The 115,343-nt window shown below is 46.7% G+C and carries 102 protein-coding genes, 3 tRNA genes and 1 pseudogene (1 of these 106 cut by a window edge); 49 read left to right on the top strand and 57 right to left on the bottom strand.

Features of this window, described 5'->3' with window-relative positions:
- Positions 1-344 carry the 3' portion of a thiol peroxidase gene (gene tpx / locus HMPREF2952_RS09320; RefSeq protein ID WP_070695588.1) on the top strand. It extends 151 nt beyond the left edge of the window, so 344 of the gene's 495 nt are visible here — the last part of the coding sequence; its start codon lies off the left edge, out of view; the stop codon is at positions 342-344.
- A 284-nt stretch (positions 345-628) separates the two neighbouring features.
- On the opposite strand, the gene ftsH is transcribed toward tpx, so the two are convergent.
- Positions 629-2,590 (bottom strand): ATP-dependent zinc metalloprotease FtsH, encoded by a 1,962-nt coding sequence (gene ftsH / locus HMPREF2952_RS09315; protein WP_004520612.1) that lies wholly within the window; start codon positions 2,588-2,590, stop codon positions 629-631.
- 70 nt (positions 2,591-2,660) lie between these two features.
- Complete coding sequence (locus HMPREF2952_RS09310) at positions 2,661-3,281, bottom strand: RlmE family RNA methyltransferase (protein WP_004520613.1); 621 nt, start codon at positions 3,279-3,281, stop codon at positions 2,661-2,663.
- 111 nt (positions 3,282-3,392) lie between these two features.
- On the opposite strand from HMPREF2952_RS09310, the gene yhbY reads away from it, so the two are divergent.
- The 7 genes from yhbY to mpl all read left to right on the top strand — a co-directional run bounded on the left by yhbY (position 3,393) and on the right by mpl (position 14,438).
- On the top strand, positions 3,393-3,680 hold the full coding sequence (yhbY, locus tag HMPREF2952_RS09305; RefSeq protein ID WP_004520614.1) for a ribosome assembly RNA-binding protein YhbY: 288 nt from the start codon (positions 3,393-3,395) through the stop codon (positions 3,678-3,680).
- A gap of 224 nt (positions 3,681-3,904) precedes the next feature.
- Positions 3,905-5,332, top strand: coding sequence for a tetratricopeptide repeat protein (locus HMPREF2952_RS09300; RefSeq protein WP_004520615.1), 1,428 nt, complete (start codon positions 3,905-3,907; stop codon positions 5,330-5,332).
- Positions 5,333-5,952: 620 nt separating this feature from the next.
- Positions 5,953-8,616 carry a pyruvate dehydrogenase (acetyl-transferring), homodimeric type gene (aceE, locus tag HMPREF2952_RS09295; RefSeq protein ID WP_004520617.1) on the top strand — a complete coding sequence of 888 codons (2,664 nt, stop codon included), beginning with the start codon at positions 5,953-5,955 and terminating at the stop codon, positions 8,614-8,616.
- Between the two features lie 134 nt (positions 8,617-8,750).
- A complete protein-coding gene (gene aceF, locus HMPREF2952_RS09290; protein ID WP_070695587.1) occupies positions 8,751-10,364 on the top strand; it encodes a dihydrolipoyllysine-residue acetyltransferase in 1,614 nt (537 codons plus the stop codon).
- 77 nt (positions 10,365-10,441) lie between these two features.
- The gene (gene lpdA / locus HMPREF2952_RS09285) at positions 10,442-12,226 is read left to right on the top strand and encodes a dihydrolipoyl dehydrogenase (protein ID WP_070695586.1); all 1,785 of its coding nucleotides are present in this window, start codon (positions 10,442-10,444) and stop codon (positions 12,224-12,226) included.
- An 89-nt stretch (positions 12,227-12,315) separates the two neighbouring features.
- Complete coding sequence (locus tag HMPREF2952_RS09280) at positions 12,316-12,654, top strand: P-II family nitrogen regulator (protein WP_003683576.1); 339 nt, start codon at positions 12,316-12,318, stop codon at positions 12,652-12,654.
- Positions 12,655-13,061: 407 nt separating this feature from the next.
- The gene (gene mpl / locus HMPREF2952_RS09275) at positions 13,062-14,438 is read left to right on the top strand and encodes a UDP-N-acetylmuramate:L-alanyl-gamma-D-glutamyl-meso-diaminopimelate ligase (protein ID WP_070695585.1); all 1,377 of its coding nucleotides are present in this window, start codon (positions 13,062-13,064) and stop codon (positions 14,436-14,438) included.
- A 154-nt stretch (positions 14,439-14,592) separates the two neighbouring features.
- On the opposite strand, the gene HMPREF2952_RS09270 is transcribed toward mpl, so the two are convergent.
- The 6 genes from HMPREF2952_RS09270 to lon all read right to left on the bottom strand — a co-directional run bounded on the left by HMPREF2952_RS09270 (position 14,593) and on the right by lon (position 23,202).
- A complete protein-coding gene (locus HMPREF2952_RS09270) occupies positions 14,593-17,526 on the bottom strand; it encodes a class I SAM-dependent DNA methyltransferase (RefSeq protein ID WP_070695584.1) in 2,934 nt (977 codons plus the stop codon).
- Between the two features lie 118 nt (positions 17,527-17,644).
- The gene (locus HMPREF2952_RS11060; RefSeq protein ID WP_003683546.1) at positions 17,645-17,773 is read right to left on the bottom strand and encodes a FeoB-associated Cys-rich membrane protein; all 129 of its coding nucleotides are present in this window, start codon (positions 17,771-17,773) and stop codon (positions 17,645-17,647) included.
- Positions 17,770-19,638, bottom strand: coding sequence for a ferrous iron transporter B (locus HMPREF2952_RS09265; protein WP_049336637.1), 1,869 nt, complete (start codon positions 19,636-19,638; stop codon positions 17,770-17,772). Before HMPREF2952_RS09265 ends, HMPREF2952_RS11060 begins: the two co-directional genes overlap by 4 nt.
- Positions 19,639-19,665: 27 nt before the next feature.
- Positions 19,666-19,935, bottom strand: a complete 270-nt coding sequence (locus HMPREF2952_RS09260; RefSeq protein WP_003746882.1) for a FeoA family protein — start codon at positions 19,933-19,935, stop codon at positions 19,666-19,668.
- A 351-nt stretch (positions 19,936-20,286) separates the two neighbouring features.
- On the bottom strand, positions 20,287-20,556 hold the full coding sequence (locus HMPREF2952_RS09255) for an HU family DNA-binding protein (RefSeq protein ID WP_070625332.1): 270 nt from the start codon (positions 20,554-20,556) through the stop codon (positions 20,287-20,289).
- A gap of 186 nt (positions 20,557-20,742) precedes the next feature.
- Positions 20,743-23,202 (bottom strand): endopeptidase La, encoded by a 2,460-nt coding sequence (lon, locus tag HMPREF2952_RS09250; RefSeq protein ID WP_070695583.1) that lies wholly within the window; start codon positions 23,200-23,202, stop codon positions 20,743-20,745.
- Between the two features lie 213 nt (positions 23,203-23,415).
- Here lon and HMPREF2952_RS09245 point away from each other — a divergent pair, with 213 nt between their 5' ends.
- The 6 genes from HMPREF2952_RS09245 to HMPREF2952_RS09220 all read left to right on the top strand — a co-directional run bounded on the left by HMPREF2952_RS09245 (position 23,416) and on the right by HMPREF2952_RS09220 (position 30,018).
- Positions 23,416-23,691 (top strand): HP0495 family protein, encoded by a 276-nt coding sequence (locus HMPREF2952_RS09245; protein ID WP_004519710.1) that lies wholly within the window; start codon positions 23,416-23,418, stop codon positions 23,689-23,691.
- On the top strand, positions 23,691-24,293 hold the full coding sequence (lipB, locus tag HMPREF2952_RS09240) for a lipoyl(octanoyl) transferase LipB (RefSeq protein WP_004519711.1): 603 nt from the start codon (positions 23,691-23,693) through the stop codon (positions 24,291-24,293). The genes HMPREF2952_RS09245 and lipB overlap by 1 nt, the downstream gene beginning before the upstream one ends.
- A gap of 129 nt (positions 24,294-24,422) precedes the next feature.
- Positions 24,423-25,403 (top strand): lipoyl synthase, encoded by a 981-nt coding sequence (lipA, locus tag HMPREF2952_RS09235; protein ID WP_063068093.1) that lies wholly within the window; start codon positions 24,423-24,425, stop codon positions 25,401-25,403.
- A gap of 60 nt (positions 25,404-25,463) precedes the next feature.
- A complete protein-coding gene (locus HMPREF2952_RS09230; RefSeq protein WP_283120704.1) occupies positions 25,464-27,212 on the top strand; it encodes a hypothetical protein in 1,749 nt (582 codons plus the stop codon).
- Positions 27,213-27,258: 46 nt separating this feature from the next.
- Complete coding sequence (locus HMPREF2952_RS09225) at positions 27,259-29,091, top strand: ATP-binding protein (RefSeq protein WP_036490750.1); 1,833 nt, start codon at positions 27,259-27,261, stop codon at positions 29,089-29,091.
- Positions 29,092-29,154: 63 nt separating this feature from the next.
- The gene (locus HMPREF2952_RS09220) at positions 29,155-30,018 is read left to right on the top strand and encodes a DNA adenine methylase (RefSeq protein ID WP_009116833.1); all 864 of its coding nucleotides are present in this window, start codon (positions 29,155-29,157) and stop codon (positions 30,016-30,018) included.
- A gap of 37 nt (positions 30,019-30,055) precedes the next feature.
- Here the strand turns inward: HMPREF2952_RS09220 and HMPREF2952_RS09215 are convergent, their stop codons facing one another.
- The 9 genes from HMPREF2952_RS09215 to ybaK form a co-directional block, all read right to left on the bottom strand.
- Positions 30,056-31,096: a TniQ family protein gene (locus HMPREF2952_RS09215; RefSeq protein ID WP_070695581.1), complete on the bottom strand. Its 1,041-nt coding sequence runs from the start codon at positions 31,094-31,096 to the stop codon at positions 30,056-30,058.
- A gap of 2 nt (positions 31,097-31,098) precedes the next feature.
- Entirely contained in the window at positions 31,099-31,992 is an 894-nt protein-coding gene (locus HMPREF2952_RS09210) for a TniB family NTP-binding protein (protein ID WP_016687574.1), read from the bottom strand.
- A complete protein-coding gene (locus tag HMPREF2952_RS09205; RefSeq protein WP_283120703.1) occupies positions 31,989-33,890 on the bottom strand; it encodes a Mu transposase C-terminal domain-containing protein in 1,902 nt (633 codons plus the stop codon). Before HMPREF2952_RS09205 ends, HMPREF2952_RS09210 begins: the two co-directional genes overlap by 4 nt.
- Positions 33,887-34,549: a heteromeric transposase endonuclease subunit TnsA gene (locus HMPREF2952_RS09200; RefSeq protein ID WP_070695579.1), complete on the bottom strand. Its 663-nt coding sequence runs from the start codon at positions 34,547-34,549 to the stop codon at positions 33,887-33,889. The genes HMPREF2952_RS09205 and HMPREF2952_RS09200 overlap by 4 nt, the downstream gene beginning before the upstream one ends.
- A gap of 350 nt (positions 34,550-34,899) precedes the next feature.
- Positions 34,900-35,901 (bottom strand): porphobilinogen synthase, encoded by a 1,002-nt coding sequence (gene hemB / locus HMPREF2952_RS09195; RefSeq protein WP_003683488.1) that lies wholly within the window; start codon positions 35,899-35,901, stop codon positions 34,900-34,902.
- A 32-nt stretch (positions 35,902-35,933) separates the two neighbouring features.
- Positions 35,934-36,644 carry a DUF6973 domain-containing protein gene (locus HMPREF2952_RS09190; protein ID WP_004519713.1) on the bottom strand — a complete coding sequence of 237 codons (711 nt, stop codon included), beginning with the start codon at positions 36,642-36,644 and terminating at the stop codon, positions 35,934-35,936.
- Positions 36,645-36,804: 160 nt separating this feature from the next.
- Entirely contained in the window at positions 36,805-37,677 is an 873-nt protein-coding gene (locus tag HMPREF2952_RS09185; protein ID WP_049344792.1) for a DMT family transporter, read from the bottom strand.
- A gap of 3 nt (positions 37,678-37,680) precedes the next feature.
- Positions 37,681-38,268: a DnaJ domain-containing protein gene (locus HMPREF2952_RS09180; RefSeq protein WP_004519715.1), complete on the bottom strand. Its 588-nt coding sequence runs from the start codon at positions 38,266-38,268 to the stop codon at positions 37,681-37,683.
- Positions 38,269-38,283: 15 nt separating this feature from the next.
- Entirely contained in the window at positions 38,284-38,769 is a 486-nt protein-coding gene (gene ybaK, locus HMPREF2952_RS09175; RefSeq protein WP_004519716.1) for a Cys-tRNA(Pro) deacylase, read from the bottom strand.
- 99 nt (positions 38,770-38,868) lie between these two features.
- On the opposite strand from ybaK, the gene HMPREF2952_RS09170 reads away from it, so the two are divergent.
- Positions 38,869-39,222: a RidA family protein gene (locus tag HMPREF2952_RS09170; RefSeq protein ID WP_070695578.1), complete on the top strand. Its 354-nt coding sequence runs from the start codon at positions 38,869-38,871 to the stop codon at positions 39,220-39,222.
- A gap of 128 nt (positions 39,223-39,350) precedes the next feature.
- Positions 39,351-40,310, top strand: a complete 960-nt coding sequence (gene ttcA / locus HMPREF2952_RS09165) for a tRNA 2-thiocytidine(32) synthetase TtcA (RefSeq protein ID WP_004519719.1) — start codon at positions 39,351-39,353, stop codon at positions 40,308-40,310.
- Between the two features lie 91 nt (positions 40,311-40,401).
- Here ttcA and HMPREF2952_RS09160 read toward each other — a convergent pair whose 3' ends face one another.
- Complete coding sequence (locus HMPREF2952_RS09160; protein ID WP_004519720.1) at positions 40,402-41,022, bottom strand: TetR/AcrR family transcriptional regulator; 621 nt, start codon at positions 41,020-41,022, stop codon at positions 40,402-40,404.
- A 395-nt stretch (positions 41,023-41,417) separates the two neighbouring features.
- Between HMPREF2952_RS09160 and HMPREF2952_RS09155 the strand changes: the two genes are divergently transcribed.
- From HMPREF2952_RS09155 to HMPREF2952_RS09140, 4 genes are all read left to right on the top strand, one after another.
- The gene (locus tag HMPREF2952_RS09155) at positions 41,418-43,463 is read left to right on the top strand and encodes a TonB-dependent receptor (RefSeq protein ID WP_049336630.1); all 2,046 of its coding nucleotides are present in this window, start codon (positions 41,418-41,420) and stop codon (positions 43,461-43,463) included.
- A 96-nt stretch (positions 43,464-43,559) separates the two neighbouring features.
- Complete coding sequence (locus HMPREF2952_RS09150; protein ID WP_004519722.1) at positions 43,560-43,958, top strand: hypothetical protein; 399 nt, start codon at positions 43,560-43,562, stop codon at positions 43,956-43,958.
- Between the two features lie 100 nt (positions 43,959-44,058).
- Positions 44,059-45,294 carry an MFS transporter gene (locus tag HMPREF2952_RS09145; RefSeq protein ID WP_070695577.1) on the top strand — a complete coding sequence of 412 codons (1,236 nt, stop codon included), beginning with the start codon at positions 44,059-44,061 and terminating at the stop codon, positions 45,292-45,294.
- Between the two features lie 143 nt (positions 45,295-45,437).
- On the top strand, positions 45,438-45,926 hold the full coding sequence (locus HMPREF2952_RS09140; protein WP_004519724.1) for a DUF456 domain-containing protein: 489 nt from the start codon (positions 45,438-45,440) through the stop codon (positions 45,924-45,926).
- A gap of 60 nt (positions 45,927-45,986) precedes the next feature.
- Here HMPREF2952_RS09140 and HMPREF2952_RS09135 read toward each other — a convergent pair whose 3' ends face one another.
- The 6 genes from HMPREF2952_RS09135 to HMPREF2952_RS09110 form a co-directional block, all read right to left on the bottom strand.
- Positions 45,987-46,646 (bottom strand): YecA family protein, encoded by a 660-nt coding sequence (locus tag HMPREF2952_RS09135; RefSeq protein ID WP_004519725.1) that lies wholly within the window; start codon positions 46,644-46,646, stop codon positions 45,987-45,989.
- 34 nt (positions 46,647-46,680) lie between these two features.
- Positions 46,681-47,472 (bottom strand): TrmH family RNA methyltransferase, encoded by a 792-nt coding sequence (locus HMPREF2952_RS09130; RefSeq protein ID WP_004519726.1) that lies wholly within the window; start codon positions 47,470-47,472, stop codon positions 46,681-46,683.
- A gap of 118 nt (positions 47,473-47,590) precedes the next feature.
- On the bottom strand, positions 47,591-48,139 hold the full coding sequence (locus HMPREF2952_RS09125) for a sigma-E factor negative regulatory protein (RefSeq protein ID WP_039862135.1): 549 nt from the start codon (positions 48,137-48,139) through the stop codon (positions 47,591-47,593).
- A 5-nt stretch (positions 48,140-48,144) separates the two neighbouring features.
- Entirely contained in the window at positions 48,145-48,744 is a 600-nt protein-coding gene (gene rpoE, locus HMPREF2952_RS09120; RefSeq protein ID WP_004519728.1) for an RNA polymerase sigma factor RpoE, read from the bottom strand.
- 219 nt (positions 48,745-48,963) lie between these two features.
- The gene (gene tilS, locus HMPREF2952_RS09115) at positions 48,964-50,289 is read right to left on the bottom strand and encodes a tRNA lysidine(34) synthetase TilS (RefSeq protein ID WP_004519729.1); all 1,326 of its coding nucleotides are present in this window, start codon (positions 50,287-50,289) and stop codon (positions 48,964-48,966) included.
- An 88-nt stretch (positions 50,290-50,377) separates the two neighbouring features.
- Positions 50,378-51,337, bottom strand: a complete 960-nt coding sequence (locus HMPREF2952_RS09110; RefSeq protein ID WP_004519730.1) for an acetyl-CoA carboxylase carboxyltransferase subunit alpha — start codon at positions 51,335-51,337, stop codon at positions 50,378-50,380.
- A gap of 204 nt (positions 51,338-51,541) precedes the next feature.
- Here HMPREF2952_RS09110 and HMPREF2952_RS09105 point away from each other — a divergent pair, with 204 nt between their 5' ends.
- Positions 51,542-51,943 (top strand): RNA-binding S4 domain-containing protein, encoded by a 402-nt coding sequence (locus tag HMPREF2952_RS09105; RefSeq protein ID WP_003679090.1) that lies wholly within the window; start codon positions 51,542-51,544, stop codon positions 51,941-51,943.
- Positions 51,944-52,036: 93 nt separating this feature from the next.
- On the opposite strand, the gene HMPREF2952_RS09100 is transcribed toward HMPREF2952_RS09105, so the two are convergent.
- The 4 genes from HMPREF2952_RS09100 to HMPREF2952_RS09085 all read right to left on the bottom strand — a co-directional run bounded on the left by HMPREF2952_RS09100 (position 52,037) and on the right by HMPREF2952_RS09085 (position 57,154).
- A complete protein-coding gene (locus tag HMPREF2952_RS09100; protein WP_004519731.1) occupies positions 52,037-53,236 on the bottom strand; it encodes a hypothetical protein in 1,200 nt (399 codons plus the stop codon).
- 96 nt (positions 53,237-53,332) lie between these two features.
- Positions 53,333-55,096, bottom strand: coding sequence for an exodeoxyribonuclease V subunit alpha (gene recD / locus HMPREF2952_RS09095; protein WP_070695576.1), 1,764 nt, complete (start codon positions 55,094-55,096; stop codon positions 53,333-53,335).
- A 131-nt stretch (positions 55,097-55,227) separates the two neighbouring features.
- Entirely contained in the window at positions 55,228-55,911 is a 684-nt protein-coding gene (gene lolD / locus HMPREF2952_RS09090; RefSeq protein ID WP_004519733.1) for a lipoprotein-releasing ABC transporter ATP-binding protein LolD, read from the bottom strand.
- A complete protein-coding gene (locus HMPREF2952_RS09085; protein WP_004519734.1) occupies positions 55,904-57,154 on the bottom strand; it encodes a lipoprotein-releasing ABC transporter permease subunit in 1,251 nt (416 codons plus the stop codon). The genes lolD and HMPREF2952_RS09085 overlap by 8 nt, the downstream gene beginning before the upstream one ends.
- A 214-nt stretch (positions 57,155-57,368) precedes the next feature.
- Here HMPREF2952_RS09085 and HMPREF2952_RS09080 point away from each other — a divergent pair, with 214 nt between their 5' ends.
- Complete coding sequence (locus HMPREF2952_RS09080) at positions 57,369-57,656, top strand: hypothetical protein (protein ID WP_003683377.1); 288 nt, start codon at positions 57,369-57,371, stop codon at positions 57,654-57,656.
- A 62-nt stretch (positions 57,657-57,718) separates the two neighbouring features.
- Here the strand turns inward: HMPREF2952_RS09080 and recR are convergent, their stop codons facing one another.
- The 4 genes from recR to rnr form a co-directional block, all read right to left on the bottom strand.
- On the bottom strand, positions 57,719-58,324 hold the full coding sequence (gene recR / locus HMPREF2952_RS09075) for a recombination mediator RecR (RefSeq protein WP_003679078.1): 606 nt from the start codon (positions 58,322-58,324) through the stop codon (positions 57,719-57,721).
- An 82-nt stretch (positions 58,325-58,406) separates the two neighbouring features.
- On the bottom strand, positions 58,407-60,260 hold the full coding sequence (locus HMPREF2952_RS09070) for a SurA N-terminal domain-containing protein (protein ID WP_004519736.1): 1,854 nt from the start codon (positions 60,258-60,260) through the stop codon (positions 58,407-58,409).
- Positions 60,261-60,405: 145 nt separating this feature from the next.
- On the bottom strand, positions 60,406-60,753 hold the full coding sequence (locus HMPREF2952_RS09065) for an ArsC family reductase (protein WP_004519737.1): 348 nt from the start codon (positions 60,751-60,753) through the stop codon (positions 60,406-60,408).
- Between the two features lie 82 nt (positions 60,754-60,835).
- A complete protein-coding gene (rnr, locus tag HMPREF2952_RS09060) occupies positions 60,836-63,331 on the bottom strand; it encodes a ribonuclease R (RefSeq protein ID WP_070695574.1) in 2,496 nt (831 codons plus the stop codon).
- A 79-nt stretch (positions 63,332-63,410) separates the two neighbouring features.
- Here rnr and HMPREF2952_RS09055 point away from each other — a divergent pair.
- The 3 genes from HMPREF2952_RS09055 (at position 63,411) to HMPREF2952_RS09045 (ending at position 63,775) form a co-directional block, all read left to right on the top strand.
- Positions 63,411-63,497 (top strand) — tRNA-Leu (locus HMPREF2952_RS09055).
- A gap of 38 nt (positions 63,498-63,535) precedes the next feature.
- A tRNA-Leu gene (locus tag HMPREF2952_RS09050) sits at positions 63,536-63,622 on the top strand.
- 62 nt (positions 63,623-63,684) lie between these two features.
- Positions 63,685-63,775: transfer RNA gene (locus HMPREF2952_RS09045), tRNA-Ser, on the top strand.
- Between the two features lie 179 nt (positions 63,776-63,954).
- On the opposite strand, the gene HMPREF2952_RS09040 is transcribed toward HMPREF2952_RS09045, so the two are convergent.
- The 5 genes from HMPREF2952_RS09040 to dnaQ form a co-directional block, all read right to left on the bottom strand.
- The gene (locus tag HMPREF2952_RS09040; RefSeq protein ID WP_004519739.1) at positions 63,955-64,692 is read right to left on the bottom strand and encodes a thermonuclease family protein; all 738 of its coding nucleotides are present in this window, start codon (positions 64,690-64,692) and stop codon (positions 63,955-63,957) included.
- 73 nt (positions 64,693-64,765) lie between these two features.
- Complete coding sequence (gene rpiA, locus HMPREF2952_RS09035; RefSeq protein WP_003679072.1) at positions 64,766-65,437, bottom strand: ribose-5-phosphate isomerase RpiA; 672 nt, start codon at positions 65,435-65,437, stop codon at positions 64,766-64,768.
- Between the two features lie 43 nt (positions 65,438-65,480).
- Positions 65,481-65,960 (bottom strand): 2-C-methyl-D-erythritol 2,4-cyclodiphosphate synthase, encoded by a 480-nt coding sequence (gene ispF / locus HMPREF2952_RS09030; protein ID WP_004519740.1) that lies wholly within the window; start codon positions 65,958-65,960, stop codon positions 65,481-65,483.
- Positions 65,961-65,991: 31 nt separating this feature from the next.
- Positions 65,992-66,678, bottom strand: coding sequence for a 2-C-methyl-D-erythritol 4-phosphate cytidylyltransferase (gene ispD, locus HMPREF2952_RS09025; RefSeq protein ID WP_049336624.1), 687 nt, complete (start codon positions 66,676-66,678; stop codon positions 65,992-65,994).
- Positions 66,675-67,412, bottom strand: a complete 738-nt coding sequence (dnaQ, locus tag HMPREF2952_RS09020; RefSeq protein WP_049336622.1) for a DNA polymerase III subunit epsilon — start codon at positions 67,410-67,412, stop codon at positions 66,675-66,677. The genes ispD and dnaQ overlap by 4 nt, the downstream gene beginning before the upstream one ends.
- 341 nt (positions 67,413-67,753) lie before the next feature.
- On the opposite strand from dnaQ, the gene HMPREF2952_RS09015 reads away from it, so the two are divergent.
- From HMPREF2952_RS09015 to HMPREF2952_RS09005, 3 genes are all read left to right on the top strand, one after another.
- Positions 67,754-68,230, top strand: coding sequence for an NGO0322 family iron-responsive protein (locus HMPREF2952_RS09015; protein ID WP_003746951.1), 477 nt, complete (start codon positions 67,754-67,756; stop codon positions 68,228-68,230).
- Between the two features lie 142 nt (positions 68,231-68,372).
- Positions 68,373-69,056, top strand: coding sequence for a 16S rRNA pseudouridine(516) synthase (locus HMPREF2952_RS09010; RefSeq protein ID WP_049336621.1), 684 nt, complete (start codon positions 68,373-68,375; stop codon positions 69,054-69,056).
- Positions 69,057-69,832: 776 nt separating this feature from the next.
- A complete protein-coding gene (locus HMPREF2952_RS09005; RefSeq protein WP_049336619.1) occupies positions 69,833-71,197 on the top strand; it encodes a sodium-dependent transporter in 1,365 nt (454 codons plus the stop codon).
- A 60-nt stretch (positions 71,198-71,257) separates the two neighbouring features.
- Here the strand turns inward: HMPREF2952_RS09005 and dld are convergent, their stop codons facing one another.
- From dld to HMPREF2952_RS08985, 4 genes are all read right to left on the bottom strand, one after another.
- Positions 71,258-72,949, bottom strand: a complete 1,692-nt coding sequence (gene dld / locus HMPREF2952_RS09000) for a D-lactate dehydrogenase (protein WP_036490674.1) — start codon at positions 72,947-72,949, stop codon at positions 71,258-71,260.
- 165 nt (positions 72,950-73,114) lie between these two features.
- Entirely contained in the window at positions 73,115-75,238 is a 2,124-nt protein-coding gene (gene pnp / locus HMPREF2952_RS08995; RefSeq protein WP_107697060.1) for a polyribonucleotide nucleotidyltransferase, read from the bottom strand.
- Positions 75,239-75,472: 234 nt separating this feature from the next.
- Entirely contained in the window at positions 75,473-76,336 is an 864-nt protein-coding gene (locus HMPREF2952_RS08990; RefSeq protein WP_049322835.1) for a phosphoribosylaminoimidazolesuccinocarboxamide synthase, read from the bottom strand.
- Positions 76,337-76,499: 163 nt separating this feature from the next.
- Positions 76,500-77,801 (bottom strand): calcium-binding protein, encoded by a 1,302-nt coding sequence (locus HMPREF2952_RS08985; protein ID WP_192830386.1) that lies wholly within the window; start codon positions 77,799-77,801, stop codon positions 76,500-76,502.
- Between the two features lie 594 nt (positions 77,802-78,395).
- Here HMPREF2952_RS08985 and rfbD point away from each other — a divergent pair.
- From rfbD to HMPREF2952_RS08970, 3 genes are all read left to right on the top strand, one after another.
- On the top strand, positions 78,396-79,259 hold the full coding sequence (rfbD, locus tag HMPREF2952_RS08980; RefSeq protein ID WP_070625355.1) for a dTDP-4-dehydrorhamnose reductase: 864 nt from the start codon (positions 78,396-78,398) through the stop codon (positions 79,257-79,259).
- Between the two features lie 154 nt (positions 79,260-79,413).
- A complete protein-coding gene (gene uvrA, locus HMPREF2952_RS08975; RefSeq protein ID WP_070695572.1) occupies positions 79,414-82,275 on the top strand; it encodes an excinuclease ABC subunit UvrA in 2,862 nt (953 codons plus the stop codon).
- Between the two features lie 15 nt (positions 82,276-82,290).
- Entirely contained in the window at positions 82,291-84,990 is a 2,700-nt protein-coding gene (locus HMPREF2952_RS08970) for an NACHT domain-containing protein (RefSeq protein WP_070695570.1), read from the top strand.
- A gap of 276 nt (positions 84,991-85,266) precedes the next feature.
- Here the strand turns inward: HMPREF2952_RS08970 and HMPREF2952_RS08965 are convergent, their stop codons facing one another.
- From HMPREF2952_RS08965 to HMPREF2952_RS08945, 5 genes are all read right to left on the bottom strand, one after another.
- A complete protein-coding gene (locus HMPREF2952_RS08965) occupies positions 85,267-85,656 on the bottom strand; it encodes a DUF5339 family protein (RefSeq protein ID WP_070695568.1) in 390 nt (129 codons plus the stop codon).
- A 185-nt stretch (positions 85,657-85,841) separates the two neighbouring features.
- Positions 85,842-87,623, bottom strand: coding sequence for an anaerobic ribonucleoside-triphosphate reductase (gene nrdD / locus HMPREF2952_RS08960; RefSeq protein ID WP_070695565.1), 1,782 nt, complete (start codon positions 87,621-87,623; stop codon positions 85,842-85,844).
- 117 nt (positions 87,624-87,740) lie between these two features.
- The gene (gene nrdG / locus HMPREF2952_RS08955) at positions 87,741-88,250 is read right to left on the bottom strand and encodes an anaerobic ribonucleoside-triphosphate reductase activating protein (RefSeq protein ID WP_070695563.1); all 510 of its coding nucleotides are present in this window, start codon (positions 88,248-88,250) and stop codon (positions 87,741-87,743) included.
- A gap of 288 nt (positions 88,251-88,538) precedes the next feature.
- Positions 88,539-89,681, bottom strand: coding sequence for a THUMP domain-containing class I SAM-dependent RNA methyltransferase (locus HMPREF2952_RS08950; protein WP_004519767.1), 1,143 nt, complete (start codon positions 89,679-89,681; stop codon positions 88,539-88,541).
- Positions 89,682-89,797: 116 nt separating this feature from the next.
- Complete coding sequence (locus tag HMPREF2952_RS08945) at positions 89,798-91,189, bottom strand: nucleobase:cation symporter-2 family protein (protein WP_004519768.1); 1,392 nt, start codon at positions 91,187-91,189, stop codon at positions 89,798-89,800.
- A gap of 336 nt (positions 91,190-91,525) precedes the next feature.
- On the opposite strand from HMPREF2952_RS08945, the gene dapA reads away from it, so the two are divergent.
- The 7 genes from dapA (at position 91,526) to HMPREF2952_RS08910 (ending at position 96,984) form a co-directional block, all read left to right on the top strand.
- Positions 91,526-92,401 (top strand): 4-hydroxy-tetrahydrodipicolinate synthase, encoded by an 876-nt coding sequence (gene dapA, locus HMPREF2952_RS08940; RefSeq protein WP_004519769.1) that lies wholly within the window; start codon positions 91,526-91,528, stop codon positions 92,399-92,401.
- Between the two features lie 82 nt (positions 92,402-92,483).
- Positions 92,484-93,614, top strand: a complete 1,131-nt coding sequence (gene bamC, locus HMPREF2952_RS08935) for an outer membrane protein assembly factor BamC (protein WP_004519770.1) — start codon at positions 92,484-92,486, stop codon at positions 93,612-93,614.
- A gap of 122 nt (positions 93,615-93,736) precedes the next feature.
- Entirely contained in the window at positions 93,737-93,967 is a 231-nt protein-coding gene (locus HMPREF2952_RS08930) for an NGO_0222 family membrane protein (RefSeq protein WP_039862168.1), read from the top strand.
- A gap of 9 nt (positions 93,968-93,976) precedes the next feature.
- Positions 93,977-94,570, top strand: coding sequence for an RdgB/HAM1 family non-canonical purine NTP pyrophosphatase (gene rdgB, locus HMPREF2952_RS08925; protein WP_004519772.1), 594 nt, complete (start codon positions 93,977-93,979; stop codon positions 94,568-94,570).
- 53 nt (positions 94,571-94,623) lie between these two features.
- Positions 94,624-94,986, top strand: coding sequence for a DUF6568 family protein (locus HMPREF2952_RS08920; RefSeq protein ID WP_004519773.1), 363 nt, complete (start codon positions 94,624-94,626; stop codon positions 94,984-94,986).
- Positions 94,987-95,082: 96 nt separating this feature from the next.
- Positions 95,083-96,258, top strand: coding sequence for a radical SAM family heme chaperone HemW (gene hemW, locus HMPREF2952_RS08915; RefSeq protein WP_004519774.1), 1,176 nt, complete (start codon positions 95,083-95,085; stop codon positions 96,256-96,258).
- Between the two features lie 135 nt (positions 96,259-96,393).
- On the top strand, positions 96,394-96,984 hold the full coding sequence (locus tag HMPREF2952_RS08910; RefSeq protein ID WP_049336597.1) for an opacity family porin: 591 nt from the start codon (positions 96,394-96,396) through the stop codon (positions 96,982-96,984).
- A gap of 111 nt (positions 96,985-97,095) precedes the next feature.
- Here the strand turns inward: HMPREF2952_RS08910 and HMPREF2952_RS08905 are convergent, their stop codons facing one another.
- The 7 genes from HMPREF2952_RS08905 to ruvB all read right to left on the bottom strand — a co-directional run bounded on the left by HMPREF2952_RS08905 (position 97,096) and on the right by ruvB (position 102,259).
- A complete protein-coding gene (locus HMPREF2952_RS08905; protein WP_004519776.1) occupies positions 97,096-97,464 on the bottom strand; it encodes a VanZ family protein in 369 nt (122 codons plus the stop codon).
- Positions 97,461-97,670: a hypothetical protein gene (locus HMPREF2952_RS08900; RefSeq protein ID WP_039862142.1), complete on the bottom strand. Its 210-nt coding sequence runs from the start codon at positions 97,668-97,670 to the stop codon at positions 97,461-97,463. Before HMPREF2952_RS08900 ends, HMPREF2952_RS08905 begins: the two co-directional genes overlap by 4 nt.
- Before the next feature lie 107 nt (positions 97,671-97,777).
- Complete coding sequence (pth, locus tag HMPREF2952_RS08895) at positions 97,778-98,356, bottom strand: aminoacyl-tRNA hydrolase (protein WP_003683307.1); 579 nt, start codon at positions 98,354-98,356, stop codon at positions 97,778-97,780.
- A 54-nt stretch (positions 98,357-98,410) separates the two neighbouring features.
- Positions 98,411-98,683, bottom strand: a complete 273-nt coding sequence (locus HMPREF2952_RS08890) for an RnfH family protein (RefSeq protein WP_004519778.1) — start codon at positions 98,681-98,683, stop codon at positions 98,411-98,413.
- Complete coding sequence (locus HMPREF2952_RS08885; RefSeq protein ID WP_003683270.1) at positions 98,676-99,107, bottom strand: type II toxin-antitoxin system RatA family toxin; 432 nt, start codon at positions 99,105-99,107, stop codon at positions 98,676-98,678. The genes HMPREF2952_RS08890 and HMPREF2952_RS08885 overlap by 8 nt, the downstream gene beginning before the upstream one ends.
- A 90-nt stretch (positions 99,108-99,197) precedes the next feature.
- Positions 99,198-101,105: an ATP-binding cassette domain-containing protein gene (locus HMPREF2952_RS08880; RefSeq protein WP_049336595.1), complete on the bottom strand. Its 1,908-nt coding sequence runs from the start codon at positions 101,103-101,105 to the stop codon at positions 99,198-99,200.
- Positions 101,106-101,227: 122 nt separating this feature from the next.
- Complete coding sequence (gene ruvB / locus HMPREF2952_RS08875) at positions 101,228-102,259, bottom strand: Holliday junction branch migration DNA helicase RuvB (protein ID WP_039862144.1); 1,032 nt, start codon at positions 102,257-102,259, stop codon at positions 101,228-101,230.
- 216 nt (positions 102,260-102,475) lie between these two features.
- Between ruvB and cmk the strand changes: the two genes are divergently transcribed.
- The 10 genes from cmk to HMPREF2952_RS08820 all read left to right on the top strand — a co-directional run bounded on the left by cmk (position 102,476) and on the right by HMPREF2952_RS08820 (position 112,270).
- A complete protein-coding gene (cmk, locus tag HMPREF2952_RS08870) occupies positions 102,476-103,135 on the top strand; it encodes a (d)CMP kinase (RefSeq protein WP_036490635.1) in 660 nt (219 codons plus the stop codon).
- Positions 103,136-103,289: 154 nt separating this feature from the next.
- A complete protein-coding gene (gene rpsA / locus HMPREF2952_RS08865; RefSeq protein ID WP_003678994.1) occupies positions 103,290-104,975 on the top strand; it encodes a 30S ribosomal protein S1 in 1,686 nt (561 codons plus the stop codon).
- A gap of 10 nt (positions 104,976-104,985) precedes the next feature.
- Complete coding sequence (locus HMPREF2952_RS08860; RefSeq protein ID WP_003678992.1) at positions 104,986-105,300, top strand: integration host factor subunit beta; 315 nt, start codon at positions 104,986-104,988, stop codon at positions 105,298-105,300.
- A gap of 259 nt (positions 105,301-105,559) precedes the next feature.
- A complete protein-coding gene (zapE, locus tag HMPREF2952_RS08850) occupies positions 105,560-106,696 on the top strand; it encodes a cell division protein ZapE (RefSeq protein ID WP_049336592.1) in 1,137 nt (378 codons plus the stop codon).
- A gap of 94 nt (positions 106,697-106,790) precedes the next feature.
- Complete coding sequence (gene ndk, locus HMPREF2952_RS08845) at positions 106,791-107,216, top strand: nucleoside-diphosphate kinase (RefSeq protein WP_004519785.1); 426 nt, start codon at positions 106,791-106,793, stop codon at positions 107,214-107,216.
- Positions 107,217-107,386: 170 nt separating this feature from the next.
- Entirely contained in the window at positions 107,387-108,475 is a 1,089-nt protein-coding gene (gene rlmN / locus HMPREF2952_RS08840) for a dual-specificity RNA methyltransferase RlmN (protein WP_003683577.1), read from the top strand.
- 8 nt (positions 108,476-108,483) lie between these two features.
- The gene (gene pilW / locus HMPREF2952_RS08835) at positions 108,484-109,239 is read left to right on the top strand and encodes a type IV pilus biogenesis/stability protein PilW (RefSeq protein ID WP_004519786.1); all 756 of its coding nucleotides are present in this window, start codon (positions 108,484-108,486) and stop codon (positions 109,237-109,239) included.
- Positions 109,240-110,124 (top strand): helix-turn-helix domain-containing protein, encoded by an 885-nt coding sequence (locus HMPREF2952_RS08830; RefSeq protein ID WP_049336589.1) that lies wholly within the window; start codon positions 109,240-109,242, stop codon positions 110,122-110,124. It abuts the gene before it with no gap.
- Between the two features lies 1 nt (position 110,125).
- On the top strand, positions 110,126-111,391 hold the full coding sequence (gene ispG / locus HMPREF2952_RS08825; protein WP_039862169.1) for a flavodoxin-dependent (E)-4-hydroxy-3-methylbut-2-enyl-diphosphate synthase: 1,266 nt from the start codon (positions 110,126-110,128) through the stop codon (positions 111,389-111,391).
- 33 nt (positions 111,392-111,424) lie between these two features.
- Positions 111,425-112,270 carry a DUF817 domain-containing protein gene (locus HMPREF2952_RS08820; RefSeq protein WP_004519788.1) on the top strand — a complete coding sequence of 282 codons (846 nt, stop codon included), beginning with the start codon at positions 111,425-111,427 and terminating at the stop codon, positions 112,268-112,270.
- A 58-nt stretch (positions 112,271-112,328) separates the two neighbouring features.
- On the opposite strand, the gene HMPREF2952_RS08815 is transcribed toward HMPREF2952_RS08820, so the two are convergent.
- The 4 genes from HMPREF2952_RS08815 to HMPREF2952_RS11035 all read right to left on the bottom strand — a co-directional run bounded on the left by HMPREF2952_RS08815 (position 112,329) and on the right by HMPREF2952_RS11035 (position 115,129).
- Positions 112,329-113,870 carry an L-lactate MFS transporter gene (locus HMPREF2952_RS08815; RefSeq protein WP_039862148.1) on the bottom strand — a complete coding sequence of 514 codons (1,542 nt, stop codon included), beginning with the start codon at positions 113,868-113,870 and terminating at the stop codon, positions 112,329-112,331.
- A 469-nt stretch (positions 113,871-114,339) separates the two neighbouring features.
- Positions 114,340-114,525, bottom strand: coding sequence for a hypothetical protein (locus HMPREF2952_RS08810; protein ID WP_049336588.1), 186 nt, complete (start codon positions 114,523-114,525; stop codon positions 114,340-114,342).
- Between the two features lie 52 nt (positions 114,526-114,577).
- Positions 114,578-114,880: a MafI2 family immunity protein gene (locus HMPREF2952_RS08805; RefSeq protein WP_004519792.1), complete on the bottom strand. Its 303-nt coding sequence runs from the start codon at positions 114,878-114,880 to the stop codon at positions 114,578-114,580.
- A 6-nt stretch (positions 114,881-114,886) separates the two neighbouring features.
- Entirely contained in the window at positions 114,887-115,129 is a 243-nt protein-coding gene (locus HMPREF2952_RS11035; RefSeq protein ID WP_079453701.1) for a polymorphic toxin type 50 domain-containing protein, read from the bottom strand.
- Positions 115,130-115,174: 45 nt separating this feature from the next.
- Here HMPREF2952_RS11035 and HMPREF2952_RS08800 point away from each other — a divergent pair.
- A pseudogene (locus tag HMPREF2952_RS08800) lies at positions 115,175-115,343 on the top strand (flavodoxin family protein); the annotation flags it as partial.

Genomic DNA, 115,343 nt, shown 5'->3' with positions numbered 1-115,343 from the left:
TTTTCCCTAGCATTGACACCGGCGTATGTGCCCAGTCCGTCCGCACTTTCAACAAATGCGCCTCTTCTTTGGACAATACCGTCGTCTTGTGCATTTCTGCCGATTTACCGTTTGCACAAGCCCGTTTCTGCGGCGCAGAAGGTTTAGAAAATGTTGTGACACTTTCTACATTCCGCAGCAGCTTTTCTAACGATTACGGTGTTACACTGACAGAAAGCCCATTACGTGGCCTTACTGCCCGCGCAGTGGTGGTTTTGAACGAGCAAAACCAAGTTCTCCACGCTGAATTGGTTTCTGAAATTGCGAACGAGCCTGACTACGAAGCAGCTTTGGCTGTTTTGTAATTAACCAAATAAAATCAGGCCGTCTGAAAATTTTCAGACGGCCTGAGACCTTTGCAAAATTCCTTTTCCCCCGACAGCCGAAACCTAAACAAAGATTTTCGGCTGTTTGTGTTTCAAATATCCACTGATTCTACCCAAATACCCCCTTAATCCCTCTTGGATACCTGATTAATCAGGCATCCAACCGCCTTTTAGGCAGCAACAGGCGCACTTAGCCTGAGACCTTTAGCTTATCTTCAAAATAAAAACGGTAGCTTAAAAGCTACCGTTTTCTGTTTCAAACCTTATACAGATTTATCTGTTTTGTCTGCTTCTACTGACTCAGTATTCTGAACCTCATTTTGCTCAACAGGTTCAACAGCTTCAGCAACAGGAGCTTCAGGCTCTTCTACTTTGTCATCGCGGACATTGTGGCTGTAATCCTTAGGCGGACTAGGCTGTTTACCAGCCATAATTTCCAAAACTTGGTCTCGATCGATGGTTTCCCAATCCATCAGTGCCCTGCACATGGTTTCCATCTTATCACGACTTTCATCCAAGATTTTGTAAGCCACTTGGTATTGCTCTTCTAAAATACGGCGGATTTCCGCATCGATATCTTGTTGGGTTTTCTCGGAAATATTTTGAGAACGGGTTACGCTACGACCCAAGAATACTTCACCTTCGTTCTCAGCATAAACCATCACACCCATTTTGTCGCTCATACCATAACGCGTTACCATCTCGCGTGCCATTTGAGTTGCACGCTCGAAGTCGTTAGATGCACCGGTAGAAATACGGCCAATAAAAATATCTTCAGCAATACGGCCACCAAACAAAATTGAGAGCTGGCTCAGCATTTGGTCTTTGTACATACTGATGCGGTCACGCTCAGGCAGTTGCCAAGTCAAACCCAATGCACGGCCACGAGGCATAATCGTTACTTTGTGAACCGGATCGGTAAACGGCAGGCTTTCCGCTACGATTGCATGACCGGCCTCATGATAGGCTGTTGCACGTTTTTCATCTTCGTGCATCACCATGCTGCGACGTTCCGGACCCATGTAGATTTTGTCTTTCGCATCTTCAAAGTCGCTTTGATCAACTTTAACTTTATTGCGACGGCCGGCAAACAAAGCTGCTTCATTGACCAAGTTTGCCAAATCCGCACCTGAAAAACCAGGTGTACCACGAGCCAAAGAAGTCAAATCTACGGAGGCATCCAAAGGTACTTTTTTAGCGTGTACTTTTAAGATTTGCTCACGGCCACGAATATCAGGCAATGGAACAACGACTTGACGGTCAAAACGGCCCGGACGCTGCAACGCAGGGTCAAGTACATCAGGACGGTTGGTTGCTGCGATCACAATAACAGTTTGGTTGCTTTCAAAACCATCCATTTCAACCAATAATTGGTTTAATGTTTGCTCACGCTCATCATTGCCACCGCCCAAACCGGCACCACGCTGACGGCCGACCGCATCAATTTCATCAATAAAGATGATACATGGAGCGTTTTTCTTGGCCTGCTCGAACATATCGCGGACACGGCTCGCACCGACACCGACAAACATTTCTACGAAGTCAGAACCTGAGATACTGAAGAATGGCACCCCTGCCTCACCAGCAATCGCTTTGGCCAGCAATGTTTTACCCGTACCAGGGCTACCAGCCAACAAAATACCACGCGGCACACGACCGCCTAAGCTTTGGTAACGATTGGGGGCTTTTAAATAATCTACGATTTCTTGTACTTCTTCTTTTGCCTCATCACAACCGGCAACATCGGCAAAAGTCACTTTATTGGAATCTTTATCCAACAAACGCGCACGGCTTTTACCAAAAGAGAAGGCGCCGCCTTTACCGCCACCGCCGCTTTGCATGCGCATGAAGTAGAACCATGCACCGATCAACAACAAAACAGGCAGCAGGCTGTAAAACAGACTGGCCAGCATGCTTGGTTTTTCTTCCGGAGTCACTTTGACGCGTACTTTGTTATCCAACAGTGTTTTAACCAAGTTGTCATCCAAAGGCGCATTGGTATAGAAGGCAGTTTTATCGGTGCGCTCACCTTTAATCAGATAGCCGCTGACAACAGATCCTTCAATATTGACATTGGATACTTCGCCACTATTAACTTGCTGAATAAATTGAGAATATTCGATTTGCTGTTTATCTTCCTGCTTATCGCTGAGTGCATTGAATGCTGCTAAAAGCATAGCACCACCCACTACCCAGACTAATATGTTTTTAATGGTATTCCCCACTGAACAGGCTCCATGGTTACAAAATAAATAAAATCAAGGGAAAGAATTTTAAAGCACCTACCCTACATTGTCAGCGTTTATTTTTACCTAATAGGTAAATCTCACTGGAACGATTGCGGGAAGCATCCGGCTTTCGAGTTTGTACACTGGCAAAAATTTCACGCATAGCCGCCGTATACTCTTGATAACCCGCGCCTTGAAACACCTTCACTAGAAAACTGCCTCCGGTTTTCAAATGTTGGGAGGCAAAATCCAAAGCCAGTTCACACAAATAAAAACTGCGTGCCTGGTCTGTTACGGCATTGCCTGACATATTGGGTGCCATATCACAGATTACAAGGTCTAACGGACGATTATCCAATAAGGCTTCAAACTGTTCCAAAACAGCATCTTCCCTAAAGTCGCCCTGAATAAACGACACGCCTTCAATAGCATCCATCGGCAAAATATCCAAAGCAAACACTGCCCCTGTTTTACCGACCAGCTTGGCCGCTACCTGTGACCAACTTCCCGGCGCGCTGCCCAAATCCGCCAAAACCGTACCCGGCTTGATTAATTTATCTTTTTGATTGATTTCCAATAATTTATAAGCCGCTCTGGCACGATATCCGTCTTTTTGTGCCATATGGACATAATGATCGTTGACGTGCTCATGCAGCCATGCTTTTGAAGATTTTGAGCGTACAGCCATCTTGATTTGAAATGCTTAAGTTGAAATCAGCATTGTACGTTATTTCCCCCGTAAATGTTCTAAATCGCGTACAATATAGCCATTATTCTTTTTAATTGGATACTTATCAAAATGAGCGACAACAAACTAAGCACCAAAGAAATTTTGGCCTTGAAAGCCCAAGCACACCACCTTCATCCCGTTGTTATTGTTGGCCAACAAGGTTTGACCGACTCCGTCATTAAAGAAACCGACGCCGCATTGACAGCACACGAATTGATTAAAGTCCGTGTTTTTGGCGATGATCGTGCTGAACGTATTGAAATTTGTGATGCCCTGTGTGAAACACTGGGTGCTCAACTGGTGCAACATATTGGCAAATTACTTGTTTTGTGGCGTAAAAAACCGGATGATAAATAATTTAAACTGAATAAACAGCAGAAGTATTTTCTCAACCCACTTTATCATATCCTTCTGTTGTATTTATGCAGCATAAAAAAAATTATTCCATTATTCTAAGTATAAAAGTACAAATACGGTTGCCTGTTTTTGTAAATAACCTCAAAATTACAAAATCATAACGGCCGCACCCTGTCGGCCGATTATTTTATTCCTAATCCTTCACAAAATATAAAAGCAAACCGATGAATGCTCAACAATATGAAGAATCTTTTCTGCTAGCAGAAAAATTAATCACTCAAGACCCACCTGACTTTGCACGAGCCATCCCATTGCTCTGCGAAGCAGCAGAAGCCGGGCATGTTGAGGCTGCATTTCAGCTGGCAGGATGCCTGTTCGAAAACCAAGAAAACGAACAAGATTTAGCAATTGCAGTTGAATATTTAAAACAAGCGGCAAGAGCCGGTCATCCCTATGCCCGCTACAATCTTCTCCAATTACAAGAAAATAACGGCGCAGAAGTAGAAACGCTTATTTCAGCCTATCAAGAACTTGCCAAAGAAGACTTGGTCCCGGCCCAGCTGCGCCTGATGCGTTTATATGCGGATAGCGGCAATGACCAAGAAGCAGTCAAATGGGCATTGAAAGCTGCCGAGCAACAAAACCCTCAGGCGCAATATTTCTTAGCCCAACACTACCAATACTCAAGCACCCCTGATTTAGAATACTCCCATAAACTCTACCAGCAATCTGCCGCACAGGGGTTTATTGCAGCACACTGGCAACTTGGTCTTCAATATAAATTGGGTCAAGGTGTCGCACAAAATCCTGAAAAAGCAATCGAACATTTACGCATTGCCGCCAATTACGACATTGTTCCGGCGCAAACTTCTCTTGCAGAACTCTTAGTCGCATCAAATCCTGCTGAAGCATTGGAATGGTTTGAAAAAGCTGCCGCACAAGGTGACAGCAATGCGCATGTAGCACTTGCCGAAATCTATCTTTTGGGAAAAAACACCGAGCGAAACCCTCAAAAAGCCTATCAACACGCCAAGTCTGCTGCGGACCAAAATGATCCGGAAGGCTTGCGCCTTTTGGGAGATATCCATCGCTACGGATTGGGACGAGCAGTTGATGCAAACACCGCCCGTCAGTATTATCAACGCGCAGCCGACTTAGGCAATCTTGTCGCTTACCAAAAACTTCTATCTGACAGTGCGTTGAATAACCAGCAAAACTATGAGTTAACCAAAGAAATCGCCCTCCAACGTCAAGAGGCCGAGCGCCTATACAAACTGGCATTTGCAGCGCACTATGGCTTAAAACGTCAACAAAATTACGCTGAAGCACTGGATCTATACCATCAATCCGCAGAACATGGACACAGCAAATCCCAAACCAATCTTGGCATGATGTATTACAGTGGACAAGGTGTACCTGTCGACTATGCCCAAGCTGCAAAATGGTTTGAAGCTGCAGCCAAACAAAGGGATACAATGGCCCAATATAATCTTGCCTGTCTCTATTACCACGGCCTAGGTGTAGAGAAAGACATCAATAACGCATGTTTTTGGCTGCAAGAAGCCATCCAACATGGACATGAGCAGCAAGATGTTCTCAAAGAGCTTTTAGCTCAATGGAAGCAATTTGCCCAAAAATCCTCTGCAGTTTAAAGGCCGTCTGAAATTCTAACTTCCTACATAAATGACATGTTCAGAGCTAAACTAAAAGCCTGTACATGTCATTTTTTCATTTACTCTTCCTAAATAATTATCATCTTCAAATCCCATTTCCTCTTAATCTCTTTAAAGTCTTCAGACGGCCTATTCTCTTTGTAAAGAATCAGATAATCTAAATTTTCTCTTTCAAACCCTAAATCCAATATAAACTTTCAATTTAAAACGAAATTTGAAAAATATTTTTCGTATTCGAATCCATTTACTCAAATATCTGATGCTTTTTTACTGTATCCCCTCAATATCCCGATTTAAAAACAAGCTCCATAACTCTTTTAAAAAATCTTATTTTAACCTTTACATCCTATCAATATCTACAGCATGATTTGCCAGTTTGCCCAATTACTGATAGCATTTGCAGGTTGGCCGGTTCGCAAAAAGTTCTATTCTTTCTGATTTTTCATCAACGGTTATAACGTATTGAAAACATTTCAGTAATTAAGACTTTTTCGAATTTGACTCTAGGAATTTTCGTTTTTAACTCATATATGTTCACAAACGAAAATATCGGAGTAATACTCCGTCATTGAAAAACACTCAACACAAGGATAGATATTATGTCCACCCAATTACACGATGTTGACCCAATTGAAACCAAAGAATGGTTAGACGCGTTAAGCTCTGTTTTAGAATATGAAGGCAGCGAACGCGCCCAGTATCTGCTGGAAAGTTTGGTCAAATACAGCCGTGACAAAGGCATCCGTATGCCCCATGGCACCACTACTCCATACTTGAACACCGTTTCCGTTGAAGACGAAAAAGGCATCCCTGGCGACCAAAACATCGAACACCGTATCCGTGCATTCGTTCGTTGGAACGCTGCCGCTATCGTTTTGCGCGCAGGTAAAAAAGATTTGGAATTGGGTGGACACATTGCATCTTTCCAATCAGCCGCCACTATGTACGAAGTCGGCTTCAACCACTTCTGGAAAGCTAAAGGTGAAGGCGAAGAAGGCGATTTGGTATTCTTCCAAGGCCACGTTGCCCCTGGTATCTACGCACGCGCTTTCGTTGAAGGCCGTCTGACTGAAGACCAATTGAACAACTTCCGTCAAGAAGTTGCCGGTCATGGTCTGCCTTCCTATCCTCACCCTCACCTGTTGCCTGACTTCTGGCAATTCCCAACCGTATCTATGGGTCTTGGCCCATTGATGGCGATTTACCAAGCCCGTTTCCTGAAATACTTGGAATCTCGCGGCCTAGCTAAAACCAAAGGCCGTAAAGTATGGGTATTCTGTGGCGACGGCGAAATGGATGAACCTGAAAGCCAAGGTGCTATTGCTCTGGCTTCACGCGAAGGCTTGGATAACCTGGTATTCGTCATCAACTGTAACCTGCAACGTTTGGACGGTCCAGTACGCGGTAACGGCAAAATCATTCAAGAGCTGGAAGGCAACTTTGCCGGCGCCGGCTGGAATGTTGTGAAAGTCATCTGGGGTCGTCGTTGGGACCGCCTCTTGGCAAAAGACAAAGATGGCATCCTGCGCAAACGTATGGAAGAGTGCCTGGACGGTGACTACCAAACTTACAAATCCAAAGACGGTGCATACGTTCGCGAACACTTCTTCAATACGCCTGAACTGAAAGCATTGGTCGCCGATATGACTGATGAACAAATTTGGGCATTGAACCGCGGTGGTCACGACCCTCAAAAAGTGTACAACGCTTACGACCGCGCAGTGAACCACGCCGACGGCAAACCTACTGTCATTTTGGCTAAAACCATTAAAGGTTACGGCATGGGTGCATCCGGCGAAGGTCAAAACGTTGCTCACCAAGCCAAGAAAATGGACAAAGCTTCTCTGAAACAATTCCGTGATCGCTTTGACATTCCTGTTACCGACGAGCAAATCGACAGTGGCAACCTGCCTTACCTGACTTTTGCTCCCGACAGCGAAGAATACAAATACCTGCATGCACGCCGTGAAGCTTTGGGTGGCTACCTGCCTCAACGCAAACCTACCCAAGAAGTTCTGGAAGTGCCTGAACTGTCAGCATTTGAGACTCAACTGAAATCCAGCGGTGACCGTGAATTCTCAACCACCATGGCTTTCGTCCGCATCCTGTCTACTTTGTTGAAAGACAAAAAAATCGGCAAACGCGTGGTGCCTATCGTTCCAGATGAAAGCCGTACGTTCGGTATGGAAGGTATGTTCCGTCAATACGGTATTTGGAACCCTAAAGGCCAACAATACACTCCTCAAGATAAAGACCAACTGATGTTCTATAAAGAATCTGTTGACGGTCAAATCTTGCAAGAAGGTATTAACGAACCAGGTGCTATGGCTGACTGGATTGCTGCTGCGACCAGCTACGCAAACAACGACTTTGCCATGATTCCTTTCTACATCTACTACTCTATGTTCGGTTTCCAACGCGTCGGCGACTTGGCATGGGCAGCAGGCGATATGCATGCACGCGGTTTCCTGCTGGGTGGTACAGCCGGCCGTACAACACTGAATGGCGAAGGTTTGCAACATGAAGACGGCCACAGCCACATTCAAGCAGATTTGATTCCAAACTGTGTAACTTACGATCCGACATTCCAATATGAAGTAGCCGTTATCGTACACGATGGCTTGCGCCGTATGTATGTTAACCACGAAGACGTGTTCTACTACATCACCCTGATGAATGAAAACTATACCCATCCGGACATGCCTGAAGGCGTAGAACAAGACATCCTGAAAGGTATGTACTTGCTGAAAGCCGGCGGCAAAGGCGATAAAAAAGTCCAATTGATGGGTTCCGGTACCATCCTGCAAGAAGTCATTGCCGGTGCCGAATTGTTGAAAGCCGACTTCGGCGTAGAAGCAGACATCTGGTCTTGCCCATCATTCAACCAGCTGCACCGCGATGCCATCGAAGTGGAACGCTTCAATCGTCTGAACCCATTGGAAACTGCAAAAGTACCGTTTGTTACTTCTCAACTGCAAGGTCATGACGGTCCGGTTATTGCCGCTACCGACTACATCCGCAGCTATGCTGACCGTATCCGTGCCTACATCCCTAACGACTACCACGTCTTGGGTACCGATGGCTTCGGTCGTTCCGACAGCCGTGCCAACCTGCGCAGCTTCTTCGAAGTTGACCGCTACAACGTTGCCGTTGCTGCATTGAGCGCTCTGGCCGAACAGGGCAAAGTCAGCAAAGAAACCGTTCAACAAGCCATTGAAAAATATGGTATTAAAGCCGATGCAGCTCCTAGCTGGAAACGCTAATTGATGTTTCAGACGGCCTGTTAACATTAGGCCGTCTGAAAACCAAATGCTTGAATGGTTTGAACAAACTGTACCGATGCCGTGTGAAACAGTTTTTCAGACGGCATCAAACTGAAAATATTAAAGGAACTCAAATGAGTATCGTAGAAATCAAAGTCCCTGATATCGGCGGTCATGAAAACGTCGACATCATCGCCGTAGAAGTTAAAGTAGGCGACACTATTGCCGTTGACGACACCCTGATTACTTTGGAAACCGACAAAGCCACTATGGACGTACCTGCTGATGCAGCCGGCGTCGTGAAAGAAGTTAAAGTTAAAGTGGGCGATAAAATCTCTGAAGGCGGCGTTATTCTGACCGTTGAAACCGGTGCTGCCGCTGCTGATGCCGCTCCGACCCCTGCAGCAGAAGCTCCTGCTGCTCCAGCTGCTGCGCCTGCAGCTGCTCCTGCCGGTGGTGCTACTGTACAAGTTGTTGTACCTGATATCGGCGGCCACTCTGACGTAGACGTTATTGCCGTTGAAATTAAAGTTGGCGACACTGTTGCCGTTGACGACACCCTGATTACGTTGGAAACCGACAAAGCTACTATGGACGTACCATGTACCGAAGCCGGTGTGGTTAAAGCCGTATTCCTGAAAGTTGGCGACAAAGTATCCGAAGGCTCTGCCATTATCGAAGTAGAAACTGCCGGCTCTGCCGCAGCAGTCCCTGCTCCTGCCGCTCAAGCCGCTGCACCTGCACCTGCTGCCGCTCCGGCTCCTGCTGCACCAGCTCCTGCTGCACCAGCCGCTGCGCCTGCACCTGCTGCTGCCAAAATCGACGAAGCTGCATTTGCCAAAGCCCATGCAGGTCCTTCTGCACGTAAACTGGCGCGCGAATTGGGCGTAGATTTGGGCCAAGTCAAAGGTACCGGTCTGAAAGGCCGTATCATGGGCGAAGACGTTAAAGCCTTCGTTAAATCCGTTATGCAAAGCGGTGCTGGCAAACCTGCAGCTGCCTCTTTGGGCGGTGGTCTGGACTTGTTGCCATGGCCTAAAGTTGACTTCTCAAAATTCGGCAGCGTCGAAGTTAAAGAACTGTCTCGCATTAAGAAAATCTCCGGTCAAAACCTGTCTCGCAACTGGGTTGTGATTCCTCACGTTACCGTACACGAAGAAGCGGACATGACCGAATTGGAAGAATTCCGCAAACAACTGAACAAAGAATGGGAACGCGAAGGCGTGAAACTGTCTCCATTGGCCTTCATCATTAAAGCCTCTGTTGCTGCGCTGAAAGCCTTCCCTGAATTCAACGCCTCTCTGGATGGCGACAACCTGGTGCTGAAAAACTACTTCAACATCGGTTTTGCAGCCGACACACCAAACGGCTTGGTTGTTCCAGTCATCAAAGATGTGGATCAAAAAGGCTTGAAACAAATCAGCCAAGAGCTGACCGAATTGTCTAAAAAAGCCCGCGAAGGCAAGCTCAAGCCACAAGAAATGCAAGGCGCATGCTTTACCATTTCCAGCTTGGGCGGTATCGGCGGTACAGGCTTTACGCCAATCGTGAATGCTCCTGAAGTTGCTATCTTGGGCGTGTGCAAATCCCAAATCAAACCGGTTTGGAACAGCAAAGAATTCGCTCCTCGCCTGATGTGCCCATTGAGCCTGTCCTTCGACCACCGCGTCATCGACGGTGCCGCCGGTATGCGCTTCACCGTATTCCTGGCTAACCTGTTGAAAGACTTCCGCCGCATTACCCTGTAATCCGAGCATTTTCAGACGGCCTGTATAGAAAGGCCGTCTGAAAAAAGAAGTCCGAACATCATTCAGAAAGATTAGACATGAGCTTAGTTGAATTGAAAGTGCCCGACATTGGCGGTCACGAAAATGTAGATATTATTGCGGTTGAAGTAAATGTGGGCGATACCATTGCTGTGGACGATACCCTGATTACTTTGGAAACCGATAAAGCGACTATGGACGTACCTGCCGAAGTTACAGGCGTAGTCAAAGAAGTTAAAGTTAAAGTGGGCGACAAAATCTCTGAAGGCGGTTTGATTGTTGTCGTTGAGGCCGAAGGTGCAGCTGCTGCTCCTAAAGCCGAAGCGCCTACTGCTCCTGCACAAGAAGCACCTAAAGCAGCCGCTCCTGCCCCTCAAGCTGCTCAATTCGGCGGCTCTGCCGATGCCGAATACGACGTAGTCGTATTGGGTGGCGGCCCTGGCGGTTATTCTGCTGCATTTGCCGCTGCTGACGAAGGCCTGAAAGTTGCCATCGTTGAACGTTACAAAACTTTGGGCGGCGTTTGCTTGAACGTCGGCTGTATCCCTTCAAAAGCTCTGTTGCACAATGCTGCCGTTATCGATGAAGTACGCCACTTGGCTGCCAACGGTATCAAATACCCTGAGCCTGAACTCGATATCGACATGCTGCGCGGCTACAAAGACGGCGTGGTTTCCCGCTTGACTACCGGTTTGGCCGGTATGGCGAAAGGCCGCAAAGTAGACATTATCCAAGGTGACGGCCAATTCTTAGACCCGCACCACTTGGAAGTTTCGCTGACGACCAGCGAAGTGTACGAACAAGCTACACCTACCGGCGAGAAAAAAATCGTTGCCTTCAAAAACTGTATCATTGCAGCAGGCAGCCGCGTAACCAAACTGCCTTTCATCCCTGAAGATCCACGCATCATCGATTCCAGCGGCGCTTTGGCTCTGAAAGAAGTACCGGGCAAACTGTTGATCATCGGCGGCGGTATTATCGGTCTCGAAATGGGTACAGTTTACAGCACTCTGGGTTCTCGCCTGGATGTGGTTGAAATGATGGACGGCCTGATGCAAGGCGCAGACCGCGACTTGGTTAAAGTATGGCAAAAACAAAACGAATACCGTTTTGACAACATCATGATCAACACCAAAACTGTTGCTGTCGAGCCTAAAGAAGACGGCGTTTACGTTACCTTCGAAGGTGCAAACGCGCCGAAAGAGCCACAACGCTACGATGCCGTACTCGTAGCTGCCGGTCGTGCGCCAAATGGCAAACTCATCAGCGCAGAAAAAGCCGGTGTTGCCGTAACTGACCGTGGCTTCATCGAAGTGGACAAACAAATGCGTACAAACGTGCCGCACATCTACGCTATCGGCGATATCGTCGGTCAACCGATGTTGGCACACAAAGCCGTTCACGAAGGCCACGTTGCCGCTGAAAACTGTGCCGGCCACAAAGCCTACTTTGACGCGCGCGTTATTCCGGGCGTTGCCTACACTTCTCCTGAAGTGGCATGGGTGGGCGAAACCGAGTTGTCTGCCAAAGCTTCCGGCCGCAAAATTACCAAAGCCAACTTCCCATGGGCTGCTTCCGGCCGTGCAATTGCCAACGGTTGCGACAATGGTTTTACCAAGCTGATTTTTGATGCTGAAACCGGCCGCATCATCGGTGGCGGTATCGTCGGTCCTAACGGCGGCGATATGATCGGTGAAGTCTGCTTGGCGATTGAAATGGGCTGTGATGCAGCCGATATCGGTAAAACCATCCACCCACACCCAACCCTGGGCGAATCCATCGGTATGGCTGCTGAAGTGGCATTGGGCGTATGTACCGACCTGCCTGCTCAGAAAAAGAAATAAGTTCACTCAAATAAAATTTGAACGAACTTGATGGAACAAAGGCCGTCTGAATGTTTCAGACGGCCTTTTCGCAAATAAGGAGACTCAATATGAAAAAAATCGAAGCTATTATCAAACCTTTCAAACTCGACGATGTACGCGAAATCCTGACTGAAATCGGCATTACCGGCATGACTGTCAGCGAAGTCAAAGGTTTCGGCCGCCAAAAAGGCCACACGGAAATTTATCGCGGCGCGGAATACGCAGTCGATTTTCTGCCTAAAGTGAAAATCGAATTGGTATTGGCTGACGATAAAGTCGATCAAGCTGTTGATGCCATCTTGGAAACCGCACATTCCGGCAAAATCGGTGACGGTAAAATCTTCATTTATCCTGTTGAAGAAGCCATCCGTATCCGTACCGGTGAACGCTCAGAAGCAGCGCTTTAATAGAAATCTCAAAACACAGAATACAAATGCCGTCTGAAAAAAGTCATGACTTGTTTTAATCAAGACTTATTTCTCAGACGGCATTATTTTAATAACAACAACCATCCATTTTCTAAAGTCTATCCAAATAAACCGGTTACCGAAAACCTCACGCCATCAAGCATGGAGGAGTTCGAGGCAATGCTTCACCTGACCTTCGTGAACGACTTTACCGTATCAAATAACTCTTTCCAAAGTAGTGCTTACCCAATCCCATACTTGCAAAACCTCAATGCCCTCCTTTTAAAATCAAATTCCTCGTATTTTTTTCCTATTCTTATTGTTGCCTAACTTTTCAGACGACCCCTTTATCCAAACTCCGTTATAATGACGGCTTTAAAATTAATTTATCCAAAGACAGCCTTATCATGAAACACATCCACATTATCGGTATCGGCGGCACATTTATGGGCGGCGTAGCGGCTATTGCCAAAGAAGCAGGTTTTAAAGTCAGCGGTTGCGACGCGAAGATGTATCCGCCGATGAGTACCCAGCTCGAAGCCTTGGGCATTGATGTACACGAAGGCTTTGATGCCGCTCAATTGGACAAATTTAAAGCCGATATTTACGTTATCGGTAATGTTGCCAAACGTGGCATGGATGTGATTGAAGCCATTCTGAACAAAGGCCTGCCTTATATTTCCGGCCCGCAATGGCTTGCTGAAAACGTATTACACCATCATTGGGTACTCGGTGTAGCCGGCACACACGGCAAAACGACTACCGCCTCCATGCTCGCCTGGGTCTTGGAATATGCCGGTCTCGCTCCGGGCTTCCTGATTGGTGGCGTACCGGAAAACTTCAGCGTTTCCGCCCGTCTGCCGCAAACTCCGCGACAAGACCCTAACTCAAAATCGCCATTCTTCGTTATCGAAGCCGACGAATACGATACCGCCTTTTTTGACAAACGCTCCAAATTCGTACATTACCGTCCGCGTACCGCCATTTTGAACAATCTGGAATTTGATCACGCCGACATTTTTGCCGATTTGGGCGCCATTCAAACCCAATTCCATCATTTGGTACGCACCGTGCCGTCTGAAGGCCTCATTGTCTGCAACGGCCAGCAGCAAAGCCTGCAAGATACTTTGGACAAAGGCTGCTGGACGCCCGTAGAAAAATTCGGTACCGAACAAGGCTGGCAGGTTGGTACCGTCCATACCGACGGCTCGTTTGACGTACGCCATCACGGCGAAACGGTCGGACACGTCGCTTGGGAACTGATGGGCGAACACAACCGCATGAACGCACTCGCCGTTATCTCCGCTGCACGTCATGCCGGCGTCGATATTCAGACGGCCTGCGAAGCTTTGAGTGCATTTAAAAACGTCAAACGCCGTATGGAAATCAAAGGCACGGTGAACGGCATCACTGTTTACGATGACTTCGCCCACCACCCGACCGCCATCGAAACCACCATCGAAGGCTTACGTCAGCGCGTCGGTAACGCACGCATCTTTGCCGTCCTTGAGCCGCGTTCCAATACCATGAAGCTCGGCACCATGAAAGCCGCCCTGCCCGAAAGCTTAAACGATGCCGACCAAGTGTTCTGCTACGCCGGCGGCTTGGACTGGGACGTCGCCGAAGCACTCGCACCTTTAGGTGGCAAGCTGCATGTCGGTAAAGACTTCGATGCCTTTGTTGCCGAAATCGTGAAAAATGCCGAAGCAGGCGACCATATTTTGGTCATGAGCAACGGCGGTTTCGGCGGAATTCACGGGAAGCTGCTGGAAGCGTTGAAATAAGGTTGGTTGAAATTTTGGAATGATTGAGGTCGTCTGAAAACCGGAGTTTGGTTTTCAGACGGCCTTTTTGTTGTGAAGTAATGAGATGGGGAAAAACCGATATTTTCGGCGAATCAAGTTTGGCTATAAACCAAGTCGGGTTTGCCATTTGCCTTTATTTAGTTTTTTTAGGCAGTTTGGTATTTTGGCTTTCTATTGCCTTTCGGTATAGGTCAAACAGGAAGGCGACGCGTTCTGCCTCGTCGTCGGTGTTTTTACCTTTTTTGTAGCCGTAGGCTTTATCGACGGCTTTGTCGAGGGCGGCGTGGGCTTTGATGAGGTCGGAATAGCCTGCGTCGGGCGCATAGAGTTCGGCAAGCGTAGGGAGAGGCAGATCGTCATCAAGCGCATCGGCGCGGTATTTCTCGCGAATGTCGAGGATGGCTTGGGCGGCAGCTTCGATGGCGGAACGGAGGGGATTGTTTTCAGACGGCCTTGGCGTTTTGCCTTTTTTGCCCGAGGTTTCCTGACAGGCAGTTTCGTCATCGTTGGATTTACGGCAGCTTTCTGGGAAGGGAAAGTTGTTGTACACAATGCCACCAGAGTATTGGAAATCACTTTTCAACCTACCAGTAACGGTACGCATAAAAGCATTGTGCATAGTAGAGTTGAGGATACCAAAATGATAAAGCGGCGTATCGCTTGCGAGCATATAAAGTTTGTTGCTGGCAATATTTTCAGAAGATAAGAAACCAATAGGAATAAAACGACGTGTTTCCGATGATACTTCGGGAATAGCAAGATAATTGCCGTCTGAAGGCTGACGGATTTCGTCGAAGAGCCACGGGGTAGCCGCTTTTTTTTGCGTGGCGGCTTTTCTGCTGGCTTCGCGCATGGCTTTGACCGCCTGAATACGGGCTTGGACTTTGGGCATCTGTTTCAGGTCGTGGTTGCGTTTGACGTCGGATACGCCGTGAAACCACAGGCACCAACGGGTTTTGCCGTTGATAAATTCCTCGGCGCCGATAAAAGGGCAGATGTATTGTTCCGCTAATGGTTCGGCGGCAATCAAAGCTTCTTTTTCATCAGTGGAAAGGATAAGGTTGCCACCGTCGGTCGGTTGATTGCCTTTGCACATTTCATTTTCCCTGCTGATTTGGGTTTTGCGCTTGGTAATAATCAAATCGGGCGCATCAATCAGATAAGGATTGATGTTGGCTACGGCGTTTTTTACGGGTTCGCCTTTGATGTCGGGATAGTCGTAGAGGTATTTGGGCAGAGCGGGATTTGCCGAAGCGTTTGCGCCGCCGTTTTCAGACGACGTTTGCGGTTTGCGGCTGAAGCTGACGATGATGCAATGGACGGCGGCTTTGCCTGCGGCTTGGCTCGTCCATTGGAAGGTACGGTGGGCAAAGTTGATTTCGATGCCTTGGTTCAAAAGGCTGCCCCAAAGGATTTCGACCTGCTGGCCTTGGCAGATGGAATTGGTGGAGACAAATGCCGTCTGAACTTGGGGATTCTGCGCCATGATGCCGGCGGCTTTGACATACCAGTTGCAGACGTAATCCAACAGGCCGTAGCCTTTAATATGGCCGCAGATGCTTTCAAGGTCGTTTTTCTGCTCTTTGGTTTGGTAGGTCGAGCCGATAAAGGGCGGATTGCCGAAGATGTAGTCCGCCGCCTGCCAGGGTGTCCGAAGGCTGTTGGCGTGGATGATTTCGGCGGCATCTTCGAGCGGCAGCGTATGGCAGGCGACTTCGCCGTCGAAGCGGATTTGCGTGCGGATGTTGCATTGGTGGTTTTTGAGCCACATGGCAGTACGGGCAATAAGAACGGCAAATTCGTCTATTTCGATGCCGTGGAATTGTTTCAGACGGCATTGGACGGACGGGCTGTCGAATAAGCCGCCTGCTTTGTCTTTGAGGGCTTCGGCGATGATGTCGTCTTCAAGGGCGCGGATGCGGTCGTAGGCAACGATAAGGAAATTGCCGCAGCCGCAGGCCGGGTCGAGGAATTGCAGGTTTTGGATTTTTTGGTAGAAGGCGGCGAGTTTTTTGGCTTTGTCGCGTTTGAGGGCTTTGACGGCTTCAAATTCGGCGCGCAGGTTTTCTAAAAAAAGGCCGTTGATGACTTTGTCGATATTGGCGGCTTCGGTGTAGTGTGCGCCTGCTTCGCGCCGCTCTTGCGCGTCCATGACGGATTGGAAGAGTGTGCCGAAGATTTCTGGACTGATGTTGCGCCAGTCGAAATTACCGCAGTCGATTAAGGCGCGGTGCTGCTTGGCAGTGAAGTCGAAAGTGCGCAGGCGTTCTTTGAAAAGACCGCCGTTGACGTATTCGAAACCTTTAAATTTTTCGCTTTGGGTCTTGCTGCGCTTTTGGTCGGGGGTATTGAGAAATTCAAAGAGTTGATTGAGCTTGTCGCCGAGCGTATCGGCCTCTTTGCAGCTTTCTAAAAAGTCTTGAAAGAGGTAGTTGCGCTGGAAAACGGCGCTGTCGTCGGCAAAAAAGAGGAAAAGCAGGCGCGTGATGAAGAGCCTGAGTTCGTGTTCTTCGTAAATGCCCTCTTCCTGCAAGGCATCGTGCAGTCTGCCAATGGCCGTCGCCGCTTGAATATTGGCTTCTTCTTGAATTTGGCGGACTTTGGCTTCGATGCCGAACATAAAGTCGAAAACGCCGCGCGTAATGTATTCGGGCAATTCTTCCAACGGGAATTGCCATTGGTTTTCTACGCCTTCTTTAGGATCGCGACGATAAAGGTGGAAATGGGCAAAATCGCTGACGGCGTAATATTCAGGTAAGGCAGACGGCTTGGTGCGCTCGATTTCCTGCAAATAACGCTCCGCCTGTTCTTTGGCTTTGGCTAGGTTTTTGTTGGCGGATTTGTGTTCTGCCAGGAAGATGCCTTCCCAAAAGACATCGACAAATTGGGTGTTGTTGCTCGGGTCTTTAACGGCATATTCGAAGTGGACGACGTTTTTGCGGTCAATGCCGAAAATCGCAAAAAATTCATTCCAAAAGGTGTCTTTTTCACGGCGTTCGTCGGTTTGGTTTTTATAGTGGTCGGCGAAATTTTGTGCGGCGCTTTGGAGTTGGAGCAAGGTTTTCATGACTTTATGGAATGAATGTATTGTGTAAATGGATGGGGCGTTATTATAACGGTTTGCGTTAAAAAGGTCGTCTGAAACCTCTTTTCAGACGACCTTTCTTCTTTCTGGTTATCAATATTTAACCGCAACCGCCACATTTACCGCAGCCACTGCTACAGTCGCGTTTTTTCGGTTTGAACACGAATTTTCGCAAGAGGAAGAATACGCAGGCAAGCATAATCAAGCCGACGATAATATATTGAGTCATGATGATAGTATCCTTGAAGAAATTTGGTAAACCACGAATGCGGCAAAATAAGCCATCAGGAACAAATAGCCTGTAATCATAAGCATATTTTTCGTGGATTTGGTTTCGCGTCTAATCACGGTCAAAGTCGCGGCACACATCGGAGCATACACATACCAAGCCAAGAAGGCAAAGGCGGTCGGCAAGCCCCAGTTGTTGTGTATGATGGGAATTAATGCGTTTTGTACGGCATCTTCAGACGACGCGCTGACGGCATAAACGGTACCCAATGCGGCAACGACCACTTCGCGCGCGGCAATACCCGGAATCATGGCGATACACATTTCCCAAGTAAAACCCAAAGGTGCAAAAAACGGCTGAATAGCATGACCAAGCGTACCTGCCAAGCTGTAATCGATGGCGGCACCGGTTGCGCCTTCAGGCGGTTGCGGCCAGCTTACCAAGCCCCACAAGACCACGGCCAACGCAAAAATGATGGTACCCGCGCGTTTCAGGAAGGCTTTTACCCTATCCCACAAGCTGGTCATGATGTGTTTGAAGTTAGGCGTACGGAAAGTCGGCAATTCCATCAAAAGTGGGAATTGTTGCACATTGCCTTTCATCCGCGCCAAGCGTTTCATGATATACGCTGCCAATGCAGCCGACAGAATGCCTACGATATAAAGAATAAACAATGTCAGGCCTTGCAGGTTGAAAATCCCACCCACTGTACGGTCAGGAATAACAGCGGCGATAATCAGCGCATACACTGGCAAACGTGCGGAACAAGTCAGCAACGGCGCAACCGCGATGGTAACAAGGCGTTCGCGCGGGTCGTTAATGGTACGCGCCGACATCACGGCAGGAACGGCACAGGCAAAGCTGGACAAAAGGGGAATAAACGAACGGCCGGACAAACCGCTTTTTGCCATGATGTTATCCAGCAGGAAGGCTGCACGCGGCAGATAGCCTGAGTCTTCCAATAGCAGGATAAAGGCAAACAAAATCGTAATCTGCGGCAGGAACACCAACACGCTGCCCAAACCGGCAATGACGCCGTTGACGAGCAAGTCGCTGAGGATGCCCGGCTCCATGTTGGCGCCTATCCATTCGCCCAGCGCGGTAAAGCCGCCTTCGATGGCGTCCATAATCGGCGCCGCCCATGTGTAAACCGCTTGGAACACCATAAACAGGATGACCAGCAGCATAATCATGCCCCAGACGGGGTGCAGCACGATGTCGTCGAGTTTTTTGTGCCATGCGGGCAGCGTCATCTGGGTGCGTACCACTTGTGCCAAAATCGATTCGACTTCTTGATAAAGTTTGTCGCTATCCAGCGCATCGAGCGTGCGTTCGGCAGAGGCGGGGTTTGCGGGGAAAGAGCGTTTGCGCGGCAGCTTCGCCACGGCTTCGCGTACAGCCTGTACACCCGACGCGCTCACTGCAACTGTTTCCAAAACAGGTGCATCCAACAACTCGCTCAGTTTGGCCGCGTCGATATTCAAGCCCCTTTTGCGGGCCACGTCGCTCAAATTCAGCGACACCACCATAGGCAGTCCCAGCGTTTTCAGTTCCAAAATCATGCGCAGGGTCATACGCAGGTTGGTCGCGTCGGCAACGGCAATAATGGCATCGGGCGGAATGCCCATCTTGCCTACCATTACATCTTTCGCCACCGCTTCGTCGGGGCTGGTCGTGCGTAGGCTGTATGTGCCCGGCAGGTCGATAATGCGGACGGCCTCGTCGTCGAGGAAGGCGCCCTCGCGCTTATCGACAGTTACGCCCGGATAATTGGCAACCTTGGCATGTGAGCCGGTCAAACCGTTGAACAAAACGGTTTTGCCGCAGTTTGGCGCGCCAATCAAGGCAAAATAGCTTAGTTCCATCATTTTTCCTTATTCTTTCAGACGGCCTTAAACGGCCTCAACGATACGACACATAATCTTCCCGGCCTCTTCCGAACGCAGGGAAAATTGAGATTGGTTACCCAAACGTACCGCAAACGGGCCTCTCCCAAAACCACCCACTGCAATCACTTGCAACGGCATTCCGCTGGAAAAACCCAAATCTGCAAGACGACGGGTTACCAAGGTATCCAAATCACCAAAAACAGGATTGGGAGCAATGGAATCAATATGTACGACTGCGCCTTTTTTCAGGCGCGACAAAGGAACAGCAGACATAAGTCTCTCTTTTCTTTTTGTTTTAAAAATAGATTATTGAAAAAACGTGAGAAGTATGATGAATGTGTAGCACATTTGAAAGATTGTTTACGAATGGCTATTTGCCCCTTCTTTCGATAAGTGCGGTTTGTTTTGAATACTGTTATTGTTTCCCTTAATGATAAGGTATATCAATATAAAAATCAAATGTAACAAGATAAACTAAAAAGGCTAAAATCCTTTTATCATTAGGATTTCAGCCTTTTTATGCACTCAACAAACTAAAGGCCGTCTGAAAGGTTTCAGACGGCCTTCAAAATAAAAAACCGAATCAAATCGGTTTTTTATTCCCATTCAGGGAAAGACTCTAAATTACAGAGCGTCTTTCAATGCTTTACCGGCACGGAATTTAGGAGTTTTAGCAGCAGCAATAGTCAAAGGCTCGCCAGTTTTTGGGTTGCGGCCTTGACGTTCGGCGCGTTCGCCGACGTAGAAAGTACCGAAACCGACCAGAGTAACAGTGTCGCCGCTTTTCAATGCGTTGGTTACGGCATTAGTAGTAGCATCCAAAGCTTTTTGCGCAGCAGATTTGGAAATGCCGGCTTCTTGAGCAATTGCTTCGATCAATTCAGACTTGTTCACAATTAGTCCCTTCCTATCGTATAAAGATGATGAAATGCCCGAATACTCGGGGCTTGAGCGCTTTCAAAGCACATACGCACTTTATAGCAATTCTGAAATTATCATGTCAAGTAAAAAATGTGGAATTGCCCTATTTTTGGGGCATTCAGGGCAAAACCACATTTTTTGCAACATCAGACGGCCAACTTAATGCTTGGTTGCTTTTGTTCTTGACTTTGTCTTAGGAGTTTGCACGGTCTCGGCAACTGCCAATTCGGCAACCCATTGCTCAGGCTGAGTTTCCAGACTCAAAGCCAACACTTCATCAATCCATTTGACCGGATGGATGGTCAGACCGGTTTTGACATTTTCAGGGATTTCTTCCAAATCTTTGACGTTGTCTTTCGGAATCAATACATGCTTGATGCCGCCGCGCAAAGCAGCCAGCAGTTTTTCTTTCAAACCGCCGATCGGCAACACTTCGCCACGCAAAGTGATTTCACCGGTCATCGCCACATCCGCACGCACCGGAATTTTGGTAAAGGCAGAAACCATCGCCAAAGTCATGGCAATACCTGCGCTTGGACCGTCTTTCGGCGTCGCACCTTCCGGCACATGGACGTGAATGTCTTTCTTCTCGTAAAAATCAGGAGCCAGACCCACTGATTCGGCACGGGAACGGACAACCGACCATGCGGCCGATACCGATTCTTTCATGACATCGCCCAGTTGGCCGGTACATTGAATCGTACCTTTGCCCGGCAAAGCTACTGCCTCAACAGTCAACAACTCGCCACCGACTTCGGTCCAAGCCAAACCGGTTACCTGACCGATGCGGTTTTCGCTTTCGGCCACACCATAGTCGAAACGGCGCACGCCCAGATAGTCATGCAGATTTTTTTCAGTAACTTTAATCGCTTTAGGTTTGGCCTTGCTTACTGTTTTGGATTTGGACGCTTTTTTCTTGTCCTCATTCAAAGTAACCTGCATCACCACTTTACGGCAGATTTTGGCAATTTCGCGATCCAACGAGCGGACACCGGCCTCGCGGGTGTAGTAACGGATAATATCGCGCACCGCACTTTCATCAACCACCAACTCACCCTCTTTCACACCATTGCGCTTCATTTGTTTCGGCACAAGGTATTGCATGGCGATATTGATTTTTTCGTCTTCTGTATAACCGGACAGACGGATGATTTCCATACGGTCAAGCAGCGGAGTCGGGATATTCAAGCTGTTTGAAGTGGCAATAAACATCACATCGCTCAAATCATAATCGACTTCGGCATAATGGTCAGCGAACTTGTTGTTTTGCTCAGGATCCAGCACCTCAAGCAAAGCACTGGCAGGATCACCACGGAAATCGCTGCCCATCTTGTCGATTTCATCAAGCAGGAACAATGGGTTTTTCACACCCGCTTTCGCCATATTTTGCAAGATTTTGCCCGGCATAGAGCCGATATAGGTACGGCGGTGGCCGCGGATTTCGCTTTCATCACGCACGCCGCCCAACGCCATACGCACATATTGACGGCCTGTGGCTTTGGCAATCGACTCACCCAAGGAAGTTTTACCCACCCCCGGAGGGCCAACCAGACATAAAATCGGGCCTTTGAGCTTGTCCATACGTTTTTGAACGGCCAAATATTCCAAAATGCGCTCTTTAACTTTTTCCAAACCATAGTGGTCGGCATTCAAAATCAAATCAGCCTTGGCAATATCTTTGCTGACACGGGATTTTTTCTTCCACGGCAACTCAAGCAAAGTATCGATGTAGTTGCGCACGACGGTAGATTCCGCAGACATCGGCGGCATCATTTTCAGTTTTTTCAATTCAGACAGACATTTTTCTTCAGCCTCTTTGCTCATGCCTGCTTCTTTGATTTTGTTTTCCAGCGCATCCAGCTCGTCGCGCTCGTCTTCTTCGCCCAATTCTTTCTGAATCGCTTTTACTTGCTCATTCAAGTAATACTCACGTTGGGATTTTTCCATTTGACGTTTCACACGGCCACGGATGCGTTTCTCGACCTGCATGATATCGAGTTCGGCTTCCAACTGCGCCAGCAGAAATTCCAAACGGTCAACAATGCCGGCAGTCTCCAGTACATATTGACGCTGCTCTAATTTCAGCTGCAAATGCGCGGCAATAGTATCGGCAAGACGGCTGTTGTCATCGATACTGCTGATGGTACTGATAACTTCGGCAGGGATTTTTTTGTTCAATTTCGCATATTGCTCAAATTGAGTCAGCAAGGTACGGCGCAAGGCTTCAATTTCGGGATTGTCCTTGTCGCTGTTTTCATCAATCGCCTCCACATGGGATAAAAACAGTCCGCCTGTTTCGTCAACCGTCAATGCGCGCGCACGACGGATACCTTCTACCAACACTTTAACGGTGCCGTCAGGCAGCTTCAAAACCTGCAAAACTTGGGCAACCGTACCAGTTTGGTGCAAATCTTCAGCTTTAGGGTCTTCTGTATTAGGGTCAAGCTGGGCCAACAGGAAAACCGGATCATCATTAGCCATTGCCGCCTCAAGGGCTGCAATCGATTTAGGACGACCGACGAACAGCGGCAATACCATATGCGGATACACCACGACATCGCGTAAAGGCAAGGTAGCCAGCGCACTGTATTCCTCGAAATATTTGTCTTTTGTCGGCATAGTTAGAAATCTCAATCATTGTTAAATCAGAATGTAGCTCAAAATTGGGCTGAAGCGCTCCATTTCAAGACTTGAAAACAGCTTATCCGCACCTATTTTCTAAAACATCATTTTTAATAGCCCGATATGGACGTTTACGATAAAATATATCGGATTTTGGGCCGTCTGAAAACTTTTCAGACGGCCCTGGCTAACCAAAAAAGGTAGTAAACCATGACAGACTCAACCGAAAAAAAATCATTAATTGAATTCCCTTGCACCTTTCCTGTAAAAGTCATGGGCGTGGTTCATCCGGAATTTGAATCCGCCATCTTGGAAACCGTGCGCAAACACGCTCCCGATACCGAGCCGCACCACATTACTACGCGCCCAAGCAGCAAAGGCAACTATACCGGCGCGACTGTCCATGTAAATGTTGAAAATCAAGAGCAGCTCGACAATATCTACCGCGACCTGACTTCACACGAATTGGTAAAAGTGGTGCTGTAATGAAAATCGTGCACAAAGGCTTGGTCGATTACCTGCCGACTTTCGAAGCCATGAAGGCATTTAATGCCTCGCGTGACGAAAATACCGAAGACGAATTATGGGTGGTCGAACATCCGCCCGTATTCACTCAAGGCTTGGCCGGTAAGCCCGAACACCTCCTCATCCGCGACGATATTCCCGTTGTCCAAATTGACAGAGGAGGTCAAATTACCTACCACGGTCCTGGCCAATTGGTCGTTTATACGATGATCAATTTCAAACGCCGTAAGACCAGTGTGCGCCATATCGTTTCCGCACTTGAAAACAGCATCATCGCCACCTTGGCAGAATACGGCATCGAAGCAGCCGCCGACCCCAAACGTCCCGGCGTTTATGTCGGCGAGCGTAAAATCGCTTCCCTGGGCCTGCGTATCAAAGACGGCTCCGTTTACCACGGCTTGGCGCTTAACGTGAACATGGATTTAAGTCCGTTTACCCATATCAACCCCTGCGGTTATGCCGGTATGGAAATGACCCAAATTGCCGACTTTGTCTCTCCGGCACCCGGCTTGGCAGAAGTTTCAGACAAACTGACCAAGCATTTACAGAAAGAGCTGGCATAAGGCCGTCTGAAAATATTCGACCCCAACACCATCTTTTAACTGCCCCTCTGAACCCACAAGCCCTTAGTTCATAAAGACTACAATAAGCTTTTCAGACGGCCTTTATAACGACAGAAAGAACACATCACCATGAGTGAAGAAGTAAAAAACGACCCAAAACGCGGCATCAAACTGAAAGGCGCAGATAAAACTGCACGCATTCCGATTAAAGTTGTTCCATTGGAACAAAAATTGAAAAAGCCCGAATGGATCCGCGCCAAATTACCGGGCAAGAAATTCTTTGAAATCAAAAACATTCTTCGCGAACAAAAAATGCATACCGTGTGCGAAGAAGCATCTTGTCCAAATATCAGCGAATGCTTTACCAAGGGTACGGCCACATTCATGATCATGGGCGATATTTGTACCCGCCGCTGCCCGTTCTGCGACGTTGGTCATGGCCGCCCCAATATGCTGGATCCTGACGAGCCTAAACACTTGGCCGAATCCGTTAAATCCATGAACCTGCGCTATGTCGTGATTACTTCCGTCGACCGTGACGACCTGCGTGATGGCGGCGCCCAACACTTCGCCGACTGCATCAAAGCCATCCGCGAAACCAGCCCGAATACCAAAATCGAAATCCTTGTTCCCGATTTCCGCGGCCGTTTGGACATCGCACTGGAAATCTTGGCAGAAACACCGCCCGACGTGATGAACCACAACTTAGAAACCCATCCAAGCCTGTATAAAAAAGCCCGTCCGGGTGCCAATTACCAACACTCCCTCGAGCTTCTGCGCCGTTACAAAGAAATGATGCCCCATATCCCGACAAAGTCCGGCATCATGGTCGGCTTGGGCGAAACAGACGAGGACGTACGCGAAATAATGCGCGATATGCGTGCCAACAATATCGAGATGATTACCATCGGCCAATATCTGCAACCTTCAGACGGCCACCTGCCCGTCCTACGCTATGTAACGCCTGACCAATTTAAAGTTTTTGAAAAAGAAGCATACGAATTGGGCTTTACTAATGCCGCGATCGGCGCAATGGTTCGCTCCAGCTACCACGCAGACGAACAAGCAGCCGAAGCTTTGCGTGAAACTGTGAATTCTAACAATAAATGATACTGAACATCGCTCTTTGGTGCTATACATCGCTAAATGGTGCTAACATGGAATAACAAGATGCCGGTGATCCAGATTAAAGAATTTCCCAACGACGGAAGAGTTTGGAGAATTGATTGGTTCGGAGCAGTACGAAAAAACGATAACGTACCTACGGAACCGACCATCGACGTTTATCTCAGACCTGTATCAGTAACAGACAAAACGTCTATTGCTGATTTTGGCTGGTTAAATAAAGAGCGAATATGCTGCACTATTGGTGTTGGACAACTGCCGGTACTTACTATCGGTTCTCTTTGGAAAAACGGTAAGTTATTGGATTACCAAGTTATCGTGCCTAGTAATCTACCAAACGTTAACATAGCTGAAGATTCTGTACGTTTGATTGAAGCAGCGCATAAAGATCAAACCGGTTATATCATCAATAAAGCTGCCTTTGATATTGGCGGTTTCAAAAATGGATTATCTGCAAGATGTTTGGCTATTGAATCTGATGGAGATCCCTATTCAATCATTATTCCCGTTGCTGAAGTTATTCGTTTTTATTACGCCATTTCAACCAATTTGGCCAAGATTGCTTTTTTGGGGTCATATGAAACTAATTTCGATCAAATCATCGGTGAGAGATGCGGTTTTGATTCAAAAACCAAGATTCTCATAATCCATTTACGACAATGGCTTTACGATAATGAGGGATGGGTTTTGGGTAGGATTTTAAGGGACAAAAATGCACAGCAGGGATTTTTCCAAATTCATCGTTCGTTAGTCAAACAATCAGTGGGGAAGTATCATCAGCCGATGCCGGAAACTAATTTCCCGTTTCAAGGAAAAACAGATTGGGCTGCACGCTGCCTAAGTTTTACGAGCGGTGGAAAAGTTCGTACCTTAATCTTAGAATTATTGCGTTGTACTGCTCCCTTTCCTTTTTCTAATTTAGTGGTTATTAGAGACAATGATGGCAGGCAAGCATCTCCAGAAACTGATCTACCGGAATCAAATAAACGTCCTTATCTAAGGAACCAGGGATTAAAATCTGGTACTTCAAAAAAACTGCATAGCATAGAAGAGCCTGTGCAGAATATGAAAAGAATGGTTATTGACTATGTAAAAGAACGTTTTGGAGATCTTTGGAATAAAGAACTCATCAAGCCTGAAAAAGAGTTTTGTAATTATAGAAAAACAGACTTACTGTTTTTGCCGCCATCGGAATCGACCACAGCATTGGGAACCGGCGACGGTACATCAGGACAGTCCAAAACTGCTCCTATTTCAATCTCTATTAATGTTGGAAAAGAAACAGGCATCGCTCAAAAGCTACGTTCTCACAGTCGTTCCGAAGCTCTGCCTGCTACCTTTGAAAATATGATGGCCGCTGTCCGATATTTATCAGAGAACTATCAAGATAAAGGTGTTACGGCAAAAGTATGGCTGACCCTATATATGCCGTTAACTTCTAATCGTAGCAGTCAATGGTCTTATTTAGATACTTCTGCAACAACAACCAACCTAGTCAAAACTCCAAGAAGAGTTTTAATTGCCGAACTCAATATAGATAATATGCTATTTTGGTTGGTAGAGTTTGAACAAAGAGAATCAGAATCCTTAACTGCTGCTATGATATATGGAGCAAGTTCAATGAAGGCTGAAGAAATAAAAAAAATCCTGCATTTGCTTGCTCGGTCAAAAGGAATTTGGAAAAATATTTCAACAAACGGAAAGTTTCATATCAGGTCTATGAAGCATAGTTGGCCTAGCATTGAGGAGTATGCTTTATCTATCTATAAAATCTGTTCAACAATTTCCGGTTAAAATATCCTGGAGCTATCTTTATCAAAGTTAAGTTGAGAATAATAAAATGAAACTAAAAAAAATATCTTTCGATGAAAAAGGATTTCGTAAGTTAAAGAATATTGAAATTCCCATTGCTCCGTATATTACAGCAATTGCAGGACATAATGGCATTGGAAAATCTACTATATTAGGTTTGATTGCTAACTGCTCTGGACTTTCTAAAGGGGAGAAAAGTTTTTTCGGAAAAGTATTTCAATCTAATTTTCAAGAAGCTTTCCATTTGGACTACTTTCAAGATTATGACAACTACCATATAAATGGGACTAAAAAAGCAGATACGCCTAAGGTTACCGTTCAATATCATGTCGAGACAAACCAAGATGGCAGCTTTATTGAACTCAATAAAATATGTGCAGTAAGTATACAAAAACATGCTATCAAGGAGCGGCTCTATAAAAATCATATGATTAAGGTGCCGGAAGATAAGCATATAGATCCAAACCATTCTCTTGATTTAGAAGATGTTGATAACAATTCATTATCTTCATCTTCTGAACCACTAATTAATATCTGGCGGCTACGTATTATTCCACGAACACAACAATTACCTAATACTCCAGAGATAGAGGTGTTGGATGAAAAACTTAAAGGAGCTGGTAAAATGCCAATTCCTACCCTGTACTTAGGAATGAGTAGAATGACACCTATTGGTGAGTTTGATGCGGAACTTATCGATAAAAAAACCATTAGAAAAATGAATGGAGAAGACAAAAACTTTATTGTTAATTCTTTTAAAGATGTATTGTATTTTGATGAATCTGATAATGAAATTACAGCTCACTCTTTTTCGAGCTCTAAAAAAAGCTCATATCTCCCTTCTTTTCCATATCATTCTTTTACAGTTTCGTTGGGACAAGATTCACTTAGCTCAATAGTGACTGCCTTAGCTTCATTCAACTATTTAAAAAGAACCTCCCCTCAAACTTATAGTGGAGGTATTTTGGTAATTGATGAGGTTGACGCTGGACTACACCCTAGAGCCCAAGAAAAACTGATAAATTTACTTCATACACAAGCTAGGAAACTTAATCTTCAAATTATCTTAACCACACATTCATTAACTGTCATTAAAACTATACTGTCCAAAAACGAACATCCAGGAGAGAAGGTAAATAATGTTGTTTACTTACAAGACTCAAACTTTCCTAGGATTATGGAAAATCCCACATATACAAAAATTAAAAATGATATGCTTGTGTTAGCCCCTCTTGAAGATAAGCCAGAAACAATAAAGCTTTATTTTGAAGATGATGAAGCATTATTTTTCTTTAAACAGATATTAAAATACAAAAATATCATTCATGATAAAGACTACTTTGGGAAAGAGCTGGAACTGATCAGCTTAAGTGTCGGATGTAATATTTTATTGGATCTACATAAAGGAGATTCATATTTTCAAAGTGTTATTTTAATTCCAGATAATGATGTTTTCTCTAGTGAGTCCAATCGAAAAACAATTGAAGAAAACCCAAATATATGTCCATTGCCAAATGACTCCACTTTCACTGACAACACAAGACATACTGAACGCAATCCGGAGATGATTCTATATCGTTTCTTGCAAAGAAAGCTTGAAGGACATAATGATAACTTCTGGAAACAGATGCCTGGTGCCTATACAAGCGACTATGTTAGAGACAGGGTTATGACTCTAACATCAAATTCTAATCGGGATGAGAATAAAAAATGGTTTCAAGATAATGTGAACTTTATTGAAAAAAGTGGCATCATTGAAAAGTGGTGCGGAGAAAATGAAAAACAAGTAGATATGTTTTTAGAGAGGATTGTTGAAGCAGTAAATATTGTTTCATGTTCTAAAAGTTACCGTCAAAATTAGCTGGCCAAATAGATTAGCTTACTTTATAATCAACAACTAAACAGATAGTAAAAAGGTTTCTCAATGGCTGGACATTCCAATCCTCTTACCCCTCTACGTTACCCTGGAGGGAAAGGGGCTTTTGCACCTTTCGTAAGGGCTGTAATGGATGTCAACAATCTAACGGGAGGGCACTATCTTGAGCCTTTTGCTGGTGGATGTGGCGTGGCTTTAGATCTACTTTTCAATCAATATTGCTCTGACATCCATATTAATGATTTGGATTTAGCTATTTATAACTTTTGGAACTCTATTACGAACGATTCAGAAAATTTTCTAGCACTTTTGTATGATGTGCCACTATCTGTTGAAGAATGGGAAAAACAAAAAATTATATTGCAGCATCCGGAAGAATATTCTTCGTTGGCTCATGGGTTTGCTGCTTTCTATCTAAATAGAACCAACCGGTCGGGTATTTTAAAAGCTGGAGTAATTGGAGGGAAAAGTCAAAATGGAACTTATAAACTAGATGCCCGATTCAATAAAGAACGATTGTCCAAATTGATTATTCGCATTGCGAAATATGCAAATCATATCCACATATACAATGAAGATGCTTTATCATTGCTGCAAAAAGTAAATACCTTACTACCAGAGAAATCACTTATTTATCTAGATCCGCCATATTATGTAAAGGGACAAGGACTGTATAGGAATTTTTATAATCATAATGACCATGTCAATATTTGTAATGCCTTAGGTTCTGTGAATCGAAAATGGATAGTCTCGTATGATAATTGCTCTGAAATAAAAAAAATCTATCAGAAATACAGGCAGGATGAGTATTTTTTGACCTATTGTGCATACAATAAGGTAAAAGGATCTGAGATCATGATTTATGGAAAGGACATAAATATCCCAGAAAAGAGACTATTAATCAATAAATAAATGGGGAATTATAAGAAAATATTTTTTATAGTAACTGTTATTTTAAATGTTGTTTACGATAAAGATTTTTCCTGCTGTTTCTGTTTAAAGTGGCAACTAGTTTTCTGAATTCTTCTGGACAATCATCAAAATCTTTCAGCATATGGTTATAGCGCAAAACACCATCTTTCCATGCCTGAAAGAGATTGTCCGGATAATTATCCATCAGCCACCAACATAAATCCAAAGTATGGTGGCGTTCGATCAGTTCTCTGCTTTCCCATGCTGTACGCTTGCTTTTATCAATTTTTTGTGGTTGTGAACCGGTTTTTAGGCATAAATAGGAATATAATTTCGGTGCCAGCCGTTGTGAAGTTAATAGCGTGACAAAGTGGTGCAATATTTTCAAACTGTCTCTATAACTGTTTTGTGAACTTTCTATCGGGTAGTGTTCCAACCAAACTAACAGTCTTCGCCATTGTTCAAGTGTATTACCACTCCAAGCTGTAACGGGTTGTGTTTCTGTACAAGCCAAGTCGGTTTTACACTGCCAGCAGAATTTGAGGGGCCGAAACGCTGTTTCTTGCATATTTCCCATCTCTTGCCGATGGAATGCAACACCCGCACCGCAATGTGAACATCGGTCGTGAAGTATCACTTTGTGCTTTGGGCAAAAGGTATAGCAGGCAACACGCCATGACACCCTAAAATAAGGTTCATAGTCTTCTGCTAAGCACAATGGACAGAACAATAAACCGTATCCTACGCGTTTCCGATGGTATATCTGCAAACTGTTTACCCACGTCAGATGTCCTGATGGACGTACTTTATCAAACAAAATGCCCTGAAAACGCTGTAGTGAAGTTCTATCGATTTTCTCCGCACTTATTCCGCTTTTTTCACTTAGCTTTGTAACTATCCACTCTGGAATATATCTGTCAATGTCCCGATTCCATATCTCATAATTGTTCCCAAAGACTAAGTTGCAAAATGTCTGAACTTTTAGTCCGTTCGCATGTGCCGTTCGAACCAGCCATGAAGACAGTAATTCATTATGATACGGATGGGGATGTGCTGGCCAAAGATGTAAGTCAGACATATCTAAGCCAGTTTGTCTATTTGCCGCTTCCGCTCAGTAGGTGTTACCCAGCCGATTGAATCAAGCACTTCATGATTTATTTGTTCCGTTTCATTTTGTACAGCAGTTGCGGCAGCTTCTGTCAGTACCCGAGATAGCTCTCCAATATATCCTTCGCTCATATTGTACAATCTGACGGCAAGTTCTCTCGTTTGCAGTTCAGACGGTCTTTTCAGGGGGATCATTCTTTCAAAGCTAACCAACAACCGAAGAAAATTTCTATCTAAGTTCCATCTAGGCAGGACAGCCGGTTCGAATCGGTTGGATAACTGCGGATCAGTTTGCAACGCACGGAAAGCATCCTTAGTGCCTATACCGACAATCGGTATTTGTAAATCGTTTCCTAGATATTTGATGACATTCAGAAAAGCCCTTTGCCGGTTCATGCTACCAGCCAAGATATGATGGATTTCGTCAATAATCAGCATTCTAGTTTGCATACGTTTGAGTAAGTGTATGACTTGAGTCTGCTTCTTATCTATTCTGTCATGCGATTTATATGGTGCAAAGATTGCATCTAAAATGGTATTGTAAAATCTTCCTTCATCCGGAACAGGTGGAGCCTGAACCAGCAGTACAGGAACTAATACACTGTCACCATCCAAATTTTGGTCAGCAGGATGTTTTCTCAAAAAACGGTGAGCCAGCATGGTTTTACCGTTATTGGTATCTCCGACAATCAGAAGATTCGGCATACGGTGGATTTTGGGATAAACCAAAAGATCTTCCAGTTTGTTCAAAATATGCTCAGCTTGGGGATAACCTATCCAATGCGGCGAACGGATGTGCCAGATGCGTTCCTCTGTGTCAGCATCCAAATATGTGGCGGTTTTTTTGTGCAAATGAGGATATTTCATGACAAATCATCCAAGTCGTCAAACGGCTGTACATTTTCAAAAGACATTTCAGTCTCCAGCGAATCCGTTTGCGAAAAAGCAGTGGCTGTATTATTGATACCGTTATTCTCTTTGGGAACCGGTTTGGTTATAGCAATACTTTCATTTTTTTTACGTCGTTGCATCGCTCTGCGTACCGCTTTGGTTTTACCTTGAGCTTGTTCTTCCATCTCGCGCATCTTGCCATAAGCTGAAAAAATCATTCTTTCGTCAATGTTGGATTTGTGTTCCTGTTTGAGTTGGCGGTTGATTTCCCTTAACTCCCAAATACTCATAACTGGATGGGAACTGTCCCGGTAAGGGATAGCAAAATAGCTATTCAATTCAGGGTCAAAAAACCAGATTACGCTGAGATCACGAGGGTCAAATCGAAACACAAACTGACGAGCCCTTTTCGGGTTTCCCGGTTCTGTTGCACCAATCCAAGTGCGAAGTACATCATGCCAATAATGAATTTTATGGATGGATACGCCATATTGTTGGACGGTTCTCATTTCAAAAGGCATGAAATCCAATCGGAATTTGATTTCATCTAGGACTTTAGGCGGCATACCCGTTCCCGGGAGAGAGTCAGTACCGAATATACCTTCTTTATATTTGGCCATCGGCGACATACCCAATGCTGAATGCATCCTCTGGTGATACACACCGGTAATGAAAGTTGTCAGCCATTTTTCAAATTCTGACAGTGTAAATACTGCACTGTCTTCGGAATCATAATTACGACGTTCGACAACATTGGAAAAAGTCGTACCGGGCAAAGTATGTATTTCCTGTAAAACCGTACCCAGCAGTCGCTCTATATGACCACCGAAATGTGGCCGCGCCACCGGACGCCATTCAATGTCGATACCGTATTGTTTACAGGCTTTTTCCAATACTTTGCCGTGAAACTCCCTTGCATTGTCCAAATGGATTTTTCGTGGTAATCCCCAACACGGCCACAAGCCTTCCACTTCATGCTGGGCAAGCCATTTTTCTTTTGTCAGTACAGAATGAGCTAGACACAATCCTGCCGATAATGCACTAGGTGGATCAAAGGAAATGTAGAATCCGGGAATCATCCGGCTGAACACATCAACTGCCATTGTGATCCACGGGCGACCAATTGGTTTACGGTAAACATCATCCACCAGAATAATATCTAGTTTCGTATGGTCTATCTGAATGACCGCCAACGGAAAATCCGCATTGGGAAAACTGCCCTTAGACGGTTTAAACTGCTCCTCAGCAGCTTTTTTCCCCTGTCTTTTCGCTATCTTAAACTGAGGATCCAGCTTGCTGATGCGGGCACGGATAGTATTGTTATGAGGATATGCCAATCCTACATCCAAGCATTGCCGCTTGATCTCGTTAATTATTTGTTGGACTGGCTTTTTTTGTTTGGTCAGATATTCTTTTTCAATAACGGATTGGACGATCTCTTCGACATTGCTGTCAATACGATAGCAACCTTTGTCTTTTCGGTGTTGTTTGAATAAACCCGTCAGCAAACCTGTTTCATGGTATTGTCGAAGCCAGCGGTAAATGGTATTGGCATGAACACCAAACTGTGCAGCTCTTTCTTCAACAGCTTTCTTTGTCCGTTTTTTATCGTCCAGTAAAGGCTTGATAATCTCAAAACGTTTTGTTGCCGTGGCCCATTCTTGTGCATCGATGGTACTTAAATCTTGGGCGGAAGGAGGTTCATTCGTTATGGAGGACAACTCCGCCACTTTAACTTGATAAGTTTTACGGCTTTCTACCTCAGTCAGAAAAACCGTGTCCAAATCCACAATGTCTGTAATTACACAGCAGATCCCGTTAAATTCGACCATTGCCCCCGGTTGAATATCTAACACAGCCTTTCCGGTATTCATCGCTTTCTCCATAATGTAGAATTCATCGTCAGCGGTAGGTTCAAATCTGCACCGATTTCTCCTACGGCCACTAGATACCATAACACTGGTAAAATTTTTGCCTGATTCCACTCATCTTGAAAAACAGCTGCAACTAGCTCTCTCGGAGTAGCTGTTTTAAGCTCTTTTAATTTTTGGTCAAGTAGTATCATATATGGCTCGTAATATTCATGCACAACGGCATTCCTCATATAGGGCAGCAGAAATCGCACGTTTTGAAGATAGACTGTATGAATTTCAACTTCAGTGACCAGTTTGAACATCCAGCCCTTTTGTCGGCAAAATGCTCTTGCTGCCTTAAATTTTAGCTGCAATACTGACCAGTTTTTCCTCAAATCGCTTCGGTATTTGACTTCATAGAGAATTATCGTAACAGGTTGCCGACTAGGTTTGTAGTGCACCAAAACATCAGGTGTGTACATATGCTTTTTGCCGGAATCATCAAACCATTCGATAGAAACCGGTTGTACCTCGAAGCGGATTACATCGGGACAAAACTCCAATAAACTAAGGAAATCCCGTTCCAAAGAAGATTCATAAGCTGCGCAGCCTACAGACTTAGAATGGGCGGCCATTCCAGTGATATTACGGTAATTTTTAGGAATTTTTCTGACAGGCATGATAATTCAGTCTCAAATATTGTTGTAATTTTGACTTAAGGATAAATTTTTAACCCGTTTAGCACTAAATAATAATGTAGAAAATAAAGTTTTAGGTCGTTTGGGCACCATTTAATGATGGAATTTACAGAAACCCACGGCGGTTGCAGCCACCACTAAGGTTTAAATCATATAAGGCCGTCTGAAAAATCAGGGGACTATTTTTTCAGACGGCCTTTGTTTATGCAAAACTCTTTAGATTTTCAAAAAATAAACCTTAGTCGGGCCCTATTGAGCCAATCTTAAGTAATACAAAAAAGCGGCTAAACAGGATAAACACTGTTTGCCGCTTTTTAATTTATTTCTTTATTTTACTTCTTCAACAATTTTGCCGCTTCAATCGCGTAGTAAGTCAAAATACCATCGGCGCCAGCACGTTTGAATGCCAATAAGCTTTCCAAAATGGTTTTTTCGCCATCCAGCCAACCGTTTTGAATGGCAGCCTGAAGCATGGCATATTCGCCGGAAACTTGGTAAGCATACGTCGGTACGCCGAATTCGTCTTTGACTCGGCGGACGACATCCAGATACGGCAGACCCGGTTTTACCATAACCATGTCTGCGCCCTCTTGAATATCCAATGCTACTTCGTGCAAGGCTTCGTTAGTATTTGCAGGATCCATTTGGTAGGTTTTCTTGTCTGCCTTACCCAGATTGCCGGAACTACCGACGGCATCGCGGAACGGGCCATAGAACGCTGAAGCATATTTTGCCGAATACGCCATAATGCGCGTATGGATATGTCCGGCATCTTCTAAGGCTTCACGGATGGCAAGAATACGTCCGTCCATCATGTCTGACGGGGCAATGACTTGTGCGCCTGCATCGGCATGACACAAAGCCTGTTTTACCAAAACTTCAATGGTTTCATCGTTGAGGACATAGCCATTTTCATCGGTTAAACCGTCTTGACCGTGAATGGTGTAGGGATCCAAGGCAACGTCGGTCATGATACCCAGCTCTGGGAATTTCTCGCGCAGGGTTCGTACTACTGTCGGCACCAAGCCTTCAGGATTATAAGCTTCCTCCGCAAACTCGGTTTTGTTTTGCGTTACCACGGGAAACAAAGCCAGCATAGGAATGCCGAGCTTCAGTGCTTCTTCAGCAGTGAACAACAATTTGTCCAAACTTTGGCGTTTGACACCCGGCATGGATGGGACTGCCTCTTCCTGATTCTGGCCTTCCAATACAAAAACCGGATAGATCAAATCATCTGCCGTCAAAGTATGCTCGCGCATCAGACGACGTGAAAAATCATCTTTACGCATACGGCGCATACGGGTGTTTGAGACATAACGCGGAGGGAAATTCATAACAATTGCCTTTCAATAATGAAGTCTTAAAATCAGTCTTCGACTTGACGTATGGCTTTGACCGAACGTTTGATTTCGCTGAACGTACCGGTTTTATAACTATTACGTTCCTGTTCGGTCATACCGTTTTGATCCAATTTGGCGATATTTTTCAATGCCTCGGCATACTGGCCGTCTGAAAGTTTTTCCTGTTTGATGCGCCAACGGTTGTTCACTTCGGAAGCCGTCCATAAGCCTACTTTGTTGTAGTAGAACAAAATGCTTGCCGCCAGCGTCTTCATATCGCTGTCGGGTTTGGCACTGCCGATACTGCGGCCGATACGGTTATTACGTTGATCGACTGCCTGGTCGGCAAGGTAGCGGCTGAAGTAGTCGTCTTTACCTTCTCGCAACTCCATATCCGTCAGACGCGCATTACCTGCTTTTTCTGCAATAATGCTGTCGAATTTAGAAGCAATCGCCGCCTGCCACAATGCTTGGCGTACGGCATTGACCTGTGTTCCCCTGCTGTCGCCGTTTGCTTTGTCGTCCAAACCTGTACGCTCGGCAAAGCGTGTGGCATTACTGGTCATATTGATTAAGCCTTCGTCTTCCATCCCGATAACTTGGGCGGCCACGGGATGGTTAAGCGCGAATTGAGCCATTTTACTGCGGCGGCTTTGATCTTCCTGATACGATTGGCAACCGGACAATACCAGCATGCCGAAAACGGCGCATTGAATGTGTTTTTTAATATGTTTCATGATGTAACTATCGATATTATTGTGTGAGTTCAACTTCTTTGTTTAACATAGAAACGCCCGTAAGCGCAAAATAATTTCCACACGGCCAAATCAGCGCATGAATGGCTATTTTATAATAAAAATAAGGCCGTCTGAAAACTTTCAGACGGCCTGAGTATTTTTAACCCAGTAAGCTGCGAATCTGCGGCCAATAAAACAGGCAGGCTATCGAGCAAATAGCAATACTGATACCGGCTGCATTAATGCTGCTGATTTTTTCCTTAAATATTGCCGCACCGATCAGCGTACCCAAAACAATCACGCCAATATTCATACCGGCAAAGACCAAGGTTGGATTATCCTTCATGATTTGGTGTGCCGAGATGTAGGTAACAATATTCAAAAAGTTCAGACAGCCCAAAATCATACCGCCCACTATGCCCTCTTTGGTCCATTTGCTTCCTTTGGCAAACAGGTAGCCAAACATCAAGATACCGGCCAAACAAAACGCCACCAGCAAATTACCGGCAAAAGCGGTACCGCTTTTCGCCACTTGTTTGAACAAAATATCGATGACGCCGTAGCCGCACCAGACGCTCAAAAGCAGCATTACTTGCGTGCTGAAGCCGCCGGATTTCTTGCCGCCATCGCTTTTCCAAAGCAAGAAAAACAGTGCCGTAAATGCCAATACCAAACCGATCAGACGGCCTTCGGTCAACTGCTCATGGAAAAGCGTGAATGAAGCGACAATCGGCAGAAACAGCGATAAGCGTTGTGCCGCGTCCGATTTGACGATACCTGCCGCATCTACGGATTTGCCCATAATGACAAACACGCTTGGCAGCAATATGCCCAAGGCCGCAAAAAGCCACCACGTCGGTAAAAATACCTGCGGATTGCTCAAATCGGGTTTTAACACCAGCATGGTCAAAGTGACGGCAACGATATAATTCACCGCCACCGCCTGCTCGATATTGATTTTTTGCTTGCGCGCCACTTTCAGCAAGACAGACACCAACACGCTGCAAACGATACTTGCCAATAAATATGCCATGCTTTAAAACCATCCTTGATTGGAAACAGGCTTATCTTCATTCAGTTTAATCAGTCCGACGACTACACGGTAAATAAACCAAATGGCAGTTACCAATAAAATCAGCCAACCAATTAAGATCAGTGTAGTAAAAGTTCCCAAAACCGTACCCACTAAAGACACCCAAAATGTCTTAATCAAATAATCGATATGACTGGCGTAAATACTGCCTTGAGCCTCATCGCGTTTAACATACGCCATAATCACACCGACAACGGGGGTAAACAAAATCAATAAGCCCACAGCATATGTAACATAAGCAATAAAAACATAGTTTTTTACGTCAGAGCTGGGCGTGTTGACCACATTTGTCGCCGTATTATTGAAGCTGTTGTCTTTGGCTTCCTGACGCTCGTACTGCATAGCCGCATCATAAGCCAAACGTTTTTCCGGATGAGACAATACTTCAAACGCCTGTCCGATGGCTTTGAAACGCTCCGCATCTTTCTGAATATCCGGATTGGCCACCAATTTGCCGTAAGCTTCGCGGATAACGTTGATATCCGCATCCTGAGATACACCCAAGATTTCGTATAAATTCACTTGTTCCATCTGTATTCCCCTCCTTTACGCGTCCACTGCAACATGAACATCTTGCGGATTAAGCGTCCGCAGGTTTTCAGGCTTCATGCCTACGATAAACCCACGTTTGCCGCCATTGATAAAAATCTCGTCCAAAGCCCAAATACTTTCTTCCACATAAACCGGCAACGCGGTTTTCATACCGAACGGCGACGTCCCGCCGACCAAATATCCTGTCCATTTCGCCGCCTGATCTGCCGTTGCCGGTTCGATGTGTTTCAAACCCAGTTCGCGCGCCAGATTGCGGGTGGAAATATGTTTGTCACCGTGCATTAAAACAACCAAACCTTTTTTATGCTCATCCTGCAAAACAATCGTTTTGATGACCTGATGCTCGGGCTTGCCCGTACATTCGGCAAAACGCGCCGTACCACCATGTTCTTCATATGCGTAAACATAAGGGACAAAATCGATTTTCTTACTGCGTAAAAAGCGTACTGCCTGCGTAACCGGATATTCTGCTTTACTCATGGGTTGTTTTCCGCCATCCTTTTCAGACAGCCCCTCTTAAATGTGGAACGTAAACAGTCGCAATGTTACCATACCTTCTTTTTGAAATCAGGAGACAACATGGACATCCGCTATCTTGGCACAAACAAACGCTATTCGGAAGCCGTCGTGGCCAACGGCTTGGTTTTCCTCTCCGGCATGGTTCCCGAAAATCCTGAAGCCGATGCCAAAGCGCAAACTGAAAATGTTTTGGCGCAAATCGATTCATGGCTCACCCAATGCCAATCCAACAAAGCCCACATTTTAGAAGCCACCATCTATCTGCCCGATATGAACGACTACGCCGCTATGAATGAAGCCTGGGACGCATGGACAGCGCCCGAACGCGCTCCGGCCCGCGCCTGCGTGGAGGCGAAACTGGCTTCGCCCGACTGGAAGGTTGAAATCAAAATCACCGCCCTTCAAATCAAATAAAGCACAAATATCAGGCCGTCTGAAAACGCCGCTTCAACCAAGCAGGCGCAGTTTTTCAGACGACCTTTATTCTTTTGCGGTACAATACCGCCCTTAAATTTTTCTATTATTTCAAAGCACAAACAGCCATGTCCAAAAAAACCAAGCAAGAATTAGAAAACAACAAACTCAGCAAACGCCTGCGCCACGCTGTCGGCGATGCGATTAACGATTTCAACATGATCGAACCGGGCGACAAAATCATGGTCTGCCTCTCAGGCGGCAAAGACAGCTACGCCCTTTTAGACATTCTGCGCCAGCTTCAAGCCAGCGCGCCGATTGATTTCGAACTGGTCGCCGTCAATCTCGACCAAAAGCAGCCGGGCTTCCCCGAAGAAGTATTGCCAACCTATCTCGAAAGCATCGGCGTTCCCTATAAAATCGTTGAAGAAGACACTTATTCCACCGTCAAACGCGTGTTGGACGAAGGCAAAACGACTTGTTCGCTGTGCAGCCGCCTGCGCCGCGGCATCCTCTACCGCACCGCAAAAGAATTGGGCTGCACCAAAATTGCCTTAGGACACCACCGCGACGACATTCTTGCCACTATGTTCCTGAATATGTTCTACGGCGGCAAACTCAAAGCCATGCCTCCCAAACTAGTCAGCGACAACGGCGAACACATTGTCATCCGTCCTCTGGCGTATGTCAAAGAGAAGGACTTGATCAAATACGCCGAGCTGAAGCAATTCCCAATTATTCCATGCAACCTCTGCGGCTCTCAGCCCAACCTGCAACGCCAAGTCATCGGTGACATGCTGCGCGATTGGGACAAACGTTTCCCCGGCCGTATTGAGTCTATGTTCTCCGCGCTACAAAACGTCGTTCCATCACATTTGGCCGATACCGAACTTTTCGACTTTGTCGGCTTGGAACGCGGTCAAAGCCTGAAACACGGCGGCGACTTGGCATTTGACAGCGAAAAAATGCCGGAACGTTTCTCCGACGGCAGCGAAGAAGACGAAAGCGAAATCAAAATCGAGCCGCAAAAAGCTGAACGTAAAGTCATCAATATTTTGGCAAACAAACCCAAAACCTGCGGTTTATAATTCCATTTAATTTTCAGACGGCCTTTTGGTAGCTATTTACCGAAAGGCCGTCTGAATATTCATATTTGAAATTTTTTCTATTCTTTTTTATCTATTCTTTCCCTGACAAACCGTGCAGCAGCAACCCCAATATATCCTGCGGCAGCTTTTGTGGTGCAGCGGTATAAAGTGCAGTCAGTTGCGGATGGTGCATCAATATATCTGCCTGACGGATGAACAGGTCAATGAGCTCCACCGGCAAATCGGGCTGAATCAGGCGGCGTTGTTGTAGAGTATGGAAGAAGCCGCGCATAAAAGCGTATTTTTCTTCGTTCAATTCGTGGAAAAATCGCTCCAGCTCCAAATCGGTGTTCTCTTCAATGTCGCGCAGGAAAGCGGCGGAATAAAGTTCTTCAAACGATTGTTTTTGCAAGACAAACACAGCCTCGGCGGCTTCGCGCAGGCTGCATTGCCGTTCAAGCAGATTTTCAAATTCGGCACGGACGCGGTTTTTCTGCTCGGTAACAATTTCCTGCAAGAGTGCGTTTTTACCGCTGTAATATTTGTAAAAAGTGACGCGGCTGACGCTGGCCTCGGCGCAGATACTGCCTACGAATACGGCGGAAAAGCCATGTTCGCGGAATAGGCGGCGGGCGGTGTCGGCGATGGTTTGTTGTTTGCTGGCAGTCATGACGGTAAGAAGATTTTGATTTTGTTCATAAAGGTTTTTCATTAAAGTTATCCGCAAGTCGGATACTCATCATATTTCCCCACAGCGGCAATGGCAATATAACGGCTTTCAGACGGCCTCTTTCCTTATCCTTCCGCTCCGCCCTACGAATGAGGACTATCGGATGCTTGGCAGGCCAAATTCATGAAGATTACAGAATCTGCCTCCTCCAACCTTCTCCCAAAAATAGGAGAGGGATTTTTTTGGATGATTCACAAGATAAGAGGGAAGTAAAGTGAATGATAAACACTTGCATTCCTGTTTCTTATTTCTTATACTTTACATTAATAGTTTGTTTTATGTAAATGTGTAAATACAAATATTTGCATACTGACGGAGCAATTGGATTACCTGATGTTCAATCCACCCCGACGTATGCCGTCTGAAAGGATAAGGAAATGCAGAAACACACCCTCCGCCGCCTCCCCCTATTGATTGCCGCCGCTTTCGCCTCCGAATGGATTTATGCCACCGATGCGGTGCAAGATGCGGAACAGGTGCAGTTGGAAGAAGTCGTCGTCACCGGCGAACGCACCAACCGCAACGGCTTTGAAACCGCCACGTCCAACCGCGTTTTCTCCACGCCGAACATCGACCGCAGCGGCCACAATCTTTCCGCAACCGACCTGATCAAACAGACTGTGAACACGGTGGACTTGGGCAGCGGCAACGATTTGCCGACCGTGCGAGGCGTGGACGGCTCCGGCCCTGCCGTCGGCGCGGTAGCGTTCTTTGCGGGCACGCGGCCGCGCCTGAACCTGTCCATAGACGGCCGCTCCGCCACTTACAACGAATACGCCTTCGGCACGCAATCGCTGTGGGACATGCAGCAGGTGGAAGTCTTGCGCGGGCCGCAAAGCCATGTGCGCGGGCAGAACGCGGTGGCGGGCGCGGTGGTGATGCGTTCCAAAGACCCGACCGACGAATGGGAAGGCGCGCTACGCTTGGGTTTGGGCAACCAGAAAACGCGCAACATCGCCGGCGTAGTGTCCGGCCCGATTGTGAAAAACAACCTTGCCTTCAGATTGAGCGCGGAACGGCAGCAACGCGAAAGCTACGAGCCGTTCGTGTCCTACGAGCCAACCGGCAATCCGCGCCGCGTGGAAAACACCAACGTGCGCTTCAAACTTCTGCTCACGCCCGAAAACCATCCCGATTTTTACAGCCGCCTGACGCTGAACCACATCCGTTCGCGCGCGCCGCAAAACGAAATCATGGGCAACACTGCCAGCCGCCGTTTTTTAAAAGAAAAACCCGTGTTCGTAACCGGCTCGACATCGGGCATCTGGGACGTATCGTGGCAGCTTAACGACTATCTGAAACTGGAAAACAAACTGGTTTACGGCCGCTACCACAACGAGCGGCTGCACCTGCCAATGACCGTCAGCCCGCAAGGCGTGCCCGCCGAACTCAAAGGCCGCGAACTGCAATGGGAGCCGGTATTGCATTTTTCAAACAAAGGCCGTCTGAAAGGCCTTGTCGGACTGCACTACTTCCGCAGCAAACAAGACGAATGGGTGGACATCCGCAGTGTCGGCGGCCGCAACACCTTTGACGACCGCAACAGCGTACGCGCCCTGTTTGCCGAAACCACATACAGCCCCAGCGAAAAATGGGACATCACGGCCGCCGCCCGCCTTGAAAAAGAAACGCACAAAAGAAGCGGCGGCAGCGGCGCACTGCACCTTAATTTAGACAAAGGCCAGACCGTGTTCCTGCCCAAAATCGACATTGCCTTCAAACCCACCGACCAATGGGTCAGCGGCATCAAAGCCGCACGCGGCTACAACCCCGGCGGCGCGGGCATCACCTTCGGCCGCCCCGTCGTAACCTACACTTATGAACCCGAATATGTGAACAACTACGAGTGGTACACCCGCTGGCGCAGCGCAGACCGCCGCCTGCAACTCTCCGGCAACCTGTTCCTGAACCACTACCGCGACATGCAGCTCCCCTTCTATCTCGGTACCAACTCCGTCGTCATCCGCAACGCCAAAAAAGTCCATACCTACGGCGCGGAACTTGCCGCCGACTGGCAGGCGACCGACAGCCTGAAACTCACCACCGGACTGGGGCTGCTCAACACCAAAATCAAAAGCTATCCCGACAGCGGCATCGAAGGCAACAAACTCGGCCGCGCGCCCAAATACACCGCCAACATCGGCGTGAAATACCTGAACGACAAAGGCTGGGAAGCCGGCGGCGACGTGCGCTTCTACGGCGGCTACTACTCCGCCGCCGATAATGCCGAATCGGGCAAAATCGGCGCATACAACCAAGTCAATCTCTACACCGCCTACAACTTCAAACAAGGCCGCGTCTCACTCTACGCCGACAACGTGCTCAACCGCCGCCAACCCATATTCATTTCCAGCGCCGACCGCCAAGACGCGCTCTACCAACGCCCCAGAAGCGTGGGCGTGAGTGCGGAATGGAAGTTTTAAATGAAGCTGAAATGATAGAGGCCGTCTGAAAAAACATAGGTCGGACATTTATGCCCGGCCTACCGTTTATTCCTCCAAAACACCCAAAGGAATCCCATGCACTACTTCACCCCCGCCAAAACCCTGCCCGAAGGCACCATCTACCTGACCGACCTGACCCACGTCGCCGACTTCGCCGGCTGGCTGACCGAATTCGAAACCCTGTTAAACCAAAACCCCCGCTTCGCCACTGTCTGCACCCCGATGCGGCGGCAGGTAAGCGACGAACAGCGCATTGCCGACCGTAAAACTTACATCGAATGGATAAAGGCACATCGGCCGCAACTGTCCGAACGCTGCGCCGCCATGCTCCTTATCGAACCCGACGCGGCACAACTGGCGTTATTCCGCGAACAATCGTCCAAACTCGGCCCCGCGCTGGGCGTGAACTACATCGTTGAAGCAGATGAAACAACCGCCCTACTTCGCGCAGAAGAAGCGTTGAAGGCCGTCTGAAAAGATACTAAACCTATTTAAATACAAATCAAGTATTACCACCCAATATGTTCAGACGGCCTTGTCCCTTTATTTGCCTCATCTTCAAAAGAATCATGTGATGTCCGACAATCAGACTTCCCCAAACTCACGCGACTGGCTGCTGCTTATCGGCGGCAGCACTTACAAATTCACGCTAACCGGTTTTTATCTGGTCGCACTGGTCGCTATTTTGAAAAATCACGGTTATAGCCTGAATCAACTGAGCTGGATTCATTTAATCGGCAGTATCGAAGCAGCGAAGGTATTGTTTGCCGCACTGATGGAACGGCGGCCGGCGGGGCGGTTCGGGCGGTTTCGCGGCTGGCTGCTGGCGGCGACGCTGGGACTTTCGGCAGTGTTCGGGCTGATGGCCTGTACCGACATAACGCAGAACTTCGCGCTGCTTTTGACCTGCTGCGTACTGCTCTCGGCGATGTCGGCGGTGTACGGCTGCGCGATGCTGGGTTTGTCATGCATCGTCCTGCCGCACCGCGAACGCGGTTTCGGCGGCGTGATTCAAACGATGGCCGCACGCGGCGGCAAAATGATCGGCGGCGCGCTGGTATTGTGGCTGTATCAGGAATACGGACAGACGGCGGCGGCTGGCTTTATGCTGGCGTTCAGCCTGCTGATGTTGCTGCAACTCTTGTACTACCGCGAGCCGGAAAGTCCGACTGCGCAAGGTAGTTGGACGGCGTTGGCAACGCGGCTAGTTTCTTTTTGGCAGCAACCTGAAACGGGCTGGCGGTGGCTGGTTTTGCTGTTTGCCGTTGCCGTACCGTATGCGTTTATGGCGGCAACCTTTGTGCCCAAGCTGGAGGATTTGGGCTTCAACCCGAAGCAGACGGGCGGGATTCTGGCGGTGGGCATTCCTGTTGCCTGCCTGATTGTAACGCCGCTGTCGGGCTGGTTTTCGCGCAATTATCCGCGCCGCAAACTCGTATTCCTGCTCTACGCGCTGCAACTGCCGCTTTTGGTGTCCATGACCGCCATCGATACGCTCGCACGTGCCCACCCTTGGCTGCCGCCCGCGCAAATCATCGCCCTGAGCCTGAGCTACACGCTGCTGCTGCCGGTGATACTGGCGTTGGTGATGGACAAATCAGACCGCGCCACCGCTGCACTCGACAGCAGCCTGCAATTTTCCGTCGTCCTGCTCGGCAGTTACGCAGCCGGTTTCGCCGCCCTACGGCTGGCAAAGGCTATTGGTTATACAGATGCGTATTGGGTTGCAGTGTACTTAGCCGTATTGGTAGGCCTGCTTTTATATTTGAATAGAAATTTATTCAATCATTCAGAACATGATTCACAATAATTCGCTTAGATATTTATCCATCAATTTTAATTGAGCGCGCCTCCGGATAATTTTTCATTTTATTGCACAATCTCTCATGAAAATATAACAAAACGTGCCCATAATACTGCCGTTATTACACTCTTAAATTTAAAAGGAACCTCATGACTGCTGTTCTCATCGTTCTCGGCTTGATCGCCATTGTTGTCGGTATTTTAGGCACTATTTATCCTGCCTTGCCCGGATTGGGTTTGATGTTTGGTGGTGCATGGCTGTTGGGTTATGCCGGCGATTATCAAGTGTTTGGCTCGGGTACGCTGACCTTTTTGGCTATCGTTGCCGTATTCGGTACTGCAATGGACTATGTGGCGGGCGCATTGGGTGCAAAATATACCGGCGCAAGCAAAACCGCAGTTTGGGGTGCATTTATCGGCGGCATCGTCGGCGCATTCTTTTCCATTCCCGGCTTGTTGCTCGGCCCGTTGACCGGTGCGGCCATCGGCGAATTTATGGCACGCAAAGACACTTGGCAGGCAGGCAAAGTCGGTATCGGTACGTTTATCGGCTTCATCATCGGCACCGTGGCCAAAATCGGCTGCGCCTTGACCATCGCACTGACCATCCTGTTTGTTTGGTTGGCCTCGTTGTTCTAAGACAAAACATTAAAGGCCGTCTAAATTTCAAGCATTCAGACGGCCTTTTCATTTCACTGTTTATTTGCCGCAGCAGGCTTTGTACTTTTTACCGCTACCACACGGGCAAGGATCGTTGCGCCCCACTTTTTCGCCTTCGCGGCGGACGGTTTGCGGCTTATTGATGATGGCCTGCCAGTACCAGTAAATATCAAGCAGGACATGCGGCAAATCAGATTCCAGCTGGGTCAGCTCTTTTTCATTCAGATGCAAGATGACTTCGCCGTTTTCCTCATCGTCATAGATACCGCCCAAAGCCATAATCGGATAGAACAAATCTTCAAACTCTTCCTGATCGACTGCTTCAAACCAATCGGTAGGCACAATATCCAGTGCGTAAAGATAGGCGTTACACCAAGTGTAGAAATCCGGATTGCCGGCTTCATCTTCATAAAACCACAAATCAGGCAAAATCTTCTCGTCGAGCTTCATGCGCATATCAGCAGCCATTGCCATTACCAAACGCTCGATTTCGGTGCGCTCTTTAGCATCAAACAAAGATTCTTCACCCAAAATCTCAGGCAGCCAGTTGGTCGGGTTCAAAGCATCCGGACCGCTCAATAAAGCCATCATAAAACCTTGAACCTCATCACAACGCATGGTGTTGTGGGCTTCGGATTTGGCATCCAGCAATTCCATCAAGCGGCTGCGTGCCGCTTCATCAAAAGTCAGTATTTGCATTTTTGTTCCTTAAAATAAAATCGTATTATTGTTTTCAGACGGCCTGGGCATGGATACGCTGCCGCATTTGTTCAAACAGACAAACCGTCGCCGCCATCGCGACATTCAAGGATTCGGTTTGCCCCAACATGGGAATTTTGACACAGGCATCGGCCTTCTCTTTTACCGTTTCACTCACGCCGCTGCCTTCGTTGCCAAACACCCAAGCACAGGGTTGACTGAGGTCCATCTCATACAAACCGATATTGCGACCGCCCAAGGCAGTTGCCCAAATTTGATGCTGATACGTTTCCATCCAAGCTGATAATTCCACTCGGCTGAAAATAGACAGCAGAAAATGCGCGCCCATCCCCGCTCGCAACACTTTGGGCGACCAGATATCCACGGAATCATTGCTGCACACAATTTGCCTGACTCCGGCAGCCGCTGCGCTGCGCAAAATCGTCCCAGCATTGCCTGGGTCTTGTACCCGCTCCAATACCACGCAATCGCCGTCTGAAGGCAAGCCTGCCTGCTGCGGAATATCAATCCAAGTCATCACATCATCGGCATCGGTCAGACTGGTGATTTTAGACAGCGCTTCGTTACCGACCCAAGTAATCAATCCCTCGTCCAACTGCGCCGTAATTTCTTGAATTTCAATATGTTGCTGTTTCTTTTCAGGCAGATAAACCTGTTTGGGCGTACCTCCGCTTTGCAAATAAGTTTGCAGCAAATGTACGCCTTCCAATACGGTTTCACCGCTTTCACGCCTTGCTTTGGCCTGCGTCAGCAGACGGAATAAATGTTTGAGCTGTTCGTTTTGAGCAGAGGTAATCAGTTTCATGGAGCGCATTATAACTGTTTTGACTTCGTTGAAGCTATGCTTTCAGACGGCCTAACGGTTTTACTACGAAAATAAAAAAACCTTGCAATAAAGCAAGGGTTTCACATGATTTCATTTTTTACTGCACAACAGTCTGCTGCTCATTTTGCTGCTCGGTGCGAACAGTAGGACGGTTTTCAAGTTTGCCGTCTTTTGCCGCATTCGGTACAACAGTCTCGCCAGGCTCAGAAGCCGCTTTATCACTAGGCGTACCGCTTACCGGAATGATATTTTGGGCAGGCTGAGTATTAGACTTCTCTGCAACCGGCATAGCGTCACGAGAAGATTGCGGTGTAAATTGCCATACTGCAACAGCAATCGCACACACACTGGCAGCAGCTGCGAAGAATTTGAAGAAGCCGCTATTAGCCGCTTCACGCTGGGCATATTTTTCCTGTTTGCCTTCAGCTTCGGCTTGAGGCACTGTAAATGCTTTGCTTTGCATGGTTTCACCGGCAACACTTGCCGCTGCACCCTGACGGATACAGTCGCCGATAATGTGGTACTCATGCCAAGCGCGCATAGCTTCCTCGTCTGCCAATACGGCATCCAGCATCTCATCAGTCAATGCTTCACCGTCCATCAATGCAGACACATACTCCAATGCTTTATTTGTTTTTTCGTTCATTTTTATTACCACCTTTGATCTTCAGAAGTATCCAACAGCGGCCGCAAATCTTTTGCAATCAGTTCACGCGCTCTGAAAATACGCGAACGTACAGTACCTATCGGACAATCCACTACCCGAGCTATTTCTTCATAAGACAAGCCATCCATTTCCCTAAGCGTAATGGCTTGACGCATATCGTCTGGCAGTTGCGCAATGCTTGCTTCGACGGTCTGCAAGATTTCCCGATTCATCATTTCAGCTTCCGGCGTATGGTAATCCGCAATCTGATCGGTTAAATCAAGAACATCTCCCTCCTCATTGGCTGCTTCCGAACTGACAAAAAACTGGCGACCCGAAGTGGTCAGAAAATTCTTTGCCGTATTGATACCGATACGGTACAGCCATGTATAAAACGCACTCTCACCGCGAAAATTAACCAGCGCACGATAAGCCCTAATCATTGCTTCTTGGGTTACATCGTGCACTTCATGCTCATCCTGAATAAAACGGGAAATCAGTCTGTTTAGCCGACGCTGATACTTGGACATCAGCATCTCGAATGCCTTATGGTCACCTTTCTGCGCGCGCTCCACCAAAACTTGATCTATTTGGCGATCGTTCATACCCAACCTTTAATCGTTTTACTGCTTTAAACCAAAAAATAGTAAAGCGTGCTGTGCACAATAAAGACAGCATCGCTTTGAAATAGTTCCACAAGATTACATTTAATCGCAAAAGTTTATTCGTGCAGATGCTCTAACATAAGCTGTATTGCTTATTATATATACACTTAGCACAAGTAGTTAAATTACTAATACTTACTAAATTTAAAGTTATTCTCTTTACTTTTCTGCTATATATTTGACCAACTTTTCATGAACAGGCAGATAGCCTTCGCCTATTTGAACATCGCTTCCCACCCGAAGATTAACAACAGCAAGGCACTTGTTGCCCATACTTAGGATAATCGGCCAATATTTACGGACGAGTGGCACAATATGACACTCTTGCAATAGTTTTTCGACTGATTTTTCCCTCTGTCCCGACTGAATCACATCACCTTTGACCACACTTCTAAGTACCGCCGGCTTCTCCAACTCCTCTTCCGACAAACCTCCCTTAAACGGTAATAAAACAAAACCATTTTCGAGCAAAATATCTTTCAGACGGCCTTGAACTTCCCTGCCATTACACCAAGGCAGTTTTTGAAACTCACTTTCCTGACAAACAAACAGCTTGTCCCGATATGCGACCAGTTCCCCATCTGGCAAATTCAACTGCGCCTGATCAGCGGTTTCCAATACTCGGGCAAAATCGGCAATACTGTGATAAGAAGGCAATGATTCCGTTTGCTTTCGCAAAAAATACCAAAGCAGTCGACGACGCAAAAGCGGCGTACATTGCCTCCACAGGCTGATGCTGAATATTCCGTTTGGACTAATGCGCTGGTATTCAGACTCAATCAATTCATCTAAAAGCTGCAAATCTTCCTGCAATAATCGAACATTGGCACAAATTTGCTGCTCAAAATTCGGAATACGCTGCTGCCATTGCGGTAAAGCCTGATTTCTCATCCAATTGCGTAAATAGCCGGAGTCTTCATTACTTTCGTCTTCAACAAAAGATAATCCCCACTGTTGCGCATACTCAGCCAATTCCTGACGAGAAAATGCCAAAAGTGGTCGCCAGATTTGAATTTCTTCATTTAAATTACGCCATACAGGCATGGCTGCCATACCGCGTAATCCGCCCCCGCGCACAGCCGACAACATAAATGTTTCGATTTGATCATTGTGGTGATGGGCCAAAACAATAATTTTCCTCAGGCCGTCTGAAAATGCCTGATATCGGGCAGCCCTAGCTGCCGCTTCCAAACCTTTTCCTTGGTTTTGCACATTAACGCGGCACACCCGCAAGGCAACATCCAGACGCTGACAATAATCCTGACAAAATTTTGCCCAACTGTCGGCATTGGTGCTTAAACCGTGATGAACATGAACGGCACGCAAATCAAAATGGCGAAATTCGCGCATCCGATGCAAAAGATGCAGCAGGACGACAGAATCTAATCCGCCACTCAAGCCAACTTCAAAAACAGTATGGTTCGGCAAATCAGGAAAAGCTGTTTGAAAACTTTTAAATAGGGAATCAGGGGATACTTGCGACATTTCAGACGGCCTGAAATTGTGAATGACTCAAAAATAGAACACAAAAAAAGCAAGCAGCGACATCTGCTTGCTTTTTCAGCAGTCAAACTTATTTATCGGTAAATTTACCGTAAGCCATGATGCGGTCAAAACGGCGAGAAAGCAAGTCAGGCATGGTCATACTTTGCGCTTCGCTTAATTGCTGCTCCAAAACGGTTTTAACGTTTTTCATCGTGGTTTCAAAATCACGGTGTGCGCCGCCCAAAGGCTCATCAATCACTTTGTCGATGACATCCAATTCTTGCAGGCGTTTGGCGGTAATACCCAATGCTTGCGCGGCATCTGCTGCTTTTTCAGCAGTTTTCCAAAGAATAGAGGCGCAACCTTCGGGAGAAATCACCGAATAAGTCGAGTATTGCAGCATATTAACATAGTCGCCGACAGCCACTGCCAACGCGCCACCCGAACCACCTTCGCCAATGATGGTGCACAATACCGGCACATGCAGGCGGGTCAGTTCGTACAAATTACGGCCGATGGCTTCAGACTGGCCGCGTTCTTCTGCACCAATGCCCGGATACGCGCCTGGTGTATCGACAAAGGTCATAACTGGAATATTGAATTTTTCGGCAGTCTTCATCAAGCGCAATGCCTTACGGTAACCCTCAGGACGCGGCATACCGAAATTACGGCGGATTTTTTCTTTGGTATCGCGACCTTTTTGATGGCCGATAACCATCACGCTTTGGCCGTTGAAACGCGCCAAACCGCCGACAATGGCATGATCGTCAGAATAATGGCGGTCGCCATGCAACTCTTCAAAATCGGTAAAAATACCGTTGATGTAGTCCAAAGTATAAGGACGTTGCGGATGGCGGGACACTTGTGAAATTTGAGCCGGAGTCAGCTTGCTGAAAATTGACTTGGTCAACTCGCTGCTTTTCTTTTGCAGTCTGGCAATCTCGTCGGAAATATCAACGGCAGATTCGTCTTGTACGAATCGCAACTCGTCAATTTTATTGGTTAATTCGGCGATGGGTTGTTCGAAGTCCAAAAAAACGGGTTTCATAAAACAAAGCTCTCGGTAACGGTTGCTGACATGATACGCTAATCAGACGTATTTGACAGCATTTCTCAAAGGGAAACTGCCATCTTTTGCAATAAAAAATCTTTCAGACGGCCTTTAACAAAGAAATAGTATATCTGCACTAAACTCATGAAGTGCCGTATCTTATGATAAACTTCAATTCAGTTCAATCATTTCAAACAGGCTATGAAAAACGATCATGACAATTCGTCCATGCGCTTGGACAAATGGCTTTGGGCCGCGCGCTTTTTCAAGACCCGCGCGCTGGCACAAAAACATATTGAGCTGGGCAGGGTTTTGGTAAACGGCTCAAAGGTGAAAAACAGCAAAAATATTTCTGCCGGCGACACCATCGACATGACTTTGAACTCCCTTCCCTACAAATTCAAAGTTGCCGCGCTCAATCATCAACGCCGACCGGCACCGGAAGCGCGTTTACTCTACGAAGAAGACATGAAAACGGCTGCCGAACGCGAAGCTCAAAAACAGCTCGACCAAGCCAGCCGCATCAGTGCCGCTTATCCGGACGGACGCCCAACCAAACGCGACCGCCGCCAGCTTGACCGTATGAAACGCGATAGCTGGTAAGCGTCGAATCCATTATTTCAGACGGCCCCATATCCATGCCGTCTGAAAACCAAAAACAGGCAGGACATCCTGCCTGTTTTTTATTTGTAATGATTAAAATTTATATTCTAACTGACCACGAATAACGTTTACATCCTGCTTATCCGTGCCGACAGTAGGTGTAACCTGTTTACCGGCCAAATAGAAGCCTTTGAGTTTCCAGTTTTTCCAAGGAATATAGGTCGCACCGATTTGCACGCCTTGGACGTTTTTGCTGTAATCCTCAACAGAAGAGACACCGGACAACAAACCGACACGGCGGTAGTTCAAGAATACGTCGTAAGAATTGCGGACGTTCCAGTCGGCCAATTTATAGCGTACTTCAGTGAACACGCCATCATTTTTAATTTTTTGTCCGGCATCATTATAGGCTTTGATATTGGACTTGCTGACTGCGGCCATCCAATGCCAATCGTCATTAAACTTGATATCCGTACCGATTTCTCCAAAGACCGCATTTTTCTTCGCACCGCGTACATCGATGTCTTTCATGTAGCTGACCGTTGCGCCGACGTTGATATTCTCATTTACAGGCAACACGCTTTGAACTGCGGCAAAATGTCTGCGACGGCCACCAATGCCCCATGTGTTGTCGTTTAGATTGCCAGTACGGCGGCCCGCATAGATTTTGGTAGGCAGGGTTTTATTGTCGAAGAAGATTTCGCCGCCGGTTACTTCGGTATCCCATACGCGGCCGTATGAAGAGAACGCACCAAATTTACCGACACGCGCTTTAATATTGTTGTACAAAGTACCTTCGGCATACAGTTTATTCACCGGCACATCATGATCGCCGTTGAACTTACCGGTTTCCAAATCGATATTCGGCTCGATTTGGGCAACCAATTTCCAATCTTTATACAGTTTTGCGCGTAACCAAAACTCCGCATTAAAGTTGGCATTGGTATCTTCAGGCGTCGGATTAACGCTGCTGTTGTTGGCATTGATGTCTTTGGTATCCGCACGCACGCGCAAACCACCATTTATAGTCAATAAATCATTGAAAATACTGATTTTATCGTCATCTTTGCGAATAATACTGCCGGAATTGACGTAATCGTTGGTGGTGGACAAAGCCGCCGCATCACGTCCGCCATCAGCATTCTCTGCCAAAGAATAAGACGATGAAGCCAATAAAATACAGGTTACAATCAGTTTGGTTTGAAATTTCATGCCGACTCTCCAAAAGAAGGTATTGAAAGTGAAGTATTCGATAAAGCGTACAAAATTATGAATTTCGTATAAATTATTCATTTTATTTACTAATTATTTTTATCGTATGTAAATTAGTGTAATCAGTCAAGCAGATTTAAACGCTTTATCCTCTTTCAGACGGCCTCTTGATTCAGGTCAAACAGAATCCTGCTCATCAAGCTGTTCAAACTGCCATTCCAAGGCATCGGCCAATGCCGTCCTGCGTTTTTGATGGCATCCCACAGCCTGACATAATTCCTCCGCATTTTCCCAAAACACAAAACGTTCACGCGCACGGGTAATGGCTGTGTAAAGCAGAGCCTTATCCAAACCTCGGGCTTCTTCTTCGCTTTCCGTCGTTGCAGGCACTGACGGGGGCAACAGCCATACTTCCCGATATTCCGAACCTTGGCTCTTATGCACCGTCATGGCAAAAGCCGATTCAAAATCGGGCAAACGGCTGATGGCAATTTTTTTGAATCCATCTTTCTCAGGAAAATAGGCAGACAAGCCATTCAACGATTCTTCATCTTTCATAATCAGACCGATGTCGCCGTTAAACACTTCCAGCATGTAATCATTGTGGGTAATCATGATGATTTGTCCGGCAAACCAAGGCGTTTCGCCCGAAACCTTGCCTTGTCGTTGCAAGTATTCTTGATAAGCCTGATTCAAATCATCCGCATCCTGCCGCCAAGCCGCCAATACCACTACATCGGCAGCATGACCATAGGCGAGTGCAACATTATTCTCTGCCACGGCCTGCCAATAATCCTGTTGCTTTTGATACAGCAAGGCGACCTGCTCTTTCAGACGGCCTGATTTCATTTCCAATTCTTTGGGGAACTTGTCAAACTGTTCAACCGCAGTTTGCTTTTCCCCGGAAACCACCGCCCTTGCCAAACAGCCGATACCGCTGTCTGCACCAAACCGGTGGCTGAACGTCAATTTGGCATTGTTTTGCGATAAAGCCTGTGGCTGCCCTTTTATCTCAAAGCCATGATTGGGCAGGTACACTTCCAGCTTTTCAGCGGTTTCTTTATCCAAAGCCGTCGGACGCGACAATGCTGCCAACACGGCTCCCAAGCCAACCGACGGCAACTGGTTTTCATCGCCAAGCAACACAAGACGGCAGCCGGTAGGCACGGCGCGCAATAAATCCAACACCAGCGGCAAATCCAACATCGACGCCTCATCCACCACCAAAACATCCAAAGCAAGCGGATATTCATGATTGAACACAGGGCGCATTTGCGGCGGACGCAGTTTCAACAAACGATGGACAGTCTGCCCTTCCAAGTTTTCCAAATGCGCTTTAATGCTCGGAGACAAATCAAAACCGTCCAAAGCACGCTGCAAAGCCCGTGCCATATGTGCAGCCGCTTTACCTGTCGGCGCAGCCAACGCAATACGGGGCAGCTTCGTACTGTTATTGCAAATCAGACCCAAAAGCTTTGCGACGGTCGTCGTCTTCCCCGTACCCGGCCCGCCGGTAATCAGCATAAAGTTTTGCAGCAAGGCCAAAGCAGCAGCATCCCGTTGCTCTTTGCTGTCTTTAGTATCAAACCAGTCGCTCAGGCTTTTTGAAGCCACCATGAAATTCACTTCTTCCGCCTCGGCACTTGCCAGCCGTTTGATTTCAACAGCCAAATCATGCTCCAACTGCCACATCCGCCCTAAAAACAATTTCCGGCCTTGCAGGATAAGCGGTTTATCCGCATTACCGACCAAATTCGGCAAGTTGCTTAAGGCATCAACATCCGCTTTATCCAAATAAACAAACGAATGCCCGTTTTGCAAGGCTGCAAACAGTCGAACCACATAAGGCTCAATAACGGATGCACCCTGTACTTCGTGACGGCGGAAAAACGCTATGGCCGCATCTGCGGCAGAGGAAAGGATAGAGTTGGTTGGATTCATGGTTTATGCTTGATTGATACGGACAAAAGAAAGGCCGTCTGAAAAACAGCGTTTCCATAAATGAAAACCTATTTTCAGACGGCCTCTATTATACCGTTCAAAGCATAAAATATTTGCCTGAAATAATAACCTTATTGCAGCACTTGCAGGCTGCCGTCTTTCATGGTCATTACCCGGTCGAAACGCTCAGCCAGCTCATCATCATGGGTCACCACAATCAGGCTGGTGTTCAATTCGCGTTTCAAATCCAGCATCATGTCCAGCACATTTTGCGCATTTTTACGGTCAAGGTTTCCCGTCGGTTCATCCGCCAATAAGCATTTCGGCTCATTAACCAAAGCACGGGCAATCGCCGCACGCTGACGCTCGCCGCCGGAAAGTTCACTCGGACGGTGCAGCATACGCTTGTCCAAGCCAACCTTTTTCAGCATATTGACAGCCTTCTCCTCAGCCATCGCCTTGGGCATTTTGCCGATTAAAAGCGGCATCATGACATTTTCCAAAGCAGAAAACTCAGGCAATAGATGGTGGAATTGATACACAAAGCCCAAATAACGGTTGCGCAATTCACCCAACTGTTTTTGGCTCAAGCCGCCCAAATCCTGATCCATCAGTATCACCTTGCCTTCAGACGGCATATCCAAGCCACCAAGAAGGTGCAGCAATGTGGATTTACCGCTGCCTGACGAACCAATAATACTCACGCTTTCCGCTTCTGCAACTTCAAAATCCAAATGATTCAACACTTGTACATTCAATGCGCCATCATTATAGCTTTTGCCAACGCCGGTACATTTCAAAATTGTCTTACTCATAACGCAAAGCCTCCGCAGGTTGGGTTTTTGCAGCACGCCAGCTCGGATACAGTGTGGCGATAAATGCCAAGCCAAGCGAAATGCAGGCAATAACGGCGACATCCTTCAAGTTCACATCGCTAGGCAGGTAATCGATGAAATAAACCTGTGAGTTAATCAAATGTACGCCAAATAGGTCTTCAAAAAACGCGACAATCTTACCAACATTCCACCCCAACAATACACCGCATACCACGCCCACAAGCGTACCAAAGAACCCCGCAAATGCGCCCTGTACCAAGAAAATCTTCATGACCCCACCCGGGGACAAACCCAAAGTGCGCAAAATCGCAATATCGGCTTGTTTTTCCGTTACCGCCATTACCAAAGAAGAAACGAGGTTAAACGCAGCAACCGCGATAATCAGTGTCAAAATGATGAACATCATGCGTTTTTCCAACTCAACGGCTTCAAAATAGCTGCGGTTGTTAAACGTCCAGTCGCGCACCCATACTTCATCTTTTTTAGCATCAGGAATCAACTTGGCAATGAAAGACGGCGCATTCTGAGGATCAGCCAATCGTAAACGCAGCCCACCGACATTTTCTCCCAGTCGATACAAGACTTGCGCATCCTTGATATGCGTCATGGCCAATGTGTTATCGACTTCATATACACCGGTTTTTACCACACCGACCACATTAAACTGCTTCAAGCGCGGCACTACACCGGCAGGAGTAACATTCCCCTCAGGCGTAATCACTGTAACCTTGCCACCAATCTCCGTGCCCAATGCCTCAGCAAGCCCTTGACCCAAAATAATATCAAATTCGCCCGGCTTCAAATCGTCGAAACTGCCGGCCGGCATATCCTTGCCGTAATCAACGACATTTTTTTCTTCAGACGGCAAAATACCGCGTATTTGTACACCGCGCACTTCTCCTGCATTAGCAAGCAAAGCCTGATCGGAAACATAAGGCGCGCTGGCCAATACTTCCTTTTTGCCTTTTACAAATTCGCGCAAACTCTGCCAACCCGGCGCACTGCCGACATCGTAATAGCCGATTTCTGCATGAGGTGCGACGTTCAACAATTGACCTCGTATCTCTTTCTGAAATCCGTTCATTACCGATAACACCACAATCAGCGCCGTTACACCCAAGGCGATACCGACGATTGAAATCATGGTAATAAATGACATAAAGCCATTGCGTTTTTTCGCACGCAAATAGCGCAGGCCTATCCAAGTTTCTAAAGAAGCCATTCAAAAATGCCTCATTCGTTTGTCAAAAATGGCTTATTGTACCGTAAAACCGACAGGTCGTCCGATTGCCCGACTGATGTAGCATTCAGGGATAAAGTGTATGTAAAACCATGTATCTTCCCGTAAATTCCGCCGAAAAACTTGCACAATCGGCCAATCGCCCTTATTCTGAAGCTGTGACACACTTTGTCACCATCAAAAAGGAAATACACTAATGAACAGCAAAAAATTCTTGGCCCTCGTATCCGTAGCTGTGGGTTTGTCATTCAGCTTCAATGCATATGCCGCCAAAGAAATCAAAATCAGTTCAAACAATACCGCTTACTCCGACGCCGATGTTCAAAAACTGGCAGCCACTGCTGTCGGCATGGGCGTAAAAGAACCTGTCAGCCTCAACAGCGGAAACGGTGTTGTTACCGTATCCGGCAGCAGCGCAACCAAATGCGCATTTAAAGTCGGCAACGGTGATACGCCTCAAATTCAAGGCGTCAGCTGCAAATAATCTGATTTCATCAATGAAAAGGCCGTCTGAAAAACATTCAGACGGCCTTTTTATATTGGCATTTAAGATTGGATATTTCTTCTATCGTAAACAGCCTGTGCCAAAGTACCGGCATCCACATATTCCATCTCGCCGCCCAAAGGGATTCCCCTTGCCAACCGGCTGACTTTATAAGGAAGATTTTTAAACAATTCCGCCAATACATACGCTGTCGCGTCGCCTTCGGCTGTGAAGTTGGTTGCAATGATAATTTCCTCAATATCACTCGCCTGCAAACGGGCAACCAGCTTATCTAATGCCACTGCCGAAATATCCATGCCCTGCGCCGGACTGACTTGCCCCATCAAAACAAAATACAGGCCATCATGGCAATTAGCCGCCTCCATACTGGAAACATCCGCCGGCATATGCACAATCATCAAGCGGCTTTTCTCACGTTTTTCGTCGGCGCAAATTTCACACAAATCGCCTTCGCAAAATGTATTACACATCCGACAATGCTGCACCTGTCTTAAGGCAAACTGCAAAGCATCCACCAACTCCTGCGCTTCTTCGCGTTTGTACTGTAAAAGCTGGTAAGCCATGCGTTGAGCGGATTTCGGGCCGACATTAGGCAGGATTTTTAATGCATTAATCAAGCGGACAAAGGCATCAGGATTTTTACTCATGATTTCAGACGGCCTTTAAAAAGATAGCTAAAAATAAGAAAACAGCCGGAATTCATCCGGCTGCCCTACTCTAATATTCTGCTTATTCGGCAGCATTATTAACTTGTTGTGCACCTTGCGTACGATCGATTTTCTTATCCAAATACTGGAGCAAGGCATCGAAAACATTGGCGGAAAGCTGCTGAACCAAAGCCTGTTTAGCAGCCGGAATCTGTGAATCGGCATTTTCAGGAGCAGAAACGCTCTGAACTTCCATAATCACCGGCGCAGGCATACCTTCCAACAATGTATACGCAGGTTTGCCGCCGACAGGACGCGCTTTCAGCAAAGCTGCATAAGCCTCCGGAGACATGGTTTTACGTGCATCTTGTGCGCTCAATTGAGAAACAGGCGACCATTGAACATCAGCAGCTTTACCGGCTTTCAATGCGGCCAAAGTTTCCTGGGCTTTTTTCTCTGCCAGTTTGGCGGCTTCAGAGCGCTGATATGCTGCACGGACATTGTCTTTGACTTCCGCAAATGGTGCGATTTTCTCTTCGCGCACTTCTTTCGCACGAATGACCCAAACGGTTTCGTTGTTGATGGCAATTACTTCAGAATTGTGTTTTTTCTTCAGTACATCGTCGCTAAACGCAGCATTAATCAACGTTTCAGGCAAACCTGCCTCTTTCGCACCCGCTCTGGTCACCCATTCATCCAAGTTTTCCACTTTCAAACCTGAATTGGCGGCTGCTTTTGCCAAAGAAGATGGATCATTGAAGGCATCTTCACCCAATTTTTCTTTAGCAGCATTAAAGGCAGAAGCTGCTTTTTTCAGTTTCAAGGCTGCTTCGATACGCGCTTTGGCTTGTTCCAAAGTCGGCTCAGCTTCGACATTCAAAACTTTAATGACGTGATAACCCAAAGATGATTTTACGGTATCGCTGACTTCGCCTTTGCCCAATGCAAATGCCGCTTTATCGAATTCAGGTCCAAAGCCGCTGCCGCCACCTTTGCTCAGATAACCCAAGTTGCCGCCTTTATTGCTGCTGGACAAGTCTTTGGAATACTTGGCCGCCAGTTCGGCAAACGAATCCGGATGCTCTTTAAGCTCCGCAGCCATTTTGTCCACTTCTGCTTTAATTTCCGCATTACTTGCTTCATCTCCGTTAGGCATGACCGGAATGAAAATATGCGCAATTTCGGCTCTTGGCGACAAATCTACACTTTTGCTGTCGTAAGCTTTTTGTACTTCTTCCGCACTGACGGTTTGCTTGTCAGCCAAATCTTTGATGTTCAAAGCCACATATTCCAGCTTAACGGCTTGAGGAATCAAGTAATCTTTTTTATGCGCTTCATAATACTTTTGCAAAGCCGCATCATCTACTTTTACTTGTGCCGCAAATGCTTCAGGGCTGAACGTAAATGAACGGATGGTACGTGTTGCTTGAGTCAGGTTAATCAACTGACGTGCTTGCGCATCGCTGACCAAAGCGCCGTTTTGCACTAAATTCAACAGATTTTGCAATTGGAACTGTTCGCGGATATCTTCAACGAACTGATCCTCGGTCATCCTGCGTTGATCCAAATATTTCTTGAGCAAATCCTGGCTGAATTTACCGGAAGCATCATGGAAATTCGGATCATCCACAATAACTTGCTTGATTTGCTCCTGAGACACAGCGATGCCCATCAGCTTGGCACCTTGCTTCAGATAAGCACGTTGCAATAACGATTGGAATACCGCATCACGCGAAGGTGCATTATTGCCGGCAGCCTGCTCGTTTTGTATCGCAATCTGTAAAGCATGCTCGCTGACCTTCTCATCCCCGACTTTGACAATGTAATCAGAACCCGGCGAAGACAAGTTATTGGCACCGAATCCGATAAAGGTCAGACCGATGATACCTAAAACAATCTGGGCGGGTGTTTTATATTTTTCAACAATATGGAACATATTTATCCGAAAGAAAAGTTTGGCGCGGCAGCCAGAAAATGCTGCCGCAAAAATCTTAAAATCCTGAAAACAGGCTCAAAGCGCGTATTGTAACGTATTTTTTCGAGGCTTGCTTTTTCAGACGGCCTAAAAACCTAAAAATACCTTATCCGAAAATTTCCTGATACGCTTCTACTGAAAATCCGACATGAACCTGTCCTTCTTTGACCAATACAGGCCGCTTGATGATGCTGGGATTCTCCACCATCAAAGCAATCGCACCTTCTTTTGTGGCGGCAGATTCTTGCGCATCTTTATCCAACTTGCGCCAAGTCGTACCTCTTTTATTGAGCAAAATTTCCAAAGCCGCCTGACCCAGCCAGCCATCAATCAATTCGGCAGTCGGGGCGTTTTTCTTAAAATCTACAAACTCAAACTCGATGCCGTTTTCCGCCAACCAACTGCGCGCTTTTTTAACCGTATCGCAATTGGGAATACCGTATAGTTTTATCATCTTAATTTATCCTTGGTTTTATTCATAAAATCACAAATTCAGGCCGTCTGAAACTTTTCAGACGGCCTGAATTGAATGCAGCTTATTTCTTAGCAGCTTTCTTTACTTTAATCTTCACGCTTTTGCCTTGCGCGTTATTTTTATGCCCGGCTTTGACGGAAGTTGTTTTCGCCTGCGTTTTTTTCTTGCCTGCGGCTTTAGGTTTGCTTGGCTTGGCAGGCTTGGAGGCAGGTTTACTTTTCACCTTGCTCTTCTTTGCCTTCATGGGAGCAGCCAACGCTTCATCAATTTCTTTAGCCGACAGTTTACGCTTACGCTTTTCGACAGACTTGTCAGCAGCTATTGGCTTGCTTACAGGTTTTGCTTTTCTACCTCCGCGTTTCTTACCGACTGAACCGCCGCTGATTAAGGTCAAATCAATCTTGCTGGTATCCAAATCGGCTCGCGCGACTTTTACAGTAACCGTATCGCCCATGTTGAAACGGACACCACTACGCTCGCCCTCAATTGCCATAATTTCAGGACGGAAGTTGAAATAATCCTCTCCCAAATCGCTGATATGTACCAAGCCGTCGATATGAATATCGTCCAAGGTTACAAAAATACCGAAGCTGGTCATGCCCGAAATCTTGCCACTGAAAACTTCGCCGACTTTGTCGCGCATATAATAAGTTTTCAGCCAGTTTTCCACATCGCGGCTGGCATCATCGGCTCGGCGTTCGCAGAAAGAGGTATGCACGCCCAAAGCCTCCCAGGTTTTATTGGGTTGGTAAGTTTGTCCGTTCAATACAGCTTTAATGGCGCGATGTACCGTCAAATCGGGATAACGGCGGATAGGCGAAGTAAAGTGTGCATATGCGCCATAAGCCAGACCAAAGTGACCGTCGCAATGAGGCTCATAAACCGCCTGCTGCATAGAACGCAGCATCATCACTTGTAACAATTCCGCGTCCGGACGGTTTTTAAATTGCTCGGCAAGCGTAGCATAGTCTTTCGGCGTCGGATTATCGCCGCCACCCAAACTCAGCCCCAGCAAACCAAGCTGCTCGCGTAAGGTGGCCAGTTTTTCAGGAGTCGGGCCCAAGTGATTACGGAACAAAGCCGTATGTTTGTTTTTCAGCAAAAATTCTGCCGCGCAAACATTCGCCGCTAACATACATTCTTCAATCAGCTTGTGCGCATCGTTGCGGACAACGGGAACAATCTTGTCAATCTTACCGTTGTCATCAAAAATCATCTGAGTCTCAACGCTCTCAAACTCAACCGCGCCACGCTCGAAACGTTTTTTCTGCAAGATTTTAAATAACTTATACAGAGTATCGATTTGCTGCTTAAACGGATAATCCTGGCCGTCTGAAATCCAATCCCAAACTTGATTGTAAGTCAGTCGCGCATGAGAACGCATTACTGCCGGATAGAAACGGTATTTCTTGATATTGCCGGCATAGGTAATCACCATATCGCACACCATACACAGGCGTTCAACATCAGGATTGAGAGAGCAGATGCCGTTGGACAAATTCTCCGGCAGCATTGGAATCACACGGCGCGGGAAATACACGCTGGTACTGCGTTCTTGAGCATCTACATCAATCGCGTCATCAGGGCGGACATAATGACTGACATCAGCTATCGCCACCACCAAGCGGTAGTTGCGGCCAATTTTTTCGGCAAAAACCGCATCGTCAAAGTCCCGCGCAGTTTCGCCGTCAATGGTTACCAGAGGCAAATCGCGTAAGTCCACGCGCCCTTTCAAGTCGGTTTTACGCACATGATCGGGAATTTTCTTCGCGGCTTTGACACACGCTTCGCTGAATTGATGAGGCAAATGGTGCTTGCGTACAGCAATTTCAATTTCCATACCGCTGTCGGCATAATCGCCCAACACTTCAATCAGCTTAGCCACAGCAGGACGATGCGCTTCAGGATACGTCTCAATTTCAGCCACAATCACTTGGCCGGATTGCGGTTTAAAGTTCGCCACGCTTTCAGGCTCTAACACGATACTTTGGCTCAAACGCTTGTCTTCTGCCTCCAAAATAGCCACGCCACGATCCATATAAAAACGACCGACCACTTTAGACTGCGCACGCTCCACCACATCTAAAACCGTTCCTTCACGACGGCCTCTGCGGTCGATACCGGCAGGACGAACGGTAACAATATCCCCGTGCATCACGCCGCGCATCTGACGCTCATACAAAACGAAATCACCTTCGCCCGTCGGCGTTAGCGGCACAGCAAAACCAAAACCGTCTTTATGCGCTTCGACACGACATTTAACCAATGCCAATTTTTCTGCCGCGCATACCGCGCCACGTCGGTTGATCAACACCTGACCATCACGTGCCATCGCTTTCAAACGGCGTTCGAAGAATTCATATTCATCTTCTGTAATCGACAATTCATGTGCCAACGCTTCGATTTTTGTCGGCACACCTTTTTGTTCCAATAATTCAATGACCCATTCACGGCTGGGCAACGGATGAGCGTAACGTTGTTTCTCCCGCTCCAAATACGGGTCTTTTTCTCGTAAATTTAAAGATTTAGTATTTTTGTTCATTTTGATAGTTGACATTCTTTTTTTAAAATATATAATAGCTGCTTCTTCGCAGTTCAGGTAGTCAACTCTACCTTAAATTGAAGAATAAAGCAAAGCCCAGGTGGCGGAATTGGTAGACGCGCTAGCTTCAGGTGCTAGTGTCCTCACGGGCGTGGAAGTTCGAGTCTTCTCCTGGGCACCAAATAATTTGGTGCTTCTTTGCTTAAGAAAATTTAAATTGCCCAGGTGGCGGAATTGGTAGACGCGCTAGCTTCAGGTGCTAGTATCCTCACGGGTGTGGAAGTTCGAGTCTTCTCCTGGGCACCACTGATAAATCAATCAGTCAATTTTTCACATTATTCTGATAACAAGTCAGGATAATAGTCCACAGAGAGGTGGATGAGTGGTTTAAGTCGCACGCCTGGAAAGCGTGTATACGTGAATAGCGTATCGAGGGTTCGAATCCCTTCCTCTCTGCCAGATACTAAAGACACCAGCTAACGGTGTCTTTTTTCATATCCGCCCTTCTTAAAAATATTACACCACACTTTTATTTCTATTACCCTCCAATCATAAACCTGCCACTCATTCTTATCTTATACTAAACCTTAATGATTAAAGGCCGTCTGAAAGTTTTCAGACAGTCTCTTTCTTAAAACCTACCAAATCCCGAACCATTGTTTATCAGACTGCTTTTTATCACCGCTCTGCTGCTCATAATTTTGACGGCGAAATTGCCAAGGTGCTTGCGGATTGTCTTTTTTCCATAAGCCTTTTCGTTTTTCCTTGGCTTGTTTTTGTGCGGCCGAATAGTCAGTGTAAGCGGTTTTACTTTGTTGTTTTTTGGCATAACTTTCATAATGCCATGCGGCGCCATCCCGTATCTGCATTAAATTCAAGTCAATCGTGCCGACAGATACTTGGGCAACTTCGCGCTGGTAGCGGTCAGCTTCAAACACACGGACTTTGACTTTTTTATTCAATGCGGCATCAATCAGATTATCTCGTGATTGCGTACCATAAGCCTGATTGATTTCCGGTGCATCAATATAGGCCATACGGATTTTGTGTTTCCGGCCGTCGCTATCGATAATATGCACGGTATCGCCATCATGGATTTTGATGATTTTTCCGTTGTATGTGTAGGATTGTCGCAATGACTTTTGTTTTTGTTCCGGTTTGGGTTCAGCTTCGGCTTTGGTGTCAGATGTGGCTTTGACGACATTTTCACCCAGCCATTCATTGACCTTTTCCAAACCGATATTGTCGCTTTGTGCCAATGTTGCGGCAACGCTTACCCCTGTACGAATCAACTCGGTATCGCGTGAGCTGTAACCAAGCGCGCCCAAAACGGATAAAACAACGGGCAACCATTTTATAATTTTACTAATTTGCATATTTTGCCAAATTGAAGGCCGTCTGAAAGACCTAATACACTTTCAGACGGCCTTTAAGATTGATTAATCTTCATTAATCCTGACAAGGCAGGATGACTTTTGCGCCTTCTGCCGTACCCAAAACCAACACATCGGCGGCATCGCGGGCAAAAATACCGTTTTCGAGTACGCCGGTGATTTTGTTGATTTCGTCTTCCATTTTCAGGGCTTGGTCGATATTGAGGCCGTGAACATCGACGATTTGGTTGCCATAGAAAGTAGTATAGCCGACACGCAACTCAGGCTGTCCGCCCATGGCAAGCAGTTTGCGCGACACCAGCGAACGGGCATTTTCAACCACTTCTACCGGCAACGGGAATTTACCCAAACGGGAAACATATTTGCTTTCATCGGCAATACAGACAAATTTATCGGATGCACTGGCCACGATTTTTTCGTTCAAATGCGCACCGCCGCCACCTTTAATCATTTGCAGCGCGTGGTTGACTTCGTCTGCGCCGTCAACATAAACCGCCAAACCCATCACTTCATTCAGTGAAACTTCTGGAATTTCATATTTCGCCAAAAGCTCGCTGGATTTTTTAGAAGTAGACACGGCACCCTTAATTTTCTTACCGCTTTTACCCAAAGCTTCGATAAAGAAGTTGATGGTAGAGCCGGTACCGATACCGATGTATTCGTTTTCAGGAACAAATTCCACCGCTTTTTCGGCGGCAATACGTTTGAGTTCGTCTTGAGTTGCCATGTTGTCAGTCCTTCAGTTTGAATAATAAAGTAATTTTAAGCTCTTAGGCTTTAATCAGCAATACTGCCGCTTGCGCTTCAATGGCTTCCATACGCCCCAGATAGCCAAGTTTTTCGTTGGTTTTACCCTTGATGTTCACGCAGTTTTCAGGCAAACCCAAATCTACGGCAATATTGGCGCGCATTGCTGGAATATGCGGCGCAAGTTTTGGCTTTTGCGCAATCACAGTCGTATCGACATTAACCACCTTCCAACCCAATACCTGCACGCTTTGATAAGCCTCGCGCAACAGCACACGGCTGTCTGCATCTTTGAATTCGGCGGCAGTATCAGGAAAATGGCTGCCGATATCGCCCAAACCGGCCGCGCCCAACAGGGCATCGGTAATCGCATGCAAAAGCGCATCGGCATCGGAATGGCCCAGCAAGCCTTTTTCAAACGGAATGTTGACGCCGCCGAGTATCAAATCTCGCCCTTCAACCAACTGATGGACATCGTAGCCCTGTCCGACACGGATATTCATATTGTTTCCTTAAATAATGGGTTTTAATTGTTCAGACGGCCTTGAGCAACAATCTGACAATGTATTCGTCTTGCGGCAGCGTCAATTTTAAATTGCGCGTATCACCCTGCACCAAGCGCGGTCGGATACCCAGTTTTTCAACCGCTGATGCTTCATCCGTAATTTCACTCAAATCATCAACCGATAAGGCTCGATTTAATAAGGCCGTCTGAAAAAGCTGCGGCGTTTGCGCCTGCCATAATCCTGCACGTGCAACGGTTTCATCAATATGATGACTGCCGTCTGCCCGCTTGAGCGTATCGGCCACCGGTATGGCCAGAATGCCGCCTTCATCATTTTCGCCTGCCTCATCAAGCAAACGAGTTAACGCTTCGGCAGGCAGGCAACAGCGCGCAGCATCATGAACCAAGATATTGTCTTGCGCCTCGGCCAAACCTTGCTCCAATAAAACGGACACACCATTGCGTACCGTTTCGGCACGACTTGCACCGCCCACTCGGAAGACACGCACCTTCTCAGATAGGGCCGTCTGAAAAACCGAATCTTCCGGCGAAAGAATAACGGCAATTAAATCTATGCGGGGGTGTTGCTCAAAAATTTCTATGGCATATTGCAATACGGTTTTACCATTGATTTCAACATATTGTTTAGGTTTTCCCGCGCCAAATCGCGCCCCGACACCGGCAGCAGGAATCAAAGCGATATTGCGGCGCATCATGCTGACGCTCCGGCATCGGCCTCATTCGGCGTTTCTGCCTTGCGCCATACACACACTTCGCCCAAATCGTCCAAATATTTTTCATGCGCGGCCAGCTCTTCCGCATTGGCTTTGATGACTTTCAACTGCGACGTACGTTTAGTTTCAGCAATAACGGTTGGTTTGACTTCGCCCTCTTCTTCCGCCTCGCCGCCCATCAGGTCGAACTGCTGACGCGTCATGGCAAGATAGACTTCACCCAAAAGCTCGCAGTCGATTAACGCGCCGTGCAAGACACGTTTGCTGCGGTCAACGGAAAAGCGGTTACACAAGGCATCCAAGCTTGCCTTTTGCCCCGGAAACATTTCACGCGCCATGGCCAGCGTGTCGGTGACTTTACAGCCGAGCTCCTCAATAGAAGGCAAACCCATGCGGCGGAATTCCATATTCAGGAAGCCGACGTCAAACTTAGCATTATGGATGATCAGCTCTGCGCCACGTATAAAGTCGGCAATCTGTTTACCCACTTGGGCAAACGGCGGCGCATTCTTCGCTTCCAATACTTCAATCGTCAAACCATGCACCTTCGCCGCTTCCTCCGGCATATCGCGTTCGGGGTGGACATATAAATGAAGGTTGGAGTCGGTCATTTGGCGATTAATCATTTCCAAGCCGGCAAATTCGACCAGACGGTCGCCGCTTTCAGGATAAAGGCCCGTGGTTTCCGTATCGAGGATAATCTGACGTTGGCTCATGGTTGGTGGTTTCTACAATTATCAAAACGTCCTGAATCATACTGAAGGCCGTCTGAAATGTATAGTCAGCAAAACTTTAGCTGCTTTTCAAATACCCTTTTAACGCTGGATTTGTTCAGACGGCCTTTATTATTTTTTCATCTATTGGCCAGCTATTACTCCAATTTTGAGTAGAAAACCCAATTTCTATAAAATTTTTTAAATTTAATTTCTTTAATAATGAATACCTTACTTATTATTTAAATAATAGGAACAATTATCATTTGCAAATTTAAAAAATCTCCGTATAATACAACCCATCGAAACGAAACAACCGCACCACAGAATGAAAGGAGAAGAAAATGCCCGAAAGTATTTTTAAGCAAGTCTCCCTTGACATTCTGAGACTGCACCAACAAGCCATCCGCTCTTTAATCGCCACCAAATGTTGCGATGAGTGCGAAGTACACGACGCAGTATTCATTACTTTAGATGGCCGCTATTATGTTTGGCTTCCTTGCATGGGCAAATCGCCCCAATCAGAAACCGGCATCCTGCTGATTGAAGATGAAGACGGCAATACACGCTTGAGCTGGGTGGCCGACACACGTGAAGTCAAGCAAAAAGACAGTCTGTACAACCGCGTTGTTTCCGCCCTGCAACGAAAAATGCAGCGCACGAAAAACAAGTTCATCCAGTCGGCAAACGCCCGATTGCTCGAACTCACGCCTCAGCAAGGCCGTCTGACGACAAACAGCGAAGATTTCTCGCTTTCACCACATGACTTGATGAAAGCACTTTATCCGGCAACACATCAAATAGGAGAATTTGCCCTGTAACAGTTTTTGGTAGTGGTTTGTGTTCCTTTTGCGCCCCTTAACATTTTAAAGGGGCGATTTTTTTGCCTCTGCTTTTCAGACGGCCTTAAAACCGGTTTTCCAGTACAATAAAGGCCGTCTGAACATTTCCTACTTTTCAACCATGCAACTGCTCAAATACATCCAATCGCAGGGTCTCGGCAGCCGCAAGCAATGCCAGTGGCTGATAGACAATGACTGTATCGCCATCAACGGCGAAATTCATAATCGTGCAAAAGACGATATCGATCCGTCTCAAGTGCGCACCCTGTCTGTTGACGGCGAAGAGATTGCCGCCGTACCCATGCCCTATTTCTACATTTTGCTTCATAAGCCTGCGGATTACGAAACTTCGCACAAACCCCAGCAATATCCGAGCATCTTCAGCCTTTTTCCCGACCACATGCGCAATATCGATATGCAGGCAGTCGGCCGCTTGGATGCAGACACAACCGGCATTATTCTGATTACCAACGACGGGCAATTTAACCACCGCGTTACTTCGCCCAAACACAAAGTTCCGAAGCTCTACCGCGTTACCTTGAAGCATCCTGCCGACGATACCCTTTGCGCTACGTTGAAAAACGGAGTCCTCCTGCATGACGATAATGAAACCGTCGCTGCCGCCGAAGCAGTGTTGGCCGACCCAAACACATTGATGATGACCATTACCGAGGGCAAATATCATCAGGTCAAGCGCATGGTCGCAGCCGCAGGCAACCGTGTCGAGCAGCTCCACCGTGAACAATTCGGCGACTGGAATATCGACGATTTGGCCGCCGGAGAATGGAAATTCATCCAAATCTAAAAAAATTCCAAAATTTTGAGATATTTTTTTAAACAAAATGGATTTTTAATTTCTTTAAAATCAAACACCTAAACCTTATTATTTTTATTTAACAGAATTTAACACTAGAAGGACTGAACTATTGTATAATTCGCCTGTCTGAGTAACACTTGCTTCGAGAGAAGTGAGTAAGTGAGTAAGACGTTTTCCCCGTAATGTGTTTGGCCATCTATACTTTCCCCTTAGTATAGATGGTTTTTTTTATCTAAAATTTGACAATCAAGCGGGCATGCTTTTAGACGGCCTTTCTCATCTAAAGAAGCCATCATTGCCAAACCCATCTCCACTCATTAACTTGCCATTACTCCTTTTCTCTTTCTCGTCTCTTCCGCATCAATCTGTGCCGTTCCAATTTCAGACAAATCGTTTTATAGAAAGAAAATCTATCGGCTATCCAAGCTAGGGTTACAGGATATTATTAGACAGCCTTAGAGAAAGACCATCTTTGTTGCCGACATATTTGAAAGCACACCTTAGTGCTATCCAATCCCCTCACAACAACCCTTTCCCATATCCCACTTTTCAGACGGCCTTTATCGTTACGGCTCTTTCAATCATTCGTATCGCTTCAGACAAATTCTCTGTTTGCAGGTTTCAATACCAAGCAAACCAGAGAAACCCACTAAAAATTCTTCATTACATGGTTTTTTTAACTAATTTTCTTTTCAGACTTTAGTCAAGATTCGTTAAATCTTTGCGGTAAAATGTTGTCTTTATTTTCATGTATCTGAGTTTTTATGTCTTCCAATCAACCCCGTCAAACTTGGTCCAACCGTTTGACTTACATCCTTACCGTTGCCGGCGCGACTGTCGGTTTCGGCGCAACGTGGCGTTTCCCGTATTTAGTCGGTGAAAACGGCGGCGGCGCATATGTGTTTTTGTTCTGTATCGCCATGTTGGTCATCGGTATTCCGATGATTTTGGTGGAAAACGTCATCGGCCGCCGTAAAGGCGTGAACGCGCTGGATGCGTTTGGCGGCTCGATGAACGGCAAACCTGTTGCCAAAGTTTGGAAAGCGGTCGGTTGGATGGGCCTGCTCGGCGCATTCGGCATCATGGCCTATTACATGGTGCTCGGCGGCTGGGTCATCAGCTACATCGTCAACATCATCGGTGGCAATTTGGACATTTCCAGCCCTGTCAGCGGCGAAATAACGAAAAGCTTCTTTACCGAACACATCGAAAACAGCCCTTGGGAAATTGCGTTTTATACCTTCCTATTTGTGGTTGTGAACCAATGGATTTTGGTCAAAGGCGTCATTGGCGGTATTGAAAAAGCGGCAAAATACCTGATGCCTTTGCTGTTTTTATTCCTGATTGCCATGGTCGTGCGCAACGTTACCCTGCCGGGTGCGATGGAAGGGATTACTTTCTATCTGAAGCCTGATTTCAGCAAAATTACCGCCGAACTTTTCGTCTTCGTTTTGGGGCAAGTATTCTTCGCACTGAGCTTGGGTTTCGGAGTGATGATTACGTTATCCAGCTATCTGGATAAAAACGAAAATCTGGTTCAGACGGCCGTAATTACCGCGATTACCAATACTTTGATTGCCGTGTTGGCTGGCTTTATGATTTTCCCATCCCTCTTCAGCTTTGGCGTTGCCCCTAACTCCGGCCCGACGCTGGTGTTCCAAAGCCTGCCGATCGTGTTCTCCAATATGTGGGCAGGCCCTGTATTTGCAGTGATTTTCTTCTCACTGCTTCTGATTGCCGCGCTGACCACTTCTCTGACCATTTATGAAGTGTTGATTACGACCATTCAGGAGAAAACCAAAATCCGCCGCGCAGCGGCTATTACCATCGTACTGACAGGTATTTTTATCTTCGGCAATATCCCTTCCATCTTGAGCTACGGCCCATGGAAAGATATTTCCGTGTTTGGTAAAAACATTTTCGATGCTTTTGACTATATCAGCGGCAACATCCTGTTTATGCTGACCGCGCTCGGCTCTGCCTTGTTCGTCGGTTTCGTGATGAAAGATGAAGCGAAGGACGAATTGCTCTACAAAGGCAACCATACTACGGTCAATATCTGGTTTGCCTATGTGAAATACCTCGTGCCGTTGGTGATTCTGCTGATTTTCATCAGTAATCTGTTCTGATAAGCAAACATATAAAAAGGCCGTCTGAAATATTCAGACGGCCTTTATTTTAACTACGCTTTATTCTGCCCAGTTTTTCTTCTTACTGGTTTTACCGATACCGGGGTTGAAGCTGTTGGTTGGGTCGAGTTTTTTATAGAACTGTTTCAGCTCGGGCTTGGCTTCATACAGATGACCGACATTATGCTCGGCAGGATATTGCGCACCGCGTTGGTCAAGCAGATGGAGCATTTCATGTTCCAAAGCCATACAGTCGTTGCCTTTTTTAATGATGTAGTCCTGATGGAACACATGACACATAAAATGTCCGTAATACAATTTATGGATGATTTTATTGTCGATTTCGGGCGGCAGTGTTTCAAACCAATCACGATCATCACGACGCAAGGCGATATCGAGTGCAACCAAATCCTCTACTTCATCATCATGTACAGAACGGTAACGGATCGCGGCAGAAGCCACAGCAAAGCGATGCAGCATAGCCGCCTGCGTTTCTTCGGCATTACATTCAAAGAATGCGCCGCCATGGGTTGCAAAATATTCCTTCAAGAAAGCACGCGCTTCTTCTACCCCCTCGCCACCCATTTTTAAAATCAGGTGATGTTCATATTTATCCCGATAGTTGCGCATAGATTTCGGCAAGTGATCGGGCAAAATCTTACTGATCAGTTGCATGAATTTATCAGAGAAGTGTTTTGGTAAGAAACTTATCTTTTTGCTGAATCTATCCACACGGGCCTTCAGATCAAACAGTTTCGGAAGTTGGTGGGTACCGAACGTCTTAATGATATAAAAAGTATCTTTACCATAAACGGCAGCAATATCAAAAGCATGACGATGGATATACTCACCAGAAATAGGCAGGTTTTTAAACTCGCTCAAAGCAGCACGACGAATATCGGTCAGCTCATTAATATCATTTGTACCGATATAGAAAACGGCAGTCTGTTTTTCTTGTGGGAACGTATCCAAGCGTACGGCAAACACCATCAGCTTGCCCGCGCAACCTGATGCTTCGTAGTGACGCGCAGGGTCGGCATTAAAACGGGCGGCAGTCGGTTCATTCACTTGGCGGACATGATCGCAATAAGCATGGTCATGCCCTTTGCCTGCATTTTGAACAATGTCTTTTTTCTGATAATGGAAACCTTGCAGATTGGTCAGAATTTCTTCAGGGGTTTCGCCCAAATCAATGCCCAAATGGTTGACCAGCTCCAGCTTACCCTCTTCGTTGATTTGTGCAAACAGGGCCATTTCCGTATAAGCCGGACCACGCTGTACCAATGCACCGCCGGAGTTATTACATACGCCACCCAATACAGATGCGCCGATACAGGACGAACCAATTACAGAGTGCGGCTCACGGCCTAAAGGTTTCAGCAGCAGCTCCAATTGATTCAAGGTAGAACCGGGCAGGCAGACAACCTGTTCGTTATTGTTAATCGGCTGAATGATGTTCAGACGCATGGTATTCACAATCACAATATCTCGGTCGTAATCATTGCCGTCAGGAGTCGAGCCGCCAGTCAGGCCGGTATTGGCAGCCTGCGTAATCACGATAACATCAGCCTCAACACATGCCTGCAAGATTTGCCACATTTCCAACACCGTACCCGGGCGGACAACTGCCAGCGCCTTGCCTTCGCCAAAACGATAGCCTTGACGGTATTGTTCGGTTTTCGCCGGGTCTGTGATGATGTATTTTTCACCGACGGTTTGCGTCAGCCGGCTGATTAATTGTGTAGCATTCATTGCATACTCCTTGAGAGATTAAAATATTTATTAGATTGCAAGCATTGTAGTAATCCGTTCAATCAAAGTAAAGGCGAAACCCGTTTTTTAAACTCATCTTTTAAATAAACAAAAGGCCGTCTGAAAATTTCAGACGGCCTTTTGTTTTAAGCCTGAATAATCAGATTATTCGGCTGCTTTCTCTTCGCGAGCAGGTGCTTCCAGCAAAGCTTTGATAGACAGGCGTACGCGGCCGCGATCGTCTACTTCCAATGCTTTCACGTTCACAACCTGACCTACTTGCAGATAGTCGCTGACATTGCGTACGCGCTCGTGGGCGATTTGGCTGATGTGTACCAAACCGTCTTTGCCCGGCATCACGCTGACAATCGCACCAACGTTGTTGTCGAGGATTTTAACCACAGTACCTTCGTACACTTTGCCCACTTCCACTTCGGCAGTGATTTCTTCGATACGTTTTTTCGCTGCATCGCCTGCTTCTTGAGTAGTCGCAGCGATAGTGATGGTACCGTCTTCAGCGATGTTGATTTCAGTACCGGTTTCAGCAGTAATCGAACGAATAGTTTCACCGCCTTTACCAATCACATCACGGATTTTGTCTTGGTTGATTTTCATGGTGAACAAACGTGGCGCGTGTGCAGACAGTTCTTGCGGGCCTGCAACGGCGGCTTTCATCTGATCCAAGATGTGCAAACGTGCTTCTTTGGCTTGAGCCAAAGCGATTTGCATGATTTCTTTGGTAATACCTTGGATTTTGATGTCCATTTGCAGCGCGGTCACACCTTCTGTTGTACCGGCTACTTTAAAGTCCATATCGCCCAAATGGTCTTCATCACCCAAGATGTCGGTCAGGACGGCAAATTTGTTGTTGTCCAAAATCAGGCCCATAGCGATACCGGCAACGTGTGCTTTCAAAGGCACACCGGCAGACAACAGGCTCAAGCAGCCGCCGCAGACGGAAGCCATAGAGGAAGAGCCGTTGGATTCGGTAATTTCAGAAACCACGCGCATGGTGTAGCTGAAATCTTCAGGTTCTGGCAATACGGCCAACAACGCACGTTTAGCCAAGCGGCCGTGACCGATTTCACGACGCTTTGGCGCGCCTACGCGACCCACTTCACCGGTAGAGTATGGAGGGAAGTTGTAGTGCAGCATGAAGCGGTCGGTATATTCGCCGGACAGCGCATCAATGATTTGCTCGTCGCGTGAAGTACCCAAAGTTGCAACCGCCAAAGCTTGGGTTTCGCCACGGGTAAACAGTGCAGAACCGTGAGTGCGCGGCAATACGCCGGTTTGAATGTTCAGCGGACGAACAGTGCGGGTGTCGCGACCGTCGATGCGCGGTTGTCCGTCCAAAATTTGGCTGCGGACAACATCGGCTTCCAAATGTTTGAAAATACCTTTGATTTCGTTGGCTGCCAAAGTGTCGGTTTCTTCGGTAATCAACGCTTCTTTCACGGCATTCCAAGCTTCGTCCAATTTGGCAGAACGCGCTTGTTTTTGACGGATTTTGAACGCTTCTTTAATGGTTTCGCCGGCAATTTCGCGTACTTTTGCAACCAATTCTTCATTGGTTTCAGGTGCTTTCCAATCCCAAACTTCCGGGTTAACTTCGTCGGCAAACTCATTGATGGCGTTAATGGCCACTTGCATTTGATCGTGACCGTAAACAACCGCACCCAGCATCACTTCTTCAGACAAGATGTCGGCTTCGGATTCCACCATCAACACGGCTTTAGAAGTACCGGCAACAACCAAGTCCAATTGTGATTTAGCCAATTCGGCTTTAGTCGGGTTCAGAACGTACACGCCGTTTACATAACCCACGCGTGCCGCACCAATCGGACCGGCAAACGGTACACCGCTCAACACCAGCGCGGCAGATGCACCCAGCATTGCAGGAATGTCAGAATCGATTTCAGGGTCAACAGACACCACCATCGCTACGATTTGGATGTCGTGGTAGAAACCTTCAGGGAACAGAGGACGAATCGGACGGTCGATCAGACGGCTGGTCAGGATTTCTTTTTCGCTTTGTTTGCCTTCGCGTTTGAAGAAACCGCCGGGGATTTTACCTGCTGCGTAAGTACGCTCGAGGTAATCGACAGTCAGAGGGAAGAAGTCTTGGCCTTCTTTCACTTCTTTGTTGGTAGTAACGGCAACCAAAACAACAGTGTCGCCCATAGATACTTTAACGGCAGCAGCGGCTTGGCGAGCGATTTCGCCGGTTTCCAAAGTAACGGTTTGATTACCGTATTGGAAGGTCTTAACGTGTTTATTGAACATCATTGTTCCTTTCAAAATACCGCACTGCTAAAACACTAATAATGCACACTAAAATCCGAATGTGCATAGTTAGGGTTTCAGACCGTGCGGCAGGTTATAAACAAGCTTTCAGACGGCCTTTTCGGACGCTGAAAACAACTTTCAATTATAAAGGCAACTATCCTTAAAATCCAGTATTGATACAATAAAAAGGCCGTCTGAAACATATCCTTTTCAGACGGCCTTCAAACTTAAAAATCAATCCTGAGTCAGCAAAGTCAATGCTTCCTGATATTTTTCGACTGTTTTCTGAATTACATCGGCAGGCACTTTAGGCGCAGGCGCTTTTTTGTTCCAACCGCTTTGCTCCAGCCAGTCGCGGACAAACTGTTTGTCAAAAGACGGCGGATTGGTGCCGACTTTGTATTGATCGGCAGGCCAAAAACGGCTGGAATCAGGCGTCAACACTTCGTCCATCAAAGTCAACGTACCTTCTTCATCCAAACCAAATTCAAATTTAGTGTCGCAAATAATGATACCGCGGGATTTGGCATATTCGGCCGCTTCCGTATAAAGCTGAATCGCTTTGGCACGTACTTCCGCCGCCAATTCTTTGCCGATAATGCGTTCGCATTCTTCAAAGCTGATGTTTTCATCATGATCGCCGACTGCGGCTTTGGTTGACGGCGTAAAAATTACTTCGGGCAACTGCTGCGCTTCCTGCATACCTTCAGGCAGTTGAATACCGCAGACAGAACCGGTTTTTTGATAATCTTTCCAACCGCTACCTGCCAGATAACCGCGCACAATGGCCTCCACTTTCACCGGAGTGAGTTTTTTAGCCACGACGGCGCGTTTCTCCAAAGCTTTGGCTTCGTTTTCAGGCAAAACATCGTAAACCGTTTGGCCGGTAAAATGGTTAGGCATGATATGAGCCAGTTTTTTAAACCAAAAATTGGAAATCTGCGTCAGAATCTCCCCTTTACCCGGAATCGGATCATCCAAAATCACATCGAATGCAGACAGACGGTCGGAAGCAACCATCAACATACGTTTATCGTCAATTTCGTACAAATCGCGGACTTTGCCGGAGTAGATTTTTTTCAAGCTGATTTCAGACATTTCAGGTATCTCTTTGGTAAACAGAAGAATTTGGTATTTTAGCCCAATTTAGCATCTTTCGTCAGATTGTTTACAAAATAAAGGCCGTCTGAAACCTTATAGCTCGGTTTCAGACGGCCTTAGCCTTTGATTTTAGGGACAAACCCTAAAAACCATCATCCTATCAGATGGCAGGAGCCTGAGTCTGATCTTGGATTTGGTTCACAGCAGACAGAGAGTAGTAGTCGCCGTGGCCGGTTACTTGGTAAGTGCTACCGTCAGCAAACTTGAAGTTTTCAACTTTGTGATCGTTACCGGTAAACCAGTCATCGATGGTGATGCTGTCGTTAGTACCAACAGAAACAGTCAAGTTAGCACCTGATTTGCTCAGCAATACGTCAGAAGCTGCAACGCCTTTACCGAACAACAAGGTGTCATTACCGCTTTCTTCACGGATAGTGTCGTGACCGTAACCTTTGTCGAAGAAGTAAGTATCGTTACCGGTACCGCCGATCAGGATGTCGTTGCCGACGCCGCCGTCGAGGTAGTCGTTACCGTCTTTACCCACCAGGCAGTCGTCGCCAGCCAAACCGTACAGATGGTTGTCGCCGCCGTTGCCTTCGATGTTGTTGTTCAAAGAGTTACCGGTACCGTTCAGGTTTTGCATACCTTGCAAAATCAGGTTTTCAACGTGATCGGTCAAGGTGTAGTCAATAACGGTACGGACAGTATCGATACCGGCGTGTGCATTGCCGTACTCGATAACTTGGTCGTTAACGTTGTCAACGAAGTAAACGTCGTTACCGTCGCCACCGCGCATGATGTCCGCGCCGGAACCACCGTTCAGGTAGTCGTTACCGGCACCGCCTTGCAGGTAGTCTTTACCTTCTTCACCGTACAGAGAGTCACCGTCGGCATCACCGTAAATGGTGTCGTTACCAGCACCGGCGTAGATTACGTCTGTGCCGTTGCCACCGTAGATGATGTCTTCGCAAGCAGTACCGTAAATGGTATCTTTAGCATCAGTACCGCGGATAACGTTGCCGTCTTTGCAGTCTTCAGCTCGGATGACATTACCTGGGTTTTTGTCTTCGTGACCGTATGAGTTGTTTTGGTTATGGTCGTCAACACAGTCTTTGCAGTCTGGCTCTGGCTTAGGCTCAGGTTTTGGTTCTGGCTTAGGCTCAGGTTTTGGCTCTGGCTTAGGTTCTGGTTTAGGCTCAGGTTTTGGTTCTGGCTTAGGCTCAGGTTTTGGTTGTGGTTTTGGTTCTGGTTGCGGTTCTGGCTGTGGCTCAGGCTTAGGCTCAGGTTTTGGTTGAGGCTTAGGCTGAGGTTTAGGTTGTGGTTTTGGACATGGGATCGGTTTGATTGGATCGCAGTTGTAAGGTGGGCAAACCGGAACACATTTGTAGTTAGGAGTTTTTGCCGGTGGGCAGAAAGCCGCAATAGCAGAAACCAGACCGGTTACCGCGTTAACTACTGACACGCCGACGCTGGCAATGCTAGCGATGCTGCCGATAGAAACAGAAGATTTTGCTGCAGGAGCGCAGTAGTAAGAAGAGTAGGAAGCCTTAGGCGCGGGTGCGCAGTAAGAACTAACCAGGGGTCTAGTATAATACCCCCCGTAACAGTATGCCATAATAATTACTCCCAAAAGTTAATAAAATATTGGGTTGACGGAACGAGCAAATCCGCCCTTGCCCAATTATTATTTTAGTAATATTTTGCAAAATATTTACTCAAAAATATCAAACGGTAGAATTTGCCGATAAAAGGACGGAGTTTGGCCTATTTTTAAATTCCATTCTCCTAGCAACAATAAAAACATTAACATTGATTCACACTCTCTCAAACAGCATAGATCCTTTATCTATCTTGTTAAAAGCTGAATTTTAACTATAGTTATAGTAAACAAACATAATACCGATAAGTAGTTATTATTATGGATAGATAATATCGACAATTTACCCAAATACAGCTACATCCGCATTTTGTTCTACGCCAATAATGTGAATTTGTCGTATTTACACTATAATGACACGAACACCTATTTAACAGCTATCAGAGGAGATACTCAACCATGCGTACTTTATTGACCGGAGCCAAAGGCCAGCTTGCCCGTTGTCTGCGCGACCGCCTGCCCGAAGATTGGGAACTGATTGCTACCGATTCGACTTCGCTGGACATTACCGATACCGAAGCCGTGCATCACATGATCAAAAACTTCCAACCAGATGCCATCGTTAATGCCGCAGCTTACACTGCCGTCGATAAAGCAGAAGAAAACGCTGAAGCTGCTTTTGCCGTCAACGCAACCGCTGTTCACAACCTGGCCGCAGCCGCCCGCGCCGCACACGCCCGCTTTATCCATATTTCCACTGATTATGTATTCGACGGCGAAGGCAAACGCCCTTACCGCGAAACCGACTACACCAATCCACGCAGCACTTACGGTCAATCCAAAGTAGCAGGCGAGCTTTTGGCTTTAGCCGCGCATCCTGAAAGCACTATTGTCCGTACTTCATGGCTGTTTAGCGAATACGGCAGCAATTTCGTCAAAACCATGCTGCGCCTTGCCAAAGAACGCGATTCCCTCTCTGTCGTTCACGACCAAACCGGCTGTCCGACTTATGCAGGCGACTTGGCACGCGCCATTATCGAATTATTACAACAACCCACCTCTCCACGCGGCATCTTCCATTACTGTGGCAATAAATCGGCAACATGGTACGAATTTACCAAAGCCATCTTTCAGACGGCCCACCAATTAGACGACAACTTCCGCATTCCGGAACTGAACGCAATTACCACCGATCAATATCCCCTGCCTGCTCCGCGTCCGGCATACAGCATCATGGATTGCTCACGCCTCGAAACTGAGTTTGGTGTCAAACCGTCCGACTGGCAAAAAGCCCTGCGCGAAATTCTCCGCAAAATCGACTGATAAGCTGATTCATCTATATCAAGGCCGGCTGAAAATACATTTTCAGACGGCCTTTTTGTTTCTTTTATATATATCAAAAGCTTTATCTATCCAGTCTGACATTTGAAAAGTGCTACAATAGCCGTTTATTTTATTTTTCAGACGGCCTGACAATATGTGCAACCATCATCCCAAACATTCACACGATAATGACACCATCCGCATCCGTGGCGCGCGCACGCATAATTTGAAAAACGTCGATTTGGACATTCCGCGCCACAAGTTGGTGGTGGTCACAGGGCTGTCGGGCAGCGGCAAGTCGTCGCTGGCGTTTGACACGCTGTATGCTGAAGGGCAGCGGCGTTATGTTGAGAGCCTTTCCGCCTATGCCCGTCAGTTTTTGCAGATGATGGACAAACCCGATGTTGATTTGATTGAAGGCCTGTCGCCTGCAATTTCTATCGAGCAAAAATCCACCAGCCACAATCCGCGTTCCACCGTCGGTACGGTAACGGAAATCCACGACTACCTACGTCTTTTGTACGCACGCGTCGGTACCCCGTATTGCCCCGAACACAATCTGCCGTTGTCCAGCCAAACTGTGTCGCAGATGGTTGATGCAGTCTTAAAACTGCCGGAAGACACGCGCGTGATGATTTTGGCGCCGGCAGTTCGTGAGCGTAAGGGCGAGTTTGTCGATTTCTTTGCCGACTTGCAGGCGCAGGGTTTTGCGCGGGTGCGCGTGGACGGCGAGGTCTATCAGCTCGACGAAGTGCCGAAGCTGGAAAAAAACATCAAACACAATATCGACGTCGTCATCGACCGTGTAAAAGTGAAGGCGGACATCAAGCAGCGGCTGGCGGAAAGTTTTGAAACCGCGCTGCGCTACGGCAACGAGCGCGCGCTGGCAATGGAAATGGACAGCGGCGAAGAGCATTGGTTTTCTGCGCGTTTTGCCTGCCCCGTATGTTCATACAGCCTGCCTGAATTAGAGCCGCGCCTCTTTTCCTTCAACAACCCGATGGGTTCCTGCCCGACTTGCGACGGCTTGGGCAACACCAACTTTTTCGACCCCGAAAAAGTGGTCGCCCATCCCGAATTATCCTTAGCAGCAGGCGCGATTGACGGCTGGGACAAACGCAACCAATTCTATTTCCAAATGATTCAATCGCTGGCGCATCATTATAAATTTGATGTCAACGCCGCTTGGGAAAGCCTACCGGAAAAAGTGAAAAAAGTCGTGTTGCACGGCTCGGGCAAGGAAGTTATTGATTTTACTTACCTATCCGAACGCGGCACTACCTTTAACCGCAGCCACGCCTTCGAAGGCATCATCCCCAATCTCGAACGCCGCTACCGCGAAACCGACAGCGAAACCGTGCGCGAAAAATTACGCGAATACCAAAACCACCGCGCCTGCCCGAGCTGCGGCGGCGCACGTTTGCGCAAAGAAGCCCGCTATGTTTACGTCAGCGGCGAACCCTTGCACGAAGTCTCCGCCTGGCCGCTGACCAAAACCCACCAATTCTTCGAAACGCTGGATTTGGACGGCAACAAAAAACAAATCGCCGAAAAAATCCTCAAAGAAATCACCGAGCGGCTCGGCTTCCTGATTAACGTCGGGCTGGATTACCTGAATTTAAGCCGCTCCGCCGAAACCCTCTCCGGCGGCGAAGCCCAGCGCATCCGCCTCGCCAGCCAAATCGGCAGCGGCCTGACCGGCGTGATGTACGTTTTGGACGAACCCTCCATCGGCCTGCACCAGCGCGACAACGACCGCCTGCTCGCCACCCTCAAACGCCTGCGCGATTTGGGCAACAGCGTGATTGTAGTTGAACACGATGAAGACGCCATCCGCGAAGCCGATTTCGTCGTCGATATGGGTCCCGGTGCGGGCGAACACGGCGGCAACGTACTGATTGCCGACACGCCCGAAAACGTCGCCAAATGCGAGCAATCCATTACCGGACAATACCTCAGCGGTAAAAAATCCATTGCCGTGCCGTCTGAACGCACGCCCGTCAATCCCGACCGAATGCTCGTCCTCAAAGGCGCGCACGGTAACAACCTTAAAAACGTTACCCTCGAACTGCCGCTCGGGTTGATTACCTGCATCACCGGCGTATCCGGCAGCGGCAAATCCACCCTGATTAACGACACTCTCGCCAAAATCACCGCCCGCGAACTCAACCGCGCCCAAGAAGAACCCGCCCCATACGACGACATCCACGGCCTCGAACACCTCGACAAAGTCATCAACGTCGACCAATCCCCCATCGGCCGCACCCCGCGCTCCAACCCCGCCACCTACACCGGCCTGTTCACCCCCATCCGCGAACTCTTCGCCGGCGTCCCCCTCTCGCGCGAACGCGGCTACAACGTCGGCCGATTCTCCTTCAACGTCAAAGGCGGCCGCTGCGAAGCTTGCCAAGGCGACGGCGTGATTAAAGTCGAAATGCACTTCCTGCCCGACGTGTACGTCCCCTGCGAAGTCTGCCACGGCAAACGCTACAACCGCGAAACCCTCGAAATCCAATACAAGGGCAAAAACATCAGCCAAGTCCTCGACATGACCGTCGAAGAAGCCCGCGAATTTTTCGACGCCGTCCCCACCGTATCGCGTAAACTGCAAACCCTCATGGATGTCGGCCTCGGTTACATCCGCCTCGGCCAATCCGCCACCACCCTCTCCGGCGGCGAAGCTCAGCGCGTCAAACTCGCCTTGGAGCTATCCAAACGCGACACCGGCAGAACGCTCTATATCCTCGACGAACCCACCACCGGCCTGCACTTCGCCGACATCGCCCTGCTGCTGGAAGTCATAGGTCGTCTGAAAGGCAAAGGCAACTCGATTGTGATTATCGAGCATAATCTTGACGTTATAAAAACGGCTGATTATATTGTGGATTTGGGGCCGGAAGGCGGAGATGGCGGGGGAAGGATTATTGCTTCAGGTAGCCCCGAGGAAGTGGCGAAGGTTAAGGGGAGTTATACTGGGAAGTATTTGAAGGATATATTAAATTCGATCAATATTTAATATAAAGGAAATTTCATGGACTTTATCCTTAAAAAAATTAATCAGAAGCTAAACATTTTTTCTATGCAAGAGCAGGTTTCCGAGCTAAACATCTACTCTCAAGTAAGAATGGAATATTTATTATTCTTAGCACTAGGCTACTTATGGAATAAAAATATATCTAATTTAGATGAACAAAAGAAAGAGAAAGTTTTCAATCAAATCTTGAATCCTACTATTGGCTCTATCGTCCAAATAATTAGGGTTCTTGACACAGAAAAAGAAATTCTCTCAAAAGAAGTTTCCAAAAGTTTCAATGATTATCCCGAGTATCGCAATCAACTTATAGGACACGGCTATACATTTTCCAACAAATCCGGAAATATATATGAAAAACTAAATTATCTTTATGAAAATATTGAAAAATCCCAAAGTTTCTTCATGAAAAATTTATGGTCATTCTATACAGTGATTAAACTGGACAATGATTATTATTATGGCATTAAATTCTCTCCTAATGGAGATGAAGAACCTTTCAAAATAATTAAAAAAAGTATCCGAAATTTATCAATGGAAGTAGGTAATGTTTACATTTCAAATGATTTAGAAGCATCTTCAGCTAATAGTTTTTTCCGTGTATCACCTTTTATTCACCTACTTCCCGACTCATCTTCTGTATTCTGCTTTTCAAAAATTAGTGAAAAACTAGTTGGAAAAGTTACCTATAATAAAATATTTGAAACTGATCGACTTAGCTTAGAATGGCCCGAATTTGAAACCTTACAAATACAAAATGATGGTCGAAGAATCAAAACACAAAATGGGACAGTTAGAAATATTTACAATAATAACTATAAAAAATATATAGATATTGGGGTAAAAAATAAATTAATAACCTTTTTGAAAGATGGGAAGTCCTCTGTTGCTGCTATTTTATGGGGACATGGAGGAGTAGGAAAAACCGCAACAATCCAAAGTGTTTGCGATGATTTTTCAAATTCTGAAAGAAAGTTTTTTGACTATGTAATTTTCTTATCAGCAAAAGATCGAATTTATAATATCCATACTGGGGATGTTAATGACATTACAGATAGGGTCGTTGATTATCATGACTTGCTGGCTTCTATAAATAATTTGATATTTGATACCTCATTATCGAATACATCCGAAATTGAAAAAGAATTCATCAATTTCCAACAAAAAATTTTATTAGTTATTGATGATTATGAAAGTTTTTCCAAAGAGGATAAGTCAAAAATAAATGATTTAATTACTAAGCTTAATATCAATCATCACAAGGTTGTTATTACAACACGCTCTGCAAATATCAAAATTGGTGAGGAATTTCAAACTAATGAATTAAATAAAAGTGACACTATTGAATTTTTAAAACACATTATTAAAAATGAAAATTTGATACCTATCAATATACTTAAAGAATTAGAAAGTAAAGCAGAGATTATTCATTCAATTACTAGTGGTCGTCCTATTTTTATAATGCAATTAGCTTATATAATTGCGGCACGAGGTATAGATGTAGCCTTAAAATTTGATATTAAATCAGATAGTAAAGCTGTTGATTTTCTATTTGGCCGAATTTTTGATTATCTATCCAATCAGGCAAAAGAACTTTTTGCTATTATTAGTTTATTAGTAACCACTAATAATCTATCAAACATCCTCCATAAAGCGCAGTTTATTTTGAATATGGAATTCGATAATACTGGATTTTATAATGCTGTTAATGAATTAATTAAACTAAAAATTATAAAACTAGATGAGGAAGAAAAAATATTTGAAGTATACTCTCCCGAAATTTACCAAAAAATGAGCAACTATTTTTCCCAATTTGATGAAAAATTTAGGAAGATATGGTTAGAAAGAAATGAACAGATCAATAATCCAGAAACTAATATTGATCAAGCCTTACTAGAGACTGCTAATGCTTGTAGATTGTCCAAGCCTGAGTTAGAAGTTATTGAGGCATATCATCGTGTTCTAGAGAGAATAAATTGCTCCATTGAAATCAAATATCAAGCTATTAGTATGCTCGCTAGCTATCTGGCTGGCATAAAGAAAAAAGATGAGGCACTAAGGCAAATTAGTAATTACAAACATTTTTTTAACGATATCAGTAATTTTCATACTAATTTAAATTTTACACGGTTATATGCTCAATTTAGCTGGGCTAATGGAAAGACAGAGGACAAGGAAAATGCAGTAAAAATATTAAGTGATTTTATTTTAATGACACTATCAAATAAATCTAATCTGATTACATCACTCCATAAAGATGAAGAAATTTTAGATCTTAATGGCCTGCTAATGCAATATAGCTGCATTAATGTTATTGATGCTTTAGACAAATTAAAAGATAGGAGAGAAGAAAAGACAATCTCAGAAACTGAATATAACTTGGAAAGAAGGAAATTACGGCAAGAATGCGAAAGACTAGAAAAACAATTTCTCCCTATCTGGCAGAATGTTCAGAATCAAAAAATCGATTTTAATTCTTTCAAAAGCTCTGCAAAACAAAATATTATCACTGGTTTATATAACTATATTGATGTATTAATTAGGTTAAGTAAATTGGAGTTTGCAAAAACTGTTGCTACTTTCATGAGAGATAATACACCTGGGAATTTTTATGCTCAATTTGATCGAAAAGTGAACTATACCCAAAAGAAAATTGAAGAATGGAATTCTAAAAATTACCAACGTAAGAGCAAGCAGTAGCCAGCTGTAGTCTGCACGAATCCTAAACTCCCCATGTAGCAAGCGTAGCCTGCATAACCCACACCACCGCGTGCGTGGCTACGCCACGCACGCGGTTGTTCGATTGATGGCTTTCTGTTGTAAATTAAACTTAGTTAAAACTAACGCTTTCAGACAGCATGAAAAATGGCCGTCTGAAAATTGAAAATGTTTTATCTAAAACAACCACCTTGATTCACAAAACAAAAAACGGATTCCAAATTATTGGAATCCGTTTTTCTGTAAAGCTTAGCTGTATTATTTAGCTTCTTCTTTAGCGTCTTCAGCAGCTTCTTTAGCATCTTCTGCTGCGTCTTTTGCTTCTTCTTTAGCCTCTTCAGCAGCTTCTTTGGCTTCTTCGGCTTTTTCTTCAGGAGTTTCAGCAGCTGGAACGCCTTTCAAAGCGTCCAAAGAAGTTTTACAAGTTGCATCGCGTTGGTCTGCAGGCAGGTTTTTCAGGGCTTCTTTGGTTTGTTCGAAAGATTTTTGCATCATGTCTTTGGTTGCTGCATCTACGTCTTTAGTTGCTTCGGCAAATGCTTTTTCGTACTCGTCACAAACGGCAGAAGAAGATGAGCCTGAGCCGCCGCCACATGCTGACAGGGACAGGGCTGCCAACAAAGCCGCCAATAAAGCTGATGTTTTCATGTGTCTCTCACTTTTTTAAATTTAGGTTAAAGGATGTTATATGTTAATTCATTATATGAAGGTGTCAAGAGTTTTTGTTTAATTTAATCAAAACTATATCATTAAAAGAGCCTGCCTATCTCAACATGATCAAGGCCGTCTGAAGTTTCAGACGGCCTTAGGTTTGAAGCAATCTTTTTCAACGATTACGCCGCTTTACGGTGATAATGTCTGAGCGCATGTTCTTTGCGACGACCGCTACTGAATGCGGATACGCGTTTCAGGTAGCCGATGACGCGGGTGCCGTAGTCAATGTCGTGGCTGCCGCAGGCGGAGCAGGCGTGCAGGGTGCGTTTGTCGATATGACCGCATTCGTTGCAGATGGTGATGCGCACGTTCACGCAGAAGTAGTTGCAGCCGGTTTGCGCGGCGATGTCCAAGAGCGAGCGGTAGCCGGATTCGGGCAGGGCTTCGTCGAGATTCAGGTGCAGCGCGGAGCCACCGTCGAGCCAGTCCACCAGTTCTTTGCCGTGCAGCAGGAATTTATCGAGCGCATTGATTTCTTCGTCTTCGACAACGTAGAAATAGGAGTTGTAGCATTCGCGGCTGACTTTGTAGCCGTCGGCTTTGTCCCATTTGGCGTTTTTCACGCCGAGGTTTTCGGCGGGGACGAACTCGGTGTTGAACTTCACGCCGTAGTGCTTGCTGGCGGCTTGATTGGCTTCGAATATGGTTTTCAGACGACCTTGGACGAAGTTGATGTAGTCGTCGTTGTAGCCGACTTTGATGCCTTGCGATTCGGCGGCTTCTGCCATGCCGTTGATGCCGATGGTGAGGAACTGTTTGTCCAGCGTGATGAAGCCTGCATCGTAAACGGGCAGCATTCCGGCGGCTTGGTATTCTTCCATCAGTTTGCGGTAGGCGTATTGGTATTTGTGGATTTTGGCGACTTCGGCGGCAAGGTCACGCCCGTCTTGTTCCAGCCGGTTCATGTTGATGGTGATGACGTTGATGGAACCGGTCGCTACGCCGCCCGCGCCGAGGGTGTAGCTGAAGGTGCGGTCTTCAATGGCGTTGCGCAGACGGCAGCAGGAAGCCAAGGAGTCGGGGTTGTCAGAAAGATAGACGAAGAAGGAATTGCCTTCCGCCAACTCTTTCGCCATTTCGTCGGCGAACACGGTGTCTTTGCATTTGCCGCCATCGGTCAGCATCGCAGCGGTAACGACGGGGAAGGTCAAAACGGCTTTGGTGCGTTCCTGATTGAACCATTTGAGGAAGAAGTTTTGCAGCTTCGCCACGCTCGCCCACACTGGTTTGCTGAAATCGGGGAAGACGAAATCGCCGAACATCGCATCGAAATAGTATTGATCGTAAACAGAAATATTCCAGAATACGCTTTGATAGCCGCGTGCGGCGGCAGGCTGGTTGATGCTGTACACTACCTGCTGCATATGGTTGGCGATTTCTTTGGCATGGGTTTCCAAATAATCATCGCCGTAGTCTTTGCGGGCGAAGTAGTCGAAATAAGTCAGAAATTCCACTGTCGCCACCGCGCCGGCAAACTGCGCGCTGATGGCAAACACTAGGTTGATAAACGAGCCGCAAAACGAAGCCAAATGTTGCGGTGCTTTGGATTCGCCGCCGAGTTTGCTTAAGCCGTCGAGTAGGAAGGGATAGAGCGTAACCGACACACAATAAGGTTTGAGGCTGGTTTCGTCGTGGACATAAATCTCGTGCGCCTCAATCTGGCGGATGTATTCGTCGGCGACGGATTGGTCGAAAATTTCAGCGATTTTGCGCGACACTTGGGCGCGGTTAATCTGCACGAAAAAGTCTTTCATGATTTCCGCTTCCATCGTGGCGATGTTTTTTTGCGTTACGTTGGCGTTGGCGTCCATTTTCGAACCGTCCGCCGCGTTTTGCGCGCTGATGTAGTCGCGCATGAATTGTAGTTTTCCGTTTAACTGTTCGGGATGCAGCCGAATCATGTTAATTCTCCTGTATGGTTTGGATGATTTATCAAGTAATGACGGTCAGGCCGTCTGAAACATCGCTGTCAGCGAATACAATAAATTCAATTTAAATCAGTGCAATACAGCATTGAGCTAAATTGAAGCCACTGGAAACACTTTAGGCGCGGGTTTGTCTTTGATAAACAATCGGTTCAACACCTCGCCCGTGCGCAAATCGACAAACTTCTGATTGGTGGTCGGGCTGTCCAAGCCGCCCAGCTCCATCTGCCAGCGGCCGGTTTTCAGATACGTCAGATAAGGCAGGATGCCGTCTGAAACCGCTTCCAGCTCCTCACGCTCCAGACCTGTGTACAAGCAGGCTTTCAAACCTTCCTGGGCAACAATAGCCAGCATTTTCTGCAAGGCTTCCGGCTGCCATTCCCCGCCCATAAACAACACGCAACTAATCAGCCCGCGATAGCGTTTCAGACGGCCTTTTAAATAATCCTCGGTCAATTCCGTGCCAATGCCCTCTTTCCATGTATCGGCACTATGGCAACCTTTGCAACGCAGCGGACAACCGGAAAACAGAAACGCCAGCGACACTTCGCCCGGCACTTCCTGCCATACAATTTGCTCGATTGTGAATTTCAAACCGCTCATTGCAATGCCATAAAACACAAGATATGGTGTGAATTAAAACACAATACTACTAGATATGGTATTTTATTTAACAATCCATCTTTATTTTGTAATAGGTTTTTATAATTTGATAGATTGTAAATTTCAATAATTACATCTACACGGCTCCCTTGATAAAGGCCGTCTGAAAACAATTTCAGTGCATTAATATAAAAAAAGAAAAGCAAACTCCGTTATAACAAAGACGGTTTTAACAAATCAAAAAAAGGCCGTCTGAAATCATCTTTCAGACGGCCTTAATTTCAGGTTTTACCCCCGATTCGAGCCTTTAACCATATCCATCAAAAACAATCGGCAATCCAAGTTACCATTAAACAGCGGAATTTTACGCTTCGGAGAAAGGCGCATAAATTTCGGCATATCGCGATCGCCGGTAAACATTCCAACCAGCCAGCCTGCGTAGTGTTGTTTCAACCATGTGCCCAGTTGCGGATAAAGCGCCTGCAAAGCCTGAACCTCCGCAAGGCGCACGCCATAAGGCGGATTGGAAATCATAATGCCGTGTTCGCCGTTCGGTCGCGCAGCCTGCGCATCTTGCACGTCAAAGCGGATGAAATTATCCACTTCGGCGGCTTGGGCATTGGCCAATGCGGCACGAATCATATAACGGTCGTTGTCGCTGCCGGAAATTGGCGCGGCGGCCGGTTTGATTTGTTTTTCAGCCTCACGGCGCAGGGCTTGCCATTTTTCTTTGTCGAAGTTTTGCAGTTTTTCAAAACCGAAACGACGCATCAAGCCCGGCGCACGGTGTGTCGCAATCCATGCTGCCTCAATGGCAATCGTGCCACTGCCGCAAAACGGGTCTTGGAAAGGCTGCGTACCGTCATAGCCTGCCAAAAGCAGCAAACCTGCCGCCAAGTTCTCTCTCAATGGCGCTTCGCCGGTATCCTGACGATAGCCGCGTTTGAAGAGTGCTTCGCCGGAAGTATCGATAAAGATTTCCACGTTGCGCTCATCGATAAAGGCATGAATGCGGATATCGGGGTTGATTTTACCCACGCTCGGACGCGCATCATAAATATCGCGGAATGCATCGCAGACGGCATCTTTGATTTTCAAACCGACAAAATCCAAGCTTTTCACATTGGCGCGCTTGCCTTCGACTTTGACTTTAAAGGTCTGCTCCAGCTTAAACCAACCCGTCCAATGCAGATTTCGTGCGAGTTTGTAGATATCGTGTTCGTTGCGATAACCGCCTTTAGTCAAACGCAGTAAAACACGGCTGGCAACGCGCGAATGCAGGTTGATGCAATACACCTGCTCCATCGTGCCTTTACATGCCACACCGCCGTCAACAGCACGTATATCCTGACATGCCATGCTTTCGAGTTCTTGCGTCAAAGGCGCTTCCAAACCGCGAGGACAAGTGATAAAAAGTGAATAAACCGTCATATAAAACCTTTCCGGGTAGGGCTATCCGAACCACTCGGATAACAAATAAAAACAATATTATAGCCGAAAACCAAAAGGCCGTCTGAAACTTCAGACGGCCTTTGAATAAAGCTTGCTTAGTGCTCCAAACTATCGGTTTCCACCTTAACCGCTTTATCGGTTTTATCCTCCGGCAAAACCAAGTTCAACAATACTGCCATAATACCGCCTGCGGAAATTGAGTTTTGGAACAATACCGGCAGGTTTTTGAACACTTCCGGCTCAAATGCCACGCCCAAACCCAAACCGACAGAAGTCGCCGCGATAACTGCTTCACGACGGCGAATACCGTGGCTGACCAAAATCCGCACGCCGGCAATCGCAATCAGGCCAAACATCAACACCATCGCGCCACCCAAAACAGGACTCGGAATCGTAGTAAACGCGCGGCCGATGACGGGGAACAAACCCAACAATACCAAAATCGCCGCAATATATTTGCCCACATGACGCGAAGCCACGCCGGTCATTTGAATCACGCCGTTATTTTGCGCAAACGTGGTTAAAGGCAAAGAGCCCAACGCAGTCGCAATTACAGAAACCAAACCATCTGCCAATACGCCACCGCGCAGACGTTTGGTGTATTCCTCACCCTCAATCGGCTGCTCGGAGACCATCGCAGTCGCCGTCAAATCGCCCACTGCTTCAAATACGCTCAACAGGAAAATCGCACCGGCAACGATAAACGCGTGCCAATCAAATGCGAAACCATATTTAAACGGAACAGGCAGGGTAATCAGCGGCAGGTTTTGCAGGGCGGAAAAATCTACTTTGCCCAAAAACAGCGCAACAATATAACCGACAATCAAACCCACCGCGATGCCGCTCATACGCAGCAATGGGTTTTTCAAGCAGTTGAAAACCAATACAATCAGCAACACCAGCGATGCCAGACCTAAGTTTTCCATCGAACCGAACGTACCGTCTGCTTTCGCACCGAAGCCGCCGCCAAAGTCAGTAATGCCGACATGCACCAAGCTCAAGCCGATCAACATGACGACCACGCCGCTTACAGTCGGCGTAATCACTTTTTTCAGATAAGGCAAAAGCCAAGCGGAGAAGCACACCAAAAACGCGCCAACAAAGGACACGCCCAAGAGCGTTGAAATCATCACATCTTTAGTCAAGCCGCCCTCTTTCATACCGGTACCGAGCGCAATCATCACGGTAACAAAAGAGAAGTTGACCGACTGAATCGACAACATACCCGAACCGACCGGCCCGAAACGGTTAACCTGCAAATAAGTGCCGACACCTGAAGCCACCATCGCCATCGACACCAAATAAGCCGTCATTTCAACCGGCAGCTCCAACGCCCCGCCGACAATCAATGCCGGAGTAATCATCGGGACAAAAATCGCCAGAAGGTGCGTAACCGCACTCAACAACGCATTCCCAAACGGCGGCTTGTCTTCCAAACCATAAACCAAATCAAGCGATTCCGCCTGTTTTTCAGTCATTCCGGCCATGTTGAACCTTCTCTCAAGAATCGTTAAAAAATATTAAGATGCGTATTTTAACCAATTTGAAATGTATCAGCAAATTCAAAACCATCAGGCCGTCTGAAAGTTCCGCCCAGCCGTTTTCAGACGGCCTCAAACCGCCTTAACACATTTTAATTCTTGACATCATTTTTCTACCTAAAAACAAACAAACCAATGATTTAAAAATGTATTATTCATTAAGATAATGACAAGTCACCATTAAACAGCAAAGCCTCATAGCGGATATGTTTCACACAAACAACAAAGTAAGCTACAATCCACTGCATAATTCACCCACACCATAAAATTAAAGGTTTCCGTATGTTAAAAGGCAGTCTGGTTGCCCTGATTACTCCGATGAATCAAGACGGCAGCATCAACTACGAACAACTTCACGACTTAATCGACTGGCACATTGAAAACGGCACCGACGGTATCGTCGCAGTCGGCACCACCGGCGAGTCAGCCACCCTGCCTGTCGAAGAACATTTGGCCGTTATTGAAGCCACTGTCAAACACGTCAACAAGCGCGTTCCCGTTATCGCCGGTACAGGCGCCAACAATACTGTCGAAGCCATCGCCCTTTCCAAAGCCGCCGAGCAAGCCGGTGCGGACTACACCTTATCTGTTGTTCCCTACTACAACAAACCTTCGCAAGAAGGCATTTACCAACATTTCAAAGCCATCGCCGAAGCCACTTCGATTCCGATGGTTATCTATAATGTTCCCGGCCGTACCGTCGTCAGCATGAGCAACGACACTATTTTGCGTTTGGCCGAGATTCCGAATATCGTCGGCGTGAAAGAAGCCAGCGGCAATATCGGTAACAACATCGAATTGATCAACAGCGTTCCTGAAGGTTTTGCAGTATTCTCCGGCGATGACCCTACCGGCCTGCCTTTCATGCTGTGTGGCGGTCATGGCGTGGTAACCGTTGCAGCCAACGTTGCACCGAAACTCTTTGCCGATATGTGCCGAGCCGCCCTTGAGGGCGATATTGCGACCGCCCGTCGTCTAAACGAGCAACTTATCCCAATTTATAACACCATGTTCTGCGAGCCCAGCCCGGCCGCGCCCAAATGGGGCCTGAGCTTATTGGGCAAATGCGAACCCCATGTTCGCCTGCCTTTGGTAGCACTGACCGAAGCCGGTCAAGCCAAAGTCCGAGCCGCTCTGGAAAAATCAGGACAAATCTGATCCGGAAATAAGGCCGTCTGAATCCCAAACACCCTTTTTCAGACGGCCTCCCTGTTAAGAACTCCATCCACAGGAAAACAAGATGACCTATATTAAACCCATCGTAGTAGCCCTCGCCCTGATTAGCATGACTGCCTGTTCCGGCAGCAAAAAAGAACAACCCAAACTCGACTATCAAAGTCAATCTCACCGCCTAGTCAAACTGGAAGTACCACCTGATTTGAACAACCCAGACCAAGGCAACCTCTATCAATTACCGGCAGGCAGCGGCGCCGTCCGCGCCAGCGATTTCAACAAACGCCGCACCCAAGCCGTACAGCAGCCTGCAAATGCAGAAGTCTTGAAATCCGTTAAAGGCGTACGCCTTGAGCGTGACGGCAACCAACGCTGGTTGGTTGTCGAAGGCAAATCGCCTCGCGAAATTTGGCCTTTGCTGAAAGTGTTCTGGCAAGAAAACGGTTTCGACATCAAATCTGAAGAACCGGCCATCGGCCAAATGGAAACCGAGTGGGCTGAAAACCGAGCCAAAATCCCTCAAGACAGCCTGCGCCGTCTGCTGGATAAAGTCGGCTTGGGCGGCATCTACTCTACCAGCGAACGCGACAAGTTCATCATCCGCATCGAACAAGGTAAAAACGGTTCGACCGACATCTTCTTCGCCCACAAAGGCATGAAAGAAGTTTATGCCGACCGTAAAAAAGACACTACGATGTGGCAGCCAAGCGAGAGCGACCCTAACCTCGAAGCCGCATTCCTCGCCCGCTTTATGCAATATTTGGGCGTTGACGGTCAGCAAGCCGAACAAGCTCTGACCCAAAGCGTTGCCGCCCGCAGCAATGCTTCTGAATTGGCGCGTGTGGACAATGGCACTCTGTTGCTGGCAGGCGATTACGGCCGCAACTGGCGCCGTACCGCCCTTGCGCTTGACCGCATCGGCCTGACTGTTATCGGTCAAAATGCCGAACGCCGCGCCTTCTTGGTTCAACAAGCGCCAACCGAAGGCGAAGCAGTTGCCAATAAAAAACCGGGCCTGTTCAAACGCGTATTTGGCAAAGGCAAAGCAGAAGCGCCAAAAACGTACCCTGAAATCATCGTGTATGTTGAGCCTATCAACAATGGCGCACGCCTCCATCTGTTGAACAAAGACGGCAGCCCATACAAAGGCAGCGATGCCTCCACATTGTTGAGCCGCCTGCACACAGAATTGCGTTAATCAGTTATTCAAATTAAGGCCGTCTGAAATATTCAGACGGCCTTTTTAACGAATCCGGCATGGTTTCAAATTCCCAATCTGACGTTATAATCAGAACATTTTTCCCCCTTACCCAAGCTGCCATGACCCGACAAAAAGCCTATCTGCTCCTGACCGCCCTGTTTACCCTGATGTTTATCGTACTGATTCTGTTGGGCGCTTATCTTCTAAGCATTCACAGCAAACAATTTGCCGTTGCCACCTTTCTGTTTGCCTTTGCCGCCGTTTTTGCCCAAATCGGCAGCCTTGCCCTTTACATCCGCCACAAAGCACGCGCACAAATTGCTCGTATGCAGCAAACCGAAAACCATTAAGGAAAAACCATGTTTGAAAAAATCGTCCTTGCCAGTGGCAACGCAGGCAAACTCAAAGAATTTTCCCGCCTCTTTGCCGACTTAAACATCGAAGTCCTGCCGCAATCGCAGTTCAATACGCCCGAATGTCCCGAACCGTACCATACCTTTGTTGAAAATGCCCTGGCTAAAGCACGTCATGCCGCCAAATACAGCGGCTTACCGGCACTTGCCGACGACTCCGGCATCTGCACCAACGCCTTAAACGGCGCACCCGGCATTTTCTCCGCACGTTATGCAGGCGAAAACCCTAAATCCGATGCCGCAAACAACGCCAAACTCTCTGCCGATCTTGCCGATAAAGACGATAAAAGCTGCTACTACGTCTGCGTACTCGTCCTCGTCCGCCACGAAAACGACCCGCAACCCATTATCGCCGAAGGCATCTGGCGCGGACAATGGCAGGCAGAAGCAGCCGGCACAAACGGCTTCGGCTACGACCCGCATTTCTATCTGGCCGAACACGGTTGCACCGCTGCCGAGCTTGATCCTGAAATCAAAAATGCCGAAAGCCACCGCGCCCAAGCTTTGCGTGAATTGTTAAGAAAAATCGAATCCTTATAAATCAATAACAGGCCGTCTGAAACCTTCAGACGGCCTACCTCACATTCATTCCCATGCCCAAACCCTCGCCTGAAGAATTGGCAGCCTTTGCAAAACACGTCGCTGCCTTCATCCCAACCACACCTGACGAACTTCTGCAACTCATTGATAGTCAAGAAACTGCTATCGTCTTTTTAGGCAAACCAAGCTGTTCATACTGTCGCCGTTTTGTTGCAAAACTATTTACCGTTTCCTTAAACAAGCAGCTTACTATCCGCTTTACAGACAGCAGCAACAAAGCAGCTTTAAAGACTTTTCGTGAACAACACGGCATCAAAACTGTTCCCGCATTACTCAACATCTCACAAGGCAAAATAAAATTTGTCTGCAATTCCAAATTATCAGAAGAAGAAATTGAAGCTTTTTTGAGCGCTTAGACTGCGCAAATTTCCTACTGATTACTTTCCCGGCCGACATTTCAGTTAAAATAACGGCCTAAAAATTTCAGACGGCCTTGAGCCTCAACACATACCATGACCCAAATCACTTTCCAACGCCCCGGCCAGCTAACCGCCCTGCCTCCTTTATCACTCTATATCCATATTCCTTGGTGCATCAAAAAATGTCCATATTGCGACTTCAATTCCCACAGCCTGAAAAACGGCCTGCCGGAAGAAGCCTATATCGATGCCCTATTAACCGACTTGCAGCTTGAGTTACCCAATATTTGGGGCAGACCGATAGAAACGATATTCTTCGGCGGCGGCACACCCAGCCTGTTTCAAGCGGAATCAATTGACCGTTTGTTAAGTGGCGTGCGTTCGCTGTTGCGCTTGCAACCCGAAGCGGAAATTACTTTAGAAGCGAACCCCGGCACATTTGAAATTGAGAAGTTTCAAGGATTTAAAGACGCAGGTATTACGCGCCTGTCTATCGGCGTACAAAGTTTTAACGACGATATGCTTGCTCGATTGGGACGCGTTCACAACGGCAAAGAAGCACTGACAGCCATTGATACTGCATTGAAATTATTTGATAAAGTCAATATTGATTTGATGTATGCCCTGCCAAACCAAACGGTTCAGACGGCCCTAAACGATGTGCAAACCGCTATTGCAACAGGCGTATCGCATATCAGCGCATATCATCTGACAATGGAACCGAACACGCCTTTCGGTCATACGCCGCCAAAAGGATTACCGCAAGATGAAGCGGCGTTGGATATTGAAGATGCTGTACACGGTGCATTAGAAAGCGCAGGCTTTATCCACTACGAAACATCGGCTTTTGCAAAACCTGGTATGCAGTGCCGCCATAATTTGAACTACTGGCAGTTTGGCGATTACTTAGGCATAGGTGCAGGCGCACACGGCAAAATTTCCTATCCCGACCGTATCGAGCGAACTGTCCGCCGTCGCCATCCCAACGACTATCTTGCCGCTATGCAGGGCAATCCGCATGAAGCAGTTGAGCACAAAACCGTTGCTTCCGAAGACCTTCCATTCGAGTTCATGATGAACGCCCTGCGCCTGACCGATGGCGTACCTGCTGCAATGTTGCAGGAACGTACCGGCGTCCCCACTGCAAAAATCATGGCTCAAATCGAAACCGCCAGACAAAAAGGCCTGCTTGAATCAGATCCGACCGTGTTCCGCCCGACCGAGCAAGGCCGTTTGTTCTTAAACGACTTGTTACAGTGTTTTTTATAAGTGCTTTTTTACAACAGTTAAAACATTTTTAGATTTGCTTAATTTACGACAAGAAAATACAATCTGAATAATTGTTGGGAACGACCAACCCCGGCGATTATCCACTACTCCTAATCCTACATTAAGGACAAAACAATGAAAAAAGTTCTGGTAACACTGATTGCTCTTTCCCTGCCTACATTTGCATTGGCTGATGCAACCAAAGGTTTTTATGTTCAAGCTGATGCTGGTTATTCTACTGTTAAGATTAAAGACAACTCTGGTGAAGAGGAATTCTCTGATAAAGCAAAAGGCTTTAGCCCTCGTCTATCTGCTGGTTATGATTTTGGTGACTTCCGTGTTGCAGCAGACTATACACATCATAAATCTATTGAAAGAGGTGAATACGAGGATGACAGTCACTTATATTACAAACTGAAATTTCAAAGTATTGGCGTTTCAGCAATCTATGACTTCAATACTAATACACCTGTTAAGCCCTACGTTGGTGCTCGTTTAGGTATTAATCGCGTTTCATTAAATTCTGATGAAGCCGACCCTGGTTTTCACTATACAGAACATTCACGAAAAACCAAAATGGGTATTGGTGCATTGGCTGGTGTAAGCTACGAAGTAACGCCTAATGTTGCTTTAGATGCTGGCTATCGCTACAACTATTGGGGCAATTTTGAAGAGACCAAAATTCAATCCCACGAAGTATCTGCCGGTGTACGCGTAAAATTCTAATTTTTAAATATTTGGTATAAAGCAACGATCGCTTCATACATCAAGTAACAAAAGGCCGTTTGAAACCTATTTCTCAGGATTTCAGACGGCCTTTAAGTTTTTTAAATATGTCTAACTTTTTGCTGCTTTTATTTTTTCTGCAAACCACAGTGCCGCAGCCGTACCTGCCATATCGGCAATGCCGTCCGCGATCGAACCTTGGCGCGTAGCAGTCAGAAATGCCTGAGCCAGCTCGCTTCCTATGGCAAACAATAAAGCGGCAAACAGAATGCCTTTATAGGGAATAGTCCTATTGTCTTGAATAAATATTTTTGCACACAACCATGCCTGACCGAAGAACAGCCCGAAATGGCCGACTTTATCAAAATGAGGGAATGGTGGAGCGCTATTGCCGCCCTCTTTGAAAAGTAAGGCATAAATGGCGGCGGCAAACCAAATCAAGGCAGCGACAGTAAATTTGTTTAACGGCAAGGCTTTCATTTATCGGCCTCTTCATCCAACCATGTTTGGCAGATATCTGCCAAGCGGACAAATTTCCCACCCCGCGCCTTCAAAATATCACGCCATTGTGCCACTTCTTCTGCATCCGGGGCATCTTCAATACTGCATTCGTAAAGGCAGAAGTCTAATGTTTCGCCAACAATGCCTGGGGCTTCGGTCTGCATAAGACTGGTCAGTTCGTTCATATTTACTGTTTCTTTGATTCGTTTATCACTAGTCAGATCACACTGCCTGTTTTCAGGCCGTCTGAACATGATGTGCAAGGCTGCCCGTTTGGTTTGGTTTGGGTACGCTACTTACTGTGTAAAAAACGTGTTGCTTCTTCCCATTCGCCATTCAACACGGCCGGCAATCCTTGCAGGGATTTGGCGATGGAATCATCAATTTGCTGTCTGTGTTCCGCCGACGGTTTATTCAACACATAACCGACAACCAGATTACGGTCGCCCGGATGATCAATACCCAAGCGCAGGCGGTAGAAATTAGGCGTACCCAAGCGAGCCTGAATGTCTTTGAGGCCGTTGTGTCCGCCGTTGCCGCCGCCAAGTTTGAATTTGATACGGCCGCATGGAATATCCAGCTCGTCATGAACCACCAAGATTTCCTCCGGCTTGATTTTGTAAAACTGAGCCAAAGCGGCTACTGCCTGACCGGAGCGGTTCATAAAGGTCATGGGTTTGAGCAGCCAAACATCACCATCAGGCGTAGTGGCGCGCGCTACTTCGCCGTAAAATTTCTTTTCGTCTTTAAAATTGACTTTCCATTTCCATGCCAGTTCGTCCAACAGCCAAAAGCCGACATTGTGGCGCGTTTGTTCGTATTCTTGGCCTGGATTGCCCAAACCGACAATTAATTTAATTTTCAAGCTCATTACTGTTCTTTCAGTTTGACAGGCCGTCTGAAAAAGTTTCAGACGGCCTTTGATTTATTCTTGCCCAGCGCGTTTACGTCGCGCTTCTTTCGGATCAATCAACAATGGGCGATAAACCTCAATCCGATCGCCATCGCGCAACGCTGTTTCGTCTTTCACAGCCTTGCCGAAAATACCCAAAGGCGCTTGCTGTAAATCCAATTCCGGAAACTCTATCTCCAAACCGCTTTGTCGGGCAGCTTCGCGTACGGTTGTTCCTTCGGCAACGGTCATACCCTTCAACACTTGCCTATCGGCCAGTCCGTAAACAATTTCAATCTCAAGCATAGCGGCGGTCGGCCTCTTTAATAAAAGCATCCACCAGCGTGCCGGCGAGATGGCCGAATACCGGGGAAATCATGGCAGAGAGTACGGCATTGGAGAAATCGTATTCTAATCTGAATTCGACTTTGCACATATCATCGCCCAAGTCGATAAATTTCCAAGTGCCGCGCAGGGTTTTAAACGGCCCTTCGAGCAAATCCATGCGGATTTCCTGCCCCGGGATATTGTGGTTGTGCGTCGCAAATGACTGCTTGACGCGCATATAGTCCATAAACAGGCGCGCTTTTAGCTCATTGCCTTTACGTTCGATGACTTCGGTCTTGCTGTACCACGGCAAAAATTTTGGATAGTCCTCAACTTTGTCCACCAGCTCAAACATTTCCTTAGCGCTATGCAGCACCAATACGTTTTTCTCGACTTTTTTCATGTTGGTTGTAGACCTTGTTTTTGAATATTCGGGGTTCAGACGGCATGATTTAGAAAAATATCTGCCCTACTTTGGGACAAAACTCCCAATTTAAACCGCTTCTCCATTTTGTTTCGCTTCCAGCCATTCCCAGCGTTCCAGCTTTTCCAAAAGCGACATCTCGATTTCTTCAGCCCTGCTTTGCAATGCACCTGCTTTTTCGTAATCTTTGAAAATTTCAGGATCGGAAAGCTGGGTATTGATTTCAGCCTGCTCGGTTTCCAAAGCGGCGATTTCATCAGGCAGGGCATCGAGTTCACGCTGTTCTTTGTAGGAAAGTTTGACCGTGCGGTTGGCTTTAGGTTTGATTTTTTCAGGCTCGGCAGCCGCTTTAGGCGCAGAGGCCGTCTGAATTTTCTCTTCCCGCGATTTTGCGTCGATATAGTCCTGATAGCCGCCGATGTATTCTTTCAGACGGCCTTGTCCTTCGAAAACAATGCTTTGGGTAATCACATTATCCAAGAACATACGGTCATGCGAGACAAGGAATACCGTGCCTTGATAATCGCGCAGTAGGTCTTCAAGCAGCTCTTGGGTATCAATGTCCAAGTCGTTGGTCGGTTCGTCCAAGACCAGGATATTGGCGGGGCGGGTGAAGAGTTTTGCCAGCAGGAGGCGGTTGCGTTCACCGCCGGAAAGCGATGAGACGGGACTTTGTGCGCGAGCTGGATGGAACAGGAAATCTTCCAAATAGCTCATCACATGCTTTTTCTTACCACCGACTTCAACGTAATCGTTGCCCTGTCCGAGCGTGTAAAACACAGTGTCGTTTTCATTCAACGCGCTGCGGAACTGGTCGAAATAAGCAACTTCCTGTTTACTGCCGATACGGATTCTGCCGTAGGTCGGCTGCAATTCGCCCAAAATCAGCTTGAGGAAGGTGGTTTTGCCGATGCCGTTTGGACCGATTAAGCCGATTTTGTCGCCGCGCTGCAAGATGGCGGAGAATTTGTCCATGATGACTTTGTCACCATAGGCAAACGAAGCGTGTTCCAGCTCGGCGATGATTTTGCCGCTTTTTTCGCCGCTGTCGAGCTTAAAGTTAACCTGCCCTTGTACGTTGCGGCGTTCGGCGCGCTGGCGGCGCAGTTCTTCCAAACGGCGCACGCGGCCTTCATTACGGGTACGGCGCGCTTCGATGCCTTTACGTATCCACGCTTCTTCCTGAGCATGAAATTTGTCGAAGAGGCGGTTGTGTTCTGCTTCAACCGCCAACTCTTGCGCTTTTTTCTCGCTGTATTTGGAGAACGAGCCAGGATAGGAGCGCAGAATGCCGCGGTCTAGTTCGACGATGCGCGTGGCGATGTTGTCCAGAAAACGGCGGTCGTGGGTAATCACGACCAAGCTGCCTTCAAACGCTTTAAGCAGATTTTCCAGCCAAATAATTGCGTCAATATCCAAATGGTTGGTCGGCTCGTCCAGCAGCAATACGTCGGGCTTTTGCACCCAAGCCTGCGCCAAAGCGACACGCTTTTTCTGACCGCCGGATAGGTTGCCGATTTTTTCGTTTTCCGGCAAACCGAGTTCCCCCAAAGTCTGCTTGACTGCCGCATCCAGCTTCCAGCCGTCCTTCGCTTCAATTTCGAGTTGTAATTCGTTGAGTTCTTTCAATAAAGCCTCACTCGAACCATTTTCCAACTCATGGCTGACATGATGATAACGGCGCAATAAATTGCGAATTTCTCCCAATCCTTCGGCAACGGTATCAAATACGGTTGCGTCCTTATCAAAAAAGGATTCCTGCGGTACATAAACGATTTTGAGGTTGTTTTGAACAATAATCTGCCCATCGTCGAGCTTTTGCACACCGGCGAGAATTTTTAAAAACGAAGACTTACCCGCACCGTTGCGGCCGATTAAACCGATTTTCTCGCCGCTGTCGAGTTGAAAAGAAGTTTTGTCGAGCAAGGCGACATGGCCGACGGCAAAAGAAGCATTTTCTACGGATAAGATATTCATGGGGAAACTTCAAAAAAGAAAAGAGGGACATTTTAACCGATTATCGGCAGATATTTGCCGACAATCATATGAAATTGAAAGTATCAGGCCGTCTGAAAGCAGTTTTCAGACGGCCTTCATTATTATTCTTGAACCTTCAAACCGAAATGCAGATAGGCTCGTTCGGTTGCTACGCGTCCGCGCGGTGTACGCTGCAAAAAGCCCTGCTGAATCAGATATGGTTCAATCACATCTTCGATGGTATCGGTTGATTCGCCAATCGCAGCAGCCACGTTTTCCAAACCGACAGGACCGCCGCTGAACTTGTGCAGAATCGCCTCAAGGAATTTCCTGTCCATCACATCCAAACCCTGACCGTCCACATCCAGCATACTCAAGGCAGCATCGGCAATTTCCGCATCAATGACGCCGTTGTTTTTCACATCGGCATAATCGCGTACACGTCGCAAAAGGCGGTTGGCAATACGCGGCGTACCGCGGCTGCGCTTGGCCACTTCCATCGCACCCTCGTCGCCCATATCCAACTGCAACAACTGGGCAGAACGAGCAACAATAGTCGCCAAATCTTTATTCTGATAAAACTCTAATCGGGACACGATACCGAAACGGTCGCGCAAAGGATTGGTCAGCATACCGGCACGGGTCGTCGCGCCTACCAATGTAAACGGCGGCAAATCGATTTTGACCGAACGCGCGGCCGGCCCCTCGCCTATCATGATGTCCAACTGATAATCTTCAAGCGCAGGATAAAGGATTTCTTCAACCACAGGGCTTAAGCGGTGGATTTCATCAATAAACAGCACATCATGCGGCTCGAGGTTGGTCAACAAGGCTGCAAGGTCGCCGGCACGTTCCAAAACCGGGCCGCTGGTTTGGCGCAAATTAACGCCTAACTCTTTGGCGATAATGTGTGCCAAAGTAGTTTTGCCCAAACCCGGAGGACCAAACAGCAAAGTGTGGTCAAGCGCTTCGCCACGTTTTTTCGCTGCCTGAATAAAAATAGCCAACTGCTCTTTTGCTTTATCCTGTCCGATATAGTCGTCTAAAGTTTTCGGACGTAAAGCGCGTTCAAGCAATTCTTCCTGAGCGGAAATATTTTGAGCAGTGATAATGCGCTGAGGTTGTGCAGAAGTAAGATTATCGGTTTGTAACATAATGTTTCTAAATTCTAAGACCATTCCCGACCCGTTATTTCAGATGGCCCGAACAATCAGATAAAGCGGTTAAATTATGATTTTGGCCATTATACCCGATAAGGCCGAGCCACTTTTCCTTCAAATTTAAATCACACAAAAATTTTCGTTTTCAGACGGCCAAAGCAACGTATAATAAACGGTTAATTCAAATACCTATCGCATTCAGGAGAACACATGAGCCTCAAGCAAAAAGTCATCGCCATCGACGGCCCCAGCGCATCCGGCAAAGGGACGGTTGCCTCACGCGTAGCCGAAGCCTTGGGTTTTCTTTACCTCGATTCCGGTGCGCTTTACCGCCTGACCGCGCTTTACGCACAAAAACAAAATGTTGCCTGGACAGATGAAGACGCCGTCAGCACACTGGCAGAAACTTTGCCCGCACAATTTGAAGGCAGCGTCGTGTTATTAAACGGCGAAGATGTATCCGAGCAAATCCGTACCGAAGCCATCGGCATGGGTGCATCTGCCGTCGCGCAGTTGCCTAAAGTGCGTACCGCCCTTTTGCAGCGCCAACGCGATTTCCTGACCGAAAAAGGTTTGGTCGCCGACGGCCGCGATATCGGCTCGGTTATTTTCCCTGATGCCGCATTAAAAATCTTCCTGACTGCAAGTGCCAATGTTCGTGCCCAACGTCGTGCCAAACAACTCGGTATCCCATGCGAAGGCGTGGCATTCGAGCGTATCTTGTCGGACATTGAAGCGCGCGACGAAGCAGACCGCCGCCGCCCTGTTGCCCCATTGAAACAGCTGCCCGACGCCCTGCTTTTAGACACTGACAACCTTTCTATCGAAGAAGCTGTAAAAAAAGTGCTTGATTGGTATCATAAAGTTTAAAATTTGGAGTATAATCGCGAAGTTTTCATTTCAGACGGCCTGTTAACCCTATAACAAGGCCGTCTGAAAACATTTCCCAACCTGCCGCGCCAAGGACGGCAGGTCATTTCAAACCTAACCCGCACCCCTTGGCGGTGTACCGAAAAGAGTATATATGACTATGGAAAATTTTGCCCAGCTGCTGGAAGAAAGCTTTACCCTGCAAGAGATGAACCCAGGTGAAGTGATTACTGCCGAAGTAGTCGGCATCGATCAAAACTTCGTTACCGTTAACGCAGGTCTGAAATCAGAATCTCTGATTGATGTTGCTGAATTCAAAAACGCTCAGGGCGAGATTGAAGTTAAAGTTGGCGATTTCGTTACCGTTACCATCGAATCTGTTGAAAACGGCTTCGGCGAAACCAAACTGTCCCGCGAAAAAGCCAAACGCGCTGCCGACTGGATCGCTTTGGAAGAAGCTATGGAAAACGGCGACATCCTGTCCGGCGTTATCAATGGCAAAGTCAAAGGCGGTCTGACTGTTATGATCAACAGCATCCGCGCATTCCTGCCGGGTTCTTTGGTTGACGTACGTCCCGTAAAAGACACTTCTCACTTCGAAGGCAAAGAAATTGAATTCAAAGTGATCAAACTGGACAAAAAACGCAACAACGTCGTTGTGTCCCGCCGCGCTGTTCTGGAAGCTACTTTGGGCGAAGAACGCAAAGCCTTGCTGGAAAACCTGCAAGAAGGTTCAGTTATCAAAGGTATCGTTAAAAACATCACCGATTACGGTGCATTCGTTGACTTGGGCGGCATCGACGGTCTGTTGCACATCACCGACTTGGCATGGCGCCGTGTGAAACACCCAAGCGAAGTTTTGGAAGTTGGTCAAGAAGTAGAAGCCAAAGTCCTGAAATTCGACCAAGACAAACAACGCGTTTCCCTGGGCATGAAACAACTGGGCGAAGATCCTTGGAGCGGTCTGACCCGTCGTTACCCACAAGGTACCCGCCTGTTCGGTAAAGTATCCAACCTGACCGACTACGGTGCATTCGTTGAAATCGAACAAGGCATCGAAGGTTTGGTACACGTTTCCGAAATGGATTGGACCAACAAAAACGTACACCCAAGCAAAGTTGTTCAACTGGGTGACGAAGTTGAAGTCATGATCCTGGAAATCGACGAAGACCGCCGCCGTATCTCTTTGGGCATGAAACAATGTCAAGCTAACCCTTGGGAAGAGTTTGCCGCCAACCACAACAAAGGCGACAAAATCTCCGGCGCAGTTAAATCTATCACTGACTTCGGCGTATTCGTAGGTCTGCCTGGCGGTATCGACGGTCTGGTTCACTTGTCTGACCTGTCTTGGACTGAAGCCGGCGAAGAAGCTGTACGCAAATACAAAAAAGGCGAAGAAGTTGAAGCCGTTGTATTGGCCATCGACGTTGAAAAAGAACGTATCTCTTTGGGTATCAAACAACTTGAAGGCGATCCGTTCGGTAACTTCATCAGCGTAAACGACAAAGGTTCTTTGGTTAAAGGTTCTGTGAAATCTGTTGACGCCAAAGGTGCCGTAGTCGCTCTGTCTGAAGAAGTTGAAGGCTACCTGCCTGCTTCTGAATTCGCCGCTGACCGCGTTGAAGACCTGACTACCAAACTGAAAGAAGGCGACGAAGTTGAAGCCGTTATCGTTACCGTTGACCGCAAAAACCGCAGCATCCGTCTGTCTGTTAAAGCGAAAGACGCTAAAGAAAACCGCGAAGCGCTGAATTCAGTTAACGCCGCTGCAACTGCCAATGCCGGTACTACCAGCCTGGGCGACTTGCTGAAAGCCAAACTGTCCGGCGACCAAGAATAAGGTTGCAGACATGACGAAGTCTGAATTGATGGTTCGCCTCGCAGAAGTGTTTGCCGAAAAAAATGGCAACCAACTGCTGGCTAAAGATGTCGAATACAGTGTAAAAGTCTTGGTTGATACCATGACCCGCTCACTGGCTCGTGGACAACGTATCGAAATCCGCGGCTTCGGCAGCTTCGACTTGAACCACCGCCCTGCCCGTATCGGGCGCAACCCTAAAACCGGCGAACGTGTGGAAGTGCCTGAAAAACATGTTCCCCACTTCAAACCGGGTAAAGAGTTGCGTGAGCGTGTAGACTTGGCATTGCAAGAAAGTGCTCATTAATACTTAGTAGCAAAACGCCGCAGAAATGCGGCGTTTTTTTGTTTTTTCAAAAAATACTAAAGCCAACCTTTTTGCTTGCACCTTAATCGCACACTTTTCCAACTATATTGACAACAAAGCCTTTGCAAAAAACGCAGGCCGTCTGAAATCATTTATAATAGACCGACTATTCCATAATGAGAACATCATTCCGACTACTGTCCAAATTATTGCGGATGATGTTTCGACTATCGCCAGCAAAACATAATAAAGGTTATACATGAGCAATAGAGACCAACTATTTACGCCACCGCCATTTGAAAACCACAGCCCGTTGACTTGGTATCAGGCCGCCGCCGAACAACCCAACTTCATCCGTGACGAAGCACAAGCACGAGCCATTGAATATTTGGATCGCTTATGGACCGAGCTGATGATGTTCAAACGCAAACGCAACCGTTTTCTCGGCCGCAGCCTGCGTTCCCCTCAAGTACCTAAAGGACTCTATTTTTATGGCGGCGTAGGACGCGGTAAAAGTTTCCTGATGGACGCTTTTTTTGGCTGCCTCCCTTATCGCCGTAAGCGCCGCGTGCATTTCCATGCCTTTATGGCCGAAATTCATCAACGGCTGAAAGCTTTAAAGAGTGAAGCGAATCCTTTAAAAGCCGTTGCAGCAGAAATTGCCAAAGAAACACGCGTATTATGCTTTGATGAATTTCACGTCAGCGACATTGCCGATGCAATGATTTTAGGCCGTTTGTTGGAAAACCTGCTGAGCGAAGGTGTTGTTTTGGTGGCCACTTCCAACTACGCCCCATCCGAACTCTATCCTCAAGGCCAAAACCGCAGCAGCTTTCTGCCAACCATCGCCCTTATCGAATCTAACCTGACCGTTTTAAATGTAGATGGCGGAGAAGATTACCGATTGCGCACATTGCGCCCTGCCGAAATTTTCTTTGTGCCCAATAATGAAGAAAACGAGCAAAAACTGGCTACTTTATTTAAAGAAATGAGCGGAATCTCTGAATTGAATCCAGGAATCAGCATTATTCATGGACGGGAAATTCCTCATAAAGCCCAGTCGGAACGCGCCATCTGGTTTGATTTCCGCGCATTATGTTTTGGCCCGCGTTCACAAGCTGACTATCTGTATTTAGCCGAACATTATGAGATGGTTTTCCTTTCAGGATTAGAACGTCTAACCCCGCAAGAAAAAGCAGAAGCACGCCGTCTGACATGGTTAATTGACGTTTTATATGATTTCCGTGTGAAATTGTGCGCCACCAGTGCAGTTGGCGTAAACGATATTTATGTCGAAGGCGATTTCGCCGAGGAATTTACCCGTACAGCCAGCCGTATGATCGAAATGCAATCCGAAGTCTATTTGGAACAACCACACCTGACTTTAAGCAAATAATGCCTTTCCCAAAAAGGGGCGAAATTTGGTAGAATACACTTCCCTCGCCTCTTGGCTACGGCAACTCACCTATTAATAAAAACAAGGACATAACATGGCCATCGAACGTACGATTTCCATCATCAAACCCGATGCAGTAGAAAAAAACGTCATCGGCAAGATTTACAGCCGCTTTGAAGAAAACGGCTTGCGCATTATTGCGGCGAAAATGAAACATCTGTCTGAGCGCGAAGCAAAAGAGTTTTATGCTGTACACAAAGACCGCCCTTTTTATGAAGACTTGGTTAAATTCATGACTCGCAATCCTGTTATGATTCAAGTATTGGAAGGTGAAAACGCCGTTGCCAAAAATCGCGAATTGATGGGCGCAACCAATCCAGCCGATGCAGCTCCGGGCACAATCCGTGCCGACTTTGCAGAATCTGTCAGTGTTAATGCTGTACACGGTTCTGACAGCGTGGAAAATGCTGCGATTGAAATCGCCTACTTTTTCAGCCAAAGCGAAATCTGCCCACGATAAAAGCAAAAAGCCTGTAGCCGCTTTACGGCCGTCCGATTCCATATCGGACGGCAAAAGTGCTTTGTATGCCCTGCAAATGACAGGCCGTCTGAAACCCTAAAGGCTTTTAAAGCAAAGCTGACCGATAAGCCTCTTTACTTTAAAAGCTTTATTGAGAAACATAAAAATACATGAAAACCAATCTACTGAATTACGATTTAAATGGACTGACGCAACACTTTGCCGAAATGGGTGAGAAACCTTTCCGCGCCAAACAAGTCATGCGTTGGATGCATCAAGCCGGTGCACAAAACTTTGAAGAAATGACTGACTTGGCCAAATCATTGCGTGCCAAGTTGAATGAACAAGCCACAATCGAAGTGCCTAAATTAATGATGGCACAAGAATCTACTGATGGCACACGCAAATGGTTGCTGGATGTCGGCACGGGCAACGGTGTAGAAACCGTCTTTATTCCCGAAGCCGAACGCGGTACTTTGTGCATCTCTTCCCAAGTAGGTTGCGCATTGGAATGCACTTTCTGCTCTACCGGACGACAGGGTTTCAACCGCAACCTGACTGCCGCTGAAATTATCGGTCAGCTTTGGTGGGCCAATAAAGCCATGGGTGTTACCCCTAAAAACGAACGCGTTATCTCCAACGTGGTGATGATGGGTATGGGCGAGCCTATGGCAAACTTTGACAATGTTGTTACTGCCTTGAGTATTATGTTGGATGATCATGGCTACGGCTTGAGCCGCCGTCGCGTGACCGTTTCCACTTCGGGCATGGTTCCACAAATGGACAGACTGCGTGATGCAATGCCTGTTGCTTTGGCTGTATCTTTACACGCATCCAACGATGAAGTGCGCGATCAGATTGTTCCTCTCAACAAAAAATACCCGCTCAAAGAATTGATGGCGGCCTGTCAACGTTATCTGGTCAAAGCCCCCCGTGACTTTATTACCTTTGAATACGTTATGCTCGACGGTATCAATGATAAAGCACAACATGCGCGCGAATTGATTGAATTGGTTAAAGACGTACCATGCAAATTCAATCTGATTCCGTTCAATCCTTTCCCAAATTCCGGCTACGAACGTTCTACCAATGAAAATATCCGTGTCTTCCGCGATATTCTGCAACAAGCCGGCTTTGTCGTTACTGTCCGCAAAACCCGCGGCGACGATATCGATGCCGCTTGCGGACAATTGGCCGGACAAGTACAAGATAAAACACGCCGCCAACAAAAATGGCAACAGATTTTGGTCGAACAATAAGGTTAATTATGAAAATCAAGTTCGGATTCGCTTTACTTACCGCACTGACTCTTTCTGCCTGCGCTTCCTCTTCCGGCCCAAGCCCTAAAGAACGTGCCATTCAAGTTTCTAATATCAAAACCCAACTGGCTGTGGAATATATGCGCGGCCAAAACTACCGCCAAGCTACTGAAAGTATCGAAGAGGCGCTTAAGTCCAATTCCAAAAATGACCTTGCTTGGTTGGTACGCGCCGAGATTTATCAGTATTTGAAAGTCAAAGACAAAGCTCAAGAAAGCTTTCTTAAAGCATTGTCTTTAAAACCTGATAGTGCGGAAGTCAACAACAACTACGGTTGGTTCTTGTGCAATCAAATGAATGCACCGGCCGAATCTTTGGCTTATTTTGACAAAGCACTGGCCGACCCAACCTACCCAAGCCCCTTTATTGCCAATATGAATAAAGGCATTTGCAGCGCAAGGTTAGGTCAATACTCTTTAGCCCAAGCCTATTTGGAAAGGTCTTTAGCAGCAAATCCGCAATTCTTCCCTGCTTTCAAAGAACTTGCCCGAACCAAAATGATGGCAGGCAATCTGAACGATGCCGACTATTATTTCCGCCAATACCAAAGCAAAGTTGATGTCCTGCAGGCTGACGATTTGCTTTTAGGCTGGCGTTTGGCTACCGCCTTGGGTAATAAACACGCCGCATACGAATACGAAGCCCAACTTAGGGCAAACTTCCCTTATTCAGACGAACTACAAACCGTCACAACAGGCCAATAAATGGAAAATAACGATAAAATCAACTACGACACACAAGCCGCCAAAACATTGGGGGATGAATTACGCAAACACAGAACTGATGCCAAAATCGATATTCAAGATGTTGCTTCACGTTTGAAACTGTCTACCGAACAAATTGATGCTTTGGAAAAAGGGGAATATTCCGGCTTTCCCGGTTTAGTCTTTGTTTCAGGTTATCTGCGTTCATATGCACGATTTCTGAAAATCGACGAACAAATCATCGCCAAACATTTGCGCTCCATTACTCCGCAACTTGAAGACCATGTATACGCGGTAACACGCAGCACCAACTCCGGCTTAAGCTTCACAGATACTGAAAAGCAGGGCTTCCCAAAATGGATATTGGGGATAGCCGCATTGGCTTTGGCTGTAGGCGGCGTTTACTTTTGGCAAAGCAAATCCAGTTTTGAAAACGAACAGGCAAATATTCAAAACAGCAAAGATGTTGCTGATACGATGAAAACGCCTGCCTTAAAAACGGATAATGTTGCCGTTAGCGAAATGACGGAAGACGGCAAAAAAGAAATCACCAATAAGCCTGAAGTGGCCAATGATCAAGCAGCCTCAGCAGCTTCCGCCGCCGTACAAGAAGAGAAACCTGCTGTCAAAGTTGAGAAAGACGAACTTTGGATTAAAGTCCAATACCGAAGCAATCTGATTATTGCAGACAAAGATGGAAAAGTTGTATTCAGCCGTATCGTTCCAGCCGGAAGCGAACAACGTCTGAGAGGCGGCGCACCTTACAATGTTTGGATCGGTATTGCAGCCGGCTCGGAAGCCAATTACGGCGGCACACCTATCGAACCTTTGAAATACCGTGTTGCCGGTGAAAAATCCGCCTCTTTTGTTGCAGGAAAAAACTAAAATGACCACACCTAAACGCCGTCAGACACATCAAGTCAAAATTGACCATCTCATCATCGGCTCCGATGCGCCCGTTGTTGTGCAATCTATGACCAATACCGACACCGCAGATGCAGAAGCAACAGCCCGACAGGTCAAAGAGTTGAGCGATGCCGGCTCAGAAATGGTCCGTATCACGGTTAATACTCCTGAAGCGGCTTCCAAAGTAGCCGAAATCCGCAGCCGCTTAGACGATATGGGCTACACCACGCCCCTGATCGGCGACTTCCATTTCAATGGCGAACGCTTATTGGCCGAATTTCCTGAGTGCGGCAAGGCCCTGTCTAAATACCGCATCAACCCAGGCAATGTCGGTAAAGGCGCAAAAGGCGATGAGAAATTTGCCTTTATGATTCGTACAGCGGCAGAAAACAATAAAGCCGTACGCATCGGTGTGAACTGGGGTTCGCTTGATCAAAGCCTTGCCAAACGTATGATGGATGCCAACCTAGCTTCTGCCACACCGAAGCCGCCTGAAGAAATCATGAAAGAGGCTTTGATTGTTTCGGCGCTGGAATCGGCAGAAAAAGCCGTGGCTTTGGGCTTGCCTGAAGACAAAATCATTTTGTCGTGCAAGGTCAGCGCCGTACAAGACTTGATTCAGGTTTACCGCGAATTAGGCAGCCGTTGCCGTTACCCGCTCCATCTCGGCCTGACCGAGGCGGGCATGGGTAGCAAAGGCATTGTGGCTTCCACCGCAGCTTTGTCCGTATTGTTGCAAGAAGGTATCGGCGACACCATTCGAATTTCCCTTACGCCCGAACCTGGCTCCCCACGTACACAAGAAGTCATTGTCGGTCAGGAAATCCTGCAAACCATGGGCTTACGCTCCTTTACGCCAATGGTTACAGCCTGCCCGGGTTGCGGCCGTACCACCAGTACCGTATTCCAAGAATTGGCGCAAGACGTACAAAACTATTTACGTCAAAAAATGACTATTTGGCGCACTGAGTATCCAGGCGTTGAATCATTGAACGTTGCCGTAATGGGTTGCGTAGTCAATGGCCCGGGCGAAAGCAAACTTGCCGATATCGGTATCAGCCTGCCAGGTACAGGCGAAACACCGGTTGCGCCGGTTTATGTAGACGGCGAACGGAAAGTTACCCTCAAAGGCGACAATATCGCTGCCGAGTTTTTACAAATCGTTGAAGATTATGTCAAAACCAACTATTGCGAAGGTGGCGCAAAACGTAAGCAAAACCGCGTTATTCCGATTCAATCTGCCTAAAACATTTTCAAGATAAAGAGGCCGTCTGAAAATATGTTGGGCAAACTGGATACTTGGCTGACTGAACATCCCAAACGCAAGGATTTGCATGGTTGGCGACGCTTTATCGTTGAATTTTGGTTTTTCGGTTTGAAAGAAGCACGAGCCTGCTTATTTGCAGGCTTGTTTTTCATTGCCATGTTCCTCGTTCCGAAAACAGGCTTGTTGGGAATTTCGCGCTACGACCTGCTGCTGATTTTTGCCATCTCCATACAAGCAGCCATGCTGTATTTCAAGCTAGAAACTTGGGATGAAGTGAAATCGATTACGCTGTTTCACTTGGTGGGCTTTGCTTTAGAGTGGTTCAAGACATCAGGCGATATCCAATCATGGAGCTATCCGGATGAGGCTTATACCAAAATCGGCGGCGTACCGCTGTTTGCAGGCTTTATGTATGCCGCAGTCGGCAGCTATATCATTCAAGCATGGCGGCTGTTTGACTTAAAAATCAAAAGCCATCCGCCGTATTGGTTGGGTACTTTGTGCGCACTGGCGATTTATATCAATTTCTTCACCCATCACTATATCGGCGACTATCGCTGGTATCTTGCTGCTTTCGCTCTCGGCCTATATGCCCGGACAACGGTCTTATACACGCCCTATGACACCACTCGCAAAATGCCGCTCCTGCTCGCTTTCGTCCTGATCGGATTTTTTATTTGGCTGGCGGAAAATTTGGGAACCCTATTCGGCGTTTGGCGCTATCCCAACCAAATCGGCGCGTGGGCATCGGTACACATCAGCAAATGGAGTTCATGGGCTTTACTGGTGATGATGACTTTTACCATCGTTGCGAATTTAAAACACATCAAACATACCATCAGCGTATCAAAAGATTAGTTGCTTAATATTTTAAAAGGCCGTCTGAAACTTTCAGACGGCCTCTAATTTTCAACAATCAATTAAACAAACTTAAGGCTTTAACAAACACCATAATGACGCCATAGCCCAAAGGAATGCAGACCAAAGCCCAACGCCACCATACGCCGATACCGCCCGCTGATACTTTCTTGCTGATCAGATAAGCATCGGATACAGCGGTTTCATCATCGGGATTGCCACTATGTGCCGCGACCTTAATGTCTTTCTCGTGATGCTTTTCATGAACAGAACGGACACTCAAATTACACAACAAACCAACAATCAACAAACCTGCCATGATGTACATGGTAATGCTATAAGCTTCAGCAGCCGGAACGCCACTTTCAATTTGGCTTTGGCGGATATAGTTGACCAACACCGGGCCAATAACAGCCGCAGTTGACCATGCCAGCAAAATCCTGCCGTGTATTGCCCCGACTTGATAAGTGCCGAACAAATCCTTCAAATACGCCGGAATGGCTGCAAAACCGCCGCCATACATGGAAATGATGACGCAGAAACCAATGACAAACAAAGCCTTGTTACCGCTCTCGCCAATCGACGGAATGGCAAAATACAACAGCGAGCCGAGCACAAAGAAAATAGTATAAGTATTTTTACGGCCAATTTTGTCGGACACGCTGGACCACAAAAAGCGGCCGCCCATATTAAACAGACTCAACAGACTCACAAAACCTGCCGCCGCACCCGCACCAATTGCCGCTTGTTTTCCTACAGATGCCTCGGAAAAAAGCTCCTGAATCATGACGGAAGCCTGACCTAGAACGCCGATACCCGCTGTCACGTTCAAGCACAACACCCAAAACAAGAGCCAGAATTGCGGCGTTTTCATGGCTTGTGAGACATTGACATGATTACTGCTGACCAATTTGCTTTTGTTTTTCGGCGCAACATAACCTTTAGGTTTCCAGCCATCGGCAGGTACACGGATCGTAAACGCGCCGAACATCATCAACACCAAATAAAACAATCCTAAAACGACAAAAGCCTGCGCTACGCCAACTGAAGTTTCACTGGAGAAAAAATTCATCAGCGACACGGATAAAGGCGAGGCCAGCATCGCGCCACCACCAAAACCCATAATCGCCAAGCCTGTCGCCATACCCGGTTTATCGGGAAACCATTTCATCAAAGTCGATACAGGCCCGATATAGCCCAAGCCCAAACCAACCCCACCAATCACACCGTTACCCAAATAAAGCAAAAACAGATTGTGCGTATGAACGCCAATAGCCGACACAAAAAAGCCCAAACTAAAACAGCAGGCGGCAACAAACATCGCCTTACGCGGCCCAACGCGCTCCATCCATGTACCGAACATGGCCGCAGACGCGCCCAACATCGCCAAGGCAATACTGAAAATCCAACCGACCGTGGTCAGCTTCCAATCTCCTGCAGCCGACTCAGTAATACCGATAAGCTTGGTCAGCGGCGCATTAAACACGGAATAAGCGTATATCTGCCCGATGGCAAGATGCACGGCCAAAGCGGCAGGCGGTACCAGCCAACGATTAAAGCCGGGTTTGGCAATGGTCGCCTCACGGTCTAGAAATTTCATAAAATCCTCTTGTCTATGTGTGTCAAACGCTGATTCCATATCATGCGGAATCAGAAAATTGTTGACAATATTTTAGCATAATCTCCCGTTTATCCTTTTTTCTGCTCCATGATAATTTTGCGCATCAGACAGAAAAAACATTCATCTAAACCATTTCTTCACGCCAATATCGACAAAAAGGCCGAGACCTTTGCAAAAGTCTCAAGTTGACCGTATTGGCGGAAAAAATTCAAACGCGTAGTAAGGGCATTTTCAGGGAGTTGTTGAACAGTATGCATAAAATTCGGCAAATAATCGCAGTTCGGGGAAAGGATATTTGGGTGGCGCACCAAAATTACTACAAAATGACTTGCGTCTATTGGTAGGTGAATGCACTTTTATAAGAAATTTCCCCATCATAATAAATAATCCATGTAGAAATAAAATTTAAAGATTCTGGCTCATGCATAGATGTAATAAGTACTGAATGTTACTTTTTTTCTATCCCATCAGCTATAGATGTAGCCCAGCTATTTTTATATTCTTCAATACCCCAATAGTCTATTGGAATATGTAATTCTTCTACATATTCACCTAAAGAGATTGAAGCCAAAATATGCATCCCATATCCATTATCAAAAGATGTACCTTTATCTTTAAAGAAAATACCAAACATTATTAATCCTTAATTCTTTTTAAATCCTTGTCATAAATAAATAGTTCCAATCTTATTCATATTTTTCATGGCGCTTATATACACATATATAATTATCAAAAGATAAATATTTAGGGTAATCAATCCTAACTAAATTCTCATCAATAGTATAATCCTCACCAAAATTAGAAATAATATCTGTACCAATTTTATAAATCTCTTCATTCCAATAGGTAGAGATATCTCCATCAATAACGATATAAATACTTATACAATTTTCATTGATTCTTACATAAACACCTCTAACCTCTTTGGTAATTTTACCTATCAAGGCATTTTGGGTAACAATTCTTAATCTTATAATGTCATTATTCATAGACTATTATTCCTTTGGTTTAGCCGGAACTACATGATATCCATTTTTACTATAATGAATAATCCCCATAGTTGTTGGGGTTTGATTTCCTGTAACAGGATCGATATAAATACCGATATTTTTATTGAAGTTCACCCTTTCTTTAAAACCAGGAAGCCCAATTTCAGTTTTTCCCACCTGCTGTCCAGTTCCTACATAACCTTTTAAAGAATCTAAACTTACAGTGATAAAGATGCAGTAAAAAGGCATAATGATAGCCCCATTTTTATAATTATTTATTTTAGGGGCAAAAAGATGAATATTTTATTACTAGACGGTAGAAAAGAGTTTGGTCATTCGCATGGTGAGTTGAACCATACGCTTCACAAAAAAGCGAAAGAAGTTTTGACCGCACTTGGACACAATGTACAAGAAACCGTGATTAATGCGGGCTATGATGTTGAAGCAGAAATCGAAAAATTCT

It is taken from the genome of Neisseria sp. HMSC068C12 (assembly GCF_001814095.1).
In the GTDB taxonomy this organism is placed as follows: Bacteria; Pseudomonadota; Gammaproteobacteria; order Burkholderiales; family Neisseriaceae; genus Neisseria; species Neisseria perflava.
The sequence above is the reverse complement of the archived record's forward strand: the minus strand, read 5'-3'. Positions and strand labels throughout refer to the sequence as shown.

What these genes read in the sequence shown, in the direction of transcription:
- ispD (WP_049336624.1), bottom strand. Translation starts at nt 66,678, where the DNA reads ATGATGCGCCGCAATATCGCTTTGATTCCTGCTGCCGGTGTCGGGGCG.
- HMPREF2952_RS08900 (WP_039862142.1), bottom strand. Translation starts at nt 97,670, where the DNA reads ATGAACGAACTGACCAGTCTTATGCAGACCGAAGCCCCAGGCATTGTT.
- bamC (WP_004519770.1), top strand. Translation starts at nt 92,484, where the DNA reads ATGACCTATATTAAACCCATCGTAGTAGCCCTCGCCCTGATTAGCATG.
- zapE (WP_049336592.1), top strand. Translation starts at nt 105,560, where the DNA reads ATGAGCAATAGAGACCAACTATTTACGCCACCGCCATTTGAAAACCAC.
- ispG (WP_039862169.1), top strand. Translation starts at nt 110,126, where the DNA reads ATGACCACACCTAAACGCCGTCAGACACATCAAGTCAAAATTGACCAT.
- HMPREF2952_RS08920 (WP_004519773.1), top strand. Translation starts at nt 94,624, where the DNA reads ATGCCCAAACCCTCGCCTGAAGAATTGGCAGCCTTTGCAAAACACGTC.
- HMPREF2952_RS09280 (WP_003683576.1), top strand. Translation starts at nt 12,316, where the DNA reads ATGAAAAAAATCGAAGCTATTATCAAACCTTTCAAACTCGACGATGTA.
- HMPREF2952_RS08990 (WP_049322835.1), bottom strand. Translation starts at nt 76,336, where the DNA reads ATGTCTGAAATCAGCTTGAAAAAAATCTACTCCGGCAAAGTCCGCGAT.
- lipA (WP_063068093.1), top strand. Translation starts at nt 24,423, where the DNA reads ATGAGTGAAGAAGTAAAAAACGACCCAAAACGCGGCATCAAACTGAAA.
- HMPREF2952_RS09150 (WP_004519722.1), top strand. Translation starts at nt 43,560, where the DNA reads ATGCACTACTTCACCCCCGCCAAAACCCTGCCCGAAGGCACCATCTAC.
- rdgB (WP_004519772.1), top strand. Translation starts at nt 93,977, where the DNA reads ATGTTTGAAAAAATCGTCCTTGCCAGTGGCAACGCAGGCAAACTCAAA.
- rpsA (WP_003678994.1), top strand. Translation starts at nt 103,290, where the DNA reads ATGACTATGGAAAATTTTGCCCAGCTGCTGGAAGAAAGCTTTACCCTG.
- yhbY (WP_004520614.1), top strand. Translation starts at nt 3,393, where the DNA reads ATGAGCGACAACAAACTAAGCACCAAAGAAATTTTGGCCTTGAAAGCC.
- HMPREF2952_RS09110 (WP_004519730.1), bottom strand. Translation starts at nt 51,337, where the DNA reads ATGAAACCCGTTTTTTTGGACTTCGAACAACCCATCGCCGAATTAACC.
- hemW (WP_004519774.1), top strand. Translation starts at nt 95,083, where the DNA reads ATGACCCAAATCACTTTCCAACGCCCCGGCCAGCTAACCGCCCTGCCT.
- HMPREF2952_RS08945 (WP_004519768.1), bottom strand. Translation starts at nt 91,189, where the DNA reads ATGGCCGGAATGACTGAAAAACAGGCGGAATCGCTTGATTTGGTTTAT.
- HMPREF2952_RS08810 (WP_049336588.1), bottom strand. Translation starts at nt 114,525, where the DNA reads ATGTTTGGTATTTTCTTTAAAGATAAAGGTACATCTTTTGATAATGGA.
- HMPREF2952_RS11060 (WP_003683546.1), bottom strand. Translation starts at nt 17,773, where the DNA reads ATGACTCAATATATTATCGTCGGCTTGATTATGCTTGCCTGCGTATTC.
- HMPREF2952_RS08930 (WP_039862168.1), top strand. Translation starts at nt 93,737, where the DNA reads ATGACCCGACAAAAAGCCTATCTGCTCCTGACCGCCCTGTTTACCCTG.
- pth (WP_003683307.1), bottom strand. Translation starts at nt 98,356, where the DNA reads ATGAGCTTGAAAATTAAATTAATTGTCGGTTTGGGCAATCCAGGCCAA.
- HMPREF2952_RS09160 (WP_004519720.1), bottom strand. Translation starts at nt 41,022, where the DNA reads ATGAAAAACCTTTATGAACAAAATCAAAATCTTCTTACCGTCATGACT.
- HMPREF2952_RS09130 (WP_004519726.1), bottom strand. Translation starts at nt 47,472, where the DNA reads ATGAAACTGATTACCTCTGCTCAAAACGAACAGCTCAAACATTTATTC.
- HMPREF2952_RS08830 (WP_049336589.1), top strand. Translation starts at nt 109,240, where the DNA reads ATGGAAAATAACGATAAAATCAACTACGACACACAAGCCGCCAAAACA.
- HMPREF2952_RS09205 (WP_283120703.1), bottom strand. Translation starts at nt 33,890, where the DNA reads ATGAATACCGGAAAGGCTGTGTTAGATATTCAACCGGGGGCAATGGTC.
- HMPREF2952_RS09080 (WP_003683377.1), top strand. Translation starts at nt 57,369, where the DNA reads ATGAACAGCAAAAAATTCTTGGCCCTCGTATCCGTAGCTGTGGGTTTG.
- pilW (WP_004519786.1), top strand. Translation starts at nt 108,484, where the DNA reads ATGAAAATCAAGTTCGGATTCGCTTTACTTACCGCACTGACTCTTTCT.
- HMPREF2952_RS08890 (WP_004519778.1), bottom strand. Translation starts at nt 98,683, where the DNA reads ATGCTTGAGATTGAAATTGTTTACGGACTGGCCGATAGGCAAGTGTTG.
- HMPREF2952_RS09040 (WP_004519739.1), bottom strand. Translation starts at nt 64,692, where the DNA reads ATGCAAATTAGTAAAATTATAAAATGGTTGCCCGTTGTTTTATCCGTT.
- pnp (WP_107697060.1), bottom strand. Translation starts at nt 75,238, where the DNA reads ATGATGTTCAATAAACACGTTAAGACCTTCCAATACGGTAATCAAACC.
- lolD (WP_004519733.1), bottom strand. Translation starts at nt 55,911, where the DNA reads ATGAGTAAGACAATTTTGAAATGTACCGGCGTTGGCAAAAGCTATAAT.
- dld (WP_036490674.1), bottom strand. Translation starts at nt 72,949, where the DNA reads ATGAATGCTACACAATTAATCAGCCGGCTGACGCAAACCGTCGGTGAA.
- HMPREF2952_RS09215 (WP_070695581.1), bottom strand. Translation starts at nt 31,096, where the DNA reads ATGTCTGACTTACATCTTTGGCCAGCACATCCCCATCCGTATCATAAT.
- mpl (WP_070695585.1), top strand. Translation starts at nt 13,062, where the DNA reads ATGAAACACATCCACATTATCGGTATCGGCGGCACATTTATGGGCGGC.
- HMPREF2952_RS08910 (WP_049336597.1), top strand. Translation starts at nt 96,394, where the DNA reads ATGAAAAAAGTTCTGGTAACACTGATTGCTCTTTCCCTGCCTACATTT.
- HMPREF2952_RS08815 (WP_039862148.1), bottom strand. Translation starts at nt 113,870, where the DNA reads ATGAAATTTCTAGACCGTGAGGCGACCATTGCCAAACCCGGCTTTAAT.
- HMPREF2952_RS08860 (WP_003678992.1), top strand. Translation starts at nt 104,986, where the DNA reads ATGACGAAGTCTGAATTGATGGTTCGCCTCGCAGAAGTGTTTGCCGAA.
- HMPREF2952_RS09260 (WP_003746882.1), bottom strand. Translation starts at nt 19,935, where the DNA reads ATGTCTGCTGTTCCTTTGTCGCGCCTGAAAAAAGGCGCAGTCGTACAT.
- aceE (WP_004520617.1), top strand. Translation starts at nt 5,953, where the DNA reads ATGTCCACCCAATTACACGATGTTGACCCAATTGAAACCAAAGAATGG.
- HMPREF2952_RS09180 (WP_004519715.1), bottom strand. Translation starts at nt 38,268, where the DNA reads ATGGAACAAGTGAATTTATACGAAATCTTGGGTGTATCTCAGGATGCG.
- HMPREF2952_RS09010 (WP_049336621.1), top strand. Translation starts at nt 68,373, where the DNA reads ATGCAACTGCTCAAATACATCCAATCGCAGGGTCTCGGCAGCCGCAAG.
- HMPREF2952_RS09070 (WP_004519736.1), bottom strand. Translation starts at nt 60,260, where the DNA reads ATGTTCCATATTGTTGAAAAATATAAAACACCCGCCCAGATTGTTTTA.
- HMPREF2952_RS09135 (WP_004519725.1), bottom strand. Translation starts at nt 46,646, where the DNA reads ATGCAAATACTGACTTTTGATGAAGCGGCACGCAGCCGCTTGATGGAA.
- aceF (WP_070695587.1), top strand. Translation starts at nt 8,751, where the DNA reads ATGAGTATCGTAGAAATCAAAGTCCCTGATATCGGCGGTCATGAAAAC.
- lon (WP_070695583.1), bottom strand. Translation starts at nt 23,202, where the DNA reads ATGCCGACAAAAGACAAATATTTCGAGGAATACAGTGCGCTGGCTACC.
- dapA (WP_004519769.1), top strand. Translation starts at nt 91,526, where the DNA reads ATGTTAAAAGGCAGTCTGGTTGCCCTGATTACTCCGATGAATCAAGAC.
- rpiA (WP_003679072.1), bottom strand. Translation starts at nt 65,437, where the DNA reads ATGGCAACTCAAGACGAACTCAAACGTATTGCCGCCGAAAAAGCGGTG.
- HMPREF2952_RS08885 (WP_003683270.1), bottom strand. Translation starts at nt 99,107, where the DNA reads ATGAAAAAAGTCGAGAAAAACGTATTGGTGCTGCATAGCGCTAAGGAA.
- ndk (WP_004519785.1), top strand. Translation starts at nt 106,791, where the DNA reads ATGGCCATCGAACGTACGATTTCCATCATCAAACCCGATGCAGTAGAA.
- HMPREF2952_RS09125 (WP_039862135.1), bottom strand. Translation starts at nt 48,139, where the DNA reads ATGAACGAAAAAACAAATAAAGCATTGGAGTATGTGTCTGCATTGATG.
- recD (WP_070695576.1), bottom strand. Translation starts at nt 55,096, where the DNA reads ATGAATCCAACCAACTCTATCCTTTCCTCTGCCGCAGATGCGGCCATA.
- HMPREF2952_RS09100 (WP_004519731.1), bottom strand. Translation starts at nt 53,236, where the DNA reads ATGAATAATTTATACGAAATTCATAATTTTGTACGCTTTATCGAATAC.
- HMPREF2952_RS09105 (WP_003679090.1), top strand. Translation starts at nt 51,542, where the DNA reads ATGAAAAACGATCATGACAATTCGTCCATGCGCTTGGACAAATGGCTT.
- dnaQ (WP_049336622.1), bottom strand. Translation starts at nt 67,412, where the DNA reads ATGAGCCAACGTCAGATTATCCTCGATACGGAAACCACGGGCCTTTAT.
- HMPREF2952_RS09170 (WP_070695578.1), top strand. Translation starts at nt 38,869, where the DNA reads ATGGACATCCGCTATCTTGGCACAAACAAACGCTATTCGGAAGCCGTC.
- HMPREF2952_RS08970 (WP_070695570.1), top strand. Translation starts at nt 82,291, where the DNA reads ATGGACTTTATCCTTAAAAAAATTAATCAGAAGCTAAACATTTTTTCT.
- HMPREF2952_RS09015 (WP_003746951.1), top strand. Translation starts at nt 67,754, where the DNA reads ATGCCCGAAAGTATTTTTAAGCAAGTCTCCCTTGACATTCTGAGACTG.
- HMPREF2952_RS09220 (WP_009116833.1), top strand. Translation starts at nt 29,155, where the DNA reads ATGGCTGGACATTCCAATCCTCTTACCCCTCTACGTTACCCTGGAGGG.
- ybaK (WP_004519716.1), bottom strand. Translation starts at nt 38,769, where the DNA reads ATGAGTAAAGCAGAATATCCGGTTACGCAGGCAGTACGCTTTTTACGC.
- ttcA (WP_004519719.1), top strand. Translation starts at nt 39,351, where the DNA reads ATGTCCAAAAAAACCAAGCAAGAATTAGAAAACAACAAACTCAGCAAA.
- HMPREF2952_RS08820 (WP_004519788.1), top strand. Translation starts at nt 111,425, where the DNA reads ATGTTGGGCAAACTGGATACTTGGCTGACTGAACATCCCAAACGCAAG.
- HMPREF2952_RS09140 (WP_004519724.1), top strand. Translation starts at nt 45,438, where the DNA reads ATGACTGCTGTTCTCATCGTTCTCGGCTTGATCGCCATTGTTGTCGGT.
- HMPREF2952_RS09155 (WP_049336630.1), top strand. Translation starts at nt 41,418, where the DNA reads ATGCAGAAACACACCCTCCGCCGCCTCCCCCTATTGATTGCCGCCGCT.
- nrdG (WP_070695563.1), bottom strand. Translation starts at nt 88,250, where the DNA reads ATGAGCGGTTTGAAATTCACAATCGAGCAAATTGTATGGCAGGAAGTG.
- HMPREF2952_RS09230 (WP_283120704.1), top strand. Translation starts at nt 25,464, where the DNA reads ATGCCGGTGATCCAGATTAAAGAATTTCCCAACGACGGAAGAGTTTGG.
- rnr (WP_070695574.1), bottom strand. Translation starts at nt 63,331, where the DNA reads ATGTCAACTATCAAAATGAACAAAAATACTAAATCTTTAAATTTACGA.
- HMPREF2952_RS09270 (WP_070695584.1), bottom strand. Translation starts at nt 17,526, where the DNA reads ATGAAAACCTTGCTCCAACTCCAAAGCGCCGCACAAAATTTCGCCGAC.
- HMPREF2952_RS09085 (WP_004519734.1), bottom strand. Translation starts at nt 57,154, where the DNA reads ATGGCTTCTTTAGAAACTTGGATAGGCCTGCGCTATTTGCGTGCGAAA.
- cmk (WP_036490635.1), top strand. Translation starts at nt 102,476, where the DNA reads ATGAGCCTCAAGCAAAAAGTCATCGCCATCGACGGCCCCAGCGCATCC.
- lipB (WP_004519711.1), top strand. Translation starts at nt 23,691, where the DNA reads ATGAAAATCGTGCACAAAGGCTTGGTCGATTACCTGCCGACTTTCGAA.
- tilS (WP_004519729.1), bottom strand. Translation starts at nt 50,289, where the DNA reads ATGTCGCAAGTATCCCCTGATTCCCTATTTAAAAGTTTTCAAACAGCT.
- HMPREF2952_RS09065 (WP_004519737.1), bottom strand. Translation starts at nt 60,753, where the DNA reads ATGATAAAACTATACGGTATTCCCAATTGCGATACGGTTAAAAAAGCG.
- HMPREF2952_RS08965 (WP_070695568.1), bottom strand. Translation starts at nt 85,656, where the DNA reads ATGAAAACATCAGCTTTATTGGCGGCTTTGTTGGCAGCCCTGTCCCTG.
- HMPREF2952_RS09225 (WP_036490750.1), top strand. Translation starts at nt 27,259, where the DNA reads ATGAAACTAAAAAAAATATCTTTCGATGAAAAAGGATTTCGTAAGTTA.
- HMPREF2952_RS09265 (WP_049336637.1), bottom strand. Translation starts at nt 19,638, where the DNA reads ATGGAACTAAGCTATTTTGCCTTGATTGGCGCGCCAAACTGCGGCAAA.
- rpoE (WP_004519728.1), bottom strand. Translation starts at nt 48,744, where the DNA reads ATGAACGATCGCCAAATAGATCAAGTTTTGGTGGAGCGCGCGCAGAAA.
- HMPREF2952_RS09245 (WP_004519710.1), top strand. Translation starts at nt 23,416, where the DNA reads ATGACAGACTCAACCGAAAAAAAATCATTAATTGAATTCCCTTGCACC.
- HMPREF2952_RS09210 (WP_016687574.1), bottom strand. Translation starts at nt 31,992, where the DNA reads ATGAAATATCCTCATTTGCACAAAAAAACCGCCACATATTTGGATGCT.
- rfbD (WP_070625355.1), top strand. Translation starts at nt 78,396, where the DNA reads ATGCGTACTTTATTGACCGGAGCCAAAGGCCAGCTTGCCCGTTGTCTG.
- HMPREF2952_RS09005 (WP_049336619.1), top strand. Translation starts at nt 69,833, where the DNA reads ATGTCTTCCAATCAACCCCGTCAAACTTGGTCCAACCGTTTGACTTAC.
- HMPREF2952_RS08905 (WP_004519776.1), bottom strand. Translation starts at nt 97,464, where the DNA reads ATGAAAGCCTTGCCGTTAAACAAATTTACTGTCGCTGCCTTGATTTGG.
- recR (WP_003679078.1), bottom strand. Translation starts at nt 58,324, where the DNA reads ATGAGTAAAAATCCTGATGCCTTTGTCCGCTTGATTAATGCATTAAAA.
- hemB (WP_003683488.1), bottom strand. Translation starts at nt 35,901, where the DNA reads ATGAATTTCCCTCCGCGTTATGTCTCAAACACCCGTATGCGCCGTATG.
- HMPREF2952_RS09300 (WP_004520615.1), top strand. Translation starts at nt 3,905, where the DNA reads ATGAATGCTCAACAATATGAAGAATCTTTTCTGCTAGCAGAAAAATTA.
- ruvB (WP_039862144.1), bottom strand. Translation starts at nt 102,259, where the DNA reads ATGTTACAAACCGATAATCTTACTTCTGCACAACCTCAGCGCATTATC.
- HMPREF2952_RS11035 (WP_079453701.1), bottom strand. Translation starts at nt 115,129, where the DNA reads ATGCCTTTTTACTGCATCTTTATCACTGTAAGTTTAGATTCTTTAAAA.
- rlmN (WP_003683577.1), top strand. Translation starts at nt 107,387, where the DNA reads ATGAAAACCAATCTACTGAATTACGATTTAAATGGACTGACGCAACAC.
- HMPREF2952_RS08805 (WP_004519792.1), bottom strand. Translation starts at nt 114,880, where the DNA reads ATGAATAATGACATTATAAGATTAAGAATTGTTACCCAAAATGCCTTG.
- HMPREF2952_RS08880 (WP_049336595.1), bottom strand. Translation starts at nt 101,105, where the DNA reads ATGAATATCTTATCCGTAGAAAATGCTTCTTTTGCCGTCGGCCATGTC.
- ispF (WP_004519740.1), bottom strand. Translation starts at nt 65,960, where the DNA reads ATGAATATCCGTGTCGGACAGGGCTACGATGTCCATCAGTTGGTTGAA.
- HMPREF2952_RS09310 (WP_004520613.1), bottom strand. Translation starts at nt 3,281, where the DNA reads ATGGCTGTACGCTCAAAATCTTCAAAAGCATGGCTGCATGAGCACGTC.
- HMPREF2952_RS09200 (WP_070695579.1), bottom strand. Translation starts at nt 34,549, where the DNA reads ATGCCTGTCAGAAAAATTCCTAAAAATTACCGTAATATCACTGGAATG.
- nrdD (WP_070695565.1), bottom strand. Translation starts at nt 87,623, where the DNA reads ATGATTCGGCTGCATCCCGAACAGTTAAACGGAAAACTACAATTCATG.
- HMPREF2952_RS09145 (WP_070695577.1), top strand. Translation starts at nt 44,059, where the DNA reads ATGTCCGACAATCAGACTTCCCCAAACTCACGCGACTGGCTGCTGCTT.
- HMPREF2952_RS09190 (WP_004519713.1), bottom strand. Translation starts at nt 36,644, where the DNA reads ATGAAACATATTAAAAAACACATTCAATGCGCCGTTTTCGGCATGCTG.
- HMPREF2952_RS08950 (WP_004519767.1), bottom strand. Translation starts at nt 89,681, where the DNA reads ATGACGGTTTATTCACTTTTTATCACTTGTCCTCGCGGTTTGGAAGCG.
- HMPREF2952_RS09185 (WP_049344792.1), bottom strand. Translation starts at nt 37,677, where the DNA reads ATGGCATATTTATTGGCAAGTATCGTTTGCAGCGTGTTGGTGTCTGTC.
- uvrA (WP_070695572.1), top strand. Translation starts at nt 79,414, where the DNA reads ATGTGCAACCATCATCCCAAACATTCACACGATAATGACACCATCCGC.
- lpdA (WP_070695586.1), top strand. Translation starts at nt 10,442, where the DNA reads ATGAGCTTAGTTGAATTGAAAGTGCCCGACATTGGCGGTCACGAAAAT.